This window comes from Rhizobacter sp. OV335 (assembly GCF_900142965.1).
GTDB lineage: Bacteria > Pseudomonadota > Gammaproteobacteria > Burkholderiales > Burkholderiaceae_C > Rhizobacter.
Genome location: NZ_FRCQ01000007.1, coordinates 55,068 through 165,749, shown reverse-complemented (window position 1 = coordinate 165,749; position 110,682 = coordinate 55,068). Strand labels below are relative to the sequence as shown.

Annotated in this window: 103 protein-coding genes, 2 tRNA genes and 1 pseudogene (1 of these 106 cut by a window edge); 44 read left to right on the top strand and 62 right to left on the bottom strand. The window is 68.8% G+C overall.

The window, feature by feature from the left end:
* Window positions 1–28 precede the first annotated feature (28 nt).
* From BUE42_RS10105 to BUE42_RS10095, 3 genes are all read left to right on the top strand, one after another.
* Window positions 29–104: transfer RNA gene (locus BUE42_RS10105), tRNA-Asn, on the top strand.
* 227 nt (window positions 105–331) lie between these two features.
* Window positions 332–1,732 carry a gamma-glutamyl-gamma-aminobutyrate hydrolase family protein gene (locus BUE42_RS10100; RefSeq protein ID WP_073464875.1) on the top strand — a complete coding sequence of 467 codons (1,401 nt, stop codon included), beginning with the start codon at window positions 332–334 and terminating at the stop codon, window positions 1,730–1,732.
* 108 nt (window positions 1,733–1,840) lie between these two features.
* Entirely contained in the window at window positions 1,841–2,689 is an 849-nt protein-coding gene (locus tag BUE42_RS10095) for a transporter substrate-binding domain-containing protein (protein WP_235002228.1), read from the top strand.
* 13 nt (window positions 2,690–2,702) lie between these two features.
* Here the strand turns inward: BUE42_RS10095 and BUE42_RS10090 are convergent, their stop codons facing one another.
* The 3 genes from BUE42_RS10090 to BUE42_RS10080 are packed head-to-tail and all read right to left on the bottom strand — an operon-like array spanning window position 2,703 to window position 4,920.
* The gene (locus tag BUE42_RS10090) at window positions 2,703–3,386 is read right to left on the bottom strand and encodes an HAD family hydrolase (protein WP_073465003.1); all 684 of its coding nucleotides are present in this window, start codon (window positions 3,384–3,386) and stop codon (window positions 2,703–2,705) included.
* A gap of 12 nt (window positions 3,387–3,398) precedes the next feature.
* Window positions 3,399–4,064: a formylglycine-generating enzyme family protein gene (locus BUE42_RS10085; RefSeq protein WP_083614027.1), complete on the bottom strand. Its 666-nt coding sequence runs from the start codon at window positions 4,062–4,064 to the stop codon at window positions 3,399–3,401.
* 4 nt (window positions 4,065–4,068) lie between these two features.
* The gene (locus BUE42_RS10080; RefSeq protein WP_073464871.1) at window positions 4,069–4,920 is read right to left on the bottom strand and encodes a sulfotransferase; all 852 of its coding nucleotides are present in this window, start codon (window positions 4,918–4,920) and stop codon (window positions 4,069–4,071) included.
* 146 nt (window positions 4,921–5,066) lie between these two features.
* Here BUE42_RS10080 and BUE42_RS10075 point away from each other — a divergent pair, with 146 nt between their 5' ends.
* From BUE42_RS10075 to BUE42_RS10060, 4 genes are read left to right on the top strand one after another with little or no spacing between them, the layout of a single operon-like run.
* Complete coding sequence (locus tag BUE42_RS10075; protein WP_159445394.1) at window positions 5,067–6,068, top strand: ABC transporter substrate-binding protein; 1,002 nt, start codon at window positions 5,067–5,069, stop codon at window positions 6,066–6,068.
* 34 nt (window positions 6,069–6,102) lie between these two features.
* The gene (locus BUE42_RS10070; RefSeq protein ID WP_073464867.1) at window positions 6,103–7,548 is read left to right on the top strand and encodes a sensor histidine kinase; all 1,446 of its coding nucleotides are present in this window, start codon (window positions 6,103–6,105) and stop codon (window positions 7,546–7,548) included.
* On the top strand, window positions 7,545–7,997 hold the full coding sequence (locus tag BUE42_RS10065; RefSeq protein ID WP_073464865.1) for a response regulator: 453 nt from the start codon (window positions 7,545–7,547) through the stop codon (window positions 7,995–7,997). The genes BUE42_RS10070 and BUE42_RS10065 overlap by 4 nt, the downstream gene beginning before the upstream one ends.
* 11 nt (window positions 7,998–8,008) lie before the next feature.
* The gene (locus BUE42_RS10060; protein WP_073464863.1) at window positions 8,009–9,994 is read left to right on the top strand and encodes a hybrid sensor histidine kinase/response regulator; all 1,986 of its coding nucleotides are present in this window, start codon (window positions 8,009–8,011) and stop codon (window positions 9,992–9,994) included.
* Here BUE42_RS10060 and BUE42_RS10055 read toward each other — a convergent pair.
* Together BUE42_RS10055 and BUE42_RS10050 are read right to left on the bottom strand one after the other, a co-directional pair.
* Window positions 9,966–10,898: a nucleoside hydrolase gene (locus BUE42_RS10055; protein ID WP_073464861.1), complete on the bottom strand. Its 933-nt coding sequence runs from the start codon at window positions 10,896–10,898 to the stop codon at window positions 9,966–9,968. The genes BUE42_RS10060 and BUE42_RS10055 overlap by 29 nt on opposite strands.
* 22 nt (window positions 10,899–10,920) lie before the next feature.
* Complete coding sequence (locus BUE42_RS10050) at window positions 10,921–11,832, bottom strand: LysR substrate-binding domain-containing protein (protein ID WP_073464859.1); 912 nt, start codon at window positions 11,830–11,832, stop codon at window positions 10,921–10,923.
* Between the two features lie 115 nt (window positions 11,833–11,947).
* Here BUE42_RS10050 and BUE42_RS10045 point away from each other — a divergent pair, with 115 nt between their 5' ends.
* Window positions 11,948–12,715, top strand: a complete 768-nt coding sequence (locus BUE42_RS10045; protein ID WP_073464857.1) for an SDR family NAD(P)-dependent oxidoreductase — start codon at window positions 11,948–11,950, stop codon at window positions 12,713–12,715.
* 9 nt (window positions 12,716–12,724) lie between these two features.
* Here the strand turns inward: BUE42_RS10045 and BUE42_RS10040 are convergent, their stop codons facing one another.
* Genes BUE42_RS10040 through deoC form a run of 8 tightly spaced genes read right to left on the bottom strand, consistent with a single transcriptional unit; the run spans window position 12,725 to window position 20,009 of the window.
* Entirely contained in the window at window positions 12,725–13,699 is a 975-nt protein-coding gene (locus BUE42_RS10040; RefSeq protein ID WP_073464854.1) for an ABC transporter permease, read from the bottom strand.
* Entirely contained in the window at window positions 13,696–13,824 is a 129-nt protein-coding gene (locus BUE42_RS34085; protein ID WP_255376841.1) for a hypothetical protein, read from the bottom strand. The genes BUE42_RS10040 and BUE42_RS34085 overlap by 4 nt, the downstream gene beginning before the upstream one ends.
* Entirely contained in the window at window positions 13,821–14,930 is a 1,110-nt protein-coding gene (locus tag BUE42_RS10035; RefSeq protein WP_073464851.1) for an ABC transporter permease, read from the bottom strand. Before BUE42_RS10035 ends, BUE42_RS34085 begins: the two co-directional genes overlap by 4 nt.
* Window positions 14,927–16,471 carry an ABC transporter ATP-binding protein gene (locus tag BUE42_RS10030; protein WP_073464849.1) on the bottom strand — a complete coding sequence of 515 codons (1,545 nt, stop codon included), beginning with the start codon at window positions 16,469–16,471 and terminating at the stop codon, window positions 14,927–14,929. Before BUE42_RS10030 ends, BUE42_RS10035 begins: the two co-directional genes overlap by 4 nt.
* A 5-nt stretch (window positions 16,472–16,476) precedes the next feature.
* The gene (locus BUE42_RS10025; protein ID WP_073464846.1) at window positions 16,477–17,454 is read right to left on the bottom strand and encodes a BMP family lipoprotein; all 978 of its coding nucleotides are present in this window, start codon (window positions 17,452–17,454) and stop codon (window positions 16,477–16,479) included.
* A 55-nt stretch (window positions 17,455–17,509) separates the two neighbouring features.
* Window positions 17,510–17,899, bottom strand: coding sequence for a cytidine deaminase (locus tag BUE42_RS32085; protein ID WP_073464844.1), 390 nt, complete (start codon window positions 17,897–17,899; stop codon window positions 17,510–17,512).
* Window positions 17,896–19,227: a thymidine phosphorylase gene (gene deoA / locus BUE42_RS10015; protein ID WP_073464842.1), complete on the bottom strand. Its 1,332-nt coding sequence runs from the start codon at window positions 19,225–19,227 to the stop codon at window positions 17,896–17,898. Before deoA ends, BUE42_RS32085 begins: the two co-directional genes overlap by 4 nt.
* Window positions 19,227–20,009 carry a deoxyribose-phosphate aldolase gene (deoC, locus tag BUE42_RS10010; protein WP_073464840.1) on the bottom strand — a complete coding sequence of 261 codons (783 nt, stop codon included), beginning with the start codon at window positions 20,007–20,009 and terminating at the stop codon, window positions 19,227–19,229. The genes deoA and deoC overlap by 1 nt, the downstream gene beginning before the upstream one ends.
* Window positions 20,010–20,144: 135 nt before the next feature.
* Here deoC and BUE42_RS10005 point away from each other — a divergent pair, with 135 nt between their 5' ends.
* Both BUE42_RS10005 and BUE42_RS10000 read left to right on the top strand, forming a co-directional pair.
* Window positions 20,145–20,348: a hypothetical protein gene (locus BUE42_RS10005; RefSeq protein WP_073464837.1), complete on the top strand. Its 204-nt coding sequence runs from the start codon at window positions 20,145–20,147 to the stop codon at window positions 20,346–20,348.
* A 72-nt stretch (window positions 20,349–20,420) separates the two neighbouring features.
* Window positions 20,421–21,167, top strand: coding sequence for a DUF1223 domain-containing protein (locus BUE42_RS10000; protein WP_073464834.1), 747 nt, complete (start codon window positions 20,421–20,423; stop codon window positions 21,165–21,167).
* Here BUE42_RS10000 and zwf read toward each other — a convergent pair whose 3' ends face one another.
* A complete protein-coding gene (gene zwf, locus BUE42_RS09995) occupies window positions 21,168–22,631 on the bottom strand; it encodes a glucose-6-phosphate dehydrogenase (protein WP_073464832.1) in 1,464 nt (487 codons plus the stop codon).
* A 116-nt stretch (window positions 22,632–22,747) separates the two neighbouring features.
* Between zwf and BUE42_RS09990 the strand changes: the two genes are divergently transcribed.
* The 3 genes from BUE42_RS09990 to BUE42_RS09980 are packed head-to-tail and all read left to right on the top strand — an operon-like array spanning window position 22,748 to window position 25,179.
* On the top strand, window positions 22,748–23,515 hold the full coding sequence (locus BUE42_RS09990; protein WP_143171417.1) for a hypothetical protein: 768 nt from the start codon (window positions 22,748–22,750) through the stop codon (window positions 23,513–23,515).
* Between the two features lie 22 nt (window positions 23,516–23,537).
* Window positions 23,538–24,950, top strand: a complete 1,413-nt coding sequence (locus BUE42_RS09985) for a serine hydrolase domain-containing protein (RefSeq protein WP_073464828.1) — start codon at window positions 23,538–23,540, stop codon at window positions 24,948–24,950.
* The gene (locus BUE42_RS09980) at window positions 24,943–25,179 is read left to right on the top strand and encodes a hypothetical protein (RefSeq protein ID WP_143171416.1); all 237 of its coding nucleotides are present in this window, start codon (window positions 24,943–24,945) and stop codon (window positions 25,177–25,179) included. Before BUE42_RS09985 ends, BUE42_RS09980 begins: the two co-directional genes overlap by 8 nt.
* An 8-nt stretch (window positions 25,180–25,187) precedes the next feature.
* Here the strand turns inward: BUE42_RS09980 and BUE42_RS09975 are convergent, their stop codons facing one another.
* The 22 genes from BUE42_RS09975 to BUE42_RS09870 all read right to left on the bottom strand — a co-directional run bounded on the left by BUE42_RS09975 (window position 25,188) and on the right by BUE42_RS09870 (window position 48,706).
* A complete protein-coding gene (locus tag BUE42_RS09975; RefSeq protein ID WP_073464998.1) occupies window positions 25,188–25,637 on the bottom strand; it encodes a nuclear transport factor 2 family protein in 450 nt (149 codons plus the stop codon).
* A gap of 27 nt (window positions 25,638–25,664) precedes the next feature.
* Window positions 25,665–26,444, bottom strand: coding sequence for a transporter substrate-binding domain-containing protein (locus BUE42_RS09970; protein WP_073464824.1), 780 nt, complete (start codon window positions 26,442–26,444; stop codon window positions 25,665–25,667).
* Between the two features lie 37 nt (window positions 26,445–26,481).
* Window positions 26,482–27,222: an amino acid ABC transporter ATP-binding protein gene (locus BUE42_RS09965; RefSeq protein WP_073464822.1), complete on the bottom strand. Its 741-nt coding sequence runs from the start codon at window positions 27,220–27,222 to the stop codon at window positions 26,482–26,484.
* Window positions 27,194–27,856 carry an amino acid ABC transporter permease gene (locus BUE42_RS09960; RefSeq protein ID WP_073464820.1) on the bottom strand — a complete coding sequence of 221 codons (663 nt, stop codon included), beginning with the start codon at window positions 27,854–27,856 and terminating at the stop codon, window positions 27,194–27,196. Before BUE42_RS09960 ends, BUE42_RS09965 begins: the two co-directional genes overlap by 29 nt.
* Window positions 27,853–28,602 (bottom strand): amino acid ABC transporter permease, encoded by a 750-nt coding sequence (locus BUE42_RS09955; RefSeq protein WP_073464818.1) that lies wholly within the window; start codon window positions 28,600–28,602, stop codon window positions 27,853–27,855. The genes BUE42_RS09960 and BUE42_RS09955 overlap by 4 nt, the downstream gene beginning before the upstream one ends.
* A 205-nt stretch (window positions 28,603–28,807) precedes the next feature.
* On the bottom strand, window positions 28,808–29,716 hold the full coding sequence (locus tag BUE42_RS09950; RefSeq protein ID WP_073464816.1) for an SDR family oxidoreductase: 909 nt from the start codon (window positions 29,714–29,716) through the stop codon (window positions 28,808–28,810).
* Window positions 29,713–30,651: a glutathione S-transferase family protein gene (locus BUE42_RS09945; protein ID WP_073464814.1), complete on the bottom strand. Its 939-nt coding sequence runs from the start codon at window positions 30,649–30,651 to the stop codon at window positions 29,713–29,715. Before BUE42_RS09945 ends, BUE42_RS09950 begins: the two co-directional genes overlap by 4 nt.
* A gap of 1 nt (window position 30,652) precedes the next feature.
* On the bottom strand, window positions 30,653–31,744 hold the full coding sequence (locus tag BUE42_RS09940; RefSeq protein WP_073464812.1) for a fatty acid desaturase family protein: 1,092 nt from the start codon (window positions 31,742–31,744) through the stop codon (window positions 30,653–30,655).
* Between the two features lie 51 nt (window positions 31,745–31,795).
* Window positions 31,796–32,815, bottom strand: coding sequence for an NADP-dependent oxidoreductase (locus tag BUE42_RS09935; protein WP_073464810.1), 1,020 nt, complete (start codon window positions 32,813–32,815; stop codon window positions 31,796–31,798).
* 30 nt (window positions 32,816–32,845) lie between these two features.
* On the bottom strand, window positions 32,846–33,289 hold the full coding sequence (locus BUE42_RS09930; protein ID WP_073464808.1) for a PaaI family thioesterase: 444 nt from the start codon (window positions 33,287–33,289) through the stop codon (window positions 32,846–32,848).
* Between the two features lies 1 nt (window position 33,290).
* The gene (locus BUE42_RS09925) at window positions 33,291–34,082 is read right to left on the bottom strand and encodes an SDR family oxidoreductase (RefSeq protein WP_073464806.1); all 792 of its coding nucleotides are present in this window, start codon (window positions 34,080–34,082) and stop codon (window positions 33,291–33,293) included.
* 12 nt (window positions 34,083–34,094) lie between these two features.
* A complete protein-coding gene (locus BUE42_RS09920) occupies window positions 34,095–36,071 on the bottom strand; it encodes a M3 family metallopeptidase (RefSeq protein ID WP_073464804.1) in 1,977 nt (658 codons plus the stop codon).
* Window positions 36,072–36,091: 20 nt separating this feature from the next.
* Entirely contained in the window at window positions 36,092–36,283 is a 192-nt protein-coding gene (locus tag BUE42_RS09915) for a hypothetical protein (RefSeq protein WP_073464801.1), read from the bottom strand.
* Between the two features lie 17 nt (window positions 36,284–36,300).
* The gene (locus BUE42_RS09910; protein WP_073464799.1) at window positions 36,301–38,148 is read right to left on the bottom strand and encodes an acyl-CoA dehydrogenase; all 1,848 of its coding nucleotides are present in this window, start codon (window positions 38,146–38,148) and stop codon (window positions 36,301–36,303) included.
* A gap of 137 nt (window positions 38,149–38,285) precedes the next feature.
* Complete coding sequence (locus BUE42_RS09905; protein ID WP_073464797.1) at window positions 38,286–39,461, bottom strand: acetyl-CoA C-acyltransferase; 1,176 nt, start codon at window positions 39,459–39,461, stop codon at window positions 38,286–38,288.
* Between the two features lie 16 nt (window positions 39,462–39,477).
* Complete coding sequence (locus BUE42_RS09900; protein ID WP_073464795.1) at window positions 39,478–41,571, bottom strand: 3-hydroxyacyl-CoA dehydrogenase NAD-binding domain-containing protein; 2,094 nt, start codon at window positions 41,569–41,571, stop codon at window positions 39,478–39,480.
* Window positions 41,572–41,823: 252 nt separating this feature from the next.
* Window positions 41,824–42,519 carry an ABC transporter ATP-binding protein gene (locus BUE42_RS09895; protein ID WP_073464793.1) on the bottom strand — a complete coding sequence of 232 codons (696 nt, stop codon included), beginning with the start codon at window positions 42,517–42,519 and terminating at the stop codon, window positions 41,824–41,826.
* 4 nt (window positions 42,520–42,523) lie between these two features.
* Window positions 42,524–43,306 carry an ABC transporter ATP-binding protein gene (locus BUE42_RS09890; RefSeq protein ID WP_073464791.1) on the bottom strand — a complete coding sequence of 261 codons (783 nt, stop codon included), beginning with the start codon at window positions 43,304–43,306 and terminating at the stop codon, window positions 42,524–42,526.
* Complete coding sequence (locus BUE42_RS09885; protein ID WP_083614024.1) at window positions 43,303–44,652, bottom strand: branched-chain amino acid ABC transporter permease; 1,350 nt, start codon at window positions 44,650–44,652, stop codon at window positions 43,303–43,305. Before BUE42_RS09885 ends, BUE42_RS09890 begins: the two co-directional genes overlap by 4 nt.
* A complete protein-coding gene (locus BUE42_RS09880; protein WP_073464788.1) occupies window positions 44,649–45,596 on the bottom strand; it encodes a branched-chain amino acid ABC transporter permease in 948 nt (315 codons plus the stop codon). Before BUE42_RS09880 ends, BUE42_RS09885 begins: the two co-directional genes overlap by 4 nt.
* 64 nt (window positions 45,597–45,660) lie before the next feature.
* A complete protein-coding gene (locus tag BUE42_RS09875) occupies window positions 45,661–46,908 on the bottom strand; it encodes a branched-chain amino acid ABC transporter substrate-binding protein (RefSeq protein ID WP_073464786.1) in 1,248 nt (415 codons plus the stop codon).
* A gap of 136 nt (window positions 46,909–47,044) precedes the next feature.
* On the bottom strand, window positions 47,045–48,706 hold the full coding sequence (locus BUE42_RS09870) for a 3-(methylthio)propionyl-CoA ligase (protein WP_304442374.1): 1,662 nt from the start codon (window positions 48,704–48,706) through the stop codon (window positions 47,045–47,047).
* Window positions 48,707–48,993: 287 nt separating this feature from the next.
* Between BUE42_RS09870 and BUE42_RS09865 the strand changes: the two genes are divergently transcribed.
* Entirely contained in the window at window positions 48,994–49,293 is a 300-nt protein-coding gene (locus tag BUE42_RS09865; RefSeq protein WP_073464784.1) for an addiction module antidote protein, read from the top strand.
* Window positions 49,294–49,375: 82 nt separating this feature from the next.
* On the opposite strand, the pseudogene BUE42_RS33705 reads toward BUE42_RS09865, so the two are convergent.
* Window positions 49,376–49,468, bottom strand: a pseudogene (locus BUE42_RS33705) (di-heme oxidoredictase family protein); the annotation flags it as partial.
* Window positions 49,469–49,510: 42 nt separating this feature from the next.
* On the opposite strand from BUE42_RS33705, the gene BUE42_RS09855 reads away from it, so the two are divergent.
* The 7 genes from BUE42_RS09855 (at window position 49,511) to BUE42_RS09825 (ending at window position 54,895) form a co-directional block, all read left to right on the top strand.
* A complete protein-coding gene (locus BUE42_RS09855; protein ID WP_073464782.1) occupies window positions 49,511–51,007 on the top strand; it encodes a protein adenylyltransferase SelO in 1,497 nt (498 codons plus the stop codon).
* The gene (gene msrB, locus BUE42_RS09850) at window positions 51,004–51,441 is read left to right on the top strand and encodes a peptide-methionine (R)-S-oxide reductase MsrB (protein ID WP_073464780.1); all 438 of its coding nucleotides are present in this window, start codon (window positions 51,004–51,006) and stop codon (window positions 51,439–51,441) included. Before BUE42_RS09855 ends, msrB begins: the two co-directional genes overlap by 4 nt.
* A 34-nt stretch (window positions 51,442–51,475) precedes the next feature.
* Window positions 51,476–52,147 (top strand): septation protein A, encoded by a 672-nt coding sequence (locus tag BUE42_RS09845; RefSeq protein ID WP_073464778.1) that lies wholly within the window; start codon window positions 51,476–51,478, stop codon window positions 52,145–52,147.
* A gap of 2 nt (window positions 52,148–52,149) precedes the next feature.
* Complete coding sequence (locus tag BUE42_RS09840; RefSeq protein ID WP_073464776.1) at window positions 52,150–52,416, top strand: BolA family protein; 267 nt, start codon at window positions 52,150–52,152, stop codon at window positions 52,414–52,416.
* Between the two features lie 122 nt (window positions 52,417–52,538).
* A complete protein-coding gene (locus BUE42_RS09835; protein ID WP_073464773.1) occupies window positions 52,539–53,363 on the top strand; it encodes a peptidylprolyl isomerase in 825 nt (274 codons plus the stop codon).
* Window positions 53,364–53,528: 165 nt separating this feature from the next.
* Window positions 53,529–53,930: a DUF6088 family protein gene (locus tag BUE42_RS09830; RefSeq protein WP_073464771.1), complete on the top strand. Its 402-nt coding sequence runs from the start codon at window positions 53,529–53,531 to the stop codon at window positions 53,928–53,930.
* Window positions 53,927–54,895: a nucleotidyl transferase AbiEii/AbiGii toxin family protein gene (locus BUE42_RS09825; RefSeq protein WP_073464768.1), complete on the top strand. Its 969-nt coding sequence runs from the start codon at window positions 53,927–53,929 to the stop codon at window positions 54,893–54,895. The genes BUE42_RS09830 and BUE42_RS09825 overlap by 4 nt, the downstream gene beginning before the upstream one ends.
* 10 nt (window positions 54,896–54,905) lie before the next feature.
* On the opposite strand, the gene BUE42_RS09820 is transcribed toward BUE42_RS09825, so the two are convergent.
* On the bottom strand, window positions 54,906–55,589 hold the full coding sequence (locus BUE42_RS09820; RefSeq protein ID WP_073464765.1) for an ABC transporter ATP-binding protein: 684 nt from the start codon (window positions 55,587–55,589) through the stop codon (window positions 54,906–54,908).
* Between BUE42_RS09820 and BUE42_RS09815 the strand changes: the two genes are divergently transcribed.
* The gene (locus BUE42_RS09815) at window positions 55,576–56,247 is read left to right on the top strand and encodes an arylesterase (protein ID WP_073464763.1); all 672 of its coding nucleotides are present in this window, start codon (window positions 55,576–55,578) and stop codon (window positions 56,245–56,247) included. The genes BUE42_RS09820 and BUE42_RS09815 overlap by 14 nt on opposite strands.
* A gap of 13 nt (window positions 56,248–56,260) precedes the next feature.
* On the opposite strand, the gene BUE42_RS32970 is transcribed toward BUE42_RS09815, so the two are convergent.
* Complete coding sequence (locus BUE42_RS32970) at window positions 56,261–58,471, bottom strand: DUF6600 domain-containing protein (RefSeq protein ID WP_159445393.1); 2,211 nt, start codon at window positions 58,469–58,471, stop codon at window positions 56,261–56,263.
* 224 nt (window positions 58,472–58,695) lie between these two features.
* A complete protein-coding gene (gene def / locus BUE42_RS09805) occupies window positions 58,696–59,238 on the bottom strand; it encodes a peptide deformylase (RefSeq protein ID WP_073464759.1) in 543 nt (180 codons plus the stop codon).
* A 106-nt stretch (window positions 59,239–59,344) separates the two neighbouring features.
* On the opposite strand from def, the gene BUE42_RS09800 reads away from it, so the two are divergent.
* The 4 genes from BUE42_RS09800 to BUE42_RS09785 all read left to right on the top strand — a co-directional run bounded on the left by BUE42_RS09800 (window position 59,345) and on the right by BUE42_RS09785 (window position 62,817).
* On the top strand, window positions 59,345–59,668 hold the full coding sequence (locus BUE42_RS09800; protein WP_073464757.1) for a hypothetical protein: 324 nt from the start codon (window positions 59,345–59,347) through the stop codon (window positions 59,666–59,668).
* An 82-nt stretch (window positions 59,669–59,750) separates the two neighbouring features.
* The gene (locus BUE42_RS09795) at window positions 59,751–61,151 is read left to right on the top strand and encodes a hypothetical protein (RefSeq protein WP_073464755.1); all 1,401 of its coding nucleotides are present in this window, start codon (window positions 59,751–59,753) and stop codon (window positions 61,149–61,151) included.
* Between the two features lie 8 nt (window positions 61,152–61,159).
* On the top strand, window positions 61,160–62,065 hold the full coding sequence (locus BUE42_RS09790) for a metal ABC transporter substrate-binding protein (RefSeq protein ID WP_073464753.1): 906 nt from the start codon (window positions 61,160–61,162) through the stop codon (window positions 62,063–62,065).
* Window positions 62,062–62,817 carry a metal ABC transporter permease gene (locus BUE42_RS09785; protein WP_073464751.1) on the top strand — a complete coding sequence of 252 codons (756 nt, stop codon included), beginning with the start codon at window positions 62,062–62,064 and terminating at the stop codon, window positions 62,815–62,817. Before BUE42_RS09790 ends, BUE42_RS09785 begins: the two co-directional genes overlap by 4 nt.
* Here the strand turns inward: BUE42_RS09785 and ligA are convergent.
* From ligA to BUE42_RS09740, 9 genes are all read right to left on the bottom strand, one after another.
* Window positions 62,809–64,860 (bottom strand): NAD-dependent DNA ligase LigA, encoded by a 2,052-nt coding sequence (gene ligA / locus BUE42_RS09780; protein WP_073464749.1) that lies wholly within the window; start codon window positions 64,858–64,860, stop codon window positions 62,809–62,811. The genes BUE42_RS09785 and ligA overlap by 9 nt on opposite strands.
* 50 nt (window positions 64,861–64,910) lie before the next feature.
* Window positions 64,911–65,468 carry a hypothetical protein gene (locus BUE42_RS09775; protein ID WP_073464747.1) on the bottom strand — a complete coding sequence of 186 codons (558 nt, stop codon included), beginning with the start codon at window positions 65,466–65,468 and terminating at the stop codon, window positions 64,911–64,913.
* Between the two features lie 203 nt (window positions 65,469–65,671).
* A complete protein-coding gene (locus tag BUE42_RS09770) occupies window positions 65,672–67,825 on the bottom strand; it encodes an Ig-like domain-containing protein (protein ID WP_073464745.1) in 2,154 nt (717 codons plus the stop codon).
* 132 nt (window positions 67,826–67,957) lie between these two features.
* A complete protein-coding gene (locus tag BUE42_RS09765) occupies window positions 67,958–70,051 on the bottom strand; it encodes a choice-of-anchor Q domain-containing protein (protein ID WP_159445392.1) in 2,094 nt (697 codons plus the stop codon).
* 416 nt (window positions 70,052–70,467) lie between these two features.
* Window positions 70,468–71,094 carry a hypothetical protein gene (locus BUE42_RS09760; RefSeq protein WP_143171411.1) on the bottom strand — a complete coding sequence of 209 codons (627 nt, stop codon included), beginning with the start codon at window positions 71,092–71,094 and terminating at the stop codon, window positions 70,468–70,470.
* Between the two features lie 138 nt (window positions 71,095–71,232).
* Window positions 71,233–71,307: transfer RNA gene (locus tag BUE42_RS09755), tRNA-Val, on the bottom strand.
* A gap of 61 nt (window positions 71,308–71,368) precedes the next feature.
* Window positions 71,369–72,073, bottom strand: a complete 705-nt coding sequence (dnaQ, locus tag BUE42_RS09750) for a DNA polymerase III subunit epsilon (RefSeq protein WP_073464991.1) — start codon at window positions 72,071–72,073, stop codon at window positions 71,369–71,371.
* Entirely contained in the window at window positions 72,070–72,891 is an 822-nt protein-coding gene (gene lgt, locus BUE42_RS09745; RefSeq protein WP_073464738.1) for a prolipoprotein diacylglyceryl transferase, read from the bottom strand. Before lgt ends, dnaQ begins: the two co-directional genes overlap by 4 nt.
* 59 nt (window positions 72,892–72,950) lie before the next feature.
* Window positions 72,951–73,880 (bottom strand): LysR family transcriptional regulator, encoded by a 930-nt coding sequence (locus tag BUE42_RS09740; RefSeq protein ID WP_073464989.1) that lies wholly within the window; start codon window positions 73,878–73,880, stop codon window positions 72,951–72,953.
* A 113-nt stretch (window positions 73,881–73,993) separates the two neighbouring features.
* On the opposite strand from BUE42_RS09740, the gene ilvD reads away from it, so the two are divergent.
* The gene (gene ilvD / locus BUE42_RS09735) at window positions 73,994–75,682 is read left to right on the top strand and encodes a dihydroxy-acid dehydratase (protein WP_073464735.1); all 1,689 of its coding nucleotides are present in this window, start codon (window positions 73,994–73,996) and stop codon (window positions 75,680–75,682) included.
* A gap of 40 nt (window positions 75,683–75,722) precedes the next feature.
* On the opposite strand, the gene BUE42_RS09730 is transcribed toward ilvD, so the two are convergent.
* Window positions 75,723–75,992: a TIGR04438 family Trp-rich protein gene (locus BUE42_RS09730; protein ID WP_073464733.1), complete on the bottom strand. Its 270-nt coding sequence runs from the start codon at window positions 75,990–75,992 to the stop codon at window positions 75,723–75,725.
* A gap of 125 nt (window positions 75,993–76,117) precedes the next feature.
* Between BUE42_RS09730 and BUE42_RS09725 the strand changes: the two genes are divergently transcribed.
* Entirely contained in the window at window positions 76,118–76,426 is a 309-nt protein-coding gene (locus BUE42_RS09725) for a c-type cytochrome (protein WP_200798932.1), read from the top strand.
* A gap of 123 nt (window positions 76,427–76,549) precedes the next feature.
* Here the strand turns inward: BUE42_RS09725 and acs are convergent, their stop codons facing one another.
* On the bottom strand, window positions 76,550–78,520 hold the full coding sequence (gene acs, locus BUE42_RS09720; protein ID WP_073464731.1) for an acetate--CoA ligase: 1,971 nt from the start codon (window positions 78,518–78,520) through the stop codon (window positions 76,550–76,552).
* 143 nt (window positions 78,521–78,663) lie between these two features.
* Between acs and BUE42_RS09715 the strand changes: the two genes are divergently transcribed.
* On the top strand, window positions 78,664–79,266 hold the full coding sequence (locus BUE42_RS09715; RefSeq protein ID WP_073464730.1) for a YqhA family protein: 603 nt from the start codon (window positions 78,664–78,666) through the stop codon (window positions 79,264–79,266).
* On the opposite strand, the gene nhaA is transcribed toward BUE42_RS09715, so the two are convergent.
* Window positions 79,260–80,438, bottom strand: coding sequence for a Na+/H+ antiporter NhaA (gene nhaA, locus BUE42_RS09710; protein WP_073464728.1), 1,179 nt, complete (start codon window positions 80,436–80,438; stop codon window positions 79,260–79,262). The genes BUE42_RS09715 and nhaA overlap by 7 nt on opposite strands.
* Window positions 80,439–80,541: 103 nt before the next feature.
* Between nhaA and BUE42_RS09705 the strand changes: the two genes are divergently transcribed.
* The 3 genes from BUE42_RS09705 to BUE42_RS09695 all read left to right on the top strand — a co-directional run bounded on the left by BUE42_RS09705 (window position 80,542) and on the right by BUE42_RS09695 (window position 85,961).
* A complete protein-coding gene (locus BUE42_RS09705; RefSeq protein ID WP_073464726.1) occupies window positions 80,542–82,065 on the top strand; it encodes a fumarate hydratase in 1,524 nt (507 codons plus the stop codon).
* Window positions 82,066–82,078: 13 nt separating this feature from the next.
* On the top strand, window positions 82,079–84,805 hold the full coding sequence (locus tag BUE42_RS09700) for a winged helix-turn-helix domain-containing protein (RefSeq protein ID WP_083614022.1): 2,727 nt from the start codon (window positions 82,079–82,081) through the stop codon (window positions 84,803–84,805).
* A 73-nt stretch (window positions 84,806–84,878) separates the two neighbouring features.
* A complete protein-coding gene (locus tag BUE42_RS09695) occupies window positions 84,879–85,961 on the top strand; it encodes a leucine-rich repeat domain-containing protein (protein WP_073464724.1) in 1,083 nt (360 codons plus the stop codon).
* Window positions 85,962–85,978: 17 nt separating this feature from the next.
* Here the strand turns inward: BUE42_RS09695 and murB are convergent, their stop codons facing one another.
* Window positions 85,979–86,995 (bottom strand): UDP-N-acetylmuramate dehydrogenase, encoded by a 1,017-nt coding sequence (murB, locus tag BUE42_RS09690; RefSeq protein ID WP_073464722.1) that lies wholly within the window; start codon window positions 86,993–86,995, stop codon window positions 85,979–85,981.
* 38 nt (window positions 86,996–87,033) lie between these two features.
* On the opposite strand from murB, the gene BUE42_RS09685 reads away from it, so the two are divergent.
* Complete coding sequence (locus BUE42_RS09685) at window positions 87,034–87,522, top strand: YajQ family cyclic di-GMP-binding protein (RefSeq protein WP_073464720.1); 489 nt, start codon at window positions 87,034–87,036, stop codon at window positions 87,520–87,522.
* On the top strand, window positions 87,522–88,169 hold the full coding sequence (locus tag BUE42_RS09680; protein WP_073464718.1) for a retropepsin-like aspartic protease family protein: 648 nt from the start codon (window positions 87,522–87,524) through the stop codon (window positions 88,167–88,169). The genes BUE42_RS09685 and BUE42_RS09680 overlap by 1 nt, the downstream gene beginning before the upstream one ends.
* Window positions 88,170–88,176: 7 nt before the next feature.
* On the opposite strand, the gene BUE42_RS09675 is transcribed toward BUE42_RS09680, so the two are convergent.
* Complete coding sequence (locus tag BUE42_RS09675) at window positions 88,177–89,349, bottom strand: MFS transporter (protein ID WP_083614021.1); 1,173 nt, start codon at window positions 89,347–89,349, stop codon at window positions 88,177–88,179.
* Between the two features lie 112 nt (window positions 89,350–89,461).
* Here BUE42_RS09675 and BUE42_RS09670 point away from each other — a divergent pair, with 112 nt between their 5' ends.
* Together BUE42_RS09670 and BUE42_RS09665 are read left to right on the top strand one after the other, a co-directional pair.
* Window positions 89,462–90,640, top strand: coding sequence for an acyl-CoA dehydrogenase family protein (locus BUE42_RS09670; RefSeq protein ID WP_073464714.1), 1,179 nt, complete (start codon window positions 89,462–89,464; stop codon window positions 90,638–90,640).
* A 9-nt stretch (window positions 90,641–90,649) separates the two neighbouring features.
* Entirely contained in the window at window positions 90,650–91,804 is a 1,155-nt protein-coding gene (locus BUE42_RS09665) for an acyl-CoA dehydrogenase family protein (RefSeq protein ID WP_073464712.1), read from the top strand.
* Between the two features lie 16 nt (window positions 91,805–91,820).
* Here the strand turns inward: BUE42_RS09665 and BUE42_RS09660 are convergent, their stop codons facing one another.
* Window positions 91,821–93,848, bottom strand: a complete 2,028-nt coding sequence (locus BUE42_RS09660) for a right-handed parallel beta-helix repeat-containing protein (protein ID WP_143171410.1) — start codon at window positions 93,846–93,848, stop codon at window positions 91,821–91,823.
* Window positions 93,849–93,851: 3 nt separating this feature from the next.
* On the bottom strand, window positions 93,852–95,774 hold the full coding sequence (locus BUE42_RS32065; RefSeq protein ID WP_159445391.1) for a hypothetical protein: 1,923 nt from the start codon (window positions 95,772–95,774) through the stop codon (window positions 93,852–93,854).
* Window positions 95,775–96,388: 614 nt separating this feature from the next.
* On the opposite strand from BUE42_RS32065, the gene BUE42_RS09650 reads away from it, so the two are divergent.
* The 3 genes from BUE42_RS09650 to BUE42_RS09640 are packed head-to-tail and all read left to right on the top strand — an operon-like array spanning window position 96,389 to window position 99,402.
* Window positions 96,389–97,369 (top strand): P1 family peptidase, encoded by a 981-nt coding sequence (locus BUE42_RS09650; RefSeq protein WP_083614018.1) that lies wholly within the window; start codon window positions 96,389–96,391, stop codon window positions 97,367–97,369.
* Window positions 97,366–98,682: a twin-arginine translocation pathway signal gene (locus tag BUE42_RS09645; RefSeq protein ID WP_073464706.1), complete on the top strand. Its 1,317-nt coding sequence runs from the start codon at window positions 97,366–97,368 to the stop codon at window positions 98,680–98,682. Before BUE42_RS09650 ends, BUE42_RS09645 begins: the two co-directional genes overlap by 4 nt.
* 15 nt (window positions 98,683–98,697) lie before the next feature.
* Window positions 98,698–99,402 (top strand): pseudouridine synthase, encoded by a 705-nt coding sequence (locus BUE42_RS09640; RefSeq protein WP_073464704.1) that lies wholly within the window; start codon window positions 98,698–98,700, stop codon window positions 99,400–99,402.
* Between the two features lie 21 nt (window positions 99,403–99,423).
* On the opposite strand, the gene BUE42_RS09635 is transcribed toward BUE42_RS09640, so the two are convergent.
* On the bottom strand, window positions 99,424–101,238 hold the full coding sequence (locus BUE42_RS09635; protein WP_143171408.1) for a leucine-rich repeat domain-containing protein: 1,815 nt from the start codon (window positions 101,236–101,238) through the stop codon (window positions 99,424–99,426).
* Between the two features lie 86 nt (window positions 101,239–101,324).
* On the opposite strand from BUE42_RS09635, the gene BUE42_RS09630 reads away from it, so the two are divergent.
* The 4 genes from BUE42_RS09630 to lspA all read left to right on the top strand — a co-directional run bounded on the left by BUE42_RS09630 (window position 101,325) and on the right by lspA (window position 105,952).
* Complete coding sequence (locus BUE42_RS09630) at window positions 101,325–102,320, top strand: bifunctional riboflavin kinase/FAD synthetase (protein ID WP_073464699.1); 996 nt, start codon at window positions 101,325–101,327, stop codon at window positions 102,318–102,320.
* 89 nt (window positions 102,321–102,409) lie between these two features.
* Complete coding sequence (gene ileS / locus BUE42_RS09625) at window positions 102,410–105,268, top strand: isoleucine--tRNA ligase (protein WP_073464696.1); 2,859 nt, start codon at window positions 102,410–102,412, stop codon at window positions 105,266–105,268.
* Between the two features lie 20 nt (window positions 105,269–105,288).
* Window positions 105,289–105,456: an addiction module protein gene (locus BUE42_RS32060; protein WP_143171407.1), complete on the top strand. Its 168-nt coding sequence runs from the start codon at window positions 105,289–105,291 to the stop codon at window positions 105,454–105,456.
* 4 nt (window positions 105,457–105,460) lie between these two features.
* Window positions 105,461–105,952, top strand: a complete 492-nt coding sequence (lspA, locus tag BUE42_RS09615) for a signal peptidase II (protein WP_073464694.1) — start codon at window positions 105,461–105,463, stop codon at window positions 105,950–105,952.
* 29 nt (window positions 105,953–105,981) lie between these two features.
* Here the strand turns inward: lspA and BUE42_RS09610 are convergent, their stop codons facing one another.
* Both BUE42_RS09610 and BUE42_RS09605 read right to left on the bottom strand, forming a co-directional pair.
* Window positions 105,982–106,842, bottom strand: a complete 861-nt coding sequence (locus BUE42_RS09610) for an alpha/beta fold hydrolase (RefSeq protein WP_073464692.1) — start codon at window positions 106,840–106,842, stop codon at window positions 105,982–105,984.
* A gap of 83 nt (window positions 106,843–106,925) precedes the next feature.
* The gene (locus BUE42_RS09605) at window positions 106,926–107,564 is read right to left on the bottom strand and encodes a CGNR zinc finger domain-containing protein (RefSeq protein ID WP_073464690.1); all 639 of its coding nucleotides are present in this window, start codon (window positions 107,562–107,564) and stop codon (window positions 106,926–106,928) included.
* 231 nt (window positions 107,565–107,795) lie between these two features.
* Here BUE42_RS09605 and BUE42_RS09600 point away from each other — a divergent pair, with 231 nt between their 5' ends.
* Entirely contained in the window at window positions 107,796–108,566 is a 771-nt protein-coding gene (locus BUE42_RS09600; protein WP_073464983.1) for an SDR family NAD(P)-dependent oxidoreductase, read from the top strand.
* 10 nt (window positions 108,567–108,576) lie between these two features.
* Here the strand turns inward: BUE42_RS09600 and BUE42_RS09595 are convergent, their stop codons facing one another.
* The 3 genes in view from BUE42_RS09595 to modB are tightly spaced (each overlapping or abutting the next) and all read right to left on the bottom strand, a layout consistent with a single transcriptional unit that may run on beyond the window.
* Window positions 108,577–109,404 carry a TOBE domain-containing protein gene (locus BUE42_RS09595; RefSeq protein WP_073464981.1) on the bottom strand — a complete coding sequence of 276 codons (828 nt, stop codon included), beginning with the start codon at window positions 109,402–109,404 and terminating at the stop codon, window positions 108,577–108,579.
* On the bottom strand, window positions 109,385–110,050 hold the full coding sequence (locus BUE42_RS09590) for an ABC transporter ATP-binding protein (protein ID WP_073464687.1): 666 nt from the start codon (window positions 110,048–110,050) through the stop codon (window positions 109,385–109,387). The genes BUE42_RS09595 and BUE42_RS09590 overlap by 20 nt, the downstream gene beginning before the upstream one ends.
* Window positions 110,047–110,682 carry the 3' portion of a molybdate ABC transporter permease subunit gene (gene modB / locus BUE42_RS09585; protein WP_073464685.1) on the bottom strand. The gene runs 57 nt beyond the window's last position, so 636 of the gene's 693 nt are visible here — the last part of the coding sequence; its start codon lies off the right edge, out of view; the stop codon is at window positions 110,047–110,049. Before modB ends, BUE42_RS09590 begins: the two co-directional genes overlap by 4 nt.

Here is a 110,682-nt window from a genome sequence, read left to right as displayed (position 1 = left end):
TTTTTCTGTCTATAATCTGAGGCTCAATTCCTCGATAGCTCAGTTGGTAGAGCGCCGGACTGTTAATCCGTAGGTCCCTGGTTCGAGCCCAGGTCGAGGAGCCAGTATTGACGGGGCCCGCAGCGATGCGGGCCTTTTGTCGTTTGGGCCGGATATTCGCCACGAATTCGCCGCCAGCGACTATCCAGTAGTCCGACCAGTCGCCCCTCCGCAAAGCCACCGGCCATTGCCGCGCTTCGGGTCGGCACACACGGCTTCGCATGCCGCGACGCGGTCCTGCGGGAACGTGGCAAAAACTGGGCGCCTGTCCATCCAGATTGGCGAACCCATCATGATCCGCAACCCGAGCAGCACCAGCCGAACCGGAGGCGTCAAGCGCCATGCACACGAACGCCGCGACAGCAGCGGCAGCGAAGGCGGATCGCCGCCGCGCACCTCGCGGCAGCGCGCCACCACCGACCTGAGCACCCTCGGGCGCCCGCCGCGCATGCCGGTGACCGTCGCCTACCGCGATTCGGGCCACGGCACCGGCGCGTTCTGGGACCACTACACGATGCAGCAGACCACCGGACGCGAGAGCATTGCCTCGCATCCGGACGGCATGGAACCGACCATCAGCTCCACCGATCCGACGAAGCCGAAGAACAACTACAGCGGGGGCCTGCCGAGGCAGCACACCACCACCACCGGCGAAGGCAGGGGCCTGCTGGTGATCGCCGGCGGCAACTACGGCCTGGAGAGCGAGATGCCGCGCCATGCGGGCCATACCCCGAAGGGCAGCGCTGCAGAACGCCATCAGCAACGCCGCGAGCACGAGGAAGCACTCCTGAAGCAGGCGCAACTGACCGGACGGCCGGTGGCCGGCCTGTGCGGCGGCTCCTGGAGTGTCTTGGAGAGTTACGGCGGCACCACGCAGCAGGTGAAATCCAACACGCACCAGGCGCGCTCCATGCCCTTCATCAAGAAGAATGGCGACATCAGCAACAACTTCGAACCCCACGGCGTCGACCTGGAACCCGGCACGATGCTGCACAGCCAGTCGGCCTGGCAGCGCCAGGATCCTATGGACGTCGAGGGTGGCCCGCCGCCGCGCCCGCACTGGGAGAACAACCGGAAGAAGGACAAGATCCGCTACGACGTGAACAGCGTGCACTGGGCCGCCGCGCGCGAGGACGAAGGAGGCCTGGTGCCCCGCGATCCGCAGGACGAGGCGCTCGCCGCGAGGCTGGGGACGCTGCAGGTCTCGGCGCGCGACACGAAGCACCCGAGTCCCTTCATGGATGCGCCGCACGGTGCGCCGCTGTACGCGGCCGAAGCCTTCGAATCGCGCTCCGGCGCGCCGGTCATGGGCATGCAGTGGCATCCCGAGGCCTATTCGAGCGGCCACGCCGACAAGCCCGCCGCGGCGATGAGCCAGAACGCACTCAACTACATGGCGAAGGCCGGCGATGCCTACGAGGCGCGCCAAGCCAACACCGACCGGTTCCGGCGCGACATGCAGTCCAGCCGGGCTCACCAGCCCTCCGGCATCGGCGCGGGACCCGCACCGACGGAATTCTCGATCCCGCCGCAAGGGCGCCGCCGGCGCGCCGCGATGGGCGAATCCGTGCCGTCGCACGCGCGCGGCCCGCAGGCGGACGGCTGGGGAGGCGTGCCGCGTGGGTCGAGGCCCACCGTCCCGGACGAGACGTACCGGCCGTATCCGCCCTACACGCCCTACGAGCGCGAGTGACGCGCAGGATGTTGGCCCGCAGCGTGACTCGTGCTGCGGGCGTTTCCGTTTCTGGGACCGAATGATCGACTTGGCGATACTGCAGCCCCCAGCCCAGGAGCCCGTGCCATGCCCTCCTCCATCACCCGCCGCAGCGCGGCCCTGTCCTGTGCACTCGCACCCGTCGCGGCCGTGATGGCTCTGGCAGCCTTCACGGCCTGCAGCACGGGGCCCGGCCCGGTGCCCTTGCTGCCGGCCGGTGCGGCCGCGGCGCTGGCGCCGCGTGGCCGGCTGCGCGCGTGCATCAACCTGGGCAACCCGATCCTCGCCAACCGTGATGCCGCCGGCGTCGTCAGCGGCGTGTCGGTCGACCTGGCGACGCTGCTGGCGCAGCGCCTGGGCGTGCCGCTGGAACTGGTGGTGGTCGAGGCCGCGCTGCAATCGGTCGACAGCGTGAAGGCCGACCAGGCCGACATCGGCTTCTTCGCGATCGACCCGCGTCGCAGCGACGGCATCGGCTTCAGCGCACCGTATGTGCTGATCGAAGGCGCCTACCTCGTGCGCAACGATTCGCCGCTGACCGACAACGCGCAGGTCGACCGCACCGGCACCCGCGTGATGGTCGGCCGCGGCAGTGCCTACGACCTGTACCTGTCGCGCGAGCTGAAGGCCGCGCGGTTGATGCGCACGCCGACCTCGCAGGCCGTGGTCGAGCGCTTCCTCGCCGAAGGCGCCGACGTGGCCGCCGGCGTGCGCCAGCAGCTCGAAGCCGATGCCGCGCGGCTGCCCGGCCTGCGCCTGTTGCCCGGGCGCTTCATGGTGATCGAGCAGGCGATGGGCCTGCCGCTCGCGCGCGGCGCGGCTGCGATGGCGCTGCTCGCGGGCTTCGTCGAGCAGGCCAAGGCAAGCGGCTTCGTTGCGCAGTCGCTGGCGCGGCACGGCATCCGCGGCGCCATCATCGCGCCGGCCTCACACTGAGCCCGCCCTTGCGTCACGGGTCGACCCGCACCCCGTGCAGGTCGCGCACGCTGCGGTGGCTGCTGCCCACGTGCAGACCGGCACGGTCCAGCAACACCGCCTGCAGCCCGGCCGCGAGCGCGCCTTCATAGTCGAGCGTCAGCGAATCGCCGACCATCAGGCACTCGCCGGGATCGATGCCGAGGTGAGCGCAGACGCGCAAGTACGCCTGCGGATGCGGCTTGCTGACCCCCGCCTCCTCGCCGATCGCGACATGGTCCACCGCCTCGCCGAGCCCGGTCGCGACCAGCTTGCGGCGCTGCCCGTCGGCCGGACCATTGGTCAGGATGGCCAGCCGCAGGCCCTCGCCGCGCAGGCGCGCGAGCGTCGGCCACGCATCGTCGTACAGCTTCGGGCTGTCGTTCACGCAGTCCATGAACACGCGGTTCAGCTGCGCGACCAGACCCTCGCGCGGCATCAGCCCGAGCCGGTCGAACGGGTCGGCGAAGCGCCGCATCCGGTACTCCTGGCGCGTCAGCCGGCCCTGCTCGAACTGCACGAACAGCGGCCGGTCGACCTCGACACAGGCCTGCAGGAACGGCGCCACCGCAATGCCCTCATCAGCCAGCACCTCGGCGATCAGGTCGTGCGCCACCAGCCGCGTCGACGCGAAGTCGATCAGCGTGTCGTCCAGGTCGAAGATCACCAGCTTCGTCATCACGCTCCTTGCTCAGTCGTCCCACACCGGCCGCAGGCCGATCGTCGTCGTGCCCAGCCGGCCCCACTTGCCGCGGCTCGCCTGGATCCGCAGGTGGCCCGCATCCTTGCTCCAGGCCCCACCCTTCACGGTGCGCTCCATCGCCAGCTCGGCATCGTGATCATGCAGGTCCTGGCACCACTCGCCCAGGTTGCCGGCCAGGTCGAACAGCCCGAGTTCCGACGGCGGGAAACTGCCGACCACGCTGGTGCCGCCGAAATGCTCGTCGAAGTTCGCGAGCACCGGCGTCGGCGGCGCGTCGCCCCACGGATACAGCCGGGACGGGTCGTTGTTCGACGCCAGCGCCTCCCACTCCTGCGACCACGGCAGGCGGGCGCCAAGGTGCGCGCACACCATCCCGGCGGCCGCCCAGTTCAGCCCCCAGACCGGGTGCTCGGCCAGCGCGGCCCGGCAATGCCAGCCCCCGCCGGCCGGGTCGAACGCCAGCGGGTTGCGCGGATTGCAGACATTGACGAAGCGGTAGCCCCCGCCGGTCTCGGGCGGCATCTGCATCTCGTTGAGGATCTCGGCGGCCACGCGGCAGGTCAGCAGCGTCCGCGCAACGCGCAGGCGCCGGCCTGCAAGCGCACCGGACGCCACCCTGAAGCCGATCGCGTCATGGAGGTACTGCTCGATCATCGGCTCAGGCCACGGGCAAGGTAACGCGTACTGCGGATTGCACCTCGTCGATCAGCGCGAGCTGCGCCTCGCTCAGGTGACCGCGCCAGCCGTTCTCCACGTCGTCCAGCGAGCGGTACGACGAGAACAGCCCGCCGCGCGTCTCGCCCTGCCGCAGCTGGATGAACGCTGTGGCATCGCCCGCCGCCTCGGCACCGAGAAACGCCACCAGCCCGGACACCACCCGCGCCGGCTCGCGCGAGATGTCGGCCAGCTCGAGGCTCACGTGCGTGAAGTGGTGCAGGCAGCGCCGCGCCAGCTCGTAGCGCAGCGCGACGCTCATCGCCACCACCTCGGTCGTGCGCAGCGCCGCATCGCCGCGCGGCACGCGGCTCTCATAGTTCGGAAACTCGCGCATGAACGCGCCGCTGACGAGCTCGGAGTAGCTCCACAGCGTCGTCAGCTTGCTGCGCAGCACCGACGAGACGATGGCGCGCGGATCGCGCCGCAGGAAGATCACCCGCAGCTCGGGCAGGAAAGCCTTCAGCCAGCCGAGCTTGCCGAACAGGCAGGTGTCCTTGAAGCCGATCACGCGGCCGCGCCGCGATTGCGCCAGGTAGGCCTTCAGCTCCAGCAGGAAGGCGCGCACCGTCTCGTCGCCTCGCAGGCTCGGGTGCAGCAGCTCCGGATCGTGATCGTCGGCCCCCCACGGCACCAGGTCGTGCTCGCGGAAGAACCGCGTGTGCATCGACAACGGCTCGTTCAGGCATTCGATGCCTGCACAGGATTGAAGGACATCGTTCAGGAAGTTCGAGCCTGAACGGTGGTGCGCCATCACGAGGAACGGTGGGCGACGTTCGTAATGCAGTGCCGCCATGCGCGCAATCGACTCCCTATTGCAAGTATTGTTCTTCAATCGTACGCTTGGCTCGAACCGCACTGCAATACTCAGTGTGAGGGGGGCTGATGAACTCGTCAGAAGTTGCAGCGCCGTCGAAGACGCCATGGACGGGATTTGGCCGCTTGCCGTTGCTGATCGCTGCGGTGGCCTTGGCCGTGGGGGTCGCGACGCTGGCCATGACATGGCGTTACCGTACAGCGCATCCGCAGGCCCCGGCCGCGATGGCGGTGCGGCTGGCGCTCTCGACCACGCCGCATGCCGCGCTGCTGATGCTGGCCGCCGAGAAAGACTTCCTGCGCGACGAAGGCCTCGACGTCACCATCGTCCCGGTCAGCCATGGCAAGACCGCGCTCGACCTGCTGGCGCGTGGCGAGGTCGACCTGGCCACGGCCGCCGAAGTGCCCTTCGTCACCGCGGTGCTCGACCGCCAGCCGCTCAGCATCCTCGCGAGCATGCTGAGCGTCTCGGACGAGATGGCGATCGTGGCACGGCGCGACCGCGGCATCGCGGTGCCGGCCGACCTGCTCGGCAAGCGCATCGGCGTGCCGCGCGGCACCAGTGCCGAGTACTTCCTGTGGGCCCTGCTGATCCGCCACCGGCTCGCGCGCGACGGCGTGACGCTGATCGACCTGCCACCCGGCCGGCTGGCCGATGAACTGGCGCGCGGCCGCATCGACGCGGCCTCGACCTGGCAACCGGTGCGCCAGGATGCCGAGTCGGCGCTCGGCGCGCAGGGCATCTCGTTCACCGCACCGGCCGCCTACACCGTGAGCCACGTCGTGGTCGGCCGCACCGACTACCTGCACGGGCATGCCGAGATGTCGCGCCGCTTCGTGCGCGCACTGCTGAAGGCCGAGCGCTTCAACCGGCTGCATGCCGACGAATCGCTGGGCATCGTCGCGCGCCGGCTCAAGGTCGATGCGGATGCCCTGCGTCCGAGCTGGAAGTCGCTCGCCTTCCGCGTGAACCTGCTGCAGTCGCAGCTGGTCACGATGGAAGACGAGGCCGACTGGGCCGTCGCGGGCCGCCCGGGCGCCTCGGCGCCGACGCCCAATTTCCTTCCGCACCTCTACCTCGACGCGCTGCTCGAGGAGCAACCCGACCGCGTCACCGTGGCGCACTAGGGACAAGGCCTGTCAACACGATGACCGACACCGAATGAAGATCAGTGCCAAGGGCTGGCTCGCCACCACCACGGGCCTGGGCACGATCGCCCTGCTTGCCGCGGCGATCTGGTGGGCGAACGGCGAAGTCGAATCGGCAGACCGGCAACGCCGGAGCATGGCCGACGTCGCGCGTGTGCTCAACGACCTGCGCCTCGTCACCTTCGAGTACGTGCTGTACCGCAACCAACGCGCCTCCGAGCAGGAACGCCAGGTCTCCGAGCGGCTCGCGCGCCAGCTCGCGGAGCCGATCTTCAGCGAACCCGAGCCGTCCGAGATATTGACCGACCTGCGCCGCCGCAGCACCGAGACGCGCCAGCTGTTCGAGGAACTGCAGGCCAACACCGACAGCTCCGCGGCCGACGCGAGCGCGCAGAAGCTCTACGAAGAACTGATCTCGCGCAAGCTGCTGGTGCTGCACCAGGAGAGCCTGGTCGACGCGTTCCGGCTGACCGACTATTCCACCGCCCGCATCGCGAGCGCGCAGCAGCGCGTGGTGGGCGTGATCCTGGCCGGGCTCGCGCTGATCTCGCTCGCGACGGTCGCGGCCGGCTGGCTGATCCACCGCGGTGTGCTGGCACCGATCCAGCGCCTGCAGCAGGCCACGCGCGAGGTCGCGTCCGGCAACTGGGGCTTCCGGCTCGACATCGCCGGCAGCGACGAGATCGGCGAGATGTCGCGCAACTTCGACGCGATGACCACCACGCTGCGCAACTCGTTCGTGCAGATCGAGCGCAGCAACCAGGAGCTGGAGGCCCTCAACCGCGAGATCGAGTCCTTCAGCTACTCGGTGTCGCACGACCTGCGCGCGCCGCTGCGCAGCATGGACGGCTTCTCGCTCGCGCTGCTCGAAGACTACGGCGACCGCCTGGACGACGAAGGCCGCGAACACCTGACGCGCATCCGCGCCGCGAGCCAGCGCATGGGCCGGCTGATCGACGAGCTGCTCGGCCTGTCGCGGGTCACGCGCACCGAGCTGGTGCTGCGCGACGTCGACCTCGGCGCGATGGCCCGCGACATCGCCGGCTCGCTGCAGAAGCTGCACCCGGAGCGCGACGTGCGCTGGGAGATCGACGAGCGGCTGAAGGTGCATGCCGACAAATCGATGATGCAGATCGCGATGCAGAACCTGCTCGAGAACGCCTGGAAGTTCACGTCGAAGTCGCCCGACGCGGTGATCCGCGTCGGCAGCAGCGTGTCGGATGGCCGGCATGTGTGCTTCGTGGCCGACAACGGCGTAGGCTTCGACATGACCTATGCCGACCGGCTGTTCGGCGCTTTCCAGCGCCTGCACCACGAGAGCGACTTTCCCGGCACCGGCATCGGGCTGGCCATCGTGCACCGCATCATCCGCCGCCATGACGGCACCCTCTGGGCCGAGGCCCGGCCGGGCCAGGGCGCCACCTTTCACTTTCACCTGCCTGGAGGAACCACCCCATGAGTGAGCAGAAGGCGATTCTGCTGGTCGAGGACAACGACGATGACGTGGCACTGACGCTGCGGGCGTTCAAGCGCAGCCACCTGATGAACCCGATCGACGTCGCGCGCGACGGCGTCGCCGCGCTCGACTACCTGTTCGCGCGCAACGCACACGAGCACCGCGCGTCGCTGCCGCTGCCCACGCTGGTGATCCTCGACCTGAAGCTGCCGCGGCTCGACGGCCTGGGCGTGCTGAAGGCGATCCGCGCCGACGAGCGCACGCGCTTCCTGCCGGTGGTGATCCTGACCTCGTCGAAGGAGGAGCAGGACCTGATCTCCGGCTATGCGCTGGGGGCCAACAGCTACGTGCGCAAGCCGGTCGATTTCGTCGAGTTCATCGAGGCGGCGAAGGTGCTCGGCTTCTACTGGCTGATGATTAACCAGCTCCCACCGGAACGTCCCCACGCCTGAGGCTGTACCCCATGAGCATGCCGGTCAACATCCTGGTGGTCGAGGATTCCGAAGACGACGCCCGGCTGGTGACCCGCGTGCTGAGCCGCGGCGGCTTCGTCCCCACCTGCCGGCGCGTGCAGAGCCTGGCCGCGCTGCAGGAGGCCTTCGAGCAGGAGCACTGGGATGCGGTGCTGTCGGATTTCCGCATGCCGCAGTTCAGCGGCATCGACGCGCTGAATGCCTTTCGCGCGCGCGACCTCGACATCCCGTTCATCTTCGTCTCGGGGACGATCGGCGAGGAGATCGCGGTCGAGGCGATGAAGGCCGGCGCGAGCGACTACGTGATGAAGCAGAACCTCGCGCGGCTGGCGCCGGTGCTCAAGCGCGAGCTGGCGCAGGCGGTGATCCGCGCCGAGCACCGCCAGGCGCAGCGCGAACTCGAGCTCAGCCGCGACCGCTACATGGACCTCTACGAGCTCGCGCCGGTGGGCTACCTGACGCTCGCGGCCGACGGCCGCATCGAGCAGCTGAACCTGAACGGCGCCGACATGCTGGGCGTGCGGCGCGATGCCTCGACCGGCCTGCAGTTCACCGCCTTCCTGAGCCCGGTGGAGCGCGAGCGCTGGGCCGCCCACTTCGAGCGCGTGCTGCTCGACGGCACGCGCCAGCGCCTCGAGCTCGCGCTGCAGCGCCCCGGCACCGAGCCGTTGCACGTGCAGCTCGATTGCATGCGCGAGGCGGCCACGGGTTCGGGCGCGGGGCAGGCCGGCGTGCGCGTCGCGATCACCGACATCCACGAGCGCAAGGAGGCCGAATCGGAGCTGATCCGCTACGAGGCCCAGCTGCGCCATTCGCAGAAGATGGAATCGATCGGCACGCTGGCCGGCGGCATCGCGCACGACTTCAACAACATCGTCGGCGCGATCCTCGGCAACTCGGCGCTGGCGCTGGAGGCCGTCGGCGCCGACCACCCGGCCGGAGCGCTGCTGCGCGAGGTGCACAAGGCCAGCATGCGCGCCCGCATGCTGGTGCGCCAGATCCTGACCTTCAGCCGGCGCGAGCCGCAGGAGCTGCAGACGCAGTCGCTGCAGCCGATGGTCGACGAGACGCACCAGTTGCTGCGCGCCACGCTGCCGGCCGGCATCGACCTGCAGACACGCATCGCCGACGACGTGCCGCAGGTGCAGGCCGACGCCACGCAGGTGCAGCAGGTGCTGATGAACCTGTGCACCAACGCCTGGCATGCGCTGCAGGGCGGGGTCGGCCGCATCTGCATCGGGCTCGACAGCGTGGTGCTCGACCCGGCGACCTGCCAGCGCCTCGGCGGCCTGCGCCCGGGGCGGCATGCGCACCTGTGGGTCAGCGACGACGGCGTCGGCATGGACAACGCGACCCGCGAGCGCATCTTCGAGCCCTTCTTCACGACCAAGCCGGTCGGCCAGGGCACCGGCCTGGGGCTGTCGGTGGCGCACGGCATCGTCGTCGCGCACCACGGCGCCATCGAGGTCGAGAGCGCGCCGGGCGTCGGCACCACGCTGCACCTGTACCTGCCGGTGGCCGACACGGCCGGGGCAGCGGCGCTCGCGCCGCGCGTGCAGCGCGTCGCGGCGGCCGGCCATGGCCAGCGGGTGTTCTACGTCGACGACGACGAGACCATGGTGATCATGGTCGAGCGCCTGCTGGCCCGCGAGGGCTACCAGGTGCGCACCTTCAACGAGGCGGCGCTGGCGGTCGCGTACGTGCGCGAACACCCGCAGGATGTCGACCTGCTCGTCACCGACTACAACATGCCCGGCAGCTCGGGGATCGAGCTCGCGCGCGAGCTGTCGCGCATCCGGCCCGACCTGCCGGTGGTGCTGAGTTCGGGCTACATCACCGACGAGCTGCGGGCCGAGGCGCGCGAGGTCGGCGTGCGCGGGCTGCTGGAGAAGGAGAACACCTTCGAGGAACTGGGCGCGCTGGTGGCGCGCCTGCTCGCCGATCCGGTCACGGCAGGCGGGCCAGCCGCTGCCTGAGCAGCTCGCGCAGCGCGTCGGACTGCACCGACGTGAACACCTCGACCGGCGAGCCGAAATCCTCGCGGGCCAGCGCGATCCGCTTGGCCGCCAGGTGCCCTTCGGTGAGGCCGGGCCGCCAGTCGACCTCGACCCGGCAGCGCTCGCTGTTGAAGAGTTCCGGCGCGATCAGCCAGGCCACCGGGCAGGTGTCGTGCAGCAGCGGCTTGTCGCGGCGGAAGCCGCGGATCAGGTCGCGCGCGATCGGCCCGCAGCGGTTGCCGAGCGTGCCGAGCGAATCGACCCAGTCGACGGGCATCACCGCCTGGCGGGTCACGTCCAGGCCGAACAGCAGCACCTGCGCGCCGCTGGCCAGCACCGTCTGCGCGGCCAGCGCATCGGCATGGAAGTTGAACTCGGCGCTCGGCGTGATGTTGCCGTCGCAGAACGCGGCACCACCCATCACCAGCACGCGCTGCGCGCGCTTCAGCAGGCCGGGGCGCTTGATCTCGGCCAGCGCGAGGTTGGTCAGCGGGCCGATCGCCACCAGCGTGAGGCTGCCGGCCGGCTCGTGCAGCAGCGCCTGTTCGATCACGTCGACCGCATGCTGCGCGGTGGCGCCGCGGCTGCGTGGCAGCTCGACGCCGCCGAGGCCGTCTTCGCCGTGGACCGTGTTGGTGCGCGCCCCCGGCAGGGTCAGCGCATGGCCGCAACCGGCGTGCACGGGCACGTCGGGCCGCCCGGCCAGGTCGAGCACGCGGCAGGCGTTGTCGGCGGTCATCTCGACCGTGCGGTTGCCGGCGACGGTGGTGACACCGACGATCTGCAGCTCGTCGGAAGCCGCCGCCAGCAGCAGCGCGAGGGCATCGTCGATGCCGGGGTCGCAATCGATCAGCGTCGGCGTCGGTGGGTTCGTGCGGGCCATGGTGGGCATTGTGGGCGGGAGCTCAGGCCGCCGTCCACTGCTTCAGCTGCGGCTCGACCACCTGCGCGATCCAGTTCAGCACCGCCTGCACGCGCGGCGCCAGCTGGCGCCGGTTCGGATACAGCAGCGACACCGGCATCGGCGACGCGACGAACTCCGGCATCACCTCGGCCAGCAGGCCTTGTTCGATCAACCGCCGCGCGCCGAGCAGCGGCGCCTGGATCAGCCCGAGCCCAGCCAGGCACGCCGCCTGGTAGGCATCGGTGCCGTTGACGACCACCGTGCTGCGCATCGGGTGCATGCGCGCGACGCCGCCCTCCTGGTATTCGAAGCCGGCGCCCTGCGTGCCGAGCTTGGCCGCGTAGTGGACGATGCGGTGCCCGGCCAGGTCGGCCAGCGTCGCCGGCGTGCCGTGCGTGCGCAGGTAGCCGGGGCTCGCGACGTTGCACATCGCCAGCACGCCGAGCGGCCGCGCGACCAGCTCGGCATCAGTCAACGGACCGACGCGCAGCACACAGTCGAAGCCCTCCTGCACCAGGTCGACGCGCCGGTCGGTGGTGCTGATGCCGACCTCGAGCAAGGGATGCGCCGCCAGGAATTCCGGCAGCCGCGGAATGATCAGGTCGCTCGCCAGCTTGTTCGGCAGGTCGATGCGCAGGCGCCCCTTCAGGCCGCTGGCCACCGGCTGGAACATCGCCTGCAGTTGCTCGGCATCGGCCAGCAGCTCCTTGCAGCGCGCGAGGAACACCTCGCCGTCGGGGGTGAGCCGCACCTGCCGCGTGGTGCGCTGGAACAGCCGCGCGCCGACCCGCGCCTCCAGCTGCAGCACCGCCGTCGAGACACGGCTTTTCACCAGCCCCAGTTGCTCGGCCGCGCGCGTGAAGCTGCCCAGCTGCGCCACGCGCGCAAAGATGCGGAGTTCGTCGAGTTCCATCGCGCAATTGTCCTTTTTCAGAGAACAGTTTTGCCATGAATCTCGACTTTATCCTCCCACAGAGAACTCCTAAAGTCTTCTTCATCGCCACCCGTTCCCTCTGAAGGAGATCGACATGACCGCATCGAACACCCGCATCGCCCTCATCACCGGCGCGAGCCGCGGCCTGGGCCGCAGCAGCGCGCTGAAGCTGGCCGAACAAGGCAGCGACCTGATCGTCACCTACAAGGGCAGCAAGGCCGAGGCCCACGCCGTGGTGCGCCAGATCGAAGCGCTGGGCCGCCGCGCCGTGGCGCTGCAGCTCGACGTCGGCGACAGCAAGAGCTTCGCCGCCTTCGCCGACACCGTGAAGAGCGTGCTGGCCACCACCTGGCAGCGCGAGCGCTTCGACCACCTCGTCAACAACGCCGGCATCGGCATCCATGCGTCGATCGCCGAGACGACCGAAGAACAGTTCGACGAGCTCAGCAACATCCACCTGAAGGGCACCTTCTTCCTGACGCAGAAGCTGCTGCCGCTGATCGCCGACGGCGGGCGCATCGTCAACATCTCGACCGGCCTCGCGCGCTTCTCGTTCCCGGGCTATGCCGCGTACGCCGCGATGAAGGGCGGTGTCGAGGTACTGACCCGCTACATGGCCAAGGAACTCGGCCCGCGCGGCATCAGCGTGAACACGCTCGCCCCCGGCGCGATCGAGACCGACTTCCGCGGCGGCCAGGTGCGCGACGACAAGCAGGTCAATGCACACGTTGCCGGCGTCACCGCGCTCGGCCGCGTCGGGCTGCCGGACGACATCGGCGGCGCGGTGGCCGCGCTGCTGTCGGAAGGCAGCCGCTGGATCACCGGGCAGCGCATCGAGGTGTCGGGCGGCATGATGCTCTGACGCGACGCTTCAGCGCTCCTTCACATAGGCCCGGCCGAGCGCACGCGGCGCCTCGGCGCGGCCGAAGAAGCCGGCCAGCAGCACCACCGTCAACAGGTACGGCAGCGCCTGGATCAGCTCGACCGGCACGCTGCCGAGGCCCGGCAGCTCGACGCCCTGCAGCCGGATCGCGACCGCGTCGAGAAACCCGAACAGCAGGCAGGCGACGGCGGCGCGCAGCGGGTGCCATTTGCCGAACACCATCGCGGCCAGCGCCATGAAGCCGCGGCCGGCCGTCATGCCCGGCGTGAACGACGCGTTCTGCGCCAGCGCCAGGTAGCCGCCGGCCGCGCCGCACAGCACGCCGGCCAGCAGCACCGCGCCGTAGCGCAATGCACCGACCGAGATGCCGGCCGCGTCGACCATCGCCGGGTTCTCGCCGACCGCGCGCAGCCGCAGCCCGAAGCGCGTGCGGTACAGCAGCCACCACGAGGCCGGCACCAGCGCCACAGTGACCCACACCAGCAGGTTGTGGCGCAGCACGCCTTCGGCCAGCAGCGGACCGATGACGGGCCAGCCCTGCACCGCGTTCGCGGCGGTGGGGAACAGCGCCATGAAGCGGCTGGCGTCGCCGATGTTCGGCGTGCGCCCGCCCTGGTGGAACCACACCAGGCCGAGCACCACGGTGAGCCCGGCGGCGATCACGTTCAGCGCGACGCTGGAGACGATCTGGTCGCCACGGTGCGTGACGCAGGCCCAGGCGTGCACCAGCGCGAGCAGCGTCGACACCGCGATCGCCCCCGCCAGCGCCGGCCATGCGGGCCAGCCGATCGCGCCCAGGCAGGCGGCGGCGAACGCGGCCGCGAGCATCTTGCCTTCGAGCCCGATGTCGATCACGCCGGCGCGTTCGCTGAACACGCCGGCCAGCGCGCACAGCACCAGCGGCACCGCGATGCGCAGCGTGGCGCCGATGACCGACGCGACGATCAGCCAGTCATCGGTCATGGGCCGTCCTCTTGTGCGAGACCTCGAAGTTCTTCGTTCGGGCTGAGCTTGTCGAAGCCCTGGTTCGACGCACGCAGGCCCTTCGACAGGCTCAGGGCGAACGGGAACTGGGGCCGGCCGCTCATGCCGCACCCCTCGCCAGCCGGCCATACACCCATGCCACCGGCGGCCGCAGCATCAGCGACAAGGCGCCGCAGAACAGCACGACGAAGCCCTGCACCGCGACCGACATGTCGCGCGTGAAGGCCGGCATCTCGAACACCAGCTCCGAGCCGCCCTGCGCCAATGCACCGAACAGCAGCGCCGACAGCACGATGCCCACCGGGTGATTGCGCCCCATCAGCGCCACCGCGATGCCGGTGAAGCCCGCACCGGCGACGAAATCGAGCAGCAGCTTGTGGTGCACGCCGGCGATCTCGTTGACGCCGACCAGCGCCGCGAGCGCGCCCGACAGGCACATCGCGATCACCGTGAGCCGCCGCGGGTCGATGCCGGCATAGCGCGCCGCATCGCTCGCCAGGCCCACCGCGCGCAGCGCATAGCCGAGCCGCGTGTGCCACAGCAGCGCCCACACGCCCACACAGGCCACGAGCGCGAGCACGAACGCCAGGTTCAACGGTGTGTCGGGCCACTCGATGCCGAGCGCGCCGAACAGGGCCTGCGCGCTCGGCAGCACCGCGCCCGGCGCGAACAGCCGCGACTCCACCGCCTGGTTGCCCGGCACCTTCACGACGTTGACCAGCAGCCACACCATCAGCGTCGACGCGAGGAAATTGAACATGATCGTCGTGATGACGATGTGGCTGCCGCGCCGCGCCTGCAGCCAGGCCGGAACGAACGCCCAGGCCGCCCCTGCCACCAGCCCGCCGGCGACCGCCAGCGGCACCACCAGCACCGGCGCCAGCCAGGCGTCGCCCGCCAGCAGCACCAGCCCGACGCCCAGCCCGCCGACCGTGCCCTGCCCTTCGGCGCCGATGTTGAAGTGCCCACAGTGAAAGGCCACCGCCACCGCGAGCCCGGTGCAGATGAAGTTGGTCGTGTAGTACAGCGTGTAGCTCCACGCGAGTTCGCTGCCGAAGGCCCCCTGCACCAGCAATTGCACGGCCGTGAGCGGGTTCTGCCCGATCGCCCACACGACCAGGCCGGCCGCGAGCAGCGCCATCGCGACGTTGAGCACCGGCAGCAGCAGCACGTCGATCCAGCGCGGCAGGACGGCAGGAACATGCTTCATGCGGCACTCCTTGCATCGCCCATCAGGCAACCGAGCCGCGTCTCGTCGGCCTCGTCGCGCGCCAGCGCGCCGGTGATGCGCCCGCCGCTCATCACGACGATGCGGTCCGACAGCGCGAGGATCTCGTCCAGCTCGGTCGACACCAGCAGCACCGCGCAGCCGGCATCGCGCAGTTCGACGAGGCGGCGGTGGATGAACTCGATCGCGCCGATGTCGACGCCGCGCGTCGGCTGGCCGATCAGCAGCACGCGCGGCGCGCGCCGAAACTCGCGCGCGAGGATCAGCTTCTGCTGGTTGCCGCCGGAGAACTTCGACGACGCGAGCCGCTCGTTGCGCGGCCGCACGTCGAACTCCTCCATCATCTGCCGGCACTGCGTGCGCGCCCGGTCCCCGGCGATGAACGGGCCACGGCGCAAGGCCGCATCGTCGATGTAGCCGAGCATCGACGACTCCCAGGCCTCGAAGCCGAGCACGAGACCGAGCCGGTGGCGGTCTTCCGGCACGTGGGCGATGCCGAGCTCGCGCAGCCGGTGTGGGTTGCCCGGATGTGCGGCGTCGATGTCGACCTCGCTGCCATCCTCGCAGGCGATGCGCAGCCGCCCCTGCTGCAGCGGCTGCAGCGTGCTCAGCAGCGCCAGCAGCTCGCTCTGCCCGTTGCCCGAGACGCCGGCCACGCCGACGATCTCGCCGGCGTGCAGGTCGAGCGCCACGTCCTGCAGGCGCAGCACGCCGCCGGCGTCGCGCCAGCTCACACCCTCGGCCTGCAGCCGCAGCTCGCCGCGCTCGCGCGCCGTGCGGGCGCCGGAGCGCTGCACCTGGCGGCCCACCATCAGCTCGGCCAGCTCCGCCTCGGTCGTCTGCGCGGTCTCGCGGTCGGCGACGACGCTGCCGCCGCGCATCACGGTGACGCGGTCGGTCACCGCAAGGATCTCCTTCAGCTTGTGCGTGATCAGCAGCACCGTGACGCCGCGCGCCTTCAGCGTGGCGAGCACGCGGAACAGCGCCTCGGTCTCCTGCGGCGTCAGCACGCCGGTCGGCTCGTCGAGGATCAGGATGCGCGCGCCGCGGAACAAGGCCTTCAGGATCTCGACACGCTGCAGCACGCCCACCGGCAGCTCGGAGACGCGGGCGTCCGGGTCGACCACCAGCCCGAACTCCTGCTCGAGCCGCTGCAGCTCGCGGCGCGCGGCGGCCAGGCTCTTCGACAGCGCAAAGCCCTGCTCCGCGCCGAGCACCACGTTCTCGAGCACGGTGAAGCGGTCGACCAGCATGAAGTGCTGGTGCACCATGCCGATGCCGTGCGCGATGGCGTCGTGCGTGCCGCGCAGCGCGACCGGCTGGCCATCGATCGCGATGCGGCCCTCGTCGGCCGGGTAGAAGCCGTAGAGGATGCTCATCAGCGTCGACTTGCCGGCACCGTTCTCACCGACGATGCCGTGCACGCTGCCGCGCTGCACCTCGAGGTTCACGCCGCGGTTGGCATGCACCGCGCCGAAGCGCTTGTGGATGCCGCTCAGCTCAACGGCCAGGTCGGACTTCAAGACGGTCAGTATTTGCAGCCGGCCTCGGGGGTGTAGTTCGCCACCGATTGCTTGCCCGACACGATGTCGGCCTCCACCACGGCAAGCTTCTTCTTCGTGTCGTCGCTGACCAGCTTGGCGTTGTTCTGGTCCATCGCGAGGCCGACGCCCTGCTCCTTCAGGCCCAGCACGACCAGGCCCGGCTTCCAGCTGCCGTTCTTCGCCGAGGTCACGAGGCCGTAGACCGCGTTGTCGACGCGCTTCAGCATCGACGACAGCATCGTGCCCGGCTGCAGGTGGTTCTGGTTGCTGTCGACGCCGATCGCGAGCTTGCCCTGGTCCTTCGCGGCCTGGTAGACGCCGATGCCGGTGCCGCCGGCAGCCGCGAAGACGACGTCGACGCCGCGCGAGAATTGCGCCTTCGCGAGCTCGCCGCCGCGCGTCGGGTCGCTCCATGCCGAAGGGGTCGTGCCGGTCATGTTGCTGACGACCTCGACCTTCGGGTTCGCGACCTTCGCACCCTGCTCGTAGCCGCACTGGAAGCGGCGGATCAGCGGCACGTCCATGCCGCCGACGAAGCCGACCTTGCCCGACTTGCTGGTCGTCGCGGCCAGCCAGCCGGCGAGGAACGAGCCTTCCTGGTCCTTGAACAGCACCGACTGCACGTTGGGCTGCTTGACCTCGGAATCGATGATCGCGAAGTGCGCCTTCGGGAACTCCTTGGCCACCTTCTCGAGCGCCGATGCGTGGCCGAAGCCGACCGCGATGATCGGGTCCGCCCCCTTCTGCGCCATGCGGCGCAGCGCCTGCTCGCGCTGCGTGTCGTTCGAGATCTCGAAGTCGAGGTAGGCGGTGCCGGTCTCCTTCTTGAAGCGCTCGATGCCGTTGTAGGCGGCTTCGTTGAAGGACTTGTCGAACTTGCCGCCGGCGTCATAGACGATGGCCGGCTCGGCGTGGGCGACGGCGGTGGCCGCGAGTGCGATGGTGAAGGCGATGCGCTTCATTCGTGGGTCCCTGAGAAATGGTGCGGATCATTCTCGCAAGAAGCGTGCACGCGGGCTACAGGCGGAATCCATCAGGCAGCAAATCGCCGGCCGTCGTCGTGCGGCGTGCACCGGCCAGGTTCGTCAGCAGCACCGGCAACCCCGGCCCGCCCAGCTCGAACATCACCTGCCGGCAGGCGCCGCACGGCGAGATCGGCCCGGCGGTGTCGCCGATCACCACCAGCCGTGCGAAGCCGTCGACCGGCACACCGGCCGCGATCGCGGTGAACAACGCGGTGCGCTCGGCGCAGTTGCACAGGCCGTAGGACGCGTTCTCGACATTGCAGCCGCGGAACACGCGGCCATCGGCGGCCAGCGCGGCGGCGCCGACGAGGAACTTCGAATACGGCGCGTAGGCGCCCTCGCGCGCTGCGCGGGCTTCGGCGATCAGGTCGTCGTCGGTCATGGGCTCGTCCTCGTGATGTGTTCGGCGATCAGCGGTGTCGGTGCCGGCGCGTGGTCGGACAGCAGGCAGGCGCGGCGCACGGCGGCCATCGCCTCGTCGGCATCGGCCACGGTGCGCGCGTGAACACGGGCGAGCGGCGCGCCGGCCTCCACGCGCGTGCCGATCGGCAACAGGTCCGACAGCCCGACCGACGGGTCGATGCCGTCGCCGCTGCGACGACGGCCACCCCCGAGCGCGACGACGGCCATGCCGAGCGCGCGCGTGTCGACCGCCGTGACGAAGCCTGCCTCGCCCGCCATTGCGTCGCGCACGACCGCGGCCGCCGGCAGCCCGGCTTTCGCGAGCACGTCGGCCGGCCCGCCCAGCCCCGCCACCATGCGCGCAAAGCGTTCGGCGGCCGAGCCGCTGTCGAGCGCGTGCTGCAGCCGCGCACGCGCCTCGGCATCGTCGGCCGCGAGCCCGGCCTGCTGCAGCACCACGGCACCCAGTGCCATCACCACCTCGTGCAGCCGCGCCGGCCGCGCCACGCCGCGCAGGTAGTCCAGCGCCACGCGAACCTCCAGCGCGTTGCCGGCGGCGGGCGCGAGCGCCTGGTTCATGTCGGTCAGCAGCGCCTGCGTCGGCAAGCCGGCACCGCAGCCGACCTCGACAAGGCTGCGCGCCAGCTCGCGTGCGCGCTCGATGTCCTGCATGAAGGCGCCGTTGCCGAACTTCACGTCCAGCACCAGCGCACCGAGGCCGGCGGCCAGCTTCTTCGACAGGATCGACGCGGTGATCAGCGGCACCGATTCGACGGTGGCCGTCACGTCGCGCACCGCGTAGAGGCGGCGGTCGGCCGGCGCCAGCGCGTCGCCGGCGCCGACGATCGCGACGCCGGCCTCGCGCACCACACGCCGCAGCTGCTCGACCGACACGCTCGCGCGGTAGCCGGGAATCGTCTCCAGCTTGTCGAGCGTGCCACCGGTGTGGCCGAGGCCACGGCCCGAGATCATCGGCACGAAGCCGCCGCAGGCCGCGAGCATCGGGCCGAGCATCAGCGACACGGTGTCGCCGATGCCGCCGCTGGAGTGCTTGTCGATCACCGGGCCGGGCAGCGCTTCGCCACGCCAGTCGAGCACGCTGCCGGTGTCGCGCATCGCGAGCGTCAGCGACACCGCCTCGGCGGTGTCCATGCCGCGCCAGCAGACCGCCATCGCGAACGCGGCGATCTGCGCCTCGCCGATGCGCTCGTCCGCGATGCCTTGCGCAAAGGCACGCAGTTCGGCGTCGCCCAGCACCAGGCCGTCGCGCTTGCGGCGGATGATGTCCTGGGGCAGCACGGCCGTCATCAGTACCCGCTGGCAGGCGCTGCCGCCGGGCCACCGTCGATCGCCGACAACAGCACCGCCAGCAGGCTCGATGCGCCGAAGCGCAGCGTGTCCGGGCCGAGGCGGTCGGCGCCGTACACCGCGCCGGCGAGCGCGACATAGCGCTGCACGTCGGCGATCGTCGACACGCCGCCGGCCACCTTCAACCCGGCGCGGGCGCCGTGGGCGCGGATCACCTCGCCCATCACCTCGACGGCCTGCGGCGTCGCATTGACAGCCACCTTGCCGGTGGAGGTCTTCAGGAAGTCGGCGCCTTCGCGCAGCGCAATCTCGCTCGCCTGATGGATCAGTTCGGGGCGCTGCAGCTCGCCGGTCTCGAGGATCACCTTCAGCGGCAAGGGCCCGCAGGCGCGGCGGCACGCGGCCACCAGCACCGCGCCGGCCTGGGCATCGCCGGCCTGCAGCGCGCGCCACGGGAACACGGTGTCGATCTCGTCGGCCCCGGCGTCGCGGGCGGCGGTGATCTGCGCCGCCACCTCGTCGGGCGACGCTTCGCCGCGCGGGAAGTTGACGACCGTCGCGATGCGCACCGCATCGAGCCCCAGCGCGGCGAGTCGGCGCCGCGCCACCGGCACGAAGGCCGGGTAGACGCACAGCGCGGCCGGCGCGCCGTGCGGCGTGCGGGCCTTGTCGGCCAGCGCCTCGATCGACGCAGGCGTGTCGTCGTCCTTCAGCGAGGTCAGGTCGAGGCAGCGCAGCGCGAGGCGTGCGGCGTCGGCCGGGGAGAGGGCTGGCGTCGTCATGAAGCGATTGTGGCGCGTCCGTCCATCCTCAACCGTATGGATGCGGCGGTCGTGCGCCACAGCCACAGTCCCCTCTTCCGGGGGCCTGCTTCCTGTGGATTGGCAGCGGCCCCGTCTGATCGAAGAATCCACCCCATGCAAACGCTCTCTCCCCTCCTCGACCGCCAGACCTGGATCGAACAAGTCGCCGCGGAACTGACGGTGGCCTCCAAGTTGATGAGCCCGTCGATGGCCACCGGCTTCGCGGCCGACCTGTGGCAAGCCTGGGGCCACCTGCCGCCGTCGGCCGCGGCGCAGTACTTCCTCGATCCGGCGGTGGAATACCCATCGACGTTCTGAGCCCATCGCAAGGCACGCCGTAAGAACGAGGGGCGGGCCGCGACCCATGCGGTCGACTCCGTGGAGCTTGCGATGTCCCCGTCCCGTCTGAGTGTCGCCGTGCTGGCGGCCGGCCTGCTGGCCCCTTCCGCGTACGCCGCCGGCGCCTGCATGGCGCAGAGTCCCGCGACCGCCGCCACCGTGCTGGAGCTCTATACCTCCGAAGGCTGCAACTCCTGCCCACCGGCCGACCAGTGGCTGTCGCGCGCGAAGGACGAACCCGGGGTCGTCGCGCTCGCCTTCCATGTCGACTACTGGGACCGCCTCGGCTGGACCGACCGTTTCGGCAGCGCCGTCTACACACAGCGGCAGGCAGCGCAGGCGGCGCTGAATGGCGCGCGGTTCTCGTACACCCCGCAGGTGGTCATCGACGGTGTCGATCGCAAGGATTGGCCGGTGGCCGCGTCGGCATGGCAGCCGGCGCGCCGGCCGGCCGCGGCGGTGATGCTGACGCTGGTGCACGACGGCGAGGAGATCCGCGCAACGGTGCAGCCTGCAGTCGGTGCCCCGCCCCGGCTGGCCGCCTACTGGGCCATCACCGAGAACGGCCACGTCAGCGCGGTGAAGGCCGGCGAGAACGCCGGCGTCACGCTGAAGCACGACCGCGTGGTGCGCGATTATCGGCCGGTGCCGGCCTGGGCCGCCGCACCCGGTGCGCCGGTGCCGCTGCGGTTCACGCCGTCATCGGCCGCAGATGCGGCGCACCCGCGCAGCGTCACGCTGGTGGTCGTCGATCCCGCCACCGGCCGGCCACTGCAGGCCGTCGAGCTCGGCTGCTGATCAGCCGCCCGTCTTGTTCGGGTCGCGCCACGCGCGCTCGAACGGCAGCCGCCAGGCATGCGGCGCGATCAGCTGGTGGATCGACTTCGGCCCCCATGACCCCGGCGGGTAGAGCCGCACCGGCGGCGGGGCTTCCAGCAACTGCGTCGACACCTGCCACAGCCGCTCGATGCCCTCGGCGGTGGTGAACAGCGTGCGGTCGCCGCGCATCGCGTCGAGGATCAGCCGCTCGTAGGCTTCGAGCACCTCGCCGATCAGGCCGGTGTCGTGCATCGCGAACTGCAGGCTCAGCTTGTCGAGCCGCATCCCCGGCCCGGGCCGCTTGCCGTAGAACGACAGCGACATCTTCGACGCATCGGCCAAGTCGAAGGTGAGATGGTCCGGCCCCTGCGCGCCGACGCCGGAGCCGGGCGGGAACATGCTCTTCGGCGGCTCGCGGAACGCGATCGAGATGATGCGCTGGCCCTCGGCCATGCGCTTGCCGGTGCGCAGGAAGAACGGCACGCCGGCCCAGCGCCAGTTGTCGATGTAGCACTTCAGCGCGATGAAGGTCTCGGCCTCGGATTCGGGGTCGACGCCCGGCTCGGCGCGGTAGCCGGCGTACTGGCCGCGCACCACGTCGGCCGGCTGGATCGGCAGCATGCTGCGGAAGACCTTGTTCTTCTCCTCGCTGATCGGCGCCGGCTCGAGCGCGGTGGGCGGCTCCATCGCCATGAACGCGAGGATCTGGAACAGGTGCGTGACCACCATGTCGCGGTAGGCGCCGGTCTGCTCGTAGAAGCCGGCGCGCGTGCCCAGGCCGAGCGTCTCGGGCACGTCGATCTGCACGTGGTCGATGAAGTTGCGGTTCCAGATCGGCTCGAACAGCCCGTTGGCGAAGCGGAACGCGAGGATGTTCTGCGCCGGCTCCTTGCCGAGGAAATGGTCGATGCGGAAGATCTGCTCCTCGGCGAAGGTCTCGTGCAGCCGCGCGTTCAGCGAGACGGCGCTCGCGAGGTCGGTGCCGAAGGGCTTCTCCATCACGATGCGCGAGCGCTCGACGAGACCGGCCTCGCCGAGCATCTGCACCGCCGGCAGCGCGGCGCTGGGCGGCACGCTCAGGTAGTGCAGCCGTCGTGTCTCGCCGCCCAGGCTGCGCTCGGCAGCCTCGACCGCGGCGCGCAACGCGGGCGCGCCGGCCGAGAGCGGCACGTAGTCGAGGCTTTGCGAGAACAGCGCCCAGTCGGATTCGGTGACCTTGCGGCTCGCGAATTCGCCGAGCGCTGCGCGGGCCACGCCGCGGAAGCCGTCGGCATCGATGTCGTCGAGCGAGACGCCGATGATGCGGCAGCCGGGGATGAAGCCCGCGGCCGACAGGTGGTACAGCCCCGGCAGCAGCTTGCGCCGTGCGAGATCGCCGGTGGCGCCGAACAGCACGACGACCTGCGGGAAGCGCGGGCCGACGCCCGGGGGGATCTTGGCCATGGAGGGGGTCCTGGTCGGGAACGCGGAAACAGATGGCGACGCAGCTTGCCACACGCCGCATCGATCACCAACTGGGGGCGGGCATACTGCGGCGGTCGCACACGTCGGGAGCGCGGATGCAAGGCATCAAATGGGCATTGCTGGGCGGCCTGAGCTTTCTGCTCGTGGCCTGGGCCGCGTACCACCAGGGGCGGCACCAGTGCCCGGTGTGTGCCGAGATCGACCGGGCGCAGGTGCTGTCGGAGCTGATCGTGCCGGCGCAGAAGCTGATCCTGGTGGAAGCGAGCAGCCAGCAGCGCGTCAACTGGACGCTGAAGACCGGCTGGCCGCGCATGGCCGAGCTGCTGCACTTCCTCAGCTTCAACAACATCAACAAGGATTCGACCGGCACGCTGAGCTACGAGGCCCGCTACGCCTACGGCTACGACCTGGCGAAGCGCGGCAGCTGGTCGCTGTCGAAGACGGCGCAGGGTGGGCTGCTGTTCAAGGCACCGCCGGTGCAGTTGGTGGGCTGCCCGTCGGTGCTGACGCAGAGTTTTCGCTTCGAGACGCTCGAGAAGGGCATCTTCATCGACGAGTACGCGCGGCAGAACGAGGTGCTGGTCTACGCCACCGCGCTCGCGCTGAGCCAGGCCCACGACCGGCTGCGCACGCCGGCCACGCATGCGCCGATGAAGGACGCGGCCGACAAGGAACTGCGCTCGCTGCTGATCTCGCTGGCGCAGCCGCTGGGCCTGGCGATCAAGCCGGAGCAGATCGCGATCGAGCCGATGGCTGGGCAGCAGGAGTCGGCGCCGGCGGTGTGGTCGCCGCGCATCGATGCGGCTGGGGTGCCGGATGCGGCGACCTTGAAGATGCTGAAGGACGCGGGCTGCGCGTCGTAGCTCGCAAGCACAGGGAGATCCGATGAAACGATGGCTGGGTGCGGCGCTGGACTACCTCCCGCGCTGGCTGGAGCACCAGATGCGTGTCAGCGAGCAGCCCGGCTGCGCGATCGCGGTGGCGCACGACGGCAAGCTGGTGCTCGAACAGGCCTTCGGGCACGCGAACCTGGCGCAGCGCACGGTGCTCACGCCGCAGCACCGCTTCCGCGTGGCCTCGCACTCCAAGACCTTCACGACGGTCGCGATCATGAAGCTGCGCGAGGCAGGCCGCCTGCAGCTCGACGACCGCATCGGCCGCCATGTGAGCGGCCTGCATCGCGATGTGGCGGCCGGCACGCTGACCCAGCTGCTGTCGCACACCGCGGGCCTGGTGCGCGACGGCACCGATGCCGGCCAGTGGCACGACCGGCGGCCCTTCCTCGACGAGGCCGAACTGCGCGCCGACCTGGCCGACGGGCTGGTGATCGACGCGAATGCACGGCTGAAGTATTCGAACCACGGCTACGGCCTGCTGGGCCTGGCGATCGAGGCCGTCACCGGCGAGCCCTATGGCGCCTGGATGCAGCGCGAGATCATCGCGCCGGCGGGGCTGGAGGCGACATCGCCCGATGCGCCGATCGCCCCCGCCCTGCCCTTCGCCAACGGCCACAGCGCCAAGTGGCCGCTGGGCCGGCGCGTGGTGATCGCCGGCGACAACCCGACGAACGCGCTGGCATCGGCCACCGGCTTCGTCAGCACCGCGGGCGACCTGGCGCGCTTCTTCGGCAGCCTGTCACCCACGGCCAAGCGCGGCGTGATCGGCAAGGCGAGCCGCCGCCTGATGTGGCACCGGCAATGGCCCGACCCGTATTCCAGCCTGAACCGCTGGTACGGCCTGGGCACGATGTGCGGCTCGGTGGCGGACTGGGAATGGTTCGGCCACACCGGAGGCTTCCAGGGCACGTTGACGCGCACCGCCTGCGTGCCGGCGCAGGGCCTGACGGTCACGGTGCTGACCAATGCGGCCGACGGCCTGTCGAACGCGTGGGTCGACGGTGCGCTGCAGGTGCTGCGTGCGCATGCGGTGCACGGCGCGCCGTCGAAGCGCGCGGCAGCGTGGTCGGGCCGCTGGTGGACGCTGTGGGGCGCGAACGACCTGCTGCCGATGGACGGCAAGGTGCTGGTCGCCAACCCCGCGCTGGCCAACCCGCTGCTGGACGCCACCGAGTTCACGCCCGACAGCCGCGAGCGCGGCCGCATCACGCTGGCCGGCGCCTTCGGCAACCATGGCGAGACGGTGCGGCTGCGGCACGACGCGCGCGGCACGGCCAGCGAGTTCTGGCTGGGCGGGACGAAGATGCTGCCGGAGCGGCGGGTCGCGAAGGAGTTGTCGGCACGGGAAGGCAGATCAGCCGACGGTTCACCCGACGGAGCGGCGGCAGATGTCGATGTCTGAGGCCTTCCGCGAAACCTACCGCGACCACGACCTCGACTTCACGCCGCGCGCAGCTGCCGGTGGCGGCTTCGTCGCGCGGCTGCAGGTCGTCCACAGCTTCGGCGCGCACCGCGACCAGTTCAGCGTCGACGTGGGTTCGATGGTGTTCGCAGAAGCAGAACAGGCCGCCCTGCACGCGAGGCAGGCCGGCCTGAAATGGGTCGATGACAGGGTCGACGCGCGACCCTGATCCGGCGGTCAGGCTGGCGGGCGCACCGCCTGACGGGCCAGCAGCTTCCACGCGCCACCCTGGCGCTGCCACACCTGCAGCACGTGCAGCTTGACGTTGCCGGCGACGCCGCGGTCGTTGGTCTTCGCGACCAGCGTGTGGCGGATGATCGTGATGTCCTGCACCACCTTCACCGTCTGGTCGCTGATGTCGATGCTGACGAAATCGGAGTTGCCCGCCACCAGGTCGCCGATGAAACTCGTCTTGGTATCGACCTTGCCGCCCGAGTGGCCGTAGCTCAGGTCATCGGCCACCAGCGAGCTCAGCACCGCCTGGTCGGGGTCGACCATCGCGACACGCAACTTCTCGGCCGCGGCCACGGCCGAATCACCGGCGCCCGCGCTACCCACGGGCATCACCGAACAGGCGCACAGCGCCAAGCTGCCGGCCAGCAGGCCGAGCAGGGTCTTGATCTTCATCATCGTCGTCTCCTTCACGAGTGAACTTCAGGGGTGAACCGTGGCCGGCAGGTCCTTGCCGTGGTACTTCTTGTAGATCGCGTTCAGGTTGCCGTTCTTCAGGTTGGTCGCGACCCAGTTGTCGACCCAGGCCTTCAGCTTCGGCTGCTCCTTGTTCAGCGCGATGCCGAGCAGGAAATCCTTCTGGTCGAACTTGCGCTCCCAGTTGAGTTGCGGCGCGCGCTTGACGATCTCGCCCAGGTTCGACGGCGTGCTCGAGAACGCATCGATCTGGCCGGTCACCGCCGACGTGATCAACGTCGCGTCGTCTTCGTAGCGCATGATCTCGGCGCCCTTCGCGTTCTGCGTCGTGATGGTGTCGTTCACCGTCGCACGCGTCAGGCCGATGCGCTTGCCGTTCAGGTCCGGGTAGTCCTTCACCACCGTGGCCTTGGGGGCCGCGACGATCAGCGTCAGCGCGGCATACGGGTACGAGAAGTCGATCACCTTCTGGCGCTCGGGCGTGATCGACAGGTCGGCGACGACGATGTCGGCCTTGTTGGCCTGCAGCGTCGGGATGCGCGCCGCATTCGTCACCGCCACCATCTCGAACTTCACGCCCAGGTCCTTGGCCAGCAGCGCGGCAGTGTCGACGTCGGAGCCGGTCGGCTGCATGTTGGCGTCGGCATAGCTGAACAGCGGCGTGCCCATCGCGACGGCGATGCGGATCTTGCCTTCCTTCTTGATGTCGTCGAGCTGGTCGGCCAGCGCGACCTGCGTGCAGGCGGCCAGCGCGAGCAGCGCCAGCGTCTTCTTCGGGGAAATCATGTCGTCTCCTGTGGTTGATCTGTTGGGAGCAGCGGCTTCACAGGCCGTTGCCGATGAAGGCCTGCAGCTCGGGCGTGCGCGGCGCGTCGAGCATCTCGCCGGGGCCGGTCTCCCAGACCTGGCCTTCGTGCATGTAGATGATCCGGTCGGCCAGGCGCTTCGCGAAAGCCATCTCGTGCGTGACCAGCAGCATCGTCATGCCGGCGGCCGCGAGGTCTTCCATCACGCGCAGCACCTCGCCGGTCAGCTTGGGGTCGAGCGCCGAGGTGACCTCGTCGAACAGCATCACGCGCGGCGACATCGCCAGCGAGCGCGCGATCGCGACGCGTTGCTGCTGGCCGCCCGACAGTTGCTCGGGGTAGGCATCGCCCTTGTCCTTGAGCCCCACCTGGTCGAGCACCCGCACCGCGGTGTCGTGCGCCTGCGCGGTGTCGAGCCTCTTCACGTGGCGCAGCGCCAACATGATGTTCTCGCGCGTGGTCAGGTGCGGAAACAGGTTGTAGCTCTGGAACACGATGCCGACGTCCAGGCGCAGCTGCTTCAGGTCGACATCGGGTGCGTCGACGCGGATGCCGCACACCTCGATGCGGCCGCTGTCGATGGCCTCGAGCCGGTCGAGGCAGCGCAGCGCGGTACTCTTGCCCGAGCCGCTGGCGCCGATCAGCGCCACCATCTCGCCGGGCCCGACGTCGAAGGACACGCCGCGCAGCACGTGGTTCGAGCCGAAGCTCTTGTGGACGTCCTGCAGGCTAACGATGGTCGACACTTCGGCGGACATTCAGTCGGTTCTCCATGGCCTCGCTCCAGCGCGACAGCGGGTAGCAGAGGCAGAAATACAGGGCCCCGACCAGGCTGAACACCAGGAAGGGCTGGAAGATCGAGTTGTTGATGATCTGGCCGGCGCGCGTCAGCTCGACGAAGCCGATCACCGACGCGAGCGAGGTCATCTTGATGATCTGCACCAGGAAGCCGATGGTCGGCGGCAGCGACAGCCGCACGGCCTGCGGGATGATCACCAGCGACAGCGTCTGCCAGCGCGTGAAGGCCAGGCACTCGGCCGCCTCCCACTGCGGTGCCGGCATCGCCTCGACGCAGCCGCGCCAGATGTCGCCCAGGTAGGCGCTGGCGTAGATCATCATCGCGAGCCCCGCGGCGACGATCGCCGGCAGCGTGAAGCCGTAGACCGACAGCCCGAAGTACACCAGGAACAGCCAGATCAGCAGCGGGATGCCTTGCACGCACTCGATGTAGACGGCAGCCGTGCGGCGCAGCCAGCGGTGCGTGGAGATGCGTGCGAGCATCACGCCGAAGCCGCCGATGCCGCCGAGCACGAAGGCGAGCGCCGACAGCAGCAGCGTCCAGCCGATCGAGCTGACCAGGTAGACGGCATGCGTTGCGGTGAAGCCGTTCATGCCATCCCCTTCGGCGCCAACGCACTCTCGGCGCGTGCGCGCACCGGAGCGGCGGCCGCGGCGCGCCGTGCGGCCGCGATCACCCGCTTGCGGCGGAACAGCCAGTGGCCGAGCCCCGCCGCGACCAGCTTGATCAGCAGCGACAGCGCCAGGTAGAGCCCCGCGACGACGATGTAGGTCTCGAGCGAGCGGAAGGTGTCGGACTGCACCGTGTTCGCGACGGCGGTCAGCTCTTCGGCCGAGATCTGCGAGGCCATCGCCGAGGCCTGCATCATCAGCAGGAACTGGCTGGTCAAGGCAGGGTAGACCTTCTCGATCGACGGCTGGAGCATCACGTGCCAGCGGATGCGCCACTTCGACAGCCCCAGGCATTCGGCCGCCTCGAGTTGGCCCTTGGGCACCGACTCGAGCCCGGCGCGCACGATCTCCGCGACGTAGGCGCCGATGTTGACGATCATCGCGAGCACCGCCGCGGTGAAGGTCGGCATGCGCAGGCCGAAGCTCGCCAGCCCGAAGTACAGCAGGAAGATCTGCACCAGGAACGGCGTGTTGCGCACCGCCTCGATGTAGATGCTGCACAGCCGCGACACCCAGCGCCGGCTGCCGCGCTTCGCGAAGGCCACCAGCACGCCGACACAGACCCCGACCAGCACCGCGACAGTCGTCATCTTGAGCGTCAGCCATGCCCCGCGCAGGAACACATCCCAGTAGGGAAGGAGGCTGCTGAACTGGAGCGAATACTTCATGGGGCCGGGGATCAGATGTCGTACGTTGTCGTACAACTTGAAAACGGCCCGCATTATGAGGAGCGTCGGATGCCCGCTGCCATGCGGGTAAGCCCGGGGATATCGTGGAACGCTAAGGCGCTCGCGCTGAAAGCGATGGGTGACTTGTATGACGAGTCATGTCATGACGGCTTCGTAGCCGCCATGTCCCAAGGGATATCGAGAGCTACACCGTGCGCAGCGCCGCCTTCAGTTCCTCGCCCAGCTCCGGCTTCTGCGCGAACGGATCGGTCGGGTTGCGCGGCGTCATGATGTCTTCGAGCCGCGTCTGCACGCTGGCCAGGCTCTTCGGGTGGCTGAAGATGTAGAAGCGGTCGTCGGCGATCGCATCGAACACCATCTGCGCGACCTCGGCCGCGGTCAGCTTGCCGCTGGTCACCGCCTTGTTGCTCATGGCCTGCGCGATCAGCTGGCTCTTGGTCGGCTTCGCGCCGCCGTCGCGCAGGTCGGCCGGCCGGTTGCGGTGGCTCTGGTGGATGCCGGTGGGCACGAAGAACGGGCACAGCACCGAGGCGCTGACCTGGTCGGTGACGAGGCGCAGGTCCTGGTACAGCGTCTCGCTCATCGCGACGACCGCATGCTTGGTCACGTTGTAGACGCCCATGTTGGGCGCGCACACCATGCCGGCCATCGACGCGGTGTTGACGATGTGGCCTTGCCAGGCCGGGTCCTTCTTCGCAGCGGCCAGCATCATCGGCGTGAAGACCCGCACGCCGTGCGCGACGCCCATCAGGTTGACGCCGACGACCCACTCCCAGTCCTTCAGCGTGTGTTCCCAGATCAACCCGCCGGCACCGACGCCGGCGTTGTTGAACACGACATTCGGCGCACCGAAGCGCTCGAAGGCCGCCGCCCCCAGCGCCTCGACTTCGGCGGCCTTGGCCACGTCGAGCCGCTGTGCGAGCACCTGCGCGCCGAGCGCGCGGATCTCGGCGGCCGCGGTGTCCAGCGCGTCCTGCTGCACGTCGGCCATCACGACGTTCATGCCCAGCCGCGCGGCGATGCGCGAGGCCTCCAACCCGAAACCCGATCCTGCCCCCGTGATGACGGCGGTGCCGTCCTTGAAGTTCTTCATGTCGTCTCCGTTGAAACCTTCTTGACCTGGTAGCCGATGCGCGGGAAGTGCACATGCAGCAGCCCGCCGCGCTCGTCGAGCCGCTCGACGACCACCTCGTGCGCCGTCAGCCCGACCAGCGTGCCGGCCACCGGGTCGGGCGCATAGTCGGTGGGCATCACGGTGACGGCCGCGCCGGCGTCGAAGCCGAGTCCCGGCTCCACCTTCACCGGCGCATGGGTGGTGGCGCGCGCGGCGATGTCCAGCGCGTCGGCACTCGTCATCTTCTCGACCGCACCGTGCCCGAAGGCCGCGACGCGCTCGTACCAGCTGATCAGCTTGCCGAACGGCGCGAGGATGGTCGCCACCGGCGGCGCACGGCGGATGTACCAGAGCGACTGCGCGACCGAGAAATCCGCGATGCAGGGCTGCGCGCCCATCAGGAACGGCCGGCCATCGGCGACCTGGGATTCGAGCCAGCCGAAGTAGCTGAGCAACTGCACGGCGGCATCGGCCGTGGTCACGCGGCGCATGCCGGCCGTCATGGCCGCGCGGTCGGCACCGAAGGCCTTCAGGAATTCGGGTGGCGCGCCCTCGAAGATGTGCGCCACGCCGGCCGGTTGCATCGTGTAGGGAATCGCGGTCCAGAACAAGCTTGAGTCGGCCCACTGCGCGACGAGGTGCTGCAGGTCGCCGGCCGCATGCGGGTACAGCGGCGGCTTCGGCGCCATCGCGTCGATCACGCGCGCCATCAGCGCGGTGTCGCACCAGATGTCGGCGCCCATCTGCAGGAACGGCGTGCGGCGGTAGCCGCCGGTCAGCGCGACCACGTCGGGCTTGGGCAGCATCACCGGCACTTTCACCGACTTCCAGGCCAGGCCCTTGAAGCCGAGGATCAAGCGGACCTTCTCGGAGAACGGTGAGCCGTCGTAGTGATGCAGGATCAATTCGGTCATGTCAGCCCTTCGGCGCGCGCGGCGCGAAGATGATCTTCCAGGTTCCCCGCAGGTCGCGCACCTCGGCGTTGTGCAGCGCGCCCTTCTCCACCAGCAATCGATGCAGACGAGGCAGGTGGTAGTGAGGCACGGCGGGGTACAGGTGGTGCTCCAGGTGGTAGTTCACATGGTGCGGGAACAACAGCGCGCGGCCCATCACGTTGGCGACACCGCCGCTCGTGCGGTTGCTGCGCGCGGCCGTCAGCGGCGACGACAGGTCGGTCACCCCGCCGTGCTCCATGATCGCGCGCAGCCGCAGGATGGGCTGCAGCACCGTCAGCAGCGGCAGCAGCCACAGGATGGCGTACTGCAGCAGGCCGCGCCCGCCGCCGAAGGCCCAGCAGAGCAGCGGGGCGGCGACCTGGAAGGCCACCACCGCCCAGCGGTCGCGGCGCGCGCTGGCGCGCAGTTGCGGCGAGGTGTCGTCCAGCGGGCGCGCCGCCTTCTGCGTCACGTCATTGAGTGCCGGCGCGCCGAAGAAATACGCGAAGGTCTTCCACGCATTCCAGCCAACCAGGTCCTGGCCCAGCTTCTTCCACAGGTAGCCCACGCCGCGCGGGTAGCCGCCGTGGATGGCGGTGTCCGGGTCTTCCGCGGTGTAGAGGTTGTTGTGGTGCAGCCGGTGGATCACGCGGTAGGTGCGCATCGAGATGCCGCCGGCCATGCCGATCAGCCGACCCACCGCATCGTTGACGCCGCGGTGGCTGAACAGCCGGTAGTGCGCCGATTCATGCGCCAGGATGAACAGGCCGTGCTGGTGCACGCCGATCACCAGCACCGCCAGCACCGCGATCGCCCAGCCCCACGGCATGCCCCAGGTGAGCAGCGCCGCGGCAACGGCCAGCGCGATGCTGCCGAAGGTGGTCAGCACCGCGCCGAACGAGCGCCAGTCGTTCAGCTGCGTCAGCGACGCGATCTCGTCGGCGTTCAGGATGCGGCGCGCGGCCGCATTGCCGGAACCAGCCACGCGCGCCGCCGCAGTGCGCGGCGGTTCGATCGGCCGCAGGTCTTCGCGGAACTCTTCGCCCGCGACAGGGGTGGATGAGGTCTTCATCGCAGGTCCTCCAAACGCTGTCGGGGTTCGACCACCGACAGCGTCTCGGGTTCAGACGAGCTTCACCAGTTGCTTGCCGAAGTTCTGGCCCTTCAACAGCCCCAGGAACGCCTCCGGGGCCGACTCGATCCCCTGCGCCACCGTCTCGCGGTACTTCAGCTTGCCGGTCGCCACCAGCGTGCCCAGCTCCTTCAGCGCTTCCGGCCACACGCCCATGTGCTCGCTGACGATGAAGCCCTCGAGCTTCAGCCGCGACTGCAGGATCAGCTGCGGGTGCGTCAACGGGATCGGCTGGCCGTCGTAGCCGGAGATCATCCCGCACAGCGCGACGCGACCGAACGCGTTCATGCGCGCGAGCACGGTGTCGAGCATCAGCCCGCCGACGTTCTCGAAGTAGCCGTCGACGCCGTCCGGCGTGGCCTCTTTCAGCGCGGCGTACAGCGCCTTGGGGTCGCGGTGCGCCTTGTAGTCGATGCAGGCATCGAAGCCCAGCTCGTCGACCACGTAGCGGCACTTGTCCGGCCCGCCGGCGATGCCGACCGCGCGGCAGCCGCGCACCTTGGCCAGCTGCCCCACCGCGCCACCGACTGCACCGCTGGCCGCGCTGACGACGATGGTCTCGCCCTCCTTCGGCGTGCAGATCTTCACCAGGCCGTACCATGCGGTCACACCCGGCATGCCGACCGCACCGAGGTAGGCCGACAACGGGATGTGCGCGGTGTCGACCTTGCGCAGCGTGCCGGGCTGGCTCGCGTCGACCACGCTGTACTGCTGCCAGCCGCCCATGCCGACCACCTTGTCGCCGGCCTTGAAGCCCGCGTGGCGCGATTCGACCACCTCGCCGGCGGTGCCGCCGATCATCACCTGGTCCAGCGGCTGCGGCTGCGCGTAGCTCTTGCCGGCGTTCATGCGGCCGCGCATGTACGGGTCGAGCGACAGGAAGTGGTGCCGCACCAGCACCTGGTTGTCCGCCAGCGCCGGCACCGGGGTCGACACGAGGCGGAAGTTGGCGGCGACGGCTTCCTTGTCGGGGCGCGACGCGAGAACGATCTGCTGGTTGGTGGCGGTCATGGCTTGTCTCCTGTGTGTTGTCTTGTGAAGTCAGTCGGAGGCGTTCGAGCGGAGGATCTTGCGTCCCCCTGCCGGAAGCCCTTGCAGGTACTTGAAGGTGCCGCTGGCACTCGCGAGCAGCTCGCCGTTCGCGTCGATCACCGTGCCCTCGCAGAACGCGAGCGACGCGGTCGCGTGCAGCAGCTTGCCGCGCGCGACGATGCGGCCGAGGCCGGGGCGCATGAAGCTCGTCTTCATCTCGATCGTCACGACGCCGGTGCCGCCCGGCTGCCCGCCCGGCTTGATCGAGCTGCTGCGCGCCGCATGCGCCATCGCGACGTCGAGCAGCGTCATCGTGACGCCGCCGTGCGCGACGCTCCACGAGTTGCACAGCTCGTCGCGCAGCGTCAGGCCGATCTCGGCCTCGCCGTTCTCGAACTTCAGCAGCTCGAAGCCGAGCTGGTCGACGAAGGGGATGTGGACGGGAAATTCCATCTCAGTGGCCATGCACCGCGCTGACGCCACCATCCACCGCGAGGATCTGGCCGGTGATGTGCTTGCCCGCGGCCGACGCGAACAGCAGCGCGACGCCCTTCAGGTCGTCGTCGTCGCCGATGCGGCCGAGCGGCGCGCCGGTCGCGAGCGCCTCGACGCCCACCTTGGCGATCGTGCCGGCCGTCATCTTGCTCGGGAACATGCCCGGCGCGATCGCGTTGACGGTGATGCCGTGGCGGCCCCACTCCGCCGCCAGCGTGCGCGTGAAGTTCACGACCGCGCCCTTGCTGGTGCCGTAGGCGATGTACTTCATCGTCGACGGCGAGCCCGACAGCCCAGCGATCGACGCGACGTTGATGATGCGACCCGACTGGCGCGGGATCATGCTGAGTCGCCCGATCGCCTGGCTCATCAGGAAGATGCTGCGGATGTTCAGGTTCATCACCTTGTCCCAGGCCTCCAGCGGGTAGTCCTCGGCCGGTGCACCCCAGGTGGCGCCGGCGTTGTTGACGAGGATGTCGACGCGGCCGAGCCGCTGCATCGCCTCGTCGGCCACGCGCTGGATCTCGTCCGGCTGGCTCGCGTCGGCCGCCACCCATCGCGTGTCGATGCCACGTGCCTGCAGGTGGGCCGCGGCCTCTTCCAGGTCAGCCGCCTTGCGCGAGGTCAGCAGGATCTTCGCGCCGGCCTCGCCCAGCGATTCGGCGATCTGCAGGCCGAGCCCGCGCGAGCCGCCCGTCACCAGCGCGGTCTTGCCTTCGAGGTTGAACAAGGTCTGGATCGGCGTGCTCATGGATTCGGTCTCCTAGTCGTTGTGCCTGTTGAGGGATTTGAAGAACGCATCGCTGTTCGTCTCGCGCCCCAGGAAGTTGCGCATCAGCTGCGCCGGCGCCTGCTGGCTGCCCTGCGACAGCACCTGCTCGCGGTAGCGCATGCCGACCTCGCTGCTGAGCTTGTCGGCGGCGAACGCGGTGCGCAGGTCTTCGGCCAGCACCAGGCTCCACAGGTAGCCGTAGTAGCCCGAGGCGTAGCCGGTCGCGATGTGCGAGAAGCCGGCCGGGAACATGCTGCCCTTCACGTGGCCGAGCGGCGTCGCGCCTTCCATGCGCTGCCAGGTGGCCATCGGCTCGGGCGCATCCTTCGCGTACAGCGCGAGGTCGTAGCTCGCGTACAGGTGCTGGCGCGCCACCGCGATGCCCTTCGCGAAATCGCGCGCCTTCGAGGCCCGTTCCACCAGGTTGTCCGGGGCCGGCTTGCAGCTCGGGCAGACCTCCTTGAACAGCGCCAGCACGCGCGCGTCGTAGACCCAGTCCTCGAGCATCTGCGACGGCGCCTCGACGAAATCGAGCTGCACGTTGGTGCCGCCTTGCGTCGCGTAGCGGGTGTTCGACAGCAGCCCGTGCATCGCGTGGCCGAACTCGTGCAGCAGCGTCTCGAGCTCGTCGATGTTCAGGCCCTGGCGGTTGAAGTTGACAACGAGGCCGGCGGCCGGCGTGCGGTTCACGAGCGTCGACGGGTTGCGGAAGCTCCAGACCGCCGCATGGTTGTACTTGCCTTCGCGCGGGTACAGGTCGACGAAGAACGTGCCGAGCACCTTCTTGCTGGCGACGTCGCGCACCTCGAACGACTGCGCGTCGGGGTGCCACAGCGCCTGATGCAGCGGCTCGAACTGCACGCCGAACAGCTGGCCGGCGACGCGGAACACGAAGTCCAGGCTGGCCTGCGGCGGGAAGTAGGTGCGGAACTCCTCGGCGTCGAGCTGGAAGCGGTTGCGGCGCTCGCTGAAGGTGTAGTAGGTCAGGTCCCAGCGGTTCAGCGTGGTCGATTCGAGCGACTGCTTCAGGTCGCGGGCCTTGGCTTCACGCAGCAGGCCGAGGTCGGCCACTTCGCGCTGCGCGACGGCGTCTTTCACGGTGCCGAGGAAGGTCTGCACCGCCGCGGCGTTGCCGGCCATGCGGCGGCGCATCGCGAAATCGGCATACGACTCCAGCCCGAACAGCTGCGCGTACTCGCGGCGCAGCTGGCCGAGCTGCTGCAGCGTCTTCAGGTTGGCGGTGCCACCCAGGCTCTGGAACGCCCGCCACATCCGCTCGCGCGTGGCGCCAAGAGTCGCGTTCTCGATGATCGCGTCGTAGCTCGGGTAGTCGAGGCCGAACACGTAGCGGCCGGTCGCATCGCGCTTGCGGTCTTTCAGGGCCTCGGCCGGCACGCCGTCGAGCTCTGCGGGCGCGAACGCGACGCGCGTCTTGTCGTCGCGGATGCGGCGGTCGAACAGCTGGCCGAGCCGGGTGATCTCGTTGCTGAGCTTCTTCGCGCGCGCCTGGCGGGCCGGCGCCAGCGCGACGCCAGCGTCTTCGAAGGCATCGAGCGTGTCGCGCAGCAGGCGGGCATCGATGTCATCGGCGGGCTTCACCTGCTTCAGCAGCGCGTAGATCTTGGGGTTCTGCAGGAAGCTGTTGCGGAAGTTCTGGTAGCCGAGGTCGCAGGCATCGGCCGCATCGCGCACCGCCTTGTCGGGGTGCACCGCGTTCAGCAGCGACAGCGGCCCGACGATGTCTTCGTAGCGCCGGTTCATGCCGTCGAGTTCGGCGAGCAGCGTCGTGGCCTGTCCCGCCTGCAGGCGCTTCTCGTCGGCGCGGGCGCTGGCGATCAATGCCTTGCAATCGGCATCGGCCTGCGCCGCGTTGCGGTAGTTCGGGAACACGTACGACGGCGTGGCCGACTGGGCGACGGCGCTGCCGGCGACGAGCGCGATGGCCAGCAAGGTGAAGCGAAAGTTCATGGGAGTCCGGATCAAAAGGTTCAGGTGGGGCTCTTCATGCGCGAGCGCACGTAGATGAGCACGATGCCGCAGATCGCGACGACCCCGCCGACCACCGCGATGCCCCAGCCCAGCGGCTCCACGTAGCGTTGCACCGCGAGCCCCAGGCCGACGCCCAGCAAGCCGGCGTAGATCAGCACCCAGACGAGGGTTTCGACGGTCGAAGTCTTCATCGCAATCTGGCCCGGCGTCAGAACCAGGCATCGTTCATGGAACGGCAAGTATCGTCCCGCGTCTCGACCACCTTCAGCCAGGCGGGGACTTTGGGCAGTTCGTAGCGGAAGAAGAAGCGCGCTGCCGCCAGCTTGCCGTGCAGCAGCGCGGTGTCGCCCTGCCCTGCCGCCGTCGCTTGCTCCAGGTGCTCTTGCGCGCAGATCGCGACGTCCAGCCAGACCCAGGCCAGCACGGTGTGCCCGAAGGCCTGCAGGTAGGGCGTGGCATTGGCGAGTGCCTCTTCGGGCACGCCGCTGGCCCATGCGGCCTTGGTGGCGTTGCCCAGCGCCTTCAGCGCCCCGGCCAGCGCGTTGGCGTGTTCGGCGAGTGCAGGCAGCATCAGCGCGCGCTGGATCGTCGCGTTGACCTTGTTGGCGAGCAGCATCAGCCCCTTGCCGCCATCCATCACGACCTTGCGGCCGAGCAGGTCGAGCGCCTGGATGCCGTGGGTGCCCTCGTGGATCATGTTCAGGCGGTTGTCGCGCCAGTACTGCTCGACCGGGTAGTCACGCGTGTAGCCGTAGCCGCCGAGCACCTGGATCGCGAGGCTGTTGGCCTCCAGGCACCATTCGCTGGGCCAGCTTTTCGCGATGGGGGTCAGCATCTCCAGCAGCAGCCCGGCTTCGGCCGCGAGCTCGGGCGGTGCGGTGTGCAGTTCGTCAACGAGGCGGGCGCAGTACAGCTCCAGCGCCAGCGCGCCTTCGCAGTAGCTCTTCTGTGCGAGCAGCATGCGTTTGACGTCGGCGTGCTGGATGATCGGCACCTGCGGCCGCGTTGCATCCTTGCCGCCCGGCCCGATGGGACGGCCTTGCGGGCGCCCGCGCGCATAGTCGAGGCTCGCTTCATAGCCGGCATAGCCGAGCATCGTCGCGCCAAGCCCGACGCCGATGCGGGCCTCGTTCATCATGTGGAACATGCAGCGCAGCCCTTCGCCGGGCTGTCCGACGAGGTAGCCGATGGCGCCGGCCGACCCGCGCACCGGAAACTTCCCTTCGCCGAAGTTCAGCAGCGTGTTCGGAATGCCGCGATAACCCAGCTTGTGGTTGAGCCCGGCGAGCGCCACGTCGTTGCGTTCGCCGGTGAGGCGGCCTTCGGCGTCGACCATCTTCTTCGGCACGACGAACAGCGAGATGCCGCGCGTGCCGGGAACGAGTGCGCCATCGGGCCCGGGGATCTTCGCGAGCACCAGGTGGACGATGTTCTCGGCCAGCTCATGCTCGCCGTTCGAGATCCACATCTTGTTGCCGCGCAGCCGGTAGCGTGGGCCGAGCGGGTCACCAGCCGCATCGGCGCCATCAAGCGTGGCGCGGGTGACGATGTCCGACAGGCTCGACCCGGCCTGCGGCTCGCTCAAGCACATGGTGCCGAAGAAGCGCCCGGAGAACTCGTTCTTCGCAAACACTTCTTTCTGCAGCGGCGTGCCGTGCGCCATCAGCAGGTTCGCATTGCCGCTGGTCAGCATGCCGCCGCCGCCCATGCCGATGCCGCCTTTCGCGAAGAAGGCATTCGCGGCCATCTCGATCACGCAAGGCAGCTGCATGCCGCCGATCTCGTAGTCCTGCGCCGCGGCGAGCATGCCGGATTCGACATAGGCCCGCGAGGCGTCATGCGTCGCTTGCGGCTGGATCACGCGCTCGCCGTCGAAGCGCGGCTCCTCGGCGTCGGTGACCCGGTTGAACGGCGCGAACTTCTCGCGCGCGATGCGTTCGCAGGTGTCGAGCACGGCGTCGAAGGTGTCGCGCGAGTGGTCGGCGAAGCGGCTGCGGTTCTTGAGCGTGTCTGCCTGGAGCCAGTCGTACAGCAGGAAGTCGAGTGTCTGTCGCATTTTGGATCCTGTGTTCGCAGAACGACAACCGTTCGCCCTGAGCCTGTCGAAGGGTTGGTGCCCTGGCACGAGGGCTTCGACAAGCTCAGCCCGAACGGGTGTTCATCAGCATCGCAGCTCCCCACCCGCGCCATTGCTCACAGCACTTCGAACACGCCAGCGGCCCCCATACCTCCGCCAATGCACATCGTGACGCAAACCCGCTTGGCCCCACGGCGCTTGCCCTCGATCAACGCGTGACCGGTGAGACGCTGACCACTGACTCCATACGGATGCCCGACAGCAATCGCCCCGCCATTGACGTTCAGCCGGTCCATCGGAATCCCCAGCGTGTCCGCGCAATACAGCACCTGCACCGCGAAGGCCTCGTTCAGCTCCCACAGGTCGATGTCCTGCACGGTGAGCCCGAGCCGCTTCAGCACCTTCGGCACCGCGAACACCGGGCCGATGCCCATTTCATCGGGCTCGCAGCCCGCCACCGCGAAGCCGAGGAAGCGCCCCAGCGGCTTCAGCCCGCGTTGCTGCGCCAGCGTTTCGCTCATCACGACGCAGGCGCCCGCACCATCGCTGAACTGGCTTGCATTGCCAGCCGCGATCAGCCCGCCCGGCAAGGCCGGCTTGATGCCTGCGATGCCTTCGACCGTCGTGCCGTAGCGCAGCCCTTCGTCGACGCTGATCGTCACTTCCTTGCTGCGCAGCCCCATCACCGGATCGGCCACGCCCGCGGTCACCGTGACCGCCACGATCTCGTCGCTGAACTTGCCGGCATCCTGCGCCGCACAGGCCTTCTGCTGGCTCGCCGCGCCGTACGCGTCCATGCGGTCGCGGCCGATCTTGTAGCGCTTGGCCACCTGCTCGGCGGTCTGCAGCATGCTCCAGTAGATCTCCGGCTTGTGCTCGCGCAGCCAGGGGTCGACGATCATGTGCTTGTTGGCCTCGTTCTGCACGCACGAGATGCTCTCGACGCCGCCAGCCACGTAGATGTCGCCCTCGCCGGCGATCACGCGCTGCGCCGCCATCGCGATGGTCTGCAGGCCGCTCGAGCAGAAACGGTTCACTGTCACGCCGCTCGTCGTCACCGGCAGCCCGGCGCGCAAGGCGACCTGACGCGCGATGTTGCTGCCGGTCGCGCCCTCGGGCGTCGCGCAGCCCATGATCACGTCGTCGACCTCGGCCGGCGCGATGCCGGCGCGCTCGACCGCGGCCTTCACCGCGTGGCCGCCCAGCGTCGCGCCGTGCGTCATGTTGAAGGCGCCCTTCCAGCTCTTGGCCAGCGGCGTGCGGGCGGTGGAAACAATCACTGCATTGGTCATGATGGTGGTTCCCTGTTCAGGAGAAAGTCTTGCCTTCGGCCGCCAGGCGCGCCAGCAACGGCGCGGGCTGCCAGAACTTCGCGTCGTCGTGCGGGTTCTTCGCGAAACGGTTCATCGCCGCCACCACGTTGAACAAGCCCACGGTGTCGGCATAGCACATCGGCCCGCCCCGGTGCAGCGGGAAGCCGTAGCCGGTGAGGTACACCATGTCGATGTCGCTCGCGCGCAGCGCAATGCCCTCCTCGACGATCTTCGCGCCCTCGTTCACCAGCGCATACACCAGCCGGTGCACGATCTCGTCGTCGCCGATCTTGCGCGGCGTGATGCCGAGTTCGGCGCGGTGCTTCTCGATCATCCCGTCGACCAGCGCGCTCGGGATCGCATCGCGCTTGCCCGGCACGTAGTCGTACCAGCCGGCACCGGTCTTCTGGCCGAAGCGCCCCATCTCGCACAGCAGGTCGGCGGTCTTGCTGTAGCGCAGGTCCGGCTTCTCCAGGTAGCGGCGCTTGCGGATGTACCAGCCCACGTCGTTGCCCGCGAGGTCGCCCATGCGGAACGGGCCCATCGCGAAGCCGAATTTCTCGACCGCCTTGTCGACCTGCTGCGGCGTGCAGCCCTCTTCCAGCAGGAAGCCGGCCTGGCGCGAGTACTGCTCGATCATCCGGTTGCCGATGAAGCCGTCGCACACGCCCGACACCACGCAGGTCTTCTTGATCTTCTTGCCCAGCGCCATCACGGTGGCCAGCACGTCCTTCGCGGTCTTCTCGCCGCGCACCACCTCCAGCAGCTTCATCACGTTGGCCGGGCTGAAGAAGTGCGTGCCGATCACGTCCTGCGGGCGCTTGGTGAACGACGCGATCCTGTTGACGTCCAGCGTCGAGGTGTTGCTCGCGAGGATCGCGCCGGGCTTCATGACCTCGTCGAGCGTCTTGAAGACCTGCTCCTTCACGCCGATGTCCTCGAACACCGCCTCGATCACCATGTCGGCGTCCTTCAGGTCGGCGTAGTTCAGCGTGGTGCTCAGCAGCGCCATGCGGGCATCGAGCTTGTCCTGCTTCAGCTTGCCCTTCTTGACCTGCGCGTCGTAGTTCTTGCGGATGATCGCGACGCCCTTGTCCAGCGCCTCCTGCTTCATCTCGAGCATCACGACCGGGATGCCGGCGTTCAGGAAGTTCATCGCGATGCCGCCGCCCATCGTGCCGGCACCGATCACCGCGAGCTTCTTGACGTCGCGCACCGGCGTGTCGGCCGGCACGTCGGGGATCTTGGTGGTGGCGCGCTCGGCCACGAAGGCATGGCGCAGCGCGCGGCTCTCGGGCGTCATCATCAGCGCGATGAAGGCCTCGCGCTCCTGCTTCATGCCGTCGTCGAACTTCTTGTAGACCGACGCGGCGACGGTCTCGACGCACTGCAGCGGCGCCGGGAAGTTGCGCGACATCGCGCCGACGGTGTTGCGGGCGAACTGGAAGAACGCGTCGGGGTTCGGGTGCTCGGCCTTCAGGTTGCGCACCAGCGGCAGCGGGCGCTTGTCGGCGACCTCGGTCGCGAACGCCACCGCACCGGCCAGCAGGTCGCCATCGATCATCTTGTCGAACAGCTTCTGCCCCGGCGCCATCGCCAGCAGCTCGCTCTTGACCGGCTCGCCGCTGACGATCATGTTCAGCGCGTTCTCGACGCCGATCACGCGCGACAGGCGCTGCGTGCCGCCGGCGCCGGGCACCAGGCCCAGCTTCACCTCCGGCAACGCGACCTGCGTGCCGGGCGCGGCGACGCGGTAGTGGCAGCCGAGCGAGAGTTCGAGCCCGCCCCCCATGCACACCGTGTGGATCGCGGCGACCACCGGCTTGGTGCAGGCCTCGACCGCGAGGATCACGCTCAGCAGGTTCGGCTCCTGCAGCGCCTTCGGCGAGCCGAATTCGCGGATGTCGGCACCGCCCGAGAAGGCCTTGCCGGCGCCGGTGATCACGATCGCCTTGACCTTGTCATCGGCCCGGGCCTTGTCGAGCCCGTCGGTGATGCCCTTGCGGGTGTCGTAGCCGAGGCCGTTGACGGGCGGGTTGTCGAGCGTGATCACGGCAACGGGGCCGCGAAGTTCGTAGGTGGCGCTCATGCAGAGTCCTCCGGGTGGTGGAGAGTGGGAATAGAACGATCGTTCGATTCTAGGAAGGAATCGTGGCGGGGTGATGTCTCGTCAGCGACAAGATCTTCTCTCCTCCGTTCGCCCTGAGCTTGTCGAAGGGCTTGCTCGAACACTTGCCGCTCTCGCTGAGCCTGTCGAAGCGCTCGCGCGACGCGGGGACTTCGACAAGCTCAGTCCGACCCTTCGACAAGCTCAGGGCGAACGGAGTTCGGGGGTGAAGTCTCAAACCTCAAGCCATTCCTTGCGAATATAGGCGTTGCACTTCAGGTCGTCCGGGCTGCCCTCGAAGACGATCCGCCCGTGCCCCATCACATAGCAGCGCTGCGAAATCTCCAGCGCGATCGTCAGCTTCTGCTCGACCAGCAGCACCGAGACGCCGCGCCGCTTCAGTTCGTTCAGGTACTGCGCGACCTGCTCGACGATCTTCGGCGCCAGGCCTTCGGTCGGCTCGTCGATCATGATCAGATCCGGGTCGCCCATCAGCGTGCGGCACAGCGTCAGCATCTGCTGCTCGCCGCCCGACAGCACGCCGGCCTCGGTGTGCTGCCGCTCCTTCAGGCGCGGGAACATCGCGTACATGTCGTCGAACGACCAGCGCGGCTGCGGCCGGCCCCGCTTCTGGCCAAGCAGCAGGTTCTGGTGCACCGTCAGCTTCGGAAAGATGTCGCGGTTCTCCGGCACGTAGCCGATGCCCTGGTGCGCGATCTCGAAGGCCTTCAGCCCGAGCAGCTCGCGCTCACCCCAGCGCACCGAGCCCTTTCCGTCGACCAGGCCCATGATCGCCTTCACCGTGGTCGAGCGCCCCGAGCCGTTGCGCCCGAGCAGGCTGACGATCTCGCCGGGCTTCACGTCCAGCGTCACGCCGTGCAGCACGTGGCTCTTGCCGTAGAACGCGTGCAGGTTATCGAGTTTCAGCATCGCATCAGGCTCCGTGCGCTTTTTCGTGAGCCACCAGCACGGAGCCCAGGTACGCCTCCTGCACCTTCGGGTTCGCCCGCACCGCCTCCGGCACGTCGAACGCGATCACCTCGCCGTACACCAGCACCGCGATCTTGTCGGCCAGGCCGAACACCACGCCCATGTCGTGCTCCACCGTCAGCAGCGTCTTGCCCGCCGTCACCTCGCGGATCAGCTGGATGAAGCGCGTCGTCTCGCTCTTGCTCATGCCGGCGGTCGGCTCGTCGAGCAGCACCACGCTGGCACCGCCGGCGATCGTGATGCCGATCTCCAGCGCGCGCTGCTCGGCATAGGTCAGGTTCATCGCCTGCACGTCGCGCTTCTTGTCGAGCTTGATCATGCGCAGCACCTCGTCGGCGCGGTCGTTCGCGTCGCGCAGGTCGGCCAGGAACTTCCAGAACGCGTAGCGGTAGCCCATCGACCACAGCACCGCGCAGCGGATGTTCTCGAACACCGACAAGCGCACGAACAGGTTCGACACCTGGAAGCTGCGCGCGAGGCCCATGCGGTTGATCTCGTAGGGCTTGCGACCGGCGATCGACGCGCCGTTCAGCCGGATGTCGCCGGTGCTGATGCCGAAGCGCCCGCTGATCAGGTTGAACAGCGTCGACTTGCCGGCGCCGTTCGGGCCGATGATCGCGACCCGCTCTCCGGGCTTCACCTGCAGGCTCGCGCCGCGGATGATCTCGGTCTTGCCGAAGCTCTTGCGAACGTCGGTGAGTTCCAGTGCGAAGGGATGCGCGCTCACAAGGCCTCCCTCCGCTTGATTTCCTTTTCGATCTCTTGCTGCGTCTGGTCCCACTGCCGCTTGAACTCGCGCCGCGCGACCTCGAACATCGCGATGCCGATCGCCATCACGAATACCGCGCCGAACCAGCTGTCCAGGCCCTGCACGTTCAGCGTGCCACCCATGAAACGCAGCGTCGGGCCGAGCGCCGAATTGAGCTGCACGTGGTAGATCATCTCGACGATCGCCGCCGCACCGGCCAGCGCCACCGCGCCGGTGCCGCCCAGCGCCAGGTACGACGACGCGAGCCGGCGCAGCTTGCCGAAACCGGCCACGCGCAGGTTCATCATGATCAGGCTCGAGATGCCGCCGGGCGCGAACATCACCATGAACATGAAGACGAGCCCCAGGTAGATCTGCCAGGCCTTCGTGATCTCGGAGAACAGCACGAAGGCCAGCACCAGCAGCACCGCGCCGATGATCGGCCCGAAGAAGAAGAACGCACCACCGAGGAAGGTGAACAGCAGGTAGCTGCCCGAGCGGAAACCACCCACGGAATCGGCGGTGACGATCTCGAAGTTCAGCGCCGTCAGCCCGCCGCCGATGCCGGCGAAGAAGCCGGCGATGACGAACGCCAGGTAGCGCACCACCTGCGTGTTGTAGCCGACGAACTCGACGCGCTCCGGGTTGTCGCGCACCGCATTCAGCATGCGGCCGAACGGCGTGCGCGTCAGCGCGTACAGCGCCGCGGTGCAGACGAAGCAGTAGATCGCGATCAGGTAATACACCTGCACCTGCGGCCCGAAGGTGATGCCCAGCACCGCCTTGCCGGCCACGCGGTTCGAGCTGACTCCCCCTTCGCCGCCGAAGAACTCGGGGAACATCAGCGCCATCGCCGCGATCAGCTCGCCGACGCCCAGCGTGATCATCGCGAAGGTGTTGGCCGATTTCTTGGTCGTCACCCAGCCGAGCAGCGCCGCGACGCCCGCGCCGGCCAGCCCGCCGACCAGCGGCACCAGGCTCATCGGCAGCGGCAGGCGCCCGGCTCCTATCAGGTTCATCGCATGGATCGCGAAGAACGCGCCCAGCCCGACGTACACCGCGTGCCCGAAGCTCAGCATGCCGCCCTGGCCGAGCAGCAGGTTGTAGCTCAGGCAGATGATGATCATGTAGCCCATCTGCGACAGCATCGTCATCGCGAGGCCGCTGGTGAACAGCAGCGGCGCGCCGACCAGCAGCAGCGCGAACACGCCCCACATCACCCACCGGCCGACGTTCCAGGGCCGGAAGTGGATGCGCTGGCCACGCGCTTCCGGGCCGGTGGCTTGATCGGCAGCCGGCACGGCGGGTTTCAGCACGGCACTCATCCTTCCCGCGTCCCCATCAGGCCCTTGGGGCGGAAGATCAGCATCAGCACCAGCAGCAGGTACGGCAGGATCGGCGCCACCTGCGAGATCTTCAGCTTCAGCAGCGGGTAGCCGAAGCTCTCGGGCGTGATCGCGAGGCCGGCCCACTGGAGCGCGCCGAGCGCCGACTGGTCGAGCGCGACCGCGAAGGTCTGCACCAGCCCGATCAGCAGCGACGCGACGAACGCGCCGGCCAGCGAGCCCATGCCGCCGACCACCACGACGACGAAGATGATGGGCCCGACCGCGCCGGCCATCGTCGGCTCGGTGACATAGGCGTTGCCGCCGATCACGCCGGCCAGGCCCGCGAGCGCCGCGCCGCCGCCGAACACCCCCATGAACACCAGCGGCACGTTGTGGCCCAGCGCCTCGACCATGTCGGGGTGCGTCAGCGCGCCCTGGATCACCAGCCCGATGCGGGTGCGCGACAGCAGCAGCCACACCGACACCAGCATCAGCAGCGCGACGAACATCATGAACGCGCGGTACATCGGGAACTGCGTGCCGTACAGCGTGAACAGCGGGCCGTCGAGGATCGCCGGCACGCGGTAGTCGACCGCCGAGCGGCCCCAGGTCAGCTGCACCAGCTCGAGGATCACGAACGACAGCCCGAAGGTGATCAGCAGTTCGGCGACATGGCCGAAGCGGTGCACGCGGCGCAGGCAGAAGCGCTCGAACAGCGCGCCGACCACGCCGGTGAGCAGCGGCGCGACCACCAGCGACGGCCAGAAGCCCAGGAACAGCGTCGTCGTGTACGCGAAGTAGGCGCCCAGCATGTAGAAGCTCGCGTGGGCAAAATTGAGCACGCCCATCATGCTGAAGATCAGCGTCAGGCCGGAACTCAGCATGAACAGCAGCAGGCCGTAGCTGATGCCGTTCAAGAGCGATGTGGTGAAGAACTCCATGGGGTCCGTCAAGAAAAATCCCGCGGCGACCGGGTGGCCGACCGCGGGATTGTCAGTGCTGTGTTCAGGCTCCCGGACGCTTCATCTGGCACGACGTCGGCGTGCTGGAAACATAGGGCTCGTAGAACTTGTCCGGCGCGAAGGTGTAGCCGGTGCCTTCCACGTTGTACTTGTTCTTCGCATCGACCTTGCGCCAGGTGCTCAGGTACAGGCCCTGCTGCATCTGGTGGTCGGAGGCGCGCATCGTGATGTCGCCGCTGAAGCCCTTCACCGTCAGGCCCTCCATCGCGGCGGCCACCTTGACCGGGTCGGTGCTCCTGGCCTTGGACATCGCGGCCGGCAGCATCGTGAAGATGTTGTAGATGTCGGTGGTGAAGAAGTCTTCCTTGAACTTCTTGTTGAACTCCTCGCCGACCGCGGCGATGTCGCCGGGAATGTTGTGGTGGGCGTACGCGATCATCTTGACCTTGCCCTCGCCGGCCGCGCCGATCGCGGTGGGCGTGCCGATCACGCTCGCGTAGTAGGTGTAGAAGGTGACGTCGAGGCCGGCATCTTTCGCGGCCTTGATCAGCAGCGTCAGGTCCTGGCTCCAGTTGCCGGTGATCACGGTGTCGGCGCCGCTCTGCTTGATCTTCGCGACGTAGGGCGAGAAGTCCTTCACCTGGCCGAGCGGCGTCAGGTCGTCGCCGACGATCTGGATGTCGGGGCGCTTGCGGGCCAGCGTCTCCTTCGCGAACTTCGAGACCTGCTGGCCGTGCGAGTAGTTCTGGTTGATCAGGTAGACCTTCTTGATGGACGGCTGGTCCTTCATGTAGGTCGTCATCGCCTCCATCTTCATCGAGGTGTCGGCGTCGAAGCGGAAGTGCCAGTAGTTGCACTTGCTGTTGGTGAGGTCCGGGTCGACCGCGGAGTGGTTCAGGAAGACGATCTCCTTGCCCGGGTTGCGCTCGTTGTGCTTGGACACCGCGTCGATGATGGCGGCCGCCGCGCCCGAGCCGTTGCCCTGCGTCACGTAGCGGAAGCCCTGGTCGATGGCCGCCTTCAGCACGTTCAGGCTCTCTTGTGGCGAGGCCTTGTTGTCGAAGCCGACCACCTCGAAGGTGACGCCGGCCGGGTTCTTCTTGCCGCTGATGCGCTCGGCCATGAACTGGAAGCTCTTCAGCTGGTTCGCGCCGAGGCTCGCGAACGGCCCGGACAGCGGATCGATCCACGCGATCTTGACGGTTTCACCGGCCTGCGCGAAGGCGATGCCGGCATGCAGCGAGAAGGCCGCCGCGACGGAGAGACCGAACAGCTTCCGGGTGAATTCCATGGGAACCTCGCGAGTTGATTGCGACAACGGCGAACGGTAATGGAAGCGGGTAGATGACTGTTTGAGGGACTACCCGACAGGCACTGTCACGGGAGAGACAGGAGCGGCCCGCACAGCGGAATCGAACCGTGCGCCGTCAGGCCGTCGGGAGCTTGTGGTCCTTGAATTTCTCCCGCAGCTTCAGTTTCAGCATCTTGCCGGTCGCGGTGTGCGGGATCTCGTCGACGAAGGCGACGTCGTCCGGGATCTGCCATTTCGCGATGCGGCCCTCGAACCAGCCGAGCATCTCCTTCGCGTCGAGCACGACGCCCGGCTTGCGCACCACCACCAGCAGCGGCCGCTCATCCCACTTCGGGTGCGCGCAGGCGATCACCGCCGCCTCGTGCACGCCAGGGTGGCCCATCGCGACGTTCTCCAGCTCGATCGAGCTGATCCATTCGCCGCCGGACTTGATCACGTCCTTGCTGCGGTCGGTGATCTGCATGAAGCCATCAGGGTTGATCGTCGCGACATCGCCGGTCGGGAACCAGCTTTGGCCGTCGATCTCGACCAGCGGCGATTCTCTGGGGTCACCGGTCTTCTGCCCGAAGTAGTTCTCGATCACCCACGGCCCGCGCACCAGCAGGTCGCCGGAGGTGTGGCCGTCCCAGGGCAGCGGGCGGCCGTCGTTGCCGACGATCAGCATGTCGACGCCGTAGACCACGCGGCCCTGCGTCTCGAGCAACTGGCGGCGGGCTGCATCCTCGAGCCCGACATGCTTCGCCTTCAGCTTCGACAGCGTGCCCAGCGGCGACATCTCGGTCATGCCCCAGGCGTGGATCACCTCGACGCCGTGCTCCTCTTCCAGCGCCCGCATCATCGACGGCGGACAGGCCGAGCCGCCGATCACCGTGCGGCGGAAGCTGCTGAACTTCAGGCCGTTCTGCTTGACGTAGTTCAGCAGCCCGAGCCACACCGTCGGCACGCCGGCGCTGAAGGTGACCTGCTCCGTCTCGAACAGCTCGTACAGCGACTTGCCATCGAGGTGCGGCCCCGGCAGCACCAGCTTGGCGCCGACCAGCGCGCCGGCATACGGCAGGCCCCAGGCGTTGACGTGGAACATCGGCACCACCGGCAGGATCGCGTCGGCCGCCGAGCAACCCATCGAGTCGGGCAGCGCCGCCGCGAAGGCATGCAGCAGCGTCGAGCGGTGGCTGTACACGGCGCCCTTCGGGTGGCCGGTGGTGCCGGAGGTGTAGCAGATGCTCGATGCGGTGTTCTCGTCGAACTGCGGCCACGCGTAGGCGCCGTCCTCGGCCTCGACCAGCTCGTCGTAGCAGGCCAGGCGCGGGATGCTGCTCGAAGGTGGCATGTGCGCGCGGTCTGTCATCAGCACGAAGTGCTTCACCTGCGACAACTGCGGCGCGAGCTTCTCGACCAGCGGCAGGAAGTTCAGGTCGAAGCACAGCACCTTGTCCTGCGCGTCGTTGGCGATCCACGCGATCTGCTCGGGGAACAGCCGCGGGTTGATGGTGTGGCACACCAGCCCGGAGCCGGAGCTGCCGTAGTAGATCTCCAGGTGGCGGTAGCCGTTCCAGGCCAGCGTCGCGACCCGGTCGCCGGGTTCGCAACCCAGCCGCGCGAGCGCCTGGGCCAGCTTGCGCGAGCGCAACTCCAGGGCCTGCCAGGTGGTGCGGTGGATGTCGCCCTCGCAGCGCTTCGAGACGATCTCGGTGTCTGCCGCATGCCGCGCGGCGTGCACAGCCAGCGAGGAGATCAGCAAGGGCATCTGCATCATCTGGCCCGTCAGGCGTGACATGGACTTCTCCCGCGTGATACGTGCGCGTCAGCGCACAAAACGTTTTTCGGTGCGGGAAATGATAGGAAAGCCACGCTCCGGGGCGGCTGGCTGTTTACCCGTAGGGGACGACGAACCAGGTCGCTGACTTCATTGACCGGCAGTATCCGCTTGGATACATTGGTGCTCCGACTCGCCGCTCACGGTACGAGCCATCAAACGGCGTGCGAGACGAAACCCCGTTCGCCCTGAGCTTGTCGAAGGGTCGGACTGAGCCTGTCGAAGGCCCGTCAACCGATCACCTACCCATGAGCACCATCAGGAAACCCGGCAAGCTGGTTCCCTTCGACGCGGCCCGGTATCTCACCGACGATGCAGCCGTGGCCGACTACCTGACGGCCATCCTGGAGGCCGACGATACCGACCTGCTGCTGCTGGCCCTCGCCGATGTGGCACGTGCCCGCGGCATGGCGCAGGTCGCCAAGGACACGGGCCTCGGGCGGGAGAGCCTGTACAAGGCCCTGTCCCCCGGTGCGAAGCCGCGCTTCGACACCATCCTGAAGGTGACGCGCGCGCTGGGTGTGCGATTAACGGCCCAGCCGGCTTGAAAAAGAACGGGCGGTGTTCGCACGCCGCCAGGCCCACACCCCACAGCGGTGCTGTGCGCCACTCCTGCGCCGTCGCGACGCCCTGCGGGTCGCTGTCGGCCAGCTCCGGCCCCATGTCGTGCAGCAGCAGGTCGCTGTACGGGTGGATGGTCGCCCCGTTCCACCGCTTACCCACCCCGTCGGGTCGGCTCGCCCCGCTCGTTACACTTTCGGCCCTATGAGCGCCTTGCCGATCCCCACCCCGATGCCGCCGCTGCTGGGCCCGCACTGGCCGAACCGCTTCGCGTCGCTCGGTGCCGACTTCTTCACCGAGCTGCCGCCGCAGGGCCTGCCCGATCCGCACTGGGTCGCCTGGAGTGCCGACTGCGCGCAGTTGCTCGGCCTGCCCGGCGAGCCGCCCTCCGACGCGCGGCTGCTGGCGGCCCTCAGCGGCAACCTGGCCGAGGCCCCGATGCAGCCGCTGGCCAGCGTCTACAGCGGCCACCAGTTCGGCGTCTGGGCCGGGCAGCTGGGCGACGGCCGCGCGCTGTGGCTGGGCGAGCTGCAGACGCCCGCCGGGCCGATGGAGATCCAGCTGAAGGGCGCGGGCCTGACGCCCTACTCCCGCATGGGCGACGGCCGCGCGGTGCTGCGCTCGTCGATCCGCGAGTTCCTGGCCTCCGAGGCGATGCACGCGCTGGGCGTGCCGACGACGCGGGCGCTCAGCATCACCGGCTCGGCGCTGCCGGTGCGGCGCGAGGAGATCGAGACCGCCGCGGTCGTCACGCGGGTCGCGCCGTCGTTCATCCGCTTCGGCCACTTCGAGCACTTCGCCCACACCGAACCGAATGTCGACGCACTGCGCCGCCTGGTCGATTTCGTGATCGACATCGGCTACCCCGAATGCCGCGACGCGGCGCAGCCGGCCGTCGCGCTGCTCGAGGCGGTGGCGCGGCGCACTGCGCGGCTGATGGCCGACTGGCAGGCCGTCGGCTTCTGCCACGGCGTGATGAACACCGACAACATGTCGATCCTCGGGCTGACGATCGACTATGGCCCGTACGGCTTCCTCGATGCCTTCGACCCCGGCCACATCTGCAACCACTCCGACCACCAGGGCCGCTACGCCTATGCGCGCCAGCCCAACGTCGCGTTCTGGAACCTGCATGCGCTGGCCCAGGCGCTGCTGCCGCTGATCGACGACCAGGAGGCCGCGCTCGAGGCGCTGGAGCCCTACAAGACCGAGTTCGCGGCGACGCTCGATGCGCGCATGGCCGCCAAGCTGGGCCTGGCCGCGGCGCAAGACGGCGACCGCGCGCTCGCCGAGGGCCTGCTGCAGCGCATGGCGGCCGACCGCGCCGACTTCAGCATCACCTTCCGCCGGCTGGCCGGCTTCGACAGCCGCGACGGCGCCACGAACGACGCGCTGCGCGACCTCTTCATCGACCGCGAGGCCTTCGACGCATGGGCACGGAACTATGCGGCGCGGCTGCGCTCCGAAGGCAGCGTCGATGCCGAACGTGCCTTGCGGATGAACCGCGTGAACCCCAAGTACGTGCTTCGCAACCACCTGGCCGACACCGCGATCCGTGCGGCCCGGGGCGGCGATTTTTCGGAGGTGCAGCGGCTGCTGAAAGTTCTATCGGCGCCCTTCGACGAACAGCCCGAGCACGCGGCGTATGCCGACTTTCCGCCCGACTGGGCGCAACACATCGAGGTGTCCTGTTCATCATGAGTTCGACCGACCACGACCACCACCAAGCCGACGGCACGCCCTACACGGTCAGCAAGACCGATGCCGAATGGCGCGCCCAGCTGAGCCCGATGCAGTACGAGGTGGCGCGCCACGCCGCCACCGAGCGCGCCTTCACCGGCAAGTACTGGGACCACTTCAAGGCCGGGCGCTACGACTGCGTCGGATGCGGCACGCCGCTGTTCGCATCCGACACCAAGTTCGACGCCGGCTGCGGCTGGCCGAGCTACTCGGAGCCGATCAACAGCGAGGTCGTCGAGCGCGTGGTCGACCGCAGCCACGGCATGGTGCGCGTCGAGGTGCGCTGCAACAACTGCGGCTCGCACCTGGGCCACGTCTTCGAGGACGGCCCGGAGCCGACCGGCGAGCGCTTCTGCATCAACTCGGCGGCGATAGACTTCGCCCCCAAGCCTTGACTTCGCCCTCGTCCTTGCCGACTGCGCCCACCTGATGACCCTGATGCTCGATTTCCTTCCGCTGCTGCTGTTCTTCGGCACCTTCAAGTTCGCCGACACCAACAAGGATGCAGCCGCGGCCTTCGCGAGCGAGCATTTCGGCTTCCTGGTGTCGGGCGGCAGCGTCGGCCCCAACGAGGCCGCGGTGCTGCTGGCCACGCTGGTGGTGATCGCCGCCACCTTGCTGCAGGTGTTGACGCTGAAGCTGCTGCGCCGCAAGGTGCACACGATGCTGTGGGTCACGCTGGCGCTGGTGGTGGTGCTGGGCGGCGCGACGATCTGGTTCCACAACGCCACCTTCATCATGTGGAAGCCCAGCGTGCTGTACTGGGTGATGGGCCTGGCCTTCTGGTTCAGCCAGAGCGTGCTCGGCAAGAACATCCCGCAGAAGCTGATGGGCGAGCAACTGGTGCTGCCAGCGGCCGTCTGGCAGCGCCTGAATTTCGCATGGGTCGCATTCTTCGGGCTGATGGGCTTGTTGAATCTTTACGTGGCTTACAGCTTCACGCAGTCGACCTGGGCCACCTTCAAGGTGTTCGGGGCGACCGGGCTGATGCTGGTCTTCGTGCTGGGCCAGGGGTTCTATCTGAGCCGGCATCTGCCGGATGAAGACAAGCCCGTGCCGCCGGCCGAGCCGGCCAAGGAAGCGTCCGGAGAGCGAGGCTGAGCATGGCCGTCAGCTCGCACGAGATCGAGGCCGCGCTGCGCGAGGCGCTGCAGCCCGACAGCCTCGCGATCACCGACGACAGCCACCTGCATGCCGGCCATGCTGGGGCCCTCGAAGGCCGTCACTTCAGCGTGCAGGTGGTCAGCGCGCAGTTCAACGATCTGTCACGTCTGAAGCGGCACCGCCTCGTATATGATGCCCTTCGAACCTTGATTCCGCGCGGCATACACGCCCTGGCCATCGAGGCCCGCGCGCCGGGTGAAAGCTGATCCAAAGACGTGACGGTGACCTTCCCGGGTCCCACGGCAGCACCCACCCATCCCGCACGGTATCTTCTCCATTCGTCCCCCGTTCGCACCCATGCGATTCCCCGTTGAAAGGCCATAAGCCCATGAAGAAGTCGACCCTTGCCCGCCACGCTTCGCTGCTGGTGATCAGTGCTGCCCTGTTCGTGCCGGCGGCGATGGCCCAGAACGTGGCGATCGTCAACGGCAAGCCCGTGCCGAAGTCGCGCGTCGAAGCGCTGCTGGCGCAAGCCACCAAGCCCGGCCCGCAAGGCGCCCAGCCGCGCACCGCCGAGCTCGAGGCGCAGGTGCGCGACGAGGTCGTGCTGCGCGAGATGTTCATGCAGGAAGCCGAGAAGCGCGGCCTGACCGGCAGCGCCGACTACAAGCAGCAGCTTGAACTGGCCCGCCAGAGCATCCTGATCCGCGAGCTGTTCAACGACTTCCAGAAGAAGAACCCGGTGGTCGATGCCGACGTCCAGGCCGAGTACGAGAAGTTCAAGGCACAGGCCAGCGGCACCGAGTACCACGCTCGCCACATCCTGGTCGAGAAGGAAGACGACGCGAAGGCCCTGATCGCGCAGATCAAGGGCGGCGCGAAGTTCGAAGACCTCGCGAAGAAGAATTCGAAGGACCCGGGATCGGGTGAGAACGGCGGCGACCTCGACTGGGCCAACCCCGGTTCGTACGTGCCCGAGTTCTCGCAGGCGATGATCAAGCTGAAGAAGGGCGAGATGACGCAGGAGCCGGTGAAGACGCAGTTCGGCTACCACATCATCAAGCTGGAAGACACGCGCGATGCGCAGTTCCCGCCGCTCGAAGAAGTGAAGCCGCAGATCCTGCAGCGCCTGGGCCAGCAGAAGCTCGCCAAGTTCCGCGACGAGATCCGCGCGAAGGCGAAGACGGACTACAAGTTCTCGACCGCGAACTGAGATCGCCGGTTCGAATGAACGGGGCGCCTTCGGGCGCCCTTTTTCATGAGCGGAATCCTGGCATCGATCTCAGGCGACACTGACCGTCAGCTGCAACGAAATTCTGTTGCCCGACAATCGCTTACGCGCGACACTACCCACCTGTTACGGACCTGCTGCGTCGCCATGAACATCACCTCTCGCATCAAGCGCTCCGTCGCTCGGAGCAAGGGGGCCGTCTTTCGCCCCAAGGACTTCGAGTCCTTCGGCAGTGACGCCTCGGTGAAGCGTGCCTTGCGCGAACTCGTCGACACAGGCGGCCTGGTGCGGCTCGGCGTGGGCGTGTATGCCAAGGCCAAGCCGAGCGTGCTCAGTGGCAAGCCCATTCCAATCAGCCCACTCGAAGTACTGGGGCCGCAGGCGCTTCAGAAGCTGGGCGTCGAGCTTCGGGAATCACGCCAGACGCACGACTACAACACCGGTCGCAGCACCCAGGTGCCGACGGGCATCGTGGTGAATGTCGGAAGACGCCGCATCACCCGCAGAATTGGTTTCAACGGCAAGTTTCTCCAGTACGAACACGCATGAGGGCATTGCCTCCAGAGCGCCTGGAGTTGATCGATGCGCTGGTTGCGGAGGCCGACACGGGTGGCGTCACCGCGGCCCTGCTCGAAAAAGATGAGCATCTCACCGATGCGCTTCACGCCATCTTCGGATTGAAACTCGAACACGCAACCTTGGTCTTTTGTGGAGGATCGAGCCTCTCGAAGGCGCACGGTCTCATCGAACGGATGTCCGAGGATGCGGACATCAAGGTCGCGCTGGCGGACAGCACGGTCGCGTGGTCCAAGAACAAGGTGAGACGCTACCTTGGCGATGAAGTGAGAGGACGCATCGCCGAAACCATGGCGACCCTCGGGTTCACCGAAGATGCCGACAAGCGCCGTTCCTTGAACGACAACCGCTACCTGCACAGCCAGTGGGCCTACGAGCGGCGCCATGACGGCATCGCAGCGTTGCGCCCGCATCTCCAGATCGAACTGGTAGTGCGGCGACCGGTCCTTTCAACCGCCAGCGCACAGATCGATTCGCTGGCAGACCGGCTGAGTGCCCGGACCGTCGACACCCCGCCGATTGTTGTGGTGGCAGTGGCCGAGACACTCGCCGAGAAGCTGCTGTCGTTCCTGCGTCGGTTTGCGCAGCACCGTGCGGGGCAGATGTCTCAACCGTGGGACACCACGCTGGTTCGCCACATCTACGACGCGCATTGCATCGTTCTTCAGGCCCCGATGGCGGTCAAGGCCGCTTGCGAAGCCTTTGTCACGCTCACAATGAGCGACGTCGAAGAGTTCGGCTACCAGGACACCGCGTTCGCCGTCGACCCGAAAGCGGTGATGGCAGGTGCACTGCAAGCCGCTGGGAATGACAGGCAGACTCGCGACGAATACGAGCGCAATCTTCTGCCGCTGGTGTATGGCAAGAACAAGTACGGCTTCGACGAGACCTGGTCGACGTTCCAGGCCGTCGCGACCCGGCTGCTGGCGACGCTCTAGAACTGCGTGCTCACACCGCCTCGGCCACCACCAGCCGCCCCGCCTCGATGTGCAACTGCCGGTCGCAGCGCGCCGCGATGCCGCGGTCGTGCGTGACCAGTACCAGGGTCGTGCCCGATTCGCGGTTCAGTTCGAACATCAGTTCCATCACCTTCTCGCCGGTCGCGAAATCGAGGCTGCCGGTGGGCTCGTCGGCCAGCAGCACCGCCGGCTTCACGACGAAGGCGCGTGCCAGCGCAACACGCTGCTGCTCGCCGCCCGACAACACCTTCGGGTAGTGCGACAAGCGCTCGCCCAGGCCCACGCGGCGCAACATCTCGGTGGCCAGCGCCCGCGCATCGTTGCGGCCCTGCAGCTCGAGCGGCAGCATCACGTTCTCGAGCGCGTTCAGGTTGCCGAGCAGCTGGAAGCTCTGGAACACGAAGCCGAGTTGCGCGGCCCGCACCGCGGCGCGCGCATCCTCGCCGAGCGCGAAAAGATCGTGGCCGGCCAGGCGAACCGTTCCGGTGCTCGGCGTGTCCAAGCCCGCGATGATCGACAGCAAGGTGCTCTTGCCCGAGCCCGAGGCACCGACGATGGCGGCCGATTGGCGCGCGGCGAGCGCGAACTCGATCTCGTGGAGAATGGTCAGCACACCGGTCGAGTCCTGCACCTGCTTGGTGACACGCTCGACGGAAATGATGGATTCGGACATGAATGCTTCTGCAGGTAGACGGCTCACGCGACGCGCGTTGCTGGTTCACTGTACCTTGCTTGCCGCAGCCGGCGCGGTGCCGGGGGTTCAGGCCGCCGCACCGCGCCGCGTGCTGGTGCTCGGCGACAGCCTGTCGGCCGAGTACGGCCTGCAGCGCGGCGAAGGCTGGGTCGCGTTGCTCGGCGAGCGGCTCGCGCGCGACAAGATCGCCGCCAGCGTCGTCAACGCGAGCATCAGCGGCGACACCACCTCCGGCGGCCGCTCGCGCCTGCCGGCGTTGCTGAAGCAGCATCAGCCGGGCATCGTCGTGATCGAGCTCGGCGGCAACGATGCGCTGCGCGGCCTGCCGCTCGCAATGACGCGCGACAACCTGCTCGCGATGGTGCGCGCCGCCAAGCAGGCCGGCGCCAAGGTGCTGGTGGTCGGGATGCAGGTGCCGCCGAACTACGGCCGGCAGTACGGCGCCGATTTCGCCGCGCTGTTCGCGCAGGTCGCGAAGACCGAAGACACCGGCCTCGTGCCTTTCCTGCTGAAGGGCGTGGCCGACTCGCCGCAGGCCGACGCGATGTTCCAGCCCGACCGCATCCACCCGATCGCGAAGGCCCACCCGACGATGCTGGACAACGTCTGGGCGGGCCTGAAGCCGCTGCTCGGCTGAGCGCCGGAGGCGCTCAGCGCTCGCGCTCGTTGTTGTTGCGGCGCTCGGGGCGTTCCTGGCGCTCCTGCCGTTCCTGCCGCTGTTCGACGCGGGGCTGCTCCTGGCGCGGCTGCGCCGGCTGCGGCACACGCACCTCAGGGGCGCGCGGCGGCGGCTGAACCTGAGGCGCCTGGGGTGCCTGCGGCTGGGGGCGCTGCGGCGCCTGCGGCTGCTGCACTTGCGGCGGACTCGGGCGCTGCACCTGTGGCGCCGGTTGCTGCACCTGGACCTGCGGCGCCGGCTGCTGTTGCTGCGGCACCGGGCGCGGCTGCAGCTGAGGCTGGCCGCCGACCGGCGCCGGCCGCTCGCCGCGGTCACCGCGCGGGTTGCCACGCGATTCGCCGTTCTGGTTCACCGGCATCGGATGGCGGCGCTCCGGTGTGTTCACCGTCGGCACCGGCGGCTGGGTCGCGTTCGCGACCGGCGGGCGGTTGCCGCCGGGCCGCTCGCTGTTGTCCGGCACGTCGCGGCCAGGGCGCGGGCGCGGCGTGACGCCGGGCTGCTGCGGCTGCTGCGGCGCTTGCTGCGGCTGTTGCACAGCCACCGGTGCCTGCGGCTGCTGCCCCGGCGCGTTGGGCCGTTCCGGCCGCCCCCAGCCACCTTCGCCGCGGCCGTTGTTGTCTGCGCGACCGTTGTTGTCCCCGCGGCCATTGCCGTTGCCGGGACCGTTGTTGTCACCGCGGCCGGCGTTGTTGCCGGCACCGTTGTTGCCAGGCCCGTTGTTGTCTCCGCGCACGAGGCTGTCGCCACGGCCCCCGTTGTTCTCGCGACGCCCCGGCGGCGGCGGCACCGGCTGCTGCGGGTTCGGCGCGAAGCTGACGCGCCCGGTGCGCGGATCCTCGACGCGCCGCCCGCCGGCCTCGCCGCGCGCAGGCATCGGCATCGGGACCGGCGCATCGACGCGCGGCCGTTCGCGGCCCATGTCGCGCAGCACGCGGTCGTTGACGCGCGTCATCGCCGGTGCCACCGGCTGGCGGCGCTCCATCACGACGGCAGGCACCACCGTCACCGCGTGCGGCATGCCGCGGTTGACGTAGTGCGTCTGCTGCACCACCGTCCCAGGGCTGTTGATGATGTTCGTGACGTTGGTGATGTTGGTCACGTGCGTGACGTTGACGTTGCGGATGTAGCGCGGGCTGACGCGGTAGCCCGGCACGTAGACCTCACGCGGGGCAAGCGGGAACCAGCCGACCGACGGCGAGTTGCCGACCGAGATCGACAGGCTCAGGTTCGGCCCGCCCACCCAGGCCACCAGCGCCGGTGCGTACACCGGCCGCGCGATGTAGGTGCCCGGTGTCCAGCACCAGGCGCTGCGGTGCCACACCCAGCGGCCGTAGTGGAACGGCGCGAAGCCCCACGGCGCATCGTCGACCCAGGTCCAGCCCCACGGATTGACCCAGGCCCAGTGGCCCATGCGGTACGGCGCCCAGTCCGGCGCGACGTTGCGCGGGATCCAGATCGCGCCGTAGTCGGGGCTCTGCTCCCAGCGGCCGTAGCGGTCCAGGTCTTCGACGCCGGTCATCTCGGGCGACACGTAGCGCGTCGAGACGCTGCGCTCATCGCGCTGGTCGAGCGAGGTCACCCAGTCGGAGAACGGGTCGCGCACCGGATCGGTGATGCTGTACTGCGTCGGCGCCTCGGGCTTGTCGCGCCAGAACTCGGCGCGCTGGTTGGGCATCACGGTCAGTGCGGTGCGGTCGCCTTCGAACTGCGCCTGGCCGCTCACCACGGTGACCTGGCTGGTGTCGTCGATGCGGTCGAAGCGGTAGCTGCCGGTGCGGTCGGTGCGGAAGCGCCCTTCGCCGGTGGCCACGCCGAATTCATTGGCCGACTCGCGGGTGCGCAGGCGGGCCGACAGGCTGCCGCTGAGCAGTTGCAGGCTCAGGTGGTTGTCGTCGAGCTGCAGCACCTCGAGCTCGGTGTTGGCGGCAATGCGCAGCGTGGTGGAGCCGATGCGGATCTCGGCGCGGCCGTCTTTTTCAGTCGACAGGCGGTCCCCGGTGGTGACGGGGCGGTTGCGCGCCGCGGCGATCCATTCGGCGCTTTCGGGGGCATAGACCCAGACGGCGCCATCGACTTCGGAGAGCCGGCCAACGCGGCCCGGCGGGTCTTCGTCGGCGGCTCGTGCGGGCTGCGCGAACAGGGCCAGCAGCGAGATCAGCATCAAGCCGATCAAGAGTGGCACGACCCCCAGGCCCGGCCAGGGTGCAGGCCGGGCGCCCATGCGGGCGGATGTAGCGTTTCGGGTGCTGTTCGGCACGGCGAGCTCCTCACGTTGCATGGTCACGGTCTCGTGGGACCGTGCGGAACCAGTGAGGTTCCGGGACACACAACGTGTCAGAAGGCTTCACGGCTGACCGCAGAAACCTTTCTTCGCAAAAGTCCGAGAAGGCTTCGATCCCTCATCGCTCAGTCGTCGTCGTTCGGGTCCAGCTCCGGGAACAGCACGCTCGTGAAGCCGAACTTGCTGAAATCCTCGATCCGTGTGGGATAGAGCTTGCCGATCAGGTGATCGCATTCATGCTGCACGACGCGGGCGTGGAAGCCCTCGGCCTCGCGGTCGATCAGGTTGCCCTGCGGATCGAGCCCGGTGTAGCGGATGCGCGCGTAACGCGGCACGACACCGCGCAGCCCCGGCACCGACAGGCAGCCTTCCCAGCCCTCTTCCCGCTCGTCCGAGAGCGGCACGATCGTGGGATTGATCAGCACCGTCTCCGGCACCGCGGGGGCATCGGGATAGCGGGCGTTGTTCTTGAAGCCGAAGATCACCAGTTGCAGGTCGACGCCGATCTGCGGCGCCGCCAGCCCGGCGCCGTTGGCATCGTGCATCGTGTCGAACATGTCGTCGATCAGCTGCTGCAGCTCGCGGGTGCCGAGCTGCTCGCGCGGCACCGGCGGCGCAACGCGCAGCAACCGGGGGTCGCCCATCTTGAGGATCTCTCGCACGGTCATCGTTCAGCGTCCTTTGCAAAGTCATCGCATCGAGCGCGCATTGTCGTGAATCGGACGCTGCCTTGCCGGCGTGTGCTATTTTCGGGCCGCTCCCGCGACACCCTCGATGGCCCTCCTCCGCCTCCTTCGCCTTGCCCTGCTCGTCGGGTCGGTCCTGCTGACCCCGCAGCTGCGGCTCGCGCATGCGCTGTCGCACGGGTTGCCGACGCCTGCGCACGGGCAGGCCGGCAAGGAGAGGCAGACGCAAGCCGACCAGGTCTGCGACGCCTGCCTCGCCTTCGCCCAGCTCGACGCCGCGATGCCGGCACACTTCGACTGGACGACCCCTGCCGGCGCGGCCCCGCTGGCCGCGCCCCTGCCGGCCGGCGCCTGGGACGGCGCGATGCCGATCGCCAGCCGCGCCCGCGGGCCGCCGACGCTGCACGCCTGATCCGTCGCCTTCCGCAGCCGGCACGCCTTTCGGGCGCTTGCCGGCGCCAGATCATTTGCAGACCGTCTGCAGGACGCACCCCATGCACCTCCACCGCACCTGGGCCGCCGGCCTGGGCTCCTCGCTGGGCTTGGCCGCCGCGCTGGCCTGGCCCCCGAACGCGCTCGCCGACCCGGCTTCCGATGTCGAACAGCTGAAGAAAGACATCGCCGACCTGCGCCAGTCCTACGAGGCTCGCCTGCAGGCGCTGGAGCAGAAGCTGCAGCAACTGCAGCAGCCCGCGCCTGCCACGGCACCGGCAGCCGAAGCGCCACCGCCTGCCTCGGCGCCGGCCGCCGCCGCAGCCACCTCGGCCTCGGCCTTCAACCCGGCGATCTCGCTGATCCTCAACGGCACCTACGCCAACCTGTCGCAAGACCCGGCGCGCTACCGCATCCAAGGCTTCATGCCCTCGGGCGGCGAGGTCGGGCCCGGCAAGCGAAGCTTCCAGCTCGGCGAGTCCGAACTCGGCTTCGCCGCGACCATCGACCCGACCTTCAGCGGCCACCTGACCTTCTCGCTGACGGGCGACGACAGCGTCAGCGTCGAGGAGGCGGTGTTCGAGCGCCAGGGCCTGTTCGACGGTGCCACGCTGAAGGGCGGGCGCTTCCTGTCGTCGATCGGCTACCTGAACAGCCAGCATGCGCATGCCTGGGATTTCGTCGATGCACCGCTCGCCTACCAGGCCTTCTTCGGCGGCCCGCTGAAGACCGACGGGCTGCACCTGCACTGGCTCGCGCCCACCGAGCGCTTCGTCGAGCTCGGCGCCGAGATCGGCTCCGGCGCCACCTTCCCCGGCAACGACACCGGCCGCAACGGCATCGGCTCGGCCGCGCTGTTCGCGCACGTCGGCGACGACATCGGCGAAAGCGCGAGCTGGCGCGCCGGTCTGTCGTACCTGCGCCAGCGTTCGCAGGACCGGCGCTACGACGACGTCGATGCGGATGGCAACGACCACGGCGCCTCGTTCACCGGACGCAGCAAGACCTGGGTGGCCGACGCGATCTACAAATGGGCGCCCGGCGGCAACGCGACGCGCGAGAACCTGAAGCTGCAGGGAGAGTACTTCCGCCGCACCGAGGACGGCACGCTGGCCCAGGCCGCCGCAGCCGGCGGCTTCAGCAGCACGCAGAGCGGCTGGTACCTGCAGGCGGTGTATCAGTTCATGCCGCAGTGGCGGGTCGGTGCGCGCTACGACCGGCTCGATGCCGGCAGCCTCGCGATCGGCCTGGTCGACGACGGCACGCTGAGCGCCGCCGACCTGCCGGTGCTGCAGCGTGCGACGCCGACGCGCAGCACGCTGATGGTCGACTACTCGCTGTCGGAGTTCAGCCGCTTCCGGCTGCAGCTCGCGAACGACCGCAGCCGCGGCGACGCGAGCGACCGGCAGCTCTTCCTCCAATACATCATGAGCCTCGGTGCCCATGGTGCCCATTCGTTCTAGGACACCGCATGAATCCCTTTCTGAAGACCCTCGCGCTGGCGGCCCTCACCGGCCTCGCGCTGCAGGCGCACGCCGCACTGAATGTCGTCGCCTGCGAGCCCGAATGGGCCGCCCTCGCGAAGGAGCTGGGCGGCGACAAGCTCAACGTGTCGTCGGCCACCACCGCGCTGCAGGACCCGCATCACATCGAGGCCCGGCCCAGCCTGATCGCGCGCGTGCGCGGCGCCGACCTGTTGGTGTGCACCGGCATGGAGCTGGAGATCGGCTGGCTGCCGGTGCTGGTCCAGCAGTCCGGCAACGCGAAGCTCTCGCCCGGCGCGCCGGCGATGTTCGAGGCCGGCCGCTTCGTCACGCCGCTGGACGTGCCCACGCGCCTCGACCGCGGCGATGGCGACGTGCATGCGCAGGGCAATCCGCACATCCAGCAGGACCCGCGCAACATCGCGAAGGTGGCGGCCGCCCTCGGCGCGCGGCTGGCACAGCTCGACGCCGCCAACGCGGCCACCTACCAGCAGCGCCTGCAGGACTTCAACACCCGCTGGGCCGCGGCGCTGCAGCGCTGGGAGGCGCAAGCCAAGCCGCTGAAGGGCGTGGTGGTGGTCGCGCACCACAAGAACATGGGCTACCTGTGGAACTGGCTGGGCGTGCGCGAGGTCGCGACGCTGGAACCGAAGCCCGGTGTCGAGCCGAGCGCCGGTCACCTCACCGAGCTGAGCGCGCTGCTGGCGCAGCAGCCGGCGAAGATGGTGGTGCGGGCCGCGTACGAAGACCCGCGCGCGTCGAAGTGGCTGTCCGAGCACGCGAAGATCCCGGCCGTCGCGCTGCCGTTCACCGTCGGCGGCAACGACAAGGCGGGCGACCTGTTCGGGCTGTTCGACAGCAGCATCGCGCTGCTGCTGGAGGCGGCCAAATGACGGTGGCGCCGATCGATTTCGCGATCCTCGCGCCCGCCTTCGCGGCCGGCTTGCTGGTCGTCGCGACGCACGTGCCGCTGGGCGCGCAGGTGCTGCGCAAGGGCATCGTCTTCATCGACCTCGCGATCGCGCAGATCGCCGCGCTCGGCGTGATCGTCGCCGGCCTGCTCGACATCGATCCGAGCGGCTGGCAGGTGCAGGTGGCGGCGGCGCTCGCCGCGCTGGCCGGCGCGCTGCTGCTCACCTGGACCGAGAAGAAGTGGCCCGACGTGCAGGAGGCGCAGATCGGCGTGCTGTTCGTGCTGGCTGCCACCGCCGGCATCCTGCTGCTGGCGAAGAACCCGCACGGCGGCGAGCACCTGCGCGACCTGCTGGCCGGGCAGATCCTGTGGGTCAGCTATGCGCAGCTGGCGATCCCGCTGGTGATCACGCTCGCGATCCTCGGGCTGTGGTTCGGGGCGCGCGCGCTGGTCGAGCGCGCCGGCTTCTACCTGCTGTTCGCGCTGGCGGTCACGGTGTCGGTGCAGCTGGTCGGCGTGTACCTGGTGTTCGCGACGCTGATCGTGCCGAGCCTGGGCACGCGCCAGCACCGCGCATCGCGGCGGCTGGCGCTGGCGTATGGCATCGGGGTGGCGGGCTATGCGATCGGGCTCGCGTTGTCATCGGCGTTCGACCTGCCGGCGGGGGCGTTGATCGTGTGGTGCCTGGCGCTGCTGTCGATGGCGATGCACGCCGTGGCGCCGTCACGCTAGCAGGGCACGCAGCGCCGCTTCGTCGATCACCTCGACGCCCAGCTCGCGCGCCTTGTCGAGCTTGCTGCCGGCCTCTTCGCCGGCGACGACGTAGTGCGTCTTCTTCGAGACCGAGCTGCTGACCTTGCCGCCAGCCGCCTCGATCGCGTCCTTCGCCTCGTCGCGCGACCAGGTCGGCAGCGTGCCGGTCAACACCAGCGTCTTGCCCAGCAACGGGCGCGGGCGGTCGTCGGCCTCGCCTGCGCTTTCCTTGGGTTGCACGCCGGCCGCCAACAGCTGCTCGACGACCTCGCGGTTGTGCGGCTGGGCAAAAAAAGTGTGGACGCTCGCCGCGACGATGGGACCGACGTCCGGCACCTCCAGCAACTGCTCGACGCTGGCCTTCATCAGCTTGTCCAGCGTGCCGAAGTGGCGCGCCAGGTCCTTGGCCGTCGTCTCGCCGATCTGGCGGATGCCCAGAGAGAACAGGAAGCGCGCGAGGGTCGGCGCCTTGCTCTTCTCCAGCGCGTCGACGATGTTCTGCGCGCTCTTCTCGGCCATGCGGTCCAGGGCCGCCAGCTTGGCCACGCCGAGTTTGTACAGACCCGGCAAGCTCTGCACGATGCCGGCATCGACAAGCTGCTCGACCAGCTTGTCCCCCAGGCCCTCGATGTCCATCGCGCGACGGCCGGCGAAGTGCAGCATCGCCTGCTTGCGCTGGGCCGGGCAGAAGACCCCGCCGGTGCAGCGGTACTCGATGCCACCCTTCTCGCGGGTCGCCTCGCTCTTGCAGATCGGGCAGGCACGCGGCATGCGGAAGTTCGGCACATAGCCCGCGCGCGCGCCCGGCACGCGGCCGACGACCTCGGGAATCACGTCGCCGGCGCGGCGAATGATGACCTTGTCGCCCACGCGCACGCCCTTGCGGCGCATCTCGAAGATGTTGTGCAGCGTCGCGTTGCTGACCGTCGTGCCGCCGACGAAGACCGGGTCCAGCCGCGCCACCGGCGTCAGCTTGCCGGTGCGGCCCACCTGCACGTCGATGCTCAGCAACGTCGTCACCTGCTCCTGGGCCGGGTACTTGTGCGCCACGGCCCAGCGCGGTTCGCGGGTCTTGAAGCCGAGCGTCTGCTGCAGCTCGCGCGAGTTCACCTTGTAGACGACGCCGTCGATGTCGAACGGCAGGCCGTCGCGCGCCTCGGCCACGCGCTGGTGGAAGGCGACGAGGCCGGCCGTGCCGGACGCCACCGTGCGCATCTCGTTGACCGGCAAACCGAACGCCGCCAGCGCATCCAGCAGGCCCGACTGCGTCGCCGGCAGCGCCCAGCCCTGCACGTCGCCCAGGCCGTAGGCATAGAAGCTCAGCGGCTTGTCGCGCGCCTGACGTGAGTCGAGCTGGCGGATGGTGCCGGCCGCCGTGTTTCGCGGGTTCACGAAGGTCTTCTCGCCCTTGCTGCGCAGGCGCTCGTTCAGCGCCTCGAAGGCATCGCGGCGCATGTAGACCTCGCCACGTACCTCCAGCACCGGCGGCGCGTCGCCCTTCAGGCGCCGCGGAATCTCGCCGATGGTGCGCACGTTGTGCGTGACGTCCTCGCCGGTCTCGCCGTCGCCACGCGTGGCCGCCTGCACCAGCTTGCCGTTCTCGTAGCGCAGGTTGATCGCGAGGCCGTCGAACTTGAGTTCGGCGTTGTAGTCGACGGGCGGATCGCCCTCCTTCAGCCCCAGCTCGCGGCGCACGCGGGCATCGAAGGCGATCGCGCCTCCCTCGGTCGTGTCCGTTTCCGTCGTGATGGACAGCATCGGCACGACGTGGTGCACCGGGATCAGGTCGGGCAGCACGGCACCGATGACGCGCTGCGTCGGCGAGTCCGGCGTCAGCAACGCGGGGTGCGCGGCCTCGATGGCCTGCAGCTCCTGGAAGAGCTTGTCGTACTCGGCGTCCGGCAGTGCGGGCGCGTCGAGCACGTAGTAGAGGTGGGCGTGGTGGTTCAGCTGCGCGCGCAGCGCGGCGGCGCGCTCGGCGAGCTGCGTTTCTTCAGGGGTCGGGGAGGAAGTCGGTGCCATGCCGCCAGTTTAGAGGCGGCCATGCCCTTCCCGCGACCGTCCCGTTCGCGTCAGGCCGGCCCGAAGGTCGCGGTGACGTTGTGCAGCATGTAGTTGCGGATCTCGCAGGTGTCGCGGGTGCCGGAGCCGCTGCACGCACCGCCCCAGCCGCGGAACACCTGGCCGGCCTTCGGCGCGGCGCTCAGCAGCACCGTCTTGTACTTCGTGTAGATCGCATTGCAGCTGGTGCCACCCGGCACGCAGTTCATCGACCCTGCCGTGCCGCGCACCGAGTTGACGACCGAACCCTGGCCGCTCACCGAGACCCGGATCGGGCGGCTCGTGTAGTAGGCATCCAGCTCCGCATCGACCCAGGTCTGCACCCACGGGTCGGTGGCCAGGCTCTCGGCGACTTCGGTGATCGGCTCGGCGCCGGAGGAAACCTCTACCGTCGGTGCCGCCGCGACGTCCCCGGCAGGTTCCACGACCGGTTCCGTGGACTGCCCCACCGCCACGGCCTCATCGGTCGCTCCGGACGCGTCGCCCTGATCGCCACCACCACCGCCGCCGCATGCGGTCAGCAGCACAGCCAGCACGCAGGCGCCGGCGCTCTTGCTCAAACTCTTCATTCCCTGCTCCAACCACGTTCGGCCTGGCACCATCGCCAGGTCCGCGTGACCTGATCTGTTTCGGCCCCCGCGCCACTTCATTGAGCGGTCTGTCGGGCCTGTTCGCGATCAAATGAGCCTTTCGAGAATTGCTCCCGAAAGGCGAAAAAATGCAAGAAGCCCGGCCGTGCATCGCACCGCCGGGCCTCGTCGGATGGACCCGATCAGCGCGTCGTGAAGGTGTCGAGCACCGCGCCGTCCTGGCCGATGGTCTTCACGCTGACCTTGCCGCCGTCCACGTCGATGCGCATGTAGTGGTACGCCGCCGTGGCCTTCGCGTTCAGCGGGCCGAGGTTGTTGAAGCCGGCCAGCGCCGAGCCGCCGCCGCCGGTCACGGTGTAGACCGCGCCCTTGGCATCGTCACGCACGCCGTTCGGGCTCGCGGCATCGGCATACACCGGCACCGAGCGCTCGTAGACATGGCTGTGGCCCGAGATCACCATCTTCACCTTCGGGTGCTTGCTGAAATCCTTGATCAGCGTCGGCCACGAGGCGTTCGGCGCATGGCCGTCCGAGTACGAGATCAGCGGCGCATGCATCAGCACGATGGTGTTCTGGATCGCGCTGTTGGCCGAGGCTTGCGCCAGGTCGTAGCGCAGCCAGTCGAGCTGGTGCTTGTAGTAGTACGCGTCGTAGTTGCCTTCGTTGGCGGCCGTGCAGTTGCTCGAGCACTCCATCACGTCGTAGTAGTCCGAATTCAGGCGCAGCACCACGAAGTGCGTGCCCTTGTAGTCGAACGAGTAGTACATGTAGTCCGGATAGACGCCGCTGCGGGTCTTCGCGCAGGCCAGTTGGTAGAACTGCTCGTCGGTGTGGTGCTGGACGCTCGAGGTGGTCCAGTCCTTGAAGTACGCCTTGTTCTGCGTGTGGTTCGGGATGCCGACCTTCTTCGGGTCGAACACGTCGCAGAAGCCGTTGCCGAACTTGTCCGGGTACCAACCGTCGCCGAAGTTGTCGTCATGGTTGCCGACCACAGGGAAGTAGTAGGTCTGCAGGCCGGCCGCCGGCGTCTTGTTCTGCAGCGGCGCGATGATTTCCTTGAAGCTGCCCTTCGAGGCGTCGCTCGGGCAATCGCCGCGCTGCACCCAGTTGGTGGACTTGTCGTAGCCGGTGACCATGTCGCCGAGGTTGAACACGAAGGCGGCCGGTTCGTTGACCATGCGGTTCACCAGGCCGATGTGCACGGTGTTGCCGCCGCAGCCGTTGCCCGAGCGGCTGTCGCCGTAGGCCAGGAAGCTGAAGGCACCGCCGGTCGCCGGGGGCGTGGTGGGCGGTGTGGTCGGGGGCGTCGTGGTCGCCGAGGCCGTCGTGAAGTTCCAGCTGGTCGTGCCGGCCAGCATGTTGCCCGCGGTGTCCTTGATGCCGCTCGTGCCGGCGGTCAGCGCCACCGGGTACTGCACGGCCGTCGCGAGCGCCGCGGTCGGCGTGAAGGTCGCGGTGCTTCCGGTGCAAGCCACCGTGCCCGACACTGAACCGACCTTGAAGGTCTGGCCCGAGACCGTCGAGCAGTCCAGCGTCTTGCTGAAGGTCACCTTGACCGGTGCGGTCACCGCGACACCGGTGGCACCGGCGCCGGGCGTGGCGCTCGCCACCGTCGGCGCGGTCGTGTCGGCGACGACGAAGGCCGCGCTCACGTCGCGCGCCTGGCTCATCGTGATGCTGCAGGTGCTGGCGCTGCCGCTGCAGTCGCCGCCCCAGGCGCTCAGCCTGAAGCCGGCCGCCGGCGTCGCGGTCAGCGTGACGGCCGCGTTCGGCGTCACGTCTTCGCTGCAGTCGGCGCCGCAGTTGATGCCGCCGGCGCCCGAGGCCACCGTGCCGGAGCCACTGGTGCTGACGTTCAGGCGATAGGTCGTGGGGCTCGTCGGCGGGGTCGTCGTGCCGGCCGGGCCGAACTTGGCCGTGACGGCGCGCGACTGGCTGTTGTTCAGCGTGCAGGTGTTGGCCGTGCCGGAGCAGGCGCCGCCCCAGCCGAGGAACACCATGCCGGTGTTGGGCAGCGCGCCCAGCAGCACCGAGGTGTACTTGGTGTACTTCACCGAGCAGGCCGTGCCGCCGTTGCCGCAGTTCATCGGCCCGAGCACGCCGCTCACCATGTTGCCCACCATGCCGGGGCCGGTCACCGTGACCGAGACCGGACGGGCCGTGTACCAGGCGCTGTCGCCGACCGCCTGCGCACCTTCGGTCACGCCCGCGGCTGCCAGTTCGGGATCGACTTCGGACCCAGCGACTGCCGTGTTGCCGCTGCTGCTTCCGCCGCCGCAAGCCGCCAGCATCATCGCCAGCGACATCGCACCGAACACCTTGTTCACCCTGTTCATTGAATAGCTCCAGACAAGCCCGGTCCAGGCCGGATCGAATGGATCGCCGGGCTGGGCTCTGGGCGGCCTCATCGGCCGCCTGTGTTGTTGATCGAGGAAGGCGCCGGCAGAACCGCCGGCGCCTGGTTGACATCAGTACTCGTAGGCGCCGATGTCGGTGGTCGCACCCTGGGCGCGCTGCACGCCGCGGGAGTCGGTCGGGACCAGCGACTGGTTCGCGCCGGCATCGATCGCCGGGCTGCCGGTCGACAGCGTCAGCGGGGTGCTGCCGGTGGTGGTCGAGAACTTCGGATCGGCCACCTTGCTGCCGCCGTCGTCACGTCCGCTCAGGGCCTTGTACTTGGTCAGCCAGGTCGCGAAGTTGACGCCGGAGAAGTCGTCGCTCGAGAAGGTCGGGTTGCCCGTGCTGGTGTAGTAGACGTTGTGGTCGAAGACCAGCGTCTTGTAGTCGGTCATCGCGCTGGAGCCGATCTTCACCACCGGCTTGGCCGACGAACCGTAGATGATGTTGTTGCCGAAGTAGACGTTGGTGCCGGCCTGGCCGACTTCCGACTCGTTGGAGAGGAAGATCGATGCGTGCATCAGCTTGCCGGTGTCGTAGCAGCTGTTGTTGTAGAAGCGGGCGTTGCTCGACGACGAGGTCGCGAGGCAGGCCCAGGTGGAGCCGATCACGACGTTGTTGCGAACGATGCCGTCATACGTCTCGTACCTTCCGTCGACCAGGCGGTAGTCGTCGGTCTCCTGGCCCAGCATCAGCGCATGGCCGTTGTCGGCGTTGCCGATGTTGACGAGGCGGTTGTTCTCGAAGATCGGGTTGCGGGCATTGCCCTTGGCATAGATGCCGATGTCCGGCACGTCGTGGATGTAGTTGCCGGCGACACGGACGCGGTCCGCACCGACGATGTCGACACCCTGGGCGTTGCTGCCCGGCTTGACCTTCGACGCGTCTTGCCAGATCTCGTTGTCGAGCACTTCGACGTCGTTGGACGTGCGCACCAGCTTGACGATGTCGGCGACGCTGCAGCACAGGCGGTTGCCCACCAGCTTGACCTTCGGCGTGTCGATCTTGATCGCGTTGCCGTCGCCACCGCCGGCGGCGCTGCCCTGGATCTCCAGGCCTTGCACCAGCCAGTACATCGGGTAGCAGTCGGTGTTGCCGCTGCCGTCGCCGACGGCGTCTTCATCGCAGGCGGAGTTGTAGAAGTACACGGTCGGGCCCGAGCTCGTGCTCTTGATCACCGGGCGCTCGCCGTTGTAGCCGCGCAGCGAGATCCACTTCGTGGCGCTGCCCGCACGGCGGATCACGACGCTCTCGGTGTAGGTGCCGGCACGCACGTCGATCGTGTCGCCGGCGCTGGCCAGGCCGACGGCCTTGTTGATCGTCTTGAACGGCGTCGTCAGCGAGGTGCCGGCGTTGCTGTCGCTGCCGGTGGTCGCCACGAAGTACGCCTTGCCGGTGCCGGTGCCCGGCGCCGTGCCGTTGCCGGTACCGCCGGTGCCGCCCGAGCCGCCGCCGGTGGAGGTCGCGGTGAACGATGCGCCGACCGCAGCCGCCGCATTCATCTGCACGGTGCAGGTGCCGGTGCCCGAGCAGGCGCCGGTCCAGCCGCTGAAGCTGTAGCCGGAAGCCGGCGTCGGGTTCAGCGTGACGGGCGTGCCGGAGTAGAAGACGCTGGTGCACGACGCGCTGCACGACACGCCAGCCGGGCTCGACGTCAGCGAGCCGCTGCCGGTGACGGTGATCGCCAGCGGGTAGGTGACCGTGGGGGTCGGGGTGGGCGTCGGCGTGGGGGTCGGCGTCGGGGTCGGGGTGGGCGTGCTGTTCGAGACGAAGCTGCCGACCACCGTGCGGTTCTGGCCCATCGTGACGTAGCAGAACTCGGTGCCGGAGCACGAACCGCCGCTCCAGCCCTTGAAGGTGTAGCCGCTGCTGGCGCGGTGGCCGATCATCACCTGCGTGCCGGCCGCGAAGCTCGCGCTGCACTGGGTGCTGCCTTCACCGCAGACGATGCCTGCGGGCTGCGAGCCGATCAGGCCGCCGGCCTGGCCGGACACCGTCAGCGTGTAGCGCGTGCCGGCCGCTGCGGCAACGCGCAGCGCTTCGGCTGATTCGGAAGCACCAGCGGCATCCGCCACATCCGTGCCTTGATCCGTCGAGGACCCGCCGCATCCAGCCAGCACGGCCGTCACGCAGAACGCGCCCAACACCTTGTGAAACCAACTCATTCGATAGCTCCTCTAGCCAATCCAAACGCCGGGCCAATCCCTGCGCCCGTCGATGCGGCATCCCTGTTTCGACGGCTGGGACGAATCATTGAACGACCAGGGGTGAGGCCTGTTACGGGAGGTCAGATCAGGGGCTTTTGTTTTTGCAAGCGATCGAATGCCGTCGACACCCCCTCGTTCACGGGGGTGGCAGAGGGGGATCGCTCCATCCATCGGAAATTACGATGGAGTGAATCAGGGTTTATCCGACGCCGAACACGTATCAGGCTTTGTTACAGACTCGTGTGCAATCGCTACAAAACGGCCTGTAGCTGACGATAAGTCCTTGATTGCGCTCAGGAATAAGCAAGGCGAAAGCCTGCCAATCCGAGCGATGGGGCTCCGTGCGTTCTCGAAGAAGGGGCCCGTTCGGGCGCCTATTGCGGCGACTGCTTCGCGGCCGGGGTATCGGCTTTTGGTTTGTCGCTGCGTTGCGCCGAATCCACATCGGCGGCCGGCGCGGCCGATTCCTGTTCCGCCAGGCGGCTCAGGCGGCGCCCGGCCTCGCTGTCCGGTGCCAGCCGCAGGCCCAGGTGGACCTTGTGCTGCACCCGCGAGGCATCGGGCGGGTAGTACGACACCGACAGCTCCAGCCCTCCCGGGCACAGCAGCTTCACGAGGTCGTTCATGAAGGACGGGCTCTTCGGGCACTTGTCGCCATACGCGCTGGTGATCTGCGCGGACTGGCGGGACGCGAAGGCGCGTGCCTGCGCTTCATCGGGAAAATCGGCGACGCCGTGCACGCTGAGCAGCGTCAGGCTCTTCGGTGTCGCGAGCAGTTCGACGGCCTTGAACTCGGGGGCCTTGTCCGGCTTGTCGATCAGCATCTCGACCATCGACGAGACGCGCGTGCGCTGTTGCGTCAATTCGCCGACGGCATACGGCGCGCCGAGCTTGTAGCCGAACAGGTCGCCTTCGGGCGGGCCGGCGTGCGCGGCGCCGCACGCGAGCGCGGCGAGCAGCACGACCAGCGCGCGTATCGGGTGAGGGTGGGTGCTTGGCATGCCGTTGGACTATATCTGCGGCGAATGGTCGCTCGTGCCAATGCACGATGAAGTGCAGCGCAATGCAGCGCATGGGCGATGCGTGCGACGCGCATAAAAAAAGCAGCACCGTGTGCTGCCTTGTTCTGGTGATCGAGCTGGTGGGCGGTGCAGGGTTCGAACCTGCGACTTCCACCGTGTGAAGGTGGCACTCTACCGCTGAGTTAACCGCCCGAGTGTCTTTCGATCACCGGCTTCGCGCAGTGCCTTGGGGGCCTCGCTGCGAAGCCACGGATTATGCCACAAGCTGTCGCCAGCCCGTCTTGCCGCCGGACGCCTTGTCGAGATCCGTGAGCTGCTTCTCGTGCGCCGCGAGTTCTTCATCGTTGGCGACGATGACCGGCAGGTCGAAGGCGCTGAAGTCGATCGCCGCGATGACGATGTCCTGCGACGAGCTGCTGCCCGCATCGATGACCAGCGAGTTCTGCCCGCGCGTCATGTTGATGTAGACCTCGGCCAGCAGCCCGGCGTCGAGCAGCGCGCCGTGCAGCGAGCGGTTCGAGTTGTCGACCTCCAGCCGCTTGCACAGCGCATCGAGCGAATTCGACTTGCCGGGGAACATCTCGCGCGCCATCAGCAGGCTGTCGCTGACGCCCGCCACGCACTCCGCGAACGGCCGGCGGCCGAGCCGGCGCAGCTCGGCGTTCATGAAGCCGACGTCGAAGCCGGCGTTGTGGATGACGATCTCGGCGCCCGCCAGGAAATCCATCAGCTCGTCGGCGATAGCGCCGAACAGCGGCTTGTCGGCCAGGAACTCGTCGGTCAGCCCGTGGATCTTCACCGCGTCTTCGTGGCTCGAGCGCTGCGGGTTGACGTAGAAGTGCTTGTTGTTGCCGGTCAGGCGCCGGTTCACCATCTCGACGCAGCCGATCTCGATGATGCGGTCGCCGGATTCCGGGCTCAGGCCGGTGGTCTCGGTGTCGAAGAAGACCTGCCTCATGCGGCCACCTTCTCGGCCGACGGCAGACCACGCCGCGCCGACCAGGCGCACAGCACGATGCCGGCCCCGATCATCGGCACGCACAGCCACTGGCCCATGCTCATGCCGAGCGCGAGGATGCCGAGGAAGGCATCCGGCTCGCGGAAGAACTCCGCAATGAAGCGGCACAGGCCATAGCCGATCAGGAAGGCACCCGACACCTGCCCCATCGGCCGCGGCTTGCGCGAGAACCACCACAGGAAGGCGAACAGCAGCAGGCCTTCCATGCCGAACTGGTAGAGCTGCGACGGATGGCGCGGCAGTGGGCTGCCCGACTCGGGAAACACCATGCCCCACGGCAGGTCGGCCGGCGCGAAGCGGCCCCACAGCTCGCCGTTGATGAAGTTGCCGATGCGCCCGGACGCCAGCCCGGTCGGCACGCAGGGGGCGATCAGGTCGGTGACCTGCCAGAACGGCCGCTTGCGCAGCCAGGCGAACACGCCCATCGCCGCGATCACGCCCAGCAGCCCGCCGTGGAAGGCCATGCCGCCCTTCCAGACCGCGAACACCTCCAGCGGGTGCGACGCGTAGTAGCCCGGCTTGTAGAACAGCACGTAGCCGAGCCGGCCACCGATCACCACGCCCAGCACGCCGTAGAACAGCAGGTCCTCGACGTCGCGGCGCGTCCAGCCAGCCTGCGCGAATTGCGTCTGCCGCACGCGGATCGACGCGAGCCACAGGAAGAGCCCGAAGGCGACCAGGTAGGTGATGCCGTACCAGTGGATGGCCAGCGGGCCGATCTGCAGCGCGACAGGATCGAATTTCGGATGAACGAGCATGGTGTGGGGAGCCGGGCAATGCGGAAGCAGGCGAACGATACCCCAGCTCAGCCCCCCGCTCAGCCGGTCAGCGATGCGCGCACGAATCGCACGAAGCGCTCGACCACCGGCCCCGCATCGCCCGGCCACACCAGGCTGGTTTCGGATTGCGGCGCCGCGCCCGCCAGCGACGGCGGCAAGCGCCGGTACAGCACACCGTCGCGCCGCAGCTGCGTCACCGATTCGGGCACCCAGGCGAGGCCGAGCCCGGCCGACACCAGGTTGACGATGGTCTGCATCTGGATCGCCTCCTGGCCGATCACCGGCGTCGCGCCGTGCCGGTGATAGAACGCGACCACCGCGTCGTGGATCGACGGCGCGATCGCCCGCGGGAAGATGATCAGCGGCTGCGCCAGCAGGGCCGGCAGCGACAGCCGGCGCGCGCCCGCCAGCGAAGAGGCGGCCGGCAGCGCCAGCACCAGCGGTTCGGTGCCGAGCGACAGGTGCTCGAGCGCCGGCGCCGGCAGCATGCCGGGCGCATGCAGCACGAAGCCGGCGTCGGCCTCGCGCTGGGCGAGCGCGGCGAGCTGCACGTCGGTGGTGGCTTCGCGCAGCTCGACGTGGATGCCCGGCTCGGCGAGGCGGAAATCGCGCAGCCAGCCCGGCAGCGGCCCGAAGCCGACCGTCGAGACGAAGCCGAGCCGCAGGCGCCCGACCGCCCCGCTGCCGGCCGCGCCGGCGACCGCCGCCAGCGCAGCCGCCTGCTGCAGCAGCTGGCGCACCGGCGACACCAGCGCCTCGCCGGCCGGCGTCAGCGCGACACGGCGCCGCGTGCGGTCGAACAGCGGCGTGCCGAGCCGCGCCTCGATCTGGCGGATCGCGAGCGTCAGCGGCGGCTGCGTCATGTTGAGCTGCTGCGCCGCCCGGCCGAAATGCAGCGTCTCGGCCAGCACCAGGAACTGCCGCCACGCCCGCAGTTCGATGGCCGGCACGCGGAACTCGTCAGCCATCGCCATCACTCATACATCAAACATATCAATCCACCACGCTGGATATATTGGACGACATTCTGCACGCGATCGATACTGGCGCTCCCCCCGAGCATCCGCCAGGAGACATTCCGATGAGCAGCCCCGTCAACCGCCGTTCGAAGAACATCACCGAAGGCGTCGCGCGCGCGCCGAACCGCTCGATGTATTACGCGCTCGGCTACCAGGAAGGCGACTTCAAGAAGCCGATGATCGGCGTGGCCAACGGCCATTCGACGATCACGCCCTGCAACTCCGGGCTGCAGAAGCTGGCCGATGCTGCGGTGGCCGGCATCGAGGAAGCCGGCGGCAACGCGCAGATCTTCGGCACGCCGACCATCAGCGACGGCATGGCGATGGGCACCGAGGGCATGAAGTACAGCCTGGTGTCGCGCGAGGTGATTGCCGACTGCATCGAGACCTGCGTCGGCGGCCAGTGGATGGACGGCGTGCTGGTGGTCGGCGGCTGCGACAAGAACATGCCCGGCGGCATGATGGGCATGTTGCGCGCCAACGTGCCGGCGATCTACGTCTACGGCGGCACGATCCTGCCGGGCCGCTACAAGGGCCAGGACCTGAACATCGTCAGCGTGTTCGAGGCGGTCGGCCAGTTCAGCGCCGGCAACATGAGCGAGGAAGACTTCTGCGAGATCGAGCGCCGCGCGATCCCCGGCAGCGGCTCCTGCGGCGGCATGTACACCGCCAACACGATGAGTTCGTCGTTCGAGGCGCTCGGCATGGCCCTGCCCTTCAGCAGCACGATGGCCAACCCGCACGACGAGACCGCCAACACCGCGAAGGCGGCGGCACGCGTGCTGGTCGAGGCGGTGAAGGCCGACCTGAAGCCGCGCGACATCGTCACGAAGAAGTCGATCGAGAACGCGGTGGCGGTGATCATGGCCACCGGCGGCTCGACCAACGCGGTGCTGCACTTCCTCGCGATCGCGCATGCGGCCGAGGTCGAGTGGACGATCGACGACTTCGAACGGGTGCGCCGCAAGGTGCCGGTGCTGTGCGACCTGAAGCCTTCGGGCAGGTACCTGGCGGTCGACCTGCACCGTGCCGGCGGCATCCCGCAGGTCATGAAGGTGCTGCTGAAGGCCGGCCTGCTGCACGGCGACTGCATGACGATCACCGGCAAGACGGTGGCCGAGAACCTGGCCGACATCCCCGACGTGCCGCGTGCCGACCAGGACGTGATCCGCACCATCGACAACCCGATGTACACCGAGGGCCACCTCGCGATCCTGAAGGGCAACCTGTCGCCCGAAGGCTGCGTCGCGAAGATCACCGGCCTGAAGAACCCGGTGATCACCGGCCCGGCGCGGGTGTTCGACGACGAGCAGTCGGCGCTGGCCGCGATCATGGCGCGCAAGATCGTTGCCGGCGACGTGATGGTGCTTCGCTACCTGGGCCCGAAGGGCGGCCCGGGCATGCCGGAGATGCTGGCCCCGACCGGTGCGCTGATCGGCCAGGGGCTGGGCGAATCGGTGGGCCTGGTGACCGACGGCCGCTTCTCGGGCGGCACCTGGGGCATGGTGGTCGGCCACGTCGCGCCCGAGGCCTATGCCGGCGGCAACATCGCGCTGGTGCACGAAGGCGACTCGATCACGATCGACGCCCACACGCTGACGCTGCAGTTGAACGTCAGCGACGCGGTGCTGGCGCAGCGGCGCGCCGCCTGGACGCCGCCGAAGCCGCGCTACACCCGTGGTGTGATGGCCAAGTTCTTCAAGAATGCCGCGAGCGCCAGCCAGGGCGCGGTGCTCGACAAGATCGACTGACGGGATCGGCCAGTCGCCCCGCGGGGCGACTGGCGCGTTATCAGACTTTGCGCTTCTTGCGGCGGCCGCGGTGGTCCATGCCGAGCTTCTCGAGGCTTTCCTTGCGCCGATTGGCCACGCGCTCGTCCATCTTCTCGATTTCCTTGCGCTTGGTGTAGCCGGTGGCATCCGCGAAGATCCACCAGACGAAGGCCAGGCCGAAGGGCCAGCACATCTTCCACCAGTCGCCCGGCCACACCAGGTCGGCCAGCGGCCCGATGCCTGCGAGGTTCGACAGGATCAGCAGCACCCCCAAAACGACGAAATACATGATCTTCCCTCGGCCTTCCGGCTTGTCCTACGCCAATGCACGGTCAACCGCGCCACGTAGAATTCGTTGAGTTGTCCAGTGATCGAAATGTAATGGATGGCTCCCCACCTCTTCGGAAGGAAATCATGAAGTCGCTGCTTTCGCTGATCGTTGCCCTCTCTGCCCTGGCGGCCGCACCGGCTTTCGCCAACCCGGAGCTGGCGCAGAAGAAGAACTGCATGGCCTGCCACGCCATCGACAAGAAGGTGGTCGGCCCGGCCTACAAGGAGGTCGCCGCGAAGTACGCCGGCCAAAAGGACGCCGTCGACAAGCTGTCGCAGAAGGTCATCAAGGGCGGCGCCGGCGTGTGGGGCGCAGTCCCGATGCCCGCCAACACCCAGGTGTCGGATGCCGAGGCCAAGACCTTGGTCACCTGGATCCTTTCCTTGAAGTGACCCACCCCGAAGGCGCTGGCGCGCCCTCCCTCTCAAGGGGGCGCCGCCAGTGGCCCGGCAAAGCCGGCTCCACGGCGCCTGCTGGATGTAGAAGGCCCCTTTGCGGGCCTTCGTCTTTTGTGATCAGTAAGCCTGCCCCAGCTGCTCGAGGATCGCTGGATTCTCCAGCGTGCTGGTGTCCTGCGTCACTGCCTCGCCCTTGGCCACCGAGCGCAACAGGCGCCGCATGATCTTGCCGGAGCGCGTCTTCGGCAGGTTGTCGCCGAAGCGGATGTCCTTCGGCTTCGCGATCGGGCCGATCTCCTTGCCGACCCAGTCGCGCAGCTGCTTGGCGATCGCCTTCGCTTCGTCGCCGGTCGGGCGCGGGCGCTTCAGCACGACGAACGCACAGACCGCCTCGCCGGTCGTGTCGTCCGGGCGGCCGACCACCGCGGCCTCGGCCACCAGGTCGGTGCAGCTCACCAGCGCCGACTCGATCTCCATCGTGCCCATCCGGTGCCCGCTGACGTTCAGCACGTCGTCGATGCGGCCGGTGATCGTGAAGTAGCCGGTCTTCTCGTCGCGGATCGCGCCGTCGCCGGCCAGGTAGTAGCGGCCCTGGAAGTCGGCCGGGTAGTAGCTCTTCTTGAAGCGCTCCGGGTCACCGTAGATCGTGCGGATCATCGCCGGCCATGGCTTCTTGACGACCAGGATGCCGCCCTGCCCGTTCGGCACGTCCTTGCCGGTCTCGTCGACGACGGCGGCGATGATGCCGGGGAACGGCAGCGTGCACGAGCCCGGCACCAGCGGCGTCGCGCCCGGCAGCGGCGTGATCATGTGGCCGCCGGTCTCGGTCTGCCAGAAGGTGTCGACGATCGGGCAGCGGCCGCCGCCGATGTGTTCGTGGTACCACTCCCACGCGGCCGGGTTGATCGGCTCGCCGACCGAACCCAGGATGCGCAGCGAGCCCAGGTCGTAGTTGCGCGGGTGCACCGCCGCGTTGCTCTCGGCCGCCTTGATCAGCGAGCGGATCGCCGTCGGCGCGGTGTAGAAGATCGAGACCTTGTGGTCCTGGATCATCCGCCAGAAGCGGCCGGCGTCCGGGTACGTCGGCACGCCCTCGAACACGATCTCGGTGCCGCCCAGCGCGAGCGGCCCGTAGGCGATGTAGGTGTGGCCGGTGACCCAGCCGATGTCGGCGGTGCACCAGAAGATGTCGTCGGGCTTCAGGTCGAAGGTCCACTTCGTTGTCAGTGCCGCATGCAGCAGGTAGCCGCCGGTCGAGTGCTGGACACCCTTCGGCTTGCCGGTGGAGCCGGAGGTGTACAGCAGGAACAGTGGGTGCTCGGCACCGACCCATTCCGGCTCGCAGGTCACCGGCTGCGCGGCGGTCAGCTCGTGCATCCAGCGGTCGCGCGACGCATCGAAGGCGATCGTGCCGCCGGTGCGCTGGTAGACGATCACGCTCTTGATGCTCTCGCAGCCGCCGAGCGCGATCGCGTCGTCGACGATCGCCTTCAGCGGCAGCTGCTTGCCGCCGCGCAGTTGCTCGTCGGCGGTGATCACCATCACCGCGCCGGCATCCTCGATGCGGTCGCGCAGGCTCTGCGCCGAAAAGCCTCCGAACACCACCGAGTGGGTCGCACCGATGCGCGCGCAGGCCTGCATCGCGACCACGCCCTCGACCGACATCGACATGTAGATGACGACGCGGTCGCCCTTCCTGACACCCTGCGACTTCAGCGCGTTGGCCATGCGGCAGGTCTTCGCGAGCAGGTCGCGGTAGCTGACGCGCGTCACCTGGCCGTCATCGGCCTCGAAGATGATCGCGGTCTTGTCGCCGAGGCCGGCCTCGACCTGCTTGTCCAGGCAGTTGTACGAGACGTTCAGCGTGCCGTCCTCGAACCACTTGAAGAACGGCGCCTGGCTGCTGTCGAGCGTCTTGGTGAACGGCGTCTTCCAGGTGACCATCTCGCGGGCGAGGCGGGCCCAGTAGCCTTCGTAGTCGGCCTCGGCCTCGGCGCACAGCTTGTCGTAGGCGGCCATGCCGGACACATGGGCTGCCTTGGCCAGTGCCGCGGGCGGCGGGTAGACCTTGTGCTCGCTCGAACTCATTGCTTGTCTCCTTCAGCGGTTTCCAAATTCTGCTCGCACCATAGACAGCTGCTCTTACGAACGACTGACGAAGGCGCCCGGGGTCTTCACCGATGGTGCGCCCACTACAATTTCCGGCAACCGGACTATCCCTGCACGACCCCATGGCCCAGATCCCCGATCACAGCAACAGCAAGCTGCGCCCCCTGCCCAACCTCATCTTCATGAGCCGTTGGCTGCAGCTGCCGCTGTACCTCGGGTTGATCCTGGCGCAGGCGGTGTACGTGTTCCATTTCTGGGTCGAGCTGGCGCACCTGATCGAAGCGGCCTTCGGCAGCCAGACGGCGCTGCAGGCGGTGTTCAGCGCGGTGGGGGTCAGCGGGGATGCCGCCAAGGGCACCAAGCTGACCGAGACCACGATCATGCTGGTGGTGCTCGGGCTGATCGACGTGGTGATGATCTCCAACCTGCTGATCATGGTGATCGTCGGCGGCTACGAGACCTTCGTGTCGCGCATGAACCTCGAAGGCCACCCCGACCAGCCCGAATGGCTGAGCCACGTGAACGCCTCGGTGCTGAAGGTGAAGCTCGCGACCGCCATCATCGGCATCTCGTCGATCCACCTGCTGAAAACCTTCATCAACGCCGACGCGCTGAGCGACCGGGTGCTGATCGCGCAGACGGTGATCCACTGCGCGTTCCTGCTGTCGGCGATGGCGATCGCGGTGACGGACCGGCTGCTGCCCAGGGGGCCTGCGGATCACTGACCCCGGCGCCCTGCGCCCAGCAACAGCAGCGTGCCGATGACGCCGGCGATCAGCGAGCCGCACAGCACGCCGAGCTTGACCTGCGTCTCGTAGTCACCGCCCCGGCCCTCGAAGGCCAGCGCGCCGATGAACAGGCTCATCGTGAAGCCGACGCCGCACAGCACGCACACACCGAAGAACTGCCGCGTGCTCGCGCCGGCCGGCAACTCGGCACCGGCCAGCCGGATCAGCAGCCACGACGCACCGAACACCCCGATCGCCTTGCCGAGCACCAGCCCGGCGGCAATGCCCAGCGGCACCGTCTGCGCGAGCGTCGAGAAGCTCACGCCCTGCAGCGACACGCCGGCATTCGCGAACGCGAACATCGGCAGCACCGCGAACGCGACCCACGGGTGCAGCGCGTGCTCGGTCATCTCCAGCGGCGAGTGCCCATCGTCGCCCGCGCCCCGCAGCGGGATCGCCAGCGCCGTCGCCACGCCGGCCAGCGTCGCATGCACGCCCGACTTCAGCACGCACACCCAGATCACCAGCCCGACGATGACGTACGGCCCGACGCTCGTCACCCGGCTGCGGTTCATCAGGAACAGCACGATGCCGCCGGCCAGCGCCGCGCCCAGCATCGCGAGCGACACATCGGCGGTGTAGAAGAACGCGATCACGACGATCGCGCCGAGGTCGTCGATGATGGCCACCGCCGTCAGGAACACCTTCAGCGAGGCCGGCACCCTTGAGCCGAGCAGCATCAGGATGCCGAGCGCGAAGGCGATGTCGGTGGCCGCGGGAATGGCCCAGCCGTGCAGCGCGACCGGGTCGTGCAGGTTGATGGCCGCATAGATCAGCGCCGGCACCGCCATGCCGCCGATCGCCGCGCCGGCCGGCAACAGCGCCTGCCGGGCCGAGGCCAGTTCGCCGGCCAGCATCTCGCGCTTGATCTCGAGCCCGACCAGGAAGAAGAACACCGCCATCCACAGGTCGTTGACCCACAGCAGCAGCGGCTTGGCCAGCACCAGCAGGTCGCCGCCGACGCGCAGCTCGCCCGGCAGGTTCACGAAACGCTGGTAGGCCTCGTGCCACGGCGAATTGCTGACCACCAGCGCGATCGCCGCCGCGAGCGCCAGCACGACGCCGCCGGCCGATTCGGACGCAATGAAGCGCCGGATGCTGTTCAGCATGAGTTCTCCCTCGTTCAGTAAAATCGCGGGCACAAGCCATGCCCACATTGCCCCGTCGTCGGGCATTGTTCCGCAGTTCCGCCCCACTTTCCGGGATAGCCACATGACCTCGATCCGCTACACCGACCTGGTTGACAGCGTCGCCGCCGCATTGCAATACATCAGCTACTACCACCCGGCCGACTACATCGCGCACCTCGCGCGGGCGTACGACGCCGAGCAGGGCCCGGCCGCGAAGGATGCGATCGCGCAGATCCTGACTAACTCGAAGATGTGCGCCGAGGGGCGCCGCCCGATCTGCCAGGACACCGGCATCGTCAACGTCTTCATGAAGATCGGCATGGACGTGCGCTTCGAGGGCTTCCCGTCGGGCGTCGAGGAAGCCGTCAACGAAGGCGTGCGCCGCGGCTACCTCGACCCCGAGAACAAGCTGCGCGCGAGCATCGTGGCCGACCCGCACTTCGAGCGCAAGAACACCAAGGACAACACGCCGGCGGTGATCCACATGAGCCTGGTGCCGGGCAGCACGGTCGACATCCAGATCGCGGCCAAGGGCGGCGGCAGCGAGAACAAGAGCAAGTTCGTGATGATGAACCCGAGCGACAGCCTGGTCGACTGGGTGCTGAAGACGGTGCCGACGATGGGCGCCGGCTGGTGCCCGCCGGGCATGCTGGGCATCGGCATCGGCGGCACGGCCGAGAAGGCGATGCTGCTCGCGAAGGAATCGCTGATGCAGGACATCGACATGTACGAGCTGAAGGCGCGCGGCCCGCAGAACAAGCTCGAGGAACTGCGCATCGAGCTGTGCGACAAGATCAACGCGCTGGGCATCGGCGCGCAAGGCCTGGGCGGCCTGACCACCGTGCTCGACGTGAAGATCGCCACCTACCCGACGCATGCGGCCAGCAAGCCGGTCGCGATGATCCCGAACTGCGCGGCCACGCGGCATGCGCACTTCGTGCTCGACGGCTCCGGCCCGACCTTCCTCGAAGCGCCCAGCCTCGACCTGTGGCCCGACGTGAAGTGGGCGCCCGACTACAACAAGAGCCGCCGCGTCAACCTCGACACGCTGACGCGCGAAGAAGTGGCGAGCTGGAAGCCGGGCGAGACGCTGCTGCTGAACGGCAAGATGCTGACCGGCCGCGATGCCGCGCACAAGCGGATTCAAGACATGCTCGCCAAGGGCGAGAAGCTGCCGGTGGACTTCACCAACCGCGTCATCTACTACGTCGGCCCGGTCGACCCGGTGCGCGACGAGGTGATGGGCCCGGCCGGCCCGACCACCGCGACGCGCATGGACAAGTTCACCGAGATGATGCTGGCGCAGACCGGGCTGATCGGCATGATCGGCAAGGCCGAGCGCGGCCCGACCGGCATCGAGGCGATCAAGAAGCACAAGTCGGCCTACCTGATGGCGGTGGGCGGCGCGGCCTACCTGGTGTCGAAGGCGATCCGCAAGGCCGAGGTCGTCGGCTTCGCCGACCTGGGCATGGAAGCCATCTACGAGTTCGAGATCAGCGACATGCCGGTGACGGTGGCGGTCGATTCCGAAGGCACCTCGGTGCACACCACCGGCCCGAAGGAATGGCAGGCGAAGATCGGCAAGATCCCGGTGGCGGTCGCCTGAGCCATGGGTTGACGTGCACGCCCTGCCCTTCGCACTGACGAAGATCCAGGCGCCGCGCCCGCGCGGCGAGCACCTGGTCCGGCCGCAGCTCGAAGGGCGTCTCGCTTCTGCCATCGGCCAGGCGAGGCTGATGCTGCTGAGCGCGCCGGCCGGTTTCGGCAAGACCGCGCTGATGGCGCAACTGCTCGCATCGATCGAGCAAGGCCCCGGCGGCGCCGTCGCCTGGATCGCCGCCGACGATGACGACGACCTCGCCCGCTTCGTCGCTTGCCTGGTGGCCGCGCTGGAGCCGCATGACCTGCCGTGGCGCATCTCGCCGCAGGCGCTGGCGACGCTCGGCCAGCAGCCGCGCGGCTTGCGCCGCACCGCCGACGAACTGCTGAGCGCGCTCGGTGGCGCCGACCTGCAGCAAGGGACAGGGCATGGCCTGATCGTGCTGGACGACGCTCACCGCATCGCCGATGCGCGCATCTTCGAGCTGCTCGACCTGCTGCTGGAGCACCTGCCCGCGCCATGGACCGTGCTGCTCGCGAGCCGCACCGATCCACCGCTGTCATTGGCGCGGCTGCGCGCGCAGGGCGAGCTGCTCGAACTGCGCCAGGCCGAGCTGGGCTTCGCCGACGACGAGGTGCGCGCGTTCGCGGCCGGACGCGGCGCCGGCACGGAACTCGCGCAGTCGCTGATCGAGCGGCTGCAAGGCTGGCCGGCCGGCATCCGCTTGAGCCTCGATGCGGCAACGCTCGCCGGCCCGCGCGCACCGGCGGCGCTCGGCCAGCGCCACCTGTTCGACTACCTCGCCAGCGAGGTGCTGGCCGACATGCCGGACGGGCTGCGCCGCTTCCTGCTGCAGACCTCGGTGCTGGCCGAGCTGGAGGCCGGCCGCTGCGCCGCGCTGACCGGCGACCCTCAGGCCGCCGACAAGCTCGACGACATCGAGCGCCGCGGCCTGTTCGTCACCGTGCTTGACGGGCCGCAGCTGACGCTGCGGCTGCACGACCTGTTCCGCGATTTCCTCGAAGACCGGCTGCGCCAGGAATCGCCCGAAGCACTCACCGGCCTGCTGCAGCGCGCCGCCGACACCGAGCCCGACGACGCACGCCGCATCGCCTACCTGCAGCGCGCCGGCGACTGGGCGGCGGCCGAGGCCGCGCTGAACGCCGTCGCCCGCGGCTGGCTCACCGACGGCCTGCTGACGCAGACGCAGCGGCTGCTGGCGCAGTTTCCGCCTGCGTGGCGCGAGCGTTCGTCGCCGCTGATGCTTCTGCAAGGGCTGGCCGCGTGGGCGCGCTGGGAGTTCCTGGCGATGGCCGGGCACTTCCAGCAGGCGCTGCGCCTGGCCGAGCAGCAAGGCCTGGGCGACCAGGCACAGCGGGCGCGCGCGTACGTCGCGCTGAGCCTGTGCCAGGTCGACCAGCGCGACGAGGCGGCGGCCCTGCTCGCCGAGCTGCGCGCGCAGCCGCTGCCGCGCGAGGCCGAGGTCACGACGCTGACCGCCAGCCTGTGGCACGCCGGCGACTACGGGCCGGTCGCGCCGTCGGCCGGCTACATGGCGCGGCGCAACGAGCTGCTGGCCGATTGCACCGACATCGGCCTGTGGTACCAGGCGACGCCGAACCCGCGCGACGTGACGCTGCCCGGCGTCGCCCCGGCCCTGACGCTGTTCGTCGAACGCGCGCTGCGGCTGGCGCCGGAGCACCCGACCGCGATGAGCGCGATCGCGTGGCTGTTGTACGGGCTGATCGCGCTGTGGCACGGCGACGCGGCGCGTGCCGCCGAGCGGCTGGAGCGTGCGGACGAAGAGGCGCGCTGGCTCGGCAGCCCGCGCAACGTCTGCACGATGCTGGCGCTGGCGCGCGGCATGCTGCATGCGCTGCGTGGTGACATCGATGCGATGCGCGCGGCGGCGGCCCACCTGCTGGCCGACCCCGACCAGGAGCCACCGAGCGCACGCCGCGAGAAGCTGCGCCGCAACATGCAGTTCCAGGCGCTGCGGCTGGCGATGATCGCCGACGACGGCGAACGTGCCGGCACGCTGGTCGCCGCGTTGGGCGCGCCCGACCTGCTGGTCTCCACGCGCATCGCGCAACGTGCGCGAGAACTGGCGCTGCCGGCCATCGCGGCCGAGCTGGCCGGGCGCTGGCCGCAGGTGGTCGACTGCTGGCAGGCGGCGCTGCAGACGCCGGATGCGCTCGAGTGGTACGGGCTGCTGACCGAAGGGCGGCTGCGGCTGGCTGCGGCGCTGGTGCGGCTGGGGCGGCAGCGCGAGGCAGCGCCCCTGGTCGAAGCCGCGGTACTGCGCTGCGCGAGCGATGGCTGGATCGGCTCGGCACTGCTGGCCGGCCCGCGCGCGCTGGCACTACTGGCGCACGGCGGGCTGGTGCTGAGCGCCGGCGCGCAAGCGGCGCTCGCGAACTGGCTGGACAGCGCGGAGCGGCTGCGTGGGCATCAACCGCCGCGCGCCGAAGTTGCGCCGGGGGTCCCCGTCCTCGCGCCCGCCGCACCGGCAGCCGGCCGGGGCCCGCTGGCGGTCCTCAGCACCCGCGAGCGCGAGGTGCTGGAACGCCTGGCCGCCGGCGACAGCAACAAGCTGATCGCGCGCGCGCTCGAACTGAGCCCGCACACGGTGAAGCGGCATGTCGCGAACGTCCTCGACAAGCTGGGGGCTCGGACGCGCGGCCAGGCGGCTGCGCGCTGGCGTGACCAGCAGTCGGTGGAGAAAGAGGCCTCGCGCACCGCGTGATCCGCGATGGAACCGAAGCGTGCCTGCTGAACACTCAGGCCGGTGTCCATTCGACGACCTTCACGGAGAAATCATGAAACGTTCCATCTCCCTCGACACCGCGCCGTCGCGCCGCCTCGTTCCTCACTTCTCGGGCGATCCGGCTGGAAAGGCCGAACTGCAGAGAGTGCTCGAAGGAATGGCCGGCATCGACACGTCGCGAGAAGACGCGTGCGTGCGCACGTTCCAGGCCGAAGGGATCATGCCCAATCCCGCGAGGTTTGAGGGTGCGGCCGATGCCCAGTTCATCCTCTACTGGTGTGCGGACCACGAGCTTGTCGACCCTTTCCTGACGGCGGCCAAAGCCTACGACGCGCAGGCGCACCCTCCGGGCACGAGCCGCTACCGCGGCCACGGCATTGATCTCGAGTTCGAGAACATCGCTCCGAAAAAGCTTCACTTCTTCATCGACGTCCTGCCCGGTTGCCCGGAGATCACCAGCATCGAGCTGCCGATCCCTTCGAGCCCCGCGCAGGCCGGCAAACTCGCCCAGGCTCTGGGAGACAACATCGGCCTGAATTCGCTCACGCTGTACGTGCACGAGAAAGCGCCACTGAAAGCCGGCGCATTGGCTCGGCTGTTCTCGCATCCCACGGCACGCGACAAGCCCTTGGCAGAGCTGGAAATCATCGTGAAGGCCGCGCCGGCCGACACCGACACCGACGATTGGAGGCGCCGATTGTGCGGTTCGCTGTCGAAACACCTGATGGCGGAAGCAGTCTGGCTGACCTTGCCTTGGTCCGACGAGCTATTGGGATGGCTGATGCAAGCGAGCCGCGAGAGCCCCTGCCTGTCATCGCTGGACTTGAGCGGAAATTTTCAGGACTGCACAACGCTGCAGGATCTGGTGGTGGATGCGTTGCAGAGGCCGGACTGCAAGCTGACGTCCCTGTCGTTGACCGGCGCCACATTCGAGCAGGAATCGGCCGATGCAGTGATCGAGGCTGTCGAGAAAAACACATCATTGCGCCACCTGCACCTGGGCGAGACGGAACTGACGGCCGAAGCATCCAAGCGGATGACGGCGGCTCTGGAGCGCAACCGCGCGCTCGCGGAACGGGTCTACAAGCAGATCCATGGATGGCATGGGTTCTTCACCGGCCCCCAGCAGGCGTGACCGCCGCATCGACCGGCTCACACCACCACCGGCTCCGGCTCCAGCCGGATGCCGAAGCGCCCGTACACGCTCTCCTGGATCGCGCGCGCCAGCGTCACCACCTCGGAGCCGATCGCGCCGCCGCGGTTGACGATCACCAGCGCCTGCTTCTCGTAGACGCCGGCGCGGCCGATGCTCTTGCCCTTCCAGCCGCAGGCGTCGATCATCCAGCCGGCGGCCAGCTTCACGCTGCCGTCGGGCATCGGGTAGTGCACGATCTCCGGATCGCGGCCGATGATGTCGCGGCACTGCTCGGGCGTGACCACCGGGTTCTTGAAGAAGCTGCCGGCGTTGCCGACCAGCGCCGGGTCGGGCAGCTTCGCGCGACGGATCGCGCAGACCCAGTCGAACACCTGCTGCGGGCTCGGCGCGTGGATGCCGGTCTCGGCCATCTTGCGTTCAAGCTCCAGGTAGCCGAGCACCGGCTGCCACGGCTTGGGCAGCCGGAACCGCACCCGGGTGATCACGCTGCGGCCGGCCAGCGAGTGCTTGAAGACGCTGTCGCGGTAGCCGAAGGCGCAGATGCCGCTCGCGAGCGTCACGCTGCGGCCGGTGACCAGGTCGACGGCATCCAGCGATTCGAAGCGGTCTTTCAATTCGATGCCGTAGGCGCCGATGTTCTGCACCGGCGACGCCCCCACCGTGCCGGGGATCAGCGCCAGGTTCTCGAGGCCAGGCCAGCCCTGGGCCAGCGTCCACGCGACGAACTCGTGCCAGTTCTCGCCGGCGCCGGCCTCGACGATCCAGGCGCTGTCGGTCTCGCGCAGCAGCGCCCGGCCCTTCACCTCGACTTTCAGCACCACCTGCGGCATGTCGCGCGTCAGCACGATGTTGCTGCCGCCGCCCAACACGAACTTCGGGGCGAGCCCGAGCTGGGGGTGGTCGACGACGCGGCGCACGTCGGCATCGGCCGCGATGCGCACCAAAGTGTGTGCGACAGCCGGCAGTCCGAAGCTGTTGTAGGGTTTCAGGCTGACGCCCGACTCGATTTGCATGCGAGAATTTTCGCTGATCCAGCGAGGAATTACCGACCATGCCCAGCTTCGATGCCGTACTCGACCCCAACCTCGTCGAAGTGCGCAATGCCGTGGACCAGACCGCCAAGGAAATCGGCACCCGTTTCGACTTCAAGGGCTCGTCGGCCCGTGTCGAATTGAAAGAAAAGGAACTGACGGTCTACGCCGACAGCGACTTCCAGATCGGCCAGGTGATGGACATCCTGCTGGCCAAGCTCACCAAGCGCAGCGTCGACATCCGCTTCCTCGATCGCAGCGCGAAGATCGAGAAGATCGGCGGCGACAAGGTCAAGCAGCTGATCACCGTCAAGAACGGCATCGACAGCGACACCGCGAAGAAGATCCAGACGCTGATCAAGCAGAGCAAGATGAAGGTGCAGGCCGCGATCCAGGGCGACACGGTGCGCGTCACCGGCGCCAAGCGCGACGACCTGCAGGCCGCGATGGCGTTGATCCGCAAGGAAGTGCCCGACGCGCCGCTGAGCTTCGACAATTTCAGAGACTGATGCGCCGCGCACTCGCAGCAGCCGCGATGGCGGCCGGCGCGCTGTGCGCCACGGCCGCCTGCGCGCAGGCGGTGTCGCTCAGCGGCTCGCTGGGTGACAAGGCGCTGCTGATGATCAACGGCGCGCCGCGGACGGTGGCCGTCGGCAGCACCGTGCAAGGGGTCAAGCTGATCAGCATGGCGGGCGGCGAGGCGATCGTCGAGGTCGGCGGCGAGCGCCAGCAGCTGCGGCTCGGCGGTGTGCAGGTCAGCCTGGGCGCGGCGCCGGTCGAGGGCGGCGGCAGCCGCATCGTGCTGCCGGCTGGCCCGGGCGGCCATTTCTTCACGCAGGGCTCGATCAACGGCAAGGCGGTGGTGTTCGTCGTCGACACCGGCGCCACCACGGTGACCATCGCGCAGTCCGAAGCGGATTCCATCGGCCTCAAGTACCGCGAGGGCCAGCGCGGCATGGTCAGCACCGCCAATGGCAACGTGCCGTCCTACCGGATCACGCTGGCTTCGGTGCGCATCGGCGACGTGCAGGTCTACAACGTCGACGCCGTCGTGCTGCCGGCCTCGATGAGCCAGGTGCTGCTCGGCAACAGCTTCCTGACGCGCTTCCAGATGAAGCGCGACAACGACACGATGACGCTCGACAAGAAGCCGTAGCCGGCCCTCACTCGGGCGGGCGTGCGAAAGCGAAGCTGACCAGCGCCACCACCCCGAGCACCGCCAGCAACAGCAGCAACTCGCGGTAGCCCGGCAGCGCCAGCAGCAGCCACGCCGTCAGCACCGGCGCCGCCGCGCGCGACAGCAGCGCGATCGCCGACATCGCGCCGCCGATGCGCCCGACGTGCGCGCGGCCGAAGTACTCCGGCACCAGGTTGCCGCGCACGATCGTCACCAGGCCGTTGGCAATGCCGAACAGCACCGCGAACACGATCAGCGCCGCCAGGTTATCGGCCAGCGCGAAGATCGCGAACGACAGCGGCAGGCCGCCCAGCACGACGAGCCCGAGCCCGCGCGGCGTGACGCGGCGCCCGAACGCGAGGAACACCAGGCGGCCCGCCACCTGCGCCGGTCCGATCCAGGTCAGCACGGCCAGTGCCTGCACCTCGCTGCGCCCCTTCGACGCGAAGATCGGCATCACGTGCGCCCACAGCGTCGCGGCCGCGAACGAGTACAGCGTGAAGGTGCCCGTCAGCAGCCAGAACGACCGGTGGCGCAGCGCCTCGTGCAGCGTCGCATCGTCGGCGGCGTCGTGGGCGCCGCGCGGTGCGCGCGGCGGATCGCTGCCGCGCAAGGCCCACGCATGCAGCGGCGCGACGCCCAGCAGCAGCACGCCGCCGATCACCGCCAGCGCGATGCGCCAGCCCCATGCATGGACAAGCCAGGCCGCGACCGGGAACGACAGCGTGCTGGCAAACCCGCCGACCAGCGTCAGCGACGTGATGCCGTCGCGGTAGCGCTCCGGAAATCGTTTGGTCAGCACGGTGAAGGCCGGCTCGTACAGCGTCATCGCCATCGCCGCGCCCATCAGCGCCCACGCGGCGTACAGCGTGGCCGGCTGCTCCACCTGCGACCACAGCAGGAAGCCGGCGCCGGCGAGCGCCGCCCCGAGCGTCATCACGCCACGCCCGTGCCCGCGGTCGATGGCGGCACCGGCCGCATAGCTGCTCGCGCCCCACAACGCCAGGCCGAGCGTGAAGGCGCCCATCAACACGGGTTTGCTCCACCCCAAGGCCTGCTGCATCGGCAGCACGAACGACGAGAATGCGTAGTACAGCGCCGCCCAGCTCACCAGCTGGCCGGCAGCCAGCGCGGCCACGGTGGATCGATAGGAAGTCACCGCGGGATTATCGGTAGGCCCGTTGTCGCCGCAGGGACATCTCGCAAACGCACGACCGTGCTAAAACGCGGCGAAAGTGCAGACGATGTGCGAGCGCACAGGAGACACGACGATGGATTTGAACTTCACGCCCGAAGAGCAGGCCTTCCGACAGCAGATCCGCGGCTGGGTCGCGGAGAACCTGCCGAAGGACATCAGCCACAAGGTGCACAACGCGCTGCGGCTCTCGAAGGACGATCTGCAGCGCTGGGCGAAGATCCTCGGCAAGCAGGGCTGGCACGGCTGGGCCTGGCCGACGCAGTTCGGCGGCCCGGGCTGGAACGCGATCCAGCGCCACCTGTTCGAAGAAGAATGCGCGCTGGCCGGCGCGCCGCGCGTGGTGCCCTTCGGCCCGGTGATGGTGGCGCCGGTGATCATGGCCTTCGGCTCGCCCGAGCAGCAGAAGCGCCACCTGCCCGGCATCATGAGCGGCGACGTGTGGTGGAGCCAGGGCTACAGCGAACCGGGCTCCGGCTCCGACCTCGCGTCGGTGAAATGCCGCGCCGAGCGCCGCGGCGACTACTACGTCGTCAACGGCCAGAAGACCTGGACCACGCTCGGCCAGTACGGCGACTGGATCTTCTGCCTGGTACGCACCAGCACCGAAGGCAAGCCGCAGACCGGCATCAGCTTCCTGCTGATCGACATGAAGAGCCCCGGCATCACGGTGCGGCCGATCATCACGATGGACGGCGAGCACGAGGTCAACGAGGTCTGGTTCGACAACGTCGAGGTGCCGGCGGACAACCTGGTCGGCGAGGAGAACAAGGGCTGGACCTACGCCAAGTACCTGCTGGCCCACGAGCGCACCAACATCGCCGACGTGAACCGCTCGAAGCGTGAACTGGAGCGGCTCAAGCGCATCGCGAAGGCGGAGAAGGTGTATGACGACGTGCGCTTCCGCGACGAGATCGCGAAGCTGGAGGTCGACATCGTCGCGCTGGAGATGATGGTGCTGCGGGTGCTGAGCGGCGAGAAATCCGGCAAGCAGTCGCTCGACGTGGCCGGCCTGCTGAAGATCCGCGGCAGCGAGATCCAGCAGCGCCTGACCGAGCTGCTGATGCTGGCGGCCGGGCCGTTCAGCGTGCCCTTCATCCACGACGCGATGGAAGCCGGCTGGCAGGGCGACCACGTCGGCGCGGCCTACTGCGCGCCGCTGGCGGCGACCTACTTCAACGTGCGCAAGACGACGATCTACGGCGGCAGCAACGAGGTGCAACGCAACATCGTCGCGCAGACGGTGCTGGGCTGAGGACACGACATGGACTTCGACTTCTCCGACGATCAAGAAATGCTGCGCGACTCGGTGCGCAAGTGGGTGGCCAAGGGCTACGACGCCGAGCGTCGCAAGCGCATCGTGCAGGCCGGCGGCTATTCGCGCGAAGCCTGGCGCGAGATCGCCGGCCTCGGGTTGACCGGGCTCTTCGTGCCCGAGGCGCAGGGCGGCATGGGCTTCGGGCCAACCGACGCGATGGTCGTGATGGAAGAACTGGGCCGCGGCCTGGTGCTGGAACCCTATGCGCAAGGCGCGCTGATCGCCGGCGCCGTGCTGTCGGCCTGCGCGCCGCAGCCGGCGATCGACGGCTGGCTCGAGAAGATCGCCGGCGGCGACGCGCTGGTCGTGCTGGCACACCAGGAGCGTGGGGCGCGCTACCGGCTCGCGCATGTCGAGACCTCGGCCGAGGCAGCCGGTGATGGCTGGACGCTGAGCGGCGCCAAGAGCGTCGTGCCGGCCGGTGACCAGGCGGATGCGTTCATCGTGCCGGCACGCGTGTCGGGCGCGGTCGACGACCCGGCGGGCATCGCGCTGTTCCTCGTCGAGCGCCGCGCCACCGGCGTGAAGACGCGCGGCTACGGCGGCGCCGATGGGGCGCGCGCCGCCGAGCTGGCGTTGGCCGATGCGCCGGCCATGCTGCTGGTGCCGGCCGGCGGAGCCACCCACGCGGGCCACGCGGCGCTGGAATACGCGGTCGACATCGGCATCGCCGCGCTGTGCGCCGAAGCGGTCGGCGCGATGGACCGGCTGGTCGCGGTGACCGTCGAATACATGAACACCCGCAAGCAGTTCGGCGTCGCGATCGCGAGCTTCCAGGCGCTGCGCCATCGCATCGCCGACGTGAAGATGCAGCTCGAACTCGCGCGCTCGATGAGCTACTTCGCGACGCTGAAGATGAACGAGCCGGCCGCGGCGCGCCGTCGCGCGCTGGCGCAGGCCAAGTACCAGCTCGGCGTCTCGATGCGCTTCGTCGGCCAGCAGTGCATCCAGCTGCACGGCGGCATCGGCGTCACCGACGAGTACATCGCCGGCCACTACTTCAAGCGGCTGACGGTGATGGAGCTGAGCTTCGGCGACACGCTGCACCAGCTCGGCGAAGTCTCGGACCGGATGCAGGACACCGCAGGCGTCTTCGCCTAGGGCCTGTTGACAGGCCCTAGGGCACGACCCGGCCGAACAGATCCATCGGGTGGCTGTCGTCGGCGCCGACCGCCCCGATGGCCGTGCCGGCGCCATCGGCGGGATCGCCCGCATGGATGAGCGGGCTGCCCGCGGCCGGCCGGTAGATCTGCCGGTAGCGAGACAGGACCTGCCCTGTCGTGTACAGGCGCAGCCAGACGCAGCCCTTCGACACCCGGTACGGCATCTCGGCCTGGCCTGACAGCCGGGGGTTCGCCTGCACGTCGTGCACCCCCGCCGGGTTCTGCACCATGCCCGGCAGATAGCGCGCCGAATTCGGCGCCAGCGGATTGAACCAGCCGTTGTAGTCTGCCGAGACCACCCGCGGACTGGCCACGGCGCCGCTGTCGGTCGATACCAGGGCCTTGCCGAAACCGGCCGGCACCTCGCTGAACGCGGTGAACAGGTTGTTGCGGATCGAGGTGAACACCGAGCCCGCGCCGATGTTGAACACCGGTGCGTCGTAGGCACCGGCCGAACCACCGGCATCGAAGCTGTTGTTGTGGATGTCGAGGCCGCTCTCCCCGCCGTAGACCATGATGGCGCCGTCGTATTGGGTGTTGGTGCCGCTGGCATGCGCGAAGACGTTGTGGTGAATCCTGGTACCGCTCGCCGAGCCGCGCCAGAAATTGTGTCCGCTGTCGATGGCCAGGTTGTAGCGAAACTCGCCGCCGAAATTCTGGATCGGCCACGAGCCGCCATGCACCACGTTGTGCTCGGCCAGCTCGTTGCCGGAGCTGCCTTGCAACCAGAGATTGAAGCCCTGGCTGAACCCGCCGTGGTAGTCGTGCAGCAGGTAGTTGCCCTGCACGGTGTCGTTCGACGAGTCGTGGAGCTGCAGCACCGCCCTCACCCCCATCAGGACATTGCCCTGCCCTGCAAGCAGGCCGCCGATCTGCCAGCCATTGCCGCTCACCAGCAGCATGCCGCCACCGACGCGGTTGCCCTGCAGGACCTTGCCACCGGACGTGTTGCCGGCCAGCTCGAGGACGACCGGCACCGACGGGTCGCTCGACACATAGGTGATCAGGTTGTTGGCGCGAAGCTCGTTGTTCTTCACCATCATCGAGCCACTGCCCTGGGCGCTGAAGCGCATCGCCCCGGTGGCCTCGAAGACCGAGTCTTGAATCGCCACCGAGCCCGTGGTCGCGATGTCGATGCCCAGGGCACCGAAACTGCCCAGCCCGCTGACATGCGCATTCTGGATGTGCACGGGGCCCGAGTAGCCCGCGCCGGCAAGCACCTTGAAGCCGTTGCCGATGACGGTCTTGTCCGTCCAGTCGAGGCCGGCCGAGCCGCTCAGCACCAGGTCTTGCGTCAGCGTGACCGTGCCGCCGTGCACGGGCGGGGCATCGACATGGATGGTGATGGGGGTCGGCCCGTTGACCTGCGTGCCGCCGGCGCCGGTGGCCGGGTCGTACGGCACATGGCCGACGGTCAGCACATGCTCGCCCTGCGAGAGGCCGGCGGGCAGCCGCAGCTCCCAGAGGTTGAAATCGGTGGCACTCGGCAAGGCCGCGCCGACCAGTTGCCCGTCGACATAGAAGTTCTCCCGGGTTCCGGGGCAGACGTAGGGCGGGTGTCCGGGTGGGCACAGGTAGGCATTCGGATCCCGCGCATCGGCAAGGATGCGCAGCGGCGCGCCGGCCGTGAAGTGCATGTGCGGCGCGGGGCTCTTGATGCGTGTCGCGCTGGCTCCGCTCTCGTTCCAGATCGGCTCGATGGGGTCGGAGAAGCAGGCCTCCGCGGGTGCGGGTGCGGGTGCGGGTGATGGTGCTGGTGCGGGTGCGGGTGCGGGCGCTGGTGCGGGCGCTGGCGCTGGTGCAGGTGCTGGTGCGGGCGCCGGCACAGGGCTCGGCACGGGCGCCGGTGCGGGCGCGCCGATCGGTGGTGATGTCGATGGCGCGGGCGCGTCATCCGATGCGCCGCTGCCGCATGCCCCCAGCAACAGCACGGCGGCGAACAGCCCGCTCAGCGTCGGTACGGTTCCGCGAAGGCCTTGCATGGCTCAGTTGGCCAGCCTGGGCGGTGCTTGCACGGTCGTCGGCAACGCCCCGCTGAAGGTGACGGTGCCTGCCTGGTTGCGGATCTCCAGCGTGCCACCGGTGCCGTCGGTGCTGAAGCGCGCGGTCGCCACGCTGCCGTTGGCCAGCGTGATCTGTGCCCCGGTCTGGCCGGCCGCGTCGGAGCGGGTCGCGGCGGTGAAGGCGTGGTCGGCGCCCAGCACGTTGAGAAACACCGACGCGTTGCCGTTCGAATCGGCCACGTCGACGCGCGAACCGGCATTCATGTCGTCATCGGCCGTGGGCCACGAGATCGCCTGCGAGGCGAGCCCGGTGGGAGCGAGGCGCACCACGTCGAGCTGGTTGCTGCCGCTCATCGCGGTGATGCGGTCGCCCGAGAGCGTGGGCGTGCCCGGCAGATTCAGCGTCCAGATGCGGCTGATGCCGCTGCCGCTGGTCTGCACGCGGTCGAGGATCACGAGCGTGGCGGGCTTGATGAACAGAAACTCGCGCTCCACCTTCGCCACCACCGCCTTGCCGCCGTACATCGGTGTGACCCGCGCCAGGCCATAGGCGTAGACGGGCGTGTCGGCCAGGGCTTGCATCGCGCAGCTGGCGCCGTAGGTCTGCTCCACCAGCTTGCCGTTCTGCTCGATGCGCACCAGGTTGTGCGGCGTCTCGTACTGGGCCAGGCCCGAGTGCGAATCGATGTTTTCGTCGAAGGCGAGCCAGTTGCCCTTGAACATCACGAAGCTGCCCTGGTCGTGGTGGGCATGGCTCTCGGTGTAGGGGCCGCAGATCAGGTTGGCATAGGTGGCATCGCCGGCCCAGGCCGAACGCATCGAGAACTGGCCGGTGCCGCTGCCCCAGTGGGCGGTGGGCAGGCGGCTCAGCGGCTGTGCGGCGATGTCGGACTGGTCGTACAGGTAGTCGACCCAGTACTCGAAGGCGTTCGCCATGCGCGGCACCGACGACTGCGCCAGCAGCGACCTGGAGACGCCCGCCATCGCGTCAGACGGGTACAGGCGCGACAGCACCTCGAGGTACTGGCGGTGGTAGTCGAACAGCGCGGCCGTCGAGTCGCGCGAATGGTCGCCGGTCGGCGAGATGCGGTCCAGGGTCGGCACGATGTCGTGCATGAACTTGTCGAACGACGCGAGCGTGTGCGGGGTCGCGTCCGCGATGCGCTCGCCGGTGGATTTCTCCCACAGGTGGTAGAGGTCGAACAGGCCGTTCATTGCCGTGCCGTAGCCGGTGCCTTCGCGCGAGCCGCCGCCCTGCAGGTCGCGGGTGAAGGTCGGCACGAGCTGGTTGGCGATCTTCTCGGTGCGGAACTTGTCCAGCCAGGTCGAGGCCTGCGTGTTTTCGCCGTAGGTGGCGAGGCCGAGCAGCATGGTCGCGCGCAGGAACGAGTAGTAGTAGTTGTTCGATGGGTTGTCGACCGACCAGCCGCTCCAGGCGTAGGTGGTGTTGCCCCATCTGGCCTGCGTGTGGTTCCACACGTTCCAGACCGCCTGGTTGCCGTAGGTCGCCCAGCGCGTGCGCTGGGTCGCCGTCATCTGCGAGCGGCACCAGTCGTACACCATCGCCATGTTGCCGATCGTGCCGCCGACATCGAGGTAGCTGTCGCCAGCCACCGTTGCAGCCGCATTCCTGTTGATCAGCGCTTCTTCGGATTGCACGAAGATCTCGGTCTGGTCGACCGCGTACTGGCAGTAGGACGCCTTGCCCGTCACCTGGGACAACAGCGCCGCCTGCCAGGGGCCGAACAGATAGATGTCGGCACCGGCGATCTGCGAATCGACCATGTTCTTGAAGCGCGTCGCCGACGCCGTGTTGCTGGTCAGAGCAGTGCGCAGGCGGGTCAGCGTCGGCGCATCGGAGATCAGGATGCGCGGCGATCCGAGCGGTGCGATCGTGATGGGCAAGGGCGTGGGTGCTGGCGTCGGTGCGGGCGCGGGCGCGGGCGCAGGTGCTGGCGTCGGTGCGGGTGCGGGTGCGGGTGCGGGTGCCGGTGCCGGTGCCGGTGCTGGTGCCGGCGTCGGCGCAGGTGCGGGCGTCGGTGCGGGTGCGGGTGCGGGCGTCGGTGTCGAGCCGGAACTGGGTGTCGGTGCCGGGCCGTCATCAGACGAAGGGCCGCATCCGGCGACCAACGTGGTGGCGGCCAGCAGCGCAAGGCTGGCCTGCCGCCAAGCCGGCCTCAACCGATGCAGCCGCCTGGCAGTTGCGTGAAGGGCCAACCGAGTGTTCGCTGACGAACCATCGTGACGCATCGAGTCCATGGATTCCTCCGACAGGGCTTGAGCCCATGTGCTTTTTTCTTCTCCGGCCCTGAGGGGGTCCGGACGGACCGAATGCGACAGGCAGGTTCTTGCAGAGGGCAAGCCCACACGGTCTCTTCGGTCTCATCGAGACTGGGCACGGTGTATCACGCCACCTGTCGCGGCCGGCCAATCTGCGCAGACTGTTGCAACTGAGTGGGTGTGTCATCGCAGCTCCACCAGCCGTTTCATAATCGCCGGTCCCCGCCCCCTTCCCAGCGATGCACCCCACACCAGGCCTGAGCGCCGTCGCCGGCCTGCGCGTCGGCCACTTCACCGACAGCCGCCGGCCCACCGGCTGCACCGTCGTGCTCGCGCCCGAGGGCGCGGTCGGTGGCGTCGACGTGCGCGGCGCCGCGCCCGGCACGCGCGAGACCGACCTGCTGTCGCCGCTCAATGCCGTCGAGCACGTGCACGCGGTGCTGCTGGCCGGCGGCAGCGCGTTCGGGCTCGATGCGGCCGGCGGCGTGATGCGCTGGCTCGAGGAGCGCGGCATCGGCTACCCGGTCGGCCCGCACCGCGTGCCGATCGTGCCGGCGGCAATCCTGTTCGACCTGTCCGTCGGCGATGGCGGCATCCGCCCCGATGCCGCGGCCGGCTACGCCGCCTGCGAAGCCGCGAGCGATGCGCCGTGCGCCGAAGGCAATGTCGGCGCGGGCGCCGGGGCCTTGGTCGGCAAGCTGTTCGGGCTGGAGCGCGCGATGCGCGGCGGCTTCGGCCATGCCAGCGTCACGGTGGCGGGCATCACCGTCGGCGCGTGGGTCGCGGTCAATGCGCTCGGCGACGTGGTCGATCCGCGCAGCGGCCGCGTGCTGGCAGGTGCTCGCACCGCCGATGGCCTGGATTTGCTCGACAGCACGCAGGCGCTGCTTCGTGGCGAACTGCCGCAGCCGATGCAACCCGGTGCCGCGACGACGATCGGCGTGGTCGGCACCGACGCGGTGCTGACCAAGGCCCAGGCCAACAAGCTCGCGCAGACCGCGCACGACGGGCTCGCGCGCAGCATCAGCCCGGTCCACACGCAGAGCGACGGCGACACCGTGTTCGCGCTGGCCACCGGCGCCAGCGGGCTCGTCGCCCACCCGACGCTGCTCGGCACGATGGCCGCCGAGGCGATGGCGCGGGCCGTCGTGCGTGCGATCGAGGCGGCCACCGGCTGGGGGCCGTATCCCGCCGCGCGCGACCTGGGCCTGCCCGCATGAGCGACACCTCGGCCGACACCTTCCCGCCCATCGTCTTCGTGCACGGCAACGGCGACACCGCCGCGCTGTGGCTCACCACCGTCTGGCGTTTCGAGAGCAACGGCTGGCCGCGCGAGCGGCTGCACGCGATCGACATGCCCTGCCCGCTCGCGCGCGATGACGACGGCGTCGCGCAGCCCGGCCGCAGTTCCAGCGACGACGCGCGCCGCTGCATCGCCGACGCGGTCGAGCAGGCCTGCCGCCGGCATGGCGTCGCGCAGGTCGTGCTGATCGCCAACTCGCGCGGTGGCTTCGCGGTGCGCAACTTCACCGCGAACGGCGGTGCGGCGCGCGTTTCGCACGCGATCCTCGGCGGCACGCCGAACCACGGCGTGTGGGCCGATGCGGCGTTTCGGCCGGGCAACGAGTTCAACGGCGCCGGGCCGTTCCTGCAGCGGCTGAATGACCCAGGTAACGGCAGCGAGACGACGCCCGGCCCGCGCTGGATGACGGTGCGCTCCGACGGCAACGACAAGTACGCGCAGCCCGACGGCCTGTGGATCGGCGCGCCCGGCCGGCCGACCGGCGTCGATGCCGACAGCCCGGCACTGCGCGGCGCGCACAACGTCGTGATCGCCGGCATCGACCACCGCGAGACCTCGTTCGGCCCGGCCGCGTTCGACGCGATGTGGCGCTTCCTGACCGGCCGCGCGCCGGCGAGCCTGCAGCCCACGCCGTCGGGCGAAGCGATCGAGCTCTCGGGCTGCGTCTCGGGCCTGCATCCGCAGGCCGCGGTGCACGACAACCTGCCGCTGGCCGGCGCCACGGTCGAGGTGCATGCCACCGATGCGGCCAGCGGCGAACGCGTCGGCCCGCCGCTGTACCGCCACGTCGTCGGCAGCGATGGCGCCTGGGGCCCGCTCGCGACCGACAGCCGCACGCCGCTCGAGTTCGTCATCAGCGCGCCCGGACACAGCACGACGCACGTCTACCGCTCGCCGTTCGCGCGCTCGTCGTCGCTGGTGCACCTGCGAGCGATGCGGCTGGCGGATGTCGATGCGGATGCTGACCCCGCGGCCGACCGCGAGGCACTTTCGCTGGTGCAACTGAGCCGCCCGCGCGGCTACTTCGGCGTGCCGCGTGACCGCATCCTGCTCGACGGCCACCCGCCGGCCGGGCTGCCGCCGGGCGTGGCGGGCCTGTCATTGGCCGCCGTCAAGGTGACCGACACGGCAGGCCGTGCGGTGGCCGCAGAATTCAACGGCGAGCGCATCGTCGGCCGCGCCTGGCCGTGCGCCGAGGGGCACGTCGTGCTGCTCGAACTCCATTCCTGAACGAAAGAATCTTCGATGCGCTTGTCGCAGGTGTTGTTTTCCCAGGGCTTCGGCACGCGCCGCGAATGCGAGGGCTTGATCTGGCACGGGCTGGTGTCGGTCGGCGGGCGTGTGATCGAGGAGCCGGCCGAAGAGCTTGACACCGAGGGACTGGTGTTCACGGTGCAGGGCCGCGAGTGGCGGTTCCACGAGAAGGCGCTGGTGCTGCTGCACAAGCCGACCGGCCATGAGTGCTCGCAGAAGCCCAAGCACCACCCGAGCGTGCTGAACCTGCTGCCGCTGCCGCTGCGCAACCGCGGCGTGCAGCCGGTCGGGCGGCTCGACGAAGACACCACCGGGCTGCTGCTGCTGACCGACGACGGCACGCTGATCCACCGGCTGACCTCGCCGAAGCACCATGTGCCGAAGGTGTACGAGGTGGCCGCCAAGCACGAGGTGACGCCGGACCAGGTGGCCAAGCTGCTGGACGGCGTGGTGCTCGACGACGACCCGGCACCGGTGCGCGCCGCGGCCTGCGAGGCCACCGGCACGAACACGCTGCGGCTCACGCTGACCGAAGGCAAGTACCACCAGGTCAAGCGCATGGTGGCCGCGGCCGGCAACCGGGTCGAGGCGCTGCACCGCAGCAGCTTCGGCGAGCTGACGCTGGAGGGCGTGCCGAGCGGCGCATGGCGCTGGGTCAGCGCGGCGGAGCGGGAACAGCTCGAGCGCAAGCGCTGAGTTCGGCCTGGTCGCCTGCCATCAGAACTGCAACAGCGGCATCCGGTTTTGAAACTGCTGAATGCGGAACGCGACGATGGAGTTCGCGGTCTGCAGGCTTCTGCGTTCGTCTGCCAGAACCTCGAGCTGGTTCGTCGCCTCGAACTCGACCAGGGTCTGGCAACTGCTGTTCGACGCCATCGTCTGGATCAACTCCTGCGTGCCCACGGTCGACAACGTACGCCCCTTGATGGCCAATTTGTCGACCGTGCACAAGGCCAGTTTCTGAACGATCTCGTCGAAGGACCAGTGGTTCAGATCGCCGGACACCCCCTGCAGCGTCAATTGCGGCAACCGCCATGGCGCCTGTTCGAGCAGATGTGTCGTCAAGCTGCCGAAGAGCCGGGCCGGGCAAGACACCAGCTTCAACTCCTTGAACTGCTGCTTGCGGCTCAACACGGACAACAGCCCCCCGAGGAGGCCCGGCGCGTCGATCCACTCGCCGGCGAGCGTCAGCTTGCGCAGGCCCGGATGGTGATCGACGAGCTGATGAATGCCGGCCTGCATCTCCTGGCAGTGAATGCGGTCATCCGGGTCGACGCCGATCTTCAGCGTCTCCAGGCCGCCATACGCGTTCAGCGCCTGCGCCATCGCGCCGAAGCCGCCCGGTTGATGCCGGCAGTGCGTGAAGCCGAGTGCTTTCAGCGTGCGGTGCTTCTGCAGCGCCGCGCCGAACTCGCGGGCACCGGCCGCGCTGACCGACACGCTGACCAAGTGCACCCGCTCGAGGGTGGGGACACGGCTGAGCGCTTCAGACAGGCGCGACAGATCCCGCAGACAGTACCTCAGCCCCGCCACTTGCCCGTCCGCCATCGCCTGCGCGAACGCTTCCAGGCGCCCGTTCTCCAGATGTGCCTCGGCCTGCAGCCGCCACTCCGGCGATGGCAAGCCGCACCCGACCGCGGGCAGCACGGGTAGCACGGTCACCGGATGCACCTGCGCCTGCATCTCGATGAGGGGTTGCGGCGTGCTTTCAACGTGCCGCAACATCGCCGCCTGTTGCACCTGGTGCCGGCGAGCCTGCTGCGCAGCGCCGAGCACCAGGCGCTCCCCCACGTCGAGTGTCGTCGTGCAGGCGTCGCGCTCCAGCTCACCGAGCAGTTGATCGATCGACTCGGACTTGAGCGCGGTGTCGACTTCGATGCACTTGACCTGCCCACCCCGGATCACGGCGCACAGGGCGCCGATGCACGCGGTCTGGGGCTCCATTGCCAGGCTCTGCAGGACGAGCTTCTCGAGGGCGCCGCTGCCCAGGTCCGCCAGGCCCTTCAGAAACGACTTCACGGCAGGGGATCTCATGGCCTCGAGCACCACGCAGCCGAGCGTTGGATGACGTCCCACGGCTTGTGCCAATGCCGCCGCCTCGTTGGCATACACGATGGTGCCTCCGATGTGCAGCTCGCTCATCGAGGTGTTGACCCGCAACGCCCTGGTGAGCGCCGAAGCCCATCCCCTGACGGCACCCGTATGCCTGATCGCGAAGGTGTGAAGCGACGCCGTCCTGGCCAGTGCATCGGCAACCGCGATCAGCGATGCGCCGTCCGCCCTGCAGGATTCGATCTTCAGGTACTGCAACGCCGGTGAATCCGCCAGCACCCCGGCGATCTCGGCGGCCAGCTCGGGCGAGAGGTCGCCGTGAACGGCGTGGATGTGCTGCAGATCGGTCCGCTGCGACAGCACGGCGGCGAGCGCATCGAGGTTGCCATGAAAAATGGGGTCTTGCGGAGGTGGCCGTGCGGCGGTTCGGGGGGGTTCAGGTTCACGGCGGCGCTTGGCGCCCGTGATCGATCCGCTCATGGCAACGTCCTCGACAACGGCAAGATCACTCAGTAACAAGTGCCGGCAAAAAGTTCACTGCGCGCCTCGACAGATAATCCCACCCCATGCGCGTCTTCAGCGGCTTTCATCACCCCGGCATCGCCGATGCCTGCGCCCTCACCATCGGCAACTTCGACGGCGTCCACCGTGGCCACCAGGCCATGCTGGCGCTTCTGCGCAGCGAGGCGCAGCACCGCGGGCTGCCGTCGTGCGTGATGACCTTCGAGCCCCACCCGCGCGACTATTTCGCCCGCGCCGCCGGCAAGCCCGAGCTGGCCCCGGCGCGCATCGCGACGCTGCGCGACAAGCTCTCCGAACTGGAGCGCTGCGGCATCGACCAGGTCGTCGTGCTGCGCTTCGACCACGCGCTCGCGTCGCTGTCGCCCGAGGCCTTCATCGTCGACATGCTGGTGCGCGGGCTGGGCACCCGCTACATCCTGGTCGGCGACGACTTCCGCTTCGGCGCCCGGCGGGGCGGCGACTACGCGATGCTCGATGCCGCCGGCCCGGCCCAGGGCTTCGACGTGGCCCGCATGAAGAGCTACGAGGTGCACGGGCTGCGGGTGTCGAGTTCGGCGGTGCGCCAGGCGCTGGCCGCCGGCGACATGGTGCAGGTCGAATCGCTGCTGGGCCGCAGCTACAGCATCAGCGGCCACGTGGTGCACGGCCGCAAGCTCGGCCGCGAGCTGGGTTTCCGCACGCTGAACCTGCGCTTCGCCCATGCCAAGTCGGCCGCGATGGGCATCTACGCGGTGCGCACCCACGGGCTGGGCGAGCAGCCGCTGGACGGCGTCGCGAGCCTGGGCGTGCGCCCGACGGTCGAAGACGCCGGCCGCGTGCTGCTCGAAGTGCATTGCCTCGATTGGCCTGCGCGCCTCGGGGCCGAGGGGGCCTACGGTAAACTCGTCCGGGTGGAACTGCTGCACAAACTTCGCGATGAAGCCCGTTTCGACGGGCTGGAAGCCCTGACGGCGGCGATCGAGCAGGACGTGCAGGATGCCCGCGTCTGCCTCGCCTCGTACGCCGCGCAACGCCGCCAGACCACGCGCGACCGAATTTAACGCTCGCCGCTCCTCCCCTTCCTTTCGCGAGCCCCGGCGCCCTGGCGCCGGCACCTGTCTTCGAGACGCGCCGCGCGGCGCGCAAAGCCATGACCGACAAGACCACGGACTACCGAAGCACCCTCAACCTGCCCGACACGCCGTTCCCGATGCGCGGCGACCTGCCCAAGCGCGAACCGGGCTGGATCAAGGACTGGAGCGACCAGGGCGTCTACAAGCAGTTGCGCGATGCCCGCGTGAACCGCCCGCGCTTCGTGCTGCACGACGGCCCGCCCTATGCCAACGGCACGCTGCACGTCGGCCACGCGGCCAACAAGATCCTGAAGGACATGATCGTCAAGGCGCGCCAGCTGGCCGGCTACGACGCGCGCTACACGCCGGGCTGGGATTGCCACGGCCTGCCGATCGAGAACCAGATCGAGAAGACCTTCGGCCGCAACCTCGATCGCGCCGACGTGCAGGCCAAGAGCCGCAGCTACGCCGGCGAGCAGATCGCGCAGCAGATGGCCGATTTCAAGCGCGTCGGCGTGCTGGGCGACTGGGATCACCCGTACCGCACGATGGACTTCGGCAACGAGGCCAACGAGATCCGCGTGCTGAAGCGGCTGATCGAGCGCGGCTTCGTCTACCGTGGGCTGAAGCCGGTCTACTGGTGCTTCGACTGCCACTCTTCGCTGGCCGAGTTCGAGATCGAGTACGCCGACAAGCAGTCGCAGACGGTCGACGTCGCCTTCCTGGCGGCCGAGCCCGCGAAGCTGGCCGCCGCCTTCGGCCTGCCTTCGCTCGCGAAGGACGCCTTCGCGGTGATCTGGACCACCACCGCGTGGACCATCCCGGCCAACCAGGCGCTGAACCTGAACCCGGCGCTCGAGTACGCGCTGGTCGACACCGAGCGCGGCATCCTGCTGCTGGCGGTGGCGCTGGTCGACAAGTGCCTGGAGCGCTACGGCCTCACCGGCACCGTGCTCGCGACCACGCTCGGCAAGAACCTCGACGGCATCACCTTCCGCCATCCGCTGGCGCACGTCGACCCCGGCTACGACCGCGTGAGCCCGGTGTACCTGGCCGACTACGCGACCGCCGACGACGGCACCGGCATCGTGCACTCGTCGCCGGCCTACGGCGTGGACGACTTCAACTCCTGCCGCGAGCATGGTCTCGCGATCGACGACATCCTGAACCCGGTGCAGGGCAACGGCGTCTACGAGGCGACGCTGCCGCTGTTCGGCGGCCAGCACATCTGGAAGGCCGCGCCGCTGGTGGCCGATGCGCTGCGCGACGCCGGCCGGCTGCTCGCCACCTCGAAGCTGACGCACAGCTACCCGCACTGCTGGCGCCACAAGACGCCGGTGATCTACCGCGCCGCGGCACAGTGGTTCGTGCGCATGGACGAGGGCGACGGCGTGTTCACGAAGGACAAGGCGCCGAAGACGCTGCGCCAGACCGCGCTCGAGGCCATCGGCCAGACGAACTTCTTCCCGGAGAACGGCCGGGCCCGGCTGCACGACATGATCGCGAACCGGCCCGACTGGTGCATCAGCCGCCAGCGCAACTGGGGCGTGCCGCTGCCGTTCTTCCTGCACAAGGCGACCGGCGAACTGCACCCCGACACGATGGCGCTGATCGACCGCGCGGCCGGGGTGGTGCAGCAAGGCGGCGTCGAGGCGTGGTCGAAGCTGACGGTCGACGAGGTGCTGGGCGCCGAAGCCGGCGACTACATCAAGAGCAACGACATCCTCGACGTGTGGTTCGATTCGGGGTCGACCTTCTACCACGTGCTGAACGAGAAGGTCGGCAGCCAGCCGGGCACCACCGCCGGGCCGGAGGGGGCAGCCGGCCCCGAGGCCGACCTGTACCTCGAAGGCCATGACCAGCACCGCGGCTGGTTCCATTCGTCGCTGCTGATCGCCTGCGCGATGGAAGGCCATGCGCCGTACCGCGGCCTGCTGACGCACGGCTTCACGGTCGACGGCCAGGGCCGCAAGATGAGCAAGAGCCTGGGCAACTTCATCTCGCTGCAGGATTCGGTGCAGGAGATGGGGGCCGAGATCCTGCGCCTGTGGTGCGCGGCGACCGACTACTCGGGCGACCTCGCGATCGACAAGAAGATCCTCGCGCGCGTCGTCGATGCGTACCGCCGCATCCGCAACACGCTGCGCTTCATGCTGGCCAACACCAGCGATTTCGATCCGGCGACCGATCTGGTGCCGCTGGCCGACATGCTCGAGATCGACCGCTATGCGCTGGCACGCGCGGCGCAGTTCCAGGCCGAGGTGCTGAAGCACTACGAGGTCTACGAGTTCCACCCGGTGGTGGCCAAGCTGCAGGTGTTCTGCAGCGAGGACCTGGGCGCGTTCTACCTCGACGTCTTGAAGGACCGGCTCTACACCACCGCGCCGAAATCGCTGGCCCGGCGCAGCGCGCAGACCGCGCTGTGGCATGTGACGCACGCGATGCTGCGCTGGATGGCGCCGTTCCTGAGCTTCACCGCCGAGGAGGCGTGGAAGGTGTTCGCACCGGGCAAGTCGGCATCGATCTTCATCGAGACCTTCAGCGATACCTCGGCCTGGGCGGACGAGGCGCTGCTCGCGAAGTGGAGCCGCCTGCGCGAGATCCGCGACGTGGCCAACAAGGAGATCGAGGCGCTCCGCAGCGCGGGCCAGGTGGGCTCGTCGCTGCAGGCCGAGCTGCTGATCACCGCGGCGGCCGACGATCTCGCGCTGCTCGCGGCGCTCGGCGACGACCTGCGCTTCGTGACGATCACGTCACAGGCGCGGATCGCGGCGGGCGCGGCGCTGGTGGTGGCCGTGACGCCTTCAGCTGCGACCAAGTGCGAGCGCTGCTGGCACTACCGCGACGATGTCGGCAGCGATGCGCAGCATCCGACGATCTGCGGCAGGTGCACAAGTAACCTGTACGGCTCGGGCGAGGCGCGTACAGTCGCCTGAAATTTTGCAAGGAGCCCTCGATGAACCACAACGATCCTCGCGTGAAGTACCCCGATCTGTTCAAGCTGACGGTCGACGAACGGGTGCGGCTGGCCGAGGAGTTGTGGGAAAGCATCGTGGCAGAAACGAAGGACGCCCGCACCCCGGTGTCCGAAGCCATCGCACTCGCGCTCCTGCGCAATCGCTGAAAACATGTCCTTCAAGAAATCCTCCACCTCCCTGCTCCCCTGGCTGGGCATCGCCCTCGTCGTCATCGTGCTGGACCAGCTGACCAAGTCGCTGATCCTCGCCAACTTCGCGTACGGCGACAGCGTCCACGTCACGCCGTTCTTCAACGTGGTCCGGGTGCACAACACCGGCGCGGCGTTCTCGTTCCTGGCCGGTGCCTCGGGCTGGCAGCGCTGGTTCTTCGTCGCGTTGGGCGCGGTGGCCGCCGGGTTCATCGTGTGGATGCTGCGCAGCCACGGCGGACAGAAGATGTTCGCGTGGGCGCTCGCGCTGATCCTCGGCGGCGCGCTCGGCAACGTGATCGACCGGCTGCTGCACGGCTACGTCGTCGACTTCATCCAGGTGCACTGGGCCGACAAGTTCTTCCCGTCGTTCAACCTCGCCGACAGCGCGATCACGCTCGGCGCGATCCTGCTGATCGTCGACGAGCTGCGCCGGGTGCGCAAGGGCAAGTAGCCGCTGCGCACCGTGCCTGGCCCGCGCCGTCAGGCCAGCTTCGCGAGGAAGCCGTGGATCGCGTCCGCGATCTCCGCGGCATGCGTCTCCAGCGCGAAGTGCCCGGTGTCGAAGAACTGCACCTGTGCCGCGTCGATGTCGCGCTTGAACGCCTCGGCGCCCGCCGGCAGGAAGAACGGGTCGTGCCGCCCCCACACTGCCAACAGCGGCGGCTGGTGCTTGCGGAAATACGCCTGGAACTGCGGGTACAGCGCGACGTTGCTCGCGTAGTCCAGGAACAGGTCAAGCTGGATCTCGTGCGCATCCGGCCGCACCAGGTAGTGGTTGTCCAGCCCGTAGCCGTCGGGCGACACCCGGCTCGCATCGGCCACGCCGTGCGTGTACTGCCACAGCGTCGCTTCCGGCGCCAGGAACGCGCGCAACGCGTCGCGATGGGCCGGGGTCGGCTCGCGCCAATAGGCCTGGATCGGGTTCCAGCCCTCGCTCAAGCCCTCCTCATACGCATTGCCGTTCTGCGTGACGATCGCCGTGATGCGCTCCGGGTGCTTCAGCGCCAGCCGCAGGCCGACCGGCGAACCGTAGTCGAACACGTAGATCGCGTAGCGCGTCAACCCGAGCTGCTCGGTGAAACCGTCGACCACCTGCGCCAGGTTGTCGAAGGTGTACGCGAACTGCTCGCGCGGCAGCACGGTCGTCTGGCCGAAGCCGGGCAGGTCCGGCGCGATCACGCGGTAGCGGTCCGCCAACTTCGGGATCAGGTCCCGGAACATGTGGCTCGAACTGGGAAACCCATGCAGCAACAGCAGCACCGGTGCCTGTGCCGGCCCGGCTTCCCGGTACGCCACCTCATGCTCGCCCACGCTCACGCGTCGATAGCTCACGCTCGTCATCTCTTGCTCCTTCAAGTAACCACACAAATGTGTTCGGTCAGGTTAACTACTCAGAAGTAACCTGTCAAATAACATCAATAGAGTTACGAGCGTTGCGTGTGGCGTTCACGGTGGGCGGCCTGCTTGGCCCGGTTGCCGCAGACGGCCATGTTGCACCAGCGGCGCTTGTGACCGCGTGTCCTGTCGAGGAACAACAGCGTGCAGGCGGGCCCCTCGCAGGCCTTGACCTGGCTGAAGTCCGCACTGGTCAGCAGCTCCGCCATCGTCTGGGCGATCGGCAGCAACAGCGCATCCGGCGAGCGCCAGCGCCGCATCGGCGCCCATTGCAGGCCGGTGATGCCGTCGTCGCTCTCCGGACCGGACACCGCGATCACCTGGCCATAGCCTTCGTCGCGCGCGAGCAACCGGTTCAGCGGCTCCAGCCGGGCCACTGCCTGCACGTCGAGGCGCCGCCCCCGGTGCTCGCGCACGAAGCCGCGGAACCATTCGCGCAGCGCCCGGGCCTGCGCGGCGACGGCGTCGAGTTCGCCGGGGCCGGCGTTGGCGAGGGTCTCGTCCAGCACCGATGCCGGCACCAGGCCCGCCTGCCGCAGCCAGGCGATCAGGTCCTCGCCCGACGCCAGGTACTCCACCGGCACGTCCAGCGGCACCGACACCGAGTTGAGGAAGTCCAGGCCGAGCGCATCGGCGATGAACATCGCGGGTGGTCTGGCATCCGTCATCGCATCACCTTGTGGGGTTCGACTCGGCCGAGTCGATAACCGTCAATTCTAATGTTGACAGGTTATATCTATGAAGATAACCTGCAATCCTCATTTTTTTCGGTTATGCATGGAGGACGCAATGACGATGACAGCACGCGAGAACCAGCGCTTTATGGCGCAGAGGATGAAGCCGACGGTCGCTCTGATCCTGGAAGCGGTCGAGCACCGCGCCGCATGAGGAGCACCAGCATGTCGAATTCAGTCGTGATCGTGACCGGCGCCAGTTCCGGCATCGGCAAGGCAACCGCCTTGCGCCTCGCGAAGGACCACGCTTGCGTGGTGTTGTGCGCGCAGCGCCAGGACGCGCTGGAGGAAGTGGCAACGCAGATCCGTGCGATGGGAAAGCAGGCGCTCGTCGTGGCCGCTGACCTGAGCCGACCCGATGCCGCGGACACCGTGGTCGGCGCCGCGCTGCAGGCCCACGGGCGCATCGACGCGCTGGTCAACGTGGCCGGCGCGGTACCGGGCCTGGACCTGTTCGCGATGACCGACGCGCAATGGGACAGCGGCATGGCGCTGAAGTTTCACGGCGCGCGCCGGTTGACGCTGCGCGCGTGGGAGGCGCTGCGCGCGAGCAGCGGCAGCGTGGTGTTCGTGTCGGGCAACGCGGCGGAGGCACCGAAGGCGTCGATGGCGGCGGTGGGCGCGATCAACGCGGCCATCGAAGCGCTGGCGAAAGCCTTCGCCGAACGCGGCATCGCCGACGGCGTTCAGGTGAACAGCGTCTCGCCCGGCGCGGTGATGACGGGCCGGCGCCTCGGCATGATCGAGCGCATGGCCACCGCCAAGGGCATCACGCTGGACGACGCGAAGGCGGCCGTTTTGCAGCAGGCCGGCATCCGCCGCTTCGGCGAGGCCGACGAGATTGCCGAGCTGATCGCGTTCGCGGTGTCGCCCGGCGCGCGCTGGATGACCGGCACGGTGCTGCGCATCGACGGCGGCGAGACGAGGTCGGTGTGATCTCGTCGATCTAGGCCGACACGCCGACGATCACGCTGGAGGCCTTGAACACCGCGATCGCGGTGCTGCCGACCTCCAGCGCCAACGCGGCCGCGCTGTCGTTCGTGATGATGGCCGCCACCGCGCCGCCACCGGCCAGTGCCATCACCACCTCGCAGTTCACCGCCCCCGGCGTGACCCGCGACACCACGCCCTTCAGCTGGTTGCGGGCCGACAGGCGAACGCCGCGCATCTCGGTCATCAGGATGATCGACGAGGCCTTGATCAGCGCGAAGGCCTTCGCGCCGACCACGAGCCCGAGCTCGACCGTGCTCTCGTGCGTGATGCTCGCGACGATGCGCAGCCCGCCGATCGCCTCCAGCTCGATCTCGTCGTTGATCGCTCCGCCGCGCAACCCCACCACGGTGCCGGCGAACTGGTTGCGTGCGCTCGTTCTCATCGCCAGCCCTTCCATCAGTGAATAGTCGCCCGCCAGGCCATCGGCCTGCCGGTTCAGCCGCTCGATGAAGCGCGCATGCTCCTGCTGGATCAGCACGACATTGCGCAGCAGCTGCTCGCCGCGCGGCGTGAGCCGCGTGCGGCCGCCGCCGGGGCCACCGGCGCTGCGTTCCAGCAGCGGCTCGCCGGCCAGGTTGCTCATCTGCTCGACCGCGTCCCACGCGCCCTTGTAGCTGAAGCCGGCGGCCTTCGCGGCCTGCGTGATCGAGCCCAGTCGCGCAATTTCCACCAGCAGCCCGATGCGGCGCGCACCGGCCAGGCTCTGTCCGCCGAGGTTCAGCGTCAGCTCGGCGCCGAGCGTGAGGCTGTCGTCCGGTGCGTCAGTCACCGACGACTCCATCGCGCAGATGCAGCACCTGTTCGCCGAAGCGGCGCAGGTCGTCCGGGTCGTGCGTGATCATCACCAACGGGATGTCGATCTGCGCCAGCAGCCGGTCCAGCTCGTCGCGCGTGCGCTCGCGCAGTCCCGGATCGAGCGCGGAGAACGGCTCGTCCAGCAGCAGCGCGCGCGGCGCCGCGACCAGCGCACGGGCGAGCGCGGTGCGCTGGCGCTGGCCGCCCGAGAGCTGGTGCGGCAGCTGCGACGCGACCGGCGTGAGCTCGAGCGCGGCGAGCCAGCGCTCGACCGCCTCGCCGCCGGCATCGCGAGGCGGATTCAACCAGCCGCGCCGCAGGCCGAAGGCGACGTTCTGCCGCACGTTCAGTTGCGGGAACAGCGCGTAGTCCTGGAACAGGTAACCGAAGCGGCGTTGCCGCGCCGGCACCAAGAGGCGCGCGCTGCCGTCGAACAGCGTCTCGCCGTTGAACGCGATGCGGCCGGCGTCGGGCCGCAGCAGCCCGGCGATCGCCTGCAGCGTCAGCGTCTTGCCGGCGCCCGACGGGCCGTAGATCACCGTGCGGCGCGCCTGTGCCGTGAAGCGCACCTGCAGCTCGAAGCGCCGCTGCGGGCTGCTGACCGTCTTGCGGATGTCGACCTCGAAGCTCATCGCACGGCACTCCCCCGCAAAGGCTGGCCGGACAACAAGCGCCCGGCCAGCAGCAGCACCACGATGCAGGTCAGCGACGTGATCAGCACCAGCACGTTGGCCACGCCGTCCTGCCCGGCCTGCACCGCTTCGTAGACCGCGACCGACAGCGTCTGCGTGCGCCCCGGGATGCTGCCGGCCACCATCAGCGTCGCGCCGAACTCGCCGAGCGAGCGCGCGAACGACAGCAGCACGCCGGCCAGGATGCCGCGCCACGCGAGCGGCAGCGTCACGCGGAAGAACACCGCCGCCTCCGACAGGCCCAGCACGCGCCCGGCGTTCTCCAGCTGCGGATCGACGCCCTCGAAGGCCGCGCGTGCCGCCTTCAGCACCAGCGGCAGCGCGACCACGCTGGCCGCGATCACCGCGCCCTGCCAGGTGAAGATCAGCTGGATGCCGAGGTGCTCGTACAGCCAGGCGCCGAGCCAGCCGCGCTTGCCGATCAGCACCAGCAGGTAGTAGCCGAGCACCGTCGGCGGCAGCACCATCGGCAGCGTGAGGATCGCATCGAGCAGCTCGCGCCCCGGGAAGCGCCCGCGCGCCAGCAGCAGCCCGAGGCCGACGCCCAGCACCAGGTCGATCAGCGTGGCCCA

Excerpts from the sequence above, each read along its gene's own strand:
- BUE42_RS09945 (WP_073464814.1), bottom strand. The coding sequence starts at position 30,651 with ATGACCGAATTGATCCTGCATCACTACGACGGCTCACCGTTCTCCGAG.
- BUE42_RS09705 (WP_073464726.1), top strand. The coding sequence starts at position 80,542 with ATGACCTCGATCCGCTACACCGACCTGGTTGACAGCGTCGCCGCCGCA.
- BUE42_RS10100 (WP_073464875.1), top strand. The coding sequence starts at position 332 with ATGATCCGCAACCCGAGCAGCACCAGCCGAACCGGAGGCGTCAAGCGC.
- BUE42_RS09935 (WP_073464810.1), bottom strand. The coding sequence starts at position 32,815 with ATGACCGCCACCAACCAGCAGATCGTTCTCGCGTCGCGCCCCGACAAG.
- BUE42_RS09920 (WP_073464804.1), bottom strand. The coding sequence starts at position 36,071 with ATGAACTTTCGCTTCACCTTGCTGGCCATCGCGCTCGTCGCCGGCAGC.
- BUE42_RS09645 (WP_073464706.1), top strand. The coding sequence starts at position 97,366 with ATGAGCGACACCTCGGCCGACACCTTCCCGCCCATCGTCTTCGTGCAC.
- BUE42_RS34085 (WP_255376841.1), bottom strand. The coding sequence starts at position 13,824 with ATGAGCGGCCGGCCCCAGTTCCCGTTCGCCCTGAGCCTGTCGAAGGGC.
- BUE42_RS09605 (WP_073464690.1), bottom strand. The coding sequence starts at position 107,564 with ATGACGGATGCCAGACCACCCGCGATGTTCATCGCCGATGCGCTCGGC.
- BUE42_RS32060 (WP_143171407.1), top strand. The coding sequence starts at position 105,289 with ATGAACCACAACGATCCTCGCGTGAAGTACCCCGATCTGTTCAAGCTG.
- BUE42_RS09640 (WP_073464704.1), top strand. The coding sequence starts at position 98,698 with ATGCGCTTGTCGCAGGTGTTGTTTTCCCAGGGCTTCGGCACGCGCCGC.
- BUE42_RS09895 (WP_073464793.1), bottom strand. The coding sequence starts at position 42,519 with ATGCTGAAACTCGATAACCTGCACGCGTTCTACGGCAAGAGCCACGTG.
- BUE42_RS09870 (WP_304442374.1), bottom strand. The coding sequence starts at position 48,706 with ATGTCACGCCTGACGGGCCAGATGATGCAGATGCCCTTGCTGATCTCC.
- BUE42_RS09885 (WP_083614024.1), bottom strand. The coding sequence starts at position 44,652 with ATGAGTGCCGTGCTGAAACCCGCCGTGCCGGCTGCCGATCAAGCCACC.
- ileS (WP_073464696.1), top strand. The coding sequence starts at position 102,410 with ATGACCGACAAGACCACGGACTACCGAAGCACCCTCAACCTGCCCGAC.
- BUE42_RS09795 (WP_073464755.1), top strand. The coding sequence starts at position 59,751 with ATGCACCTCCACCGCACCTGGGCCGCCGGCCTGGGCTCCTCGCTGGGC.
- dnaQ (WP_073464991.1), bottom strand. The coding sequence starts at position 72,073 with ATGAGGCAGGTCTTCTTCGACACCGAGACCACCGGCCTGAGCCCGGAA.
- BUE42_RS32085 (WP_073464844.1), bottom strand. The coding sequence starts at position 17,899 with ATGACCGACGACGACCTGATCGCCGAAGCCCGCGCAGCGCGCGAGGGC.
- BUE42_RS09590 (WP_073464687.1), bottom strand. The coding sequence starts at position 110,050 with ATGAGCTTCGAGGTCGACATCCGCAAGACGGTCAGCAGCCCGCAGCGG.
- BUE42_RS09725 (WP_200798932.1), top strand. The coding sequence starts at position 76,118 with ATGAAGTCGCTGCTTTCGCTGATCGTTGCCCTCTCTGCCCTGGCGGCC.
- BUE42_RS09815 (WP_073464763.1), top strand. The coding sequence starts at position 55,576 with ATGGATTCGGACATGAATGCTTCTGCAGGTAGACGGCTCACGCGACGC.
- nhaA (WP_073464728.1), bottom strand. The coding sequence starts at position 80,438 with ATGCTGAACAGCATCCGGCGCTTCATTGCGTCCGAATCGGCCGGCGGC.
- BUE42_RS09820 (WP_073464765.1), bottom strand. The coding sequence starts at position 55,589 with ATGTCCGAATCCATCATTTCCGTCGAGCGTGTCACCAAGCAGGTGCAG.
- BUE42_RS09865 (WP_073464784.1), top strand. The coding sequence starts at position 48,994 with ATGAGCACCATCAGGAAACCCGGCAAGCTGGTTCCCTTCGACGCGGCC.
- BUE42_RS09730 (WP_073464733.1), bottom strand. The coding sequence starts at position 75,992 with ATGTATTTCGTCGTTTTGGGGGTGCTGCTGATCCTGTCGAACCTCGCA.
- BUE42_RS10060 (WP_073464863.1), top strand. The coding sequence starts at position 8,009 with ATGAGCATGCCGGTCAACATCCTGGTGGTCGAGGATTCCGAAGACGAC.
- lgt (WP_073464738.1), bottom strand. The coding sequence starts at position 72,891 with ATGCTCGTTCATCCGAAATTCGATCCTGTCGCGCTGCAGATCGGCCCG.
- BUE42_RS09955 (WP_073464818.1), bottom strand. The coding sequence starts at position 28,602 with ATGAAGTATTCGCTCCAGTTCAGCAGCCTCCTTCCCTACTGGGATGTG.
- BUE42_RS09900 (WP_073464795.1), bottom strand. The coding sequence starts at position 41,571 with ATGAGCGCCACCTACGAACTTCGCGGCCCCGTTGCCGTGATCACGCTC.
- BUE42_RS09630 (WP_073464699.1), top strand. The coding sequence starts at position 101,325 with ATGCGCGTCTTCAGCGGCTTTCATCACCCCGGCATCGCCGATGCCTGC.
- BUE42_RS09800 (WP_073464757.1), top strand. The coding sequence starts at position 59,345 with ATGGCCCTCCTCCGCCTCCTTCGCCTTGCCCTGCTCGTCGGGTCGGTC.
- BUE42_RS09600 (WP_073464983.1), top strand. The coding sequence starts at position 107,796 with ATGTCGAATTCAGTCGTGATCGTGACCGGCGCCAGTTCCGGCATCGGC.
- BUE42_RS09790 (WP_073464753.1), top strand. The coding sequence starts at position 61,160 with ATGAATCCCTTTCTGAAGACCCTCGCGCTGGCGGCCCTCACCGGCCTC.
- BUE42_RS10065 (WP_073464865.1), top strand. The coding sequence starts at position 7,545 with ATGAGTGAGCAGAAGGCGATTCTGCTGGTCGAGGACAACGACGATGAC.
- BUE42_RS09875 (WP_073464786.1), bottom strand. The coding sequence starts at position 46,908 with ATGGAATTCACCCGGAAGCTGTTCGGTCTCTCCGTCGCGGCGGCCTTC.
- zwf (WP_073464832.1), bottom strand. The coding sequence starts at position 22,631 with ATGGCCAAGATCCCCCCGGGCGTCGGCCCGCGCTTCCCGCAGGTCGTC.
- BUE42_RS10055 (WP_073464861.1), bottom strand. The coding sequence starts at position 10,898 with ATGGCCCGCACGAACCCACCGACGCCGACGCTGATCGATTGCGACCCC.
- BUE42_RS09680 (WP_073464718.1), top strand. The coding sequence starts at position 87,522 with ATGCGCCGCGCACTCGCAGCAGCCGCGATGGCGGCCGGCGCGCTGTGC.
- BUE42_RS09855 (WP_073464782.1), top strand. The coding sequence starts at position 49,511 with ATGAGCGCCTTGCCGATCCCCACCCCGATGCCGCCGCTGCTGGGCCCG.
- BUE42_RS09760 (WP_143171411.1), bottom strand. The coding sequence starts at position 71,094 with ATGCCAAGCACCCACCCTCACCCGATACGCGCGCTGGTCGTGCTGCTC.
- BUE42_RS09685 (WP_073464720.1), top strand. The coding sequence starts at position 87,034 with ATGCCCAGCTTCGATGCCGTACTCGACCCCAACCTCGTCGAAGTGCGC.
- BUE42_RS10050 (WP_073464859.1), bottom strand. The coding sequence starts at position 11,832 with ATGGAACTCGACGAACTCCGCATCTTTGCGCGCGTGGCGCAGCTGGGC.
- BUE42_RS10070 (WP_073464867.1), top strand. The coding sequence starts at position 6,103 with ATGAAGATCAGTGCCAAGGGCTGGCTCGCCACCACCACGGGCCTGGGC.
- BUE42_RS09925 (WP_073464806.1), bottom strand. The coding sequence starts at position 34,082 with ATGAGCACGCCGATCCAGACCTTGTTCAACCTCGAAGGCAAGACCGCG.
- BUE42_RS09765 (WP_159445392.1), bottom strand. The coding sequence starts at position 70,051 with ATGAGTTGGTTTCACAAGGTGTTGGGCGCGTTCTGCGTGACGGCCGTG.
- BUE42_RS09950 (WP_073464816.1), bottom strand. The coding sequence starts at position 29,716 with ATGAAGAACTTCAAGGACGGCACCGCCGTCATCACGGGGGCAGGATCG.
- BUE42_RS09670 (WP_073464714.1), top strand. The coding sequence starts at position 89,462 with ATGGATTTGAACTTCACGCCCGAAGAGCAGGCCTTCCGACAGCAGATC.
- BUE42_RS09740 (WP_073464989.1), bottom strand. The coding sequence starts at position 73,880 with ATGGCTGACGAGTTCCGCGTGCCGGCCATCGAACTGCGGGCGTGGCGG.
- BUE42_RS09840 (WP_073464776.1), top strand. The coding sequence starts at position 52,150 with ATGGCCGTCAGCTCGCACGAGATCGAGGCCGCGCTGCGCGAGGCGCTG.
- BUE42_RS09965 (WP_073464822.1), bottom strand. The coding sequence starts at position 27,222 with ATGTCCGCCGAAGTGTCGACCATCGTTAGCCTGCAGGACGTCCACAAG.
- BUE42_RS09990 (WP_143171417.1), top strand. The coding sequence starts at position 22,748 with ATGCAAGGCATCAAATGGGCATTGCTGGGCGGCCTGAGCTTTCTGCTC.
- BUE42_RS09825 (WP_073464768.1), top strand. The coding sequence starts at position 53,927 with ATGAGGGCATTGCCTCCAGAGCGCCTGGAGTTGATCGATGCGCTGGTT.
- BUE42_RS09695 (WP_073464724.1), top strand. The coding sequence starts at position 84,879 with ATGAAACGTTCCATCTCCCTCGACACCGCGCCGTCGCGCCGCCTCGTT.
- BUE42_RS09940 (WP_073464812.1), bottom strand. The coding sequence starts at position 31,744 with ATGAAGACCTCATCCACCCCTGTCGCGGGCGAAGAGTTCCGCGAAGAC.
- BUE42_RS09970 (WP_073464824.1), bottom strand. The coding sequence starts at position 26,444 with ATGATTTCCCCGAAGAAGACGCTGGCGCTGCTCGCGCTGGCCGCCTGC.
- BUE42_RS09905 (WP_073464797.1), bottom strand. The coding sequence starts at position 39,461 with ATGACCAATGCAGTGATTGTTTCCACCGCCCGCACGCCGCTGGCCAAG.
- BUE42_RS09660 (WP_143171410.1), bottom strand. The coding sequence starts at position 93,848 with ATGCAAGGCCTTCGCGGAACCGTACCGACGCTGAGCGGGCTGTTCGCC.
- BUE42_RS10005 (WP_073464837.1), top strand. The coding sequence starts at position 20,145 with ATGCAAACGCTCTCTCCCCTCCTCGACCGCCAGACCTGGATCGAACAA.
- BUE42_RS09775 (WP_073464747.1), bottom strand. The coding sequence starts at position 65,468 with ATGAAGAGTTTGAGCAAGAGCGCCGGCGCCTGCGTGCTGGCTGTGCTG.
- def (WP_073464759.1), bottom strand. The coding sequence starts at position 59,238 with ATGACCGTGCGAGAGATCCTCAAGATGGGCGACCCCCGGTTGCTGCGC.
- BUE42_RS09715 (WP_073464730.1), top strand. The coding sequence starts at position 78,664 with ATGGCCCAGATCCCCGATCACAGCAACAGCAAGCTGCGCCCCCTGCCC.
- BUE42_RS10025 (WP_073464846.1), bottom strand. The coding sequence starts at position 17,454 with ATGAAGCGCATCGCCTTCACCATCGCACTCGCGGCCACCGCCGTCGCC.
- BUE42_RS09785 (WP_073464751.1), top strand. The coding sequence starts at position 62,062 with ATGACGGTGGCGCCGATCGATTTCGCGATCCTCGCGCCCGCCTTCGCG.
- BUE42_RS09960 (WP_073464820.1), bottom strand. The coding sequence starts at position 27,856 with ATGAACGGCTTCACCGCAACGCATGCCGTCTACCTGGTCAGCTCGATC.
- BUE42_RS09635 (WP_143171408.1), bottom strand. The coding sequence starts at position 101,238 with ATGAGCGGATCGATCACGGGCGCCAAGCGCCGCCGTGAACCTGAACCC.
- BUE42_RS10000 (WP_073464834.1), top strand. The coding sequence starts at position 20,421 with ATGTCCCCGTCCCGTCTGAGTGTCGCCGTGCTGGCGGCCGGCCTGCTG.
- BUE42_RS10095 (WP_235002228.1), top strand. The coding sequence starts at position 1,841 with ATGCCCTCCTCCATCACCCGCCGCAGCGCGGCCCTGTCCTGTGCACTC.
- murB (WP_073464722.1), bottom strand. The coding sequence starts at position 86,995 with ATGCAAATCGAGTCGGGCGTCAGCCTGAAACCCTACAACAGCTTCGGA.
- BUE42_RS09975 (WP_073464998.1), bottom strand. The coding sequence starts at position 25,637 with ATGAAGATCAAGACCCTGCTCGGCCTGCTGGCCGGCAGCTTGGCGCTG.
- BUE42_RS10085 (WP_083614027.1), bottom strand. The coding sequence starts at position 4,064 with ATGATCGAGCAGTACCTCCATGACGCGATCGGCTTCAGGGTGGCGTCC.
- deoA (WP_073464842.1), bottom strand. The coding sequence starts at position 19,227 with ATGACGGCCGTGCTGCCCCAGGACATCATCCGCCGCAAGCGCGACGGC.
- BUE42_RS09595 (WP_073464981.1), bottom strand. The coding sequence starts at position 109,404 with ATGGAGTCGTCGGTGACTGACGCACCGGACGACAGCCTCACGCTCGGC.
- BUE42_RS10090 (WP_073465003.1), bottom strand. The coding sequence starts at position 3,386 with ATGACGAAGCTGGTGATCTTCGACCTGGACGACACGCTGATCGACTTC.
- BUE42_RS09980 (WP_143171416.1), top strand. The coding sequence starts at position 24,943 with ATGTCTGAGGCCTTCCGCGAAACCTACCGCGACCACGACCTCGACTTC.
- msrB (WP_073464780.1), top strand. The coding sequence starts at position 51,004 with ATGAGTTCGACCGACCACGACCACCACCAAGCCGACGGCACGCCCTAC.
- BUE42_RS09985 (WP_073464828.1), top strand. The coding sequence starts at position 23,538 with ATGAAACGATGGCTGGGTGCGGCGCTGGACTACCTCCCGCGCTGGCTG.
- deoC (WP_073464840.1), bottom strand. The coding sequence starts at position 20,009 with ATGACGACGCCAGCCCTCTCCCCGGCCGACGCCGCACGCCTCGCGCTG.
- BUE42_RS09845 (WP_073464778.1), top strand. The coding sequence starts at position 51,476 with ATGACCCTGATGCTCGATTTCCTTCCGCTGCTGCTGTTCTTCGGCACC.
- BUE42_RS09830 (WP_073464771.1), top strand. The coding sequence starts at position 53,529 with ATGAACATCACCTCTCGCATCAAGCGCTCCGTCGCTCGGAGCAAGGGG.
- BUE42_RS10080 (WP_073464871.1), bottom strand. The coding sequence starts at position 4,920 with ATGGCGGCACTGCATTACGAACGTCGCCCACCGTTCCTCGTGATGGCG.
- BUE42_RS10040 (WP_073464854.1), bottom strand. The coding sequence starts at position 13,699 with ATGACCGATGACTGGCTGATCGTCGCGTCGGTCATCGGCGCCACGCTG.
- BUE42_RS10045 (WP_073464857.1), top strand. The coding sequence starts at position 11,948 with ATGACCGCATCGAACACCCGCATCGCCCTCATCACCGGCGCGAGCCGC.
- BUE42_RS09915 (WP_073464801.1), bottom strand. The coding sequence starts at position 36,283 with ATGAAGACTTCGACCGTCGAAACCCTCGTCTGGGTGCTGATCTACGCC.
- ilvD (WP_073464735.1), top strand. The coding sequence starts at position 73,994 with ATGAGCAGCCCCGTCAACCGCCGTTCGAAGAACATCACCGAAGGCGTC.
- BUE42_RS09880 (WP_073464788.1), bottom strand. The coding sequence starts at position 45,596 with ATGGAGTTCTTCACCACATCGCTCTTGAACGGCATCAGCTACGGCCTG.
- BUE42_RS09770 (WP_073464745.1), bottom strand. The coding sequence starts at position 67,825 with ATGAACAGGGTGAACAAGGTGTTCGGTGCGATGTCGCTGGCGATGATG.
- BUE42_RS09930 (WP_073464808.1), bottom strand. The coding sequence starts at position 33,289 with ATGGAATTTCCCGTCCACATCCCCTTCGTCGACCAGCTCGGCTTCGAG.
- BUE42_RS10035 (WP_073464851.1), bottom strand. The coding sequence starts at position 14,930 with ATGAAGCATGTTCCTGCCGTCCTGCCGCGCTGGATCGACGTGCTGCTG.
- lspA (WP_073464694.1), top strand. The coding sequence starts at position 105,461 with ATGTCCTTCAAGAAATCCTCCACCTCCCTGCTCCCCTGGCTGGGCATC.
- BUE42_RS09665 (WP_073464712.1), top strand. The coding sequence starts at position 90,650 with ATGGACTTCGACTTCTCCGACGATCAAGAAATGCTGCGCGACTCGGTG.
- BUE42_RS09610 (WP_073464692.1), bottom strand. The coding sequence starts at position 106,842 with ATGACGAGCGTGAGCTATCGACGCGTGAGCGTGGGCGAGCATGAGGTG.
- BUE42_RS09835 (WP_073464773.1), top strand. The coding sequence starts at position 52,539 with ATGAAGAAGTCGACCCTTGCCCGCCACGCTTCGCTGCTGGTGATCAGT.
- BUE42_RS09650 (WP_083614018.1), top strand. The coding sequence starts at position 96,389 with ATGCACCCCACACCAGGCCTGAGCGCCGTCGCCGGCCTGCGCGTCGGC.
- acs (WP_073464731.1), bottom strand. The coding sequence starts at position 78,520 with ATGAGTTCGAGCGAGCACAAGGTCTACCCGCCGCCCGCGGCACTGGCC.
- ligA (WP_073464749.1), bottom strand. The coding sequence starts at position 64,860 with ATGGCACCGACTTCCTCCCCGACCCCTGAAGAAACGCAGCTCGCCGAG.
- BUE42_RS09910 (WP_073464799.1), bottom strand. The coding sequence starts at position 38,148 with ATGCGACAGACACTCGACTTCCTGCTGTACGACTGGCTCCAGGCAGAC.